The 109,505-nt window shown below is 62.5% G+C and carries 116 protein-coding genes and 3 pseudogenes (1 of these 119 running past the window's edge); 60 read left to right on the top strand and 59 right to left on the bottom strand.

Annotated features, from left to right (window positions below):
* The 3 genes from potE to FIV35_RS18535 all read right to left on the bottom strand — a co-directional run.
* Window positions 1-27, bottom strand: the start of a protein-coding gene (gene potE / locus FIV35_RS18545) for a putrescine-ornithine antiporter (protein ID WP_034138512.1). 1,299 nt of this gene lie to the left of the window's left edge; 27 of the gene's 1,326 nt are visible here — the first part of the coding sequence; the start codon lies at window positions 25-27; its stop codon lies off the left edge, out of view.
* A gap of 53 nt (window positions 28-80) precedes the next feature.
* Window positions 81-3,314, bottom strand: a complete 3,234-nt coding sequence (locus FIV35_RS18540; RefSeq protein ID WP_034138511.1) for an AAA domain-containing protein — start codon at window positions 3,312-3,314, stop codon at window positions 81-83.
* Window positions 3,315-3,376: 62 nt separating this feature from the next.
* Window positions 3,377-3,805 carry a hypothetical protein gene (locus FIV35_RS18535; RefSeq protein WP_034138510.1) on the bottom strand — a complete coding sequence of 143 codons (429 nt, stop codon included), beginning with the start codon at window positions 3,803-3,805 and terminating at the stop codon, window positions 3,377-3,379.
* 117 nt (window positions 3,806-3,922) lie between these two features.
* On the opposite strand from FIV35_RS18535, the gene FIV35_RS18530 reads away from it, so the two are divergent.
* Window positions 3,923-4,123 (top strand): hypothetical protein, encoded by a 201-nt coding sequence (locus tag FIV35_RS18530; RefSeq protein ID WP_146375040.1) that lies wholly within the window; start codon window positions 3,923-3,925, stop codon window positions 4,121-4,123.
* Window positions 4,124-4,131: 8 nt separating this feature from the next.
* On the opposite strand, the gene FIV35_RS18525 is transcribed toward FIV35_RS18530, so the two are convergent.
* The gene (locus FIV35_RS18525; protein ID WP_034138509.1) at window positions 4,132-4,920 is read right to left on the bottom strand and encodes an AraC family transcriptional regulator; all 789 of its coding nucleotides are present in this window, start codon (window positions 4,918-4,920) and stop codon (window positions 4,132-4,134) included.
* Window positions 4,921-5,005: 85 nt separating this feature from the next.
* Between FIV35_RS18525 and FIV35_RS18520 the strand changes: the two genes are divergently transcribed.
* Both FIV35_RS18520 and FIV35_RS18515 read left to right on the top strand, forming a co-directional pair.
* Entirely contained in the window at window positions 5,006-6,004 is a 999-nt protein-coding gene (locus tag FIV35_RS18520) for a bile acid:sodium symporter family protein (RefSeq protein ID WP_034098567.1), read from the top strand.
* Window positions 6,005-6,183: 179 nt separating this feature from the next.
* Window positions 6,184-7,371, top strand: coding sequence for a sugar transporter (locus tag FIV35_RS18515; RefSeq protein ID WP_034138508.1), 1,188 nt, complete (start codon window positions 6,184-6,186; stop codon window positions 7,369-7,371).
* A 27-nt stretch (window positions 7,372-7,398) separates the two neighbouring features.
* On the opposite strand, the gene FIV35_RS18510 is transcribed toward FIV35_RS18515, so the two are convergent.
* Together FIV35_RS18510 and FIV35_RS18505 are read right to left on the bottom strand one after the other, a co-directional pair.
* Window positions 7,399-8,013 (bottom strand): hypothetical protein, encoded by a 615-nt coding sequence (locus tag FIV35_RS18510; protein WP_146375038.1) that lies wholly within the window; start codon window positions 8,011-8,013, stop codon window positions 7,399-7,401.
* Between the two features lie 44 nt (window positions 8,014-8,057).
* Complete coding sequence (locus FIV35_RS18505; RefSeq protein ID WP_080761450.1) at window positions 8,058-8,468, bottom strand: hypothetical protein; 411 nt, start codon at window positions 8,466-8,468, stop codon at window positions 8,058-8,060.
* A gap of 229 nt (window positions 8,469-8,697) precedes the next feature.
* Between FIV35_RS18505 and FIV35_RS18500 the strand changes: the two genes are divergently transcribed.
* Both FIV35_RS18500 and glsB read left to right on the top strand, forming a co-directional pair.
* Entirely contained in the window at window positions 8,698-9,042 is a 345-nt protein-coding gene (locus tag FIV35_RS18500) for a hypothetical protein (protein ID WP_034098564.1), read from the top strand.
* A gap of 55 nt (window positions 9,043-9,097) precedes the next feature.
* Entirely contained in the window at window positions 9,098-10,006 is a 909-nt protein-coding gene (gene glsB / locus FIV35_RS18495) for a glutaminase B (protein ID WP_034098563.1), read from the top strand.
* Between the two features lies 1 nt (window position 10,007).
* On the opposite strand, the gene mddA is transcribed toward glsB, so the two are convergent.
* The 5 genes from mddA to FIV35_RS18470 form a co-directional block, all read right to left on the bottom strand.
* Window positions 10,008-10,775, bottom strand: coding sequence for a methanethiol S-methyltransferase (gene mddA / locus FIV35_RS18490; protein WP_052198971.1), 768 nt, complete (start codon window positions 10,773-10,775; stop codon window positions 10,008-10,010).
* Between the two features lie 133 nt (window positions 10,776-10,908).
* The gene (locus FIV35_RS18485; RefSeq protein WP_034138506.1) at window positions 10,909-12,177 is read right to left on the bottom strand and encodes an NAD(P)/FAD-dependent oxidoreductase; all 1,269 of its coding nucleotides are present in this window, start codon (window positions 12,175-12,177) and stop codon (window positions 10,909-10,911) included.
* Complete coding sequence (locus FIV35_RS18480) at window positions 12,174-12,926, bottom strand: amino acid ABC transporter ATP-binding protein (protein WP_034098558.1); 753 nt, start codon at window positions 12,924-12,926, stop codon at window positions 12,174-12,176. The genes FIV35_RS18485 and FIV35_RS18480 overlap by 4 nt, the downstream gene beginning before the upstream one ends.
* Complete coding sequence (locus FIV35_RS18475) at window positions 12,923-13,591, bottom strand: amino acid ABC transporter permease (RefSeq protein ID WP_034098556.1); 669 nt, start codon at window positions 13,589-13,591, stop codon at window positions 12,923-12,925. Before FIV35_RS18475 ends, FIV35_RS18480 begins: the two co-directional genes overlap by 4 nt.
* A complete protein-coding gene (locus tag FIV35_RS18470) occupies window positions 13,588-14,370 on the bottom strand; it encodes an ABC transporter substrate-binding protein (RefSeq protein ID WP_034138505.1) in 783 nt (260 codons plus the stop codon). The genes FIV35_RS18475 and FIV35_RS18470 overlap by 4 nt, the downstream gene beginning before the upstream one ends.
* A gap of 215 nt (window positions 14,371-14,585) precedes the next feature.
* Between FIV35_RS18470 and FIV35_RS18465 the strand changes: the two genes are divergently transcribed.
* Window positions 14,586-15,365, top strand: a complete 780-nt coding sequence (locus tag FIV35_RS18465) for an IclR family transcriptional regulator (protein WP_034098552.1) — start codon at window positions 14,586-14,588, stop codon at window positions 15,363-15,365.
* 231 nt (window positions 15,366-15,596) lie between these two features.
* On the opposite strand, the gene FIV35_RS18460 is transcribed toward FIV35_RS18465, so the two are convergent.
* The gene (locus tag FIV35_RS18460; protein WP_034098551.1) at window positions 15,597-16,841 is read right to left on the bottom strand and encodes a saccharopine dehydrogenase family protein; all 1,245 of its coding nucleotides are present in this window, start codon (window positions 16,839-16,841) and stop codon (window positions 15,597-15,599) included.
* Window positions 16,842-16,869: 28 nt separating this feature from the next.
* Window positions 16,870-17,967: a carboxynorspermidine decarboxylase gene (locus FIV35_RS18455; RefSeq protein WP_034138504.1), complete on the bottom strand. Its 1,098-nt coding sequence runs from the start codon at window positions 17,965-17,967 to the stop codon at window positions 16,870-16,872.
* Window positions 17,968-18,151: 184 nt separating this feature from the next.
* Between FIV35_RS18455 and FIV35_RS18450 the strand changes: the two genes are divergently transcribed.
* On the top strand, window positions 18,152-18,817 hold the full coding sequence (locus tag FIV35_RS18450; RefSeq protein ID WP_034138503.1) for a DUF2268 domain-containing putative Zn-dependent protease: 666 nt from the start codon (window positions 18,152-18,154) through the stop codon (window positions 18,815-18,817).
* A gap of 117 nt (window positions 18,818-18,934) precedes the next feature.
* Window positions 18,935-21,223: a 5-methyltetrahydropteroyltriglutamate--homocysteine S-methyltransferase gene (gene metE, locus FIV35_RS18445; protein ID WP_034138502.1), complete on the top strand. Its 2,289-nt coding sequence runs from the start codon at window positions 18,935-18,937 to the stop codon at window positions 21,221-21,223.
* Window positions 21,224-21,278: 55 nt separating this feature from the next.
* On the opposite strand, the gene FIV35_RS18440 is transcribed toward metE, so the two are convergent.
* Window positions 21,279-22,433, bottom strand: coding sequence for an acetyltransferase domain-containing protein (locus FIV35_RS18440; RefSeq protein ID WP_034138501.1), 1,155 nt, complete (start codon window positions 22,431-22,433; stop codon window positions 21,279-21,281).
* A 124-nt stretch (window positions 22,434-22,557) separates the two neighbouring features.
* On the opposite strand from FIV35_RS18440, the gene FIV35_RS18435 reads away from it, so the two are divergent.
* Together FIV35_RS18435 and yfcF are read left to right on the top strand one after the other, a co-directional pair.
* Window positions 22,558-23,112 carry a DUF924 family protein gene (locus tag FIV35_RS18435; RefSeq protein WP_034138548.1) on the top strand — a complete coding sequence of 185 codons (555 nt, stop codon included), beginning with the start codon at window positions 22,558-22,560 and terminating at the stop codon, window positions 23,110-23,112.
* A gap of 95 nt (window positions 23,113-23,207) precedes the next feature.
* On the top strand, window positions 23,208-23,840 hold the full coding sequence (gene yfcF, locus FIV35_RS18430; protein ID WP_034138500.1) for a glutathione transferase: 633 nt from the start codon (window positions 23,208-23,210) through the stop codon (window positions 23,838-23,840).
* Here yfcF and FIV35_RS18425 read toward each other — a convergent pair.
* Entirely contained in the window at window positions 23,815-24,087 is a 273-nt protein-coding gene (locus FIV35_RS18425; RefSeq protein WP_034098540.1) for a hypothetical protein, read from the bottom strand. The two genes, yfcF and FIV35_RS18425, sit on opposite strands and share 26 nt — an antisense overlap.
* 130 nt (window positions 24,088-24,217) lie before the next feature.
* On the opposite strand from FIV35_RS18425, the gene FIV35_RS18420 reads away from it, so the two are divergent.
* Both FIV35_RS18420 and FIV35_RS18415 read left to right on the top strand, forming a co-directional pair.
* Complete coding sequence (locus tag FIV35_RS18420) at window positions 24,218-24,862, top strand: hypothetical protein (protein ID WP_034138499.1); 645 nt, start codon at window positions 24,218-24,220, stop codon at window positions 24,860-24,862.
* A gap of 34 nt (window positions 24,863-24,896) precedes the next feature.
* A complete protein-coding gene (locus FIV35_RS18415) occupies window positions 24,897-25,238 on the top strand; it encodes a hypothetical protein (protein ID WP_034138498.1) in 342 nt (113 codons plus the stop codon).
* 48 nt (window positions 25,239-25,286) lie between these two features.
* Here FIV35_RS18415 and FIV35_RS18410 read toward each other — a convergent pair whose 3' ends face one another.
* Both FIV35_RS18410 and FIV35_RS18405 read right to left on the bottom strand, forming a co-directional pair.
* A complete protein-coding gene (locus FIV35_RS18410) occupies window positions 25,287-26,033 on the bottom strand; it encodes a creatininase family protein (RefSeq protein WP_034138497.1) in 747 nt (248 codons plus the stop codon).
* A 30-nt stretch (window positions 26,034-26,063) separates the two neighbouring features.
* Entirely contained in the window at window positions 26,064-26,777 is a 714-nt protein-coding gene (locus FIV35_RS18405) for a murein L,D-transpeptidase catalytic domain family protein (RefSeq protein WP_034098532.1), read from the bottom strand.
* A 38-nt stretch (window positions 26,778-26,815) separates the two neighbouring features.
* Between FIV35_RS18405 and FIV35_RS18400 the strand changes: the two genes are divergently transcribed.
* Window positions 26,816-28,417, top strand: coding sequence for a L,D-transpeptidase family protein (locus tag FIV35_RS18400; RefSeq protein ID WP_034138496.1), 1,602 nt, complete (start codon window positions 26,816-26,818; stop codon window positions 28,415-28,417).
* 166 nt (window positions 28,418-28,583) lie between these two features.
* Here FIV35_RS18400 and FIV35_RS18395 read toward each other — a convergent pair whose 3' ends face one another.
* The gene (locus FIV35_RS18395; RefSeq protein ID WP_034138495.1) at window positions 28,584-29,084 is read right to left on the bottom strand and encodes a P-loop nucleotide/nucleoside kinase family protein; all 501 of its coding nucleotides are present in this window, start codon (window positions 29,082-29,084) and stop codon (window positions 28,584-28,586) included.
* Window positions 29,085-29,163: 79 nt separating this feature from the next.
* Between FIV35_RS18395 and dapF the strand changes: the two genes are divergently transcribed.
* Window positions 29,164-29,967, top strand: a complete 804-nt coding sequence (dapF, locus tag FIV35_RS18390) for a diaminopimelate epimerase (RefSeq protein WP_083377859.1) — start codon at window positions 29,164-29,166, stop codon at window positions 29,965-29,967.
* Here the strand turns inward: dapF and FIV35_RS18385 are convergent.
* Both FIV35_RS18385 and FIV35_RS18380 read right to left on the bottom strand, forming a co-directional pair.
* Complete coding sequence (locus tag FIV35_RS18385; protein WP_034138493.1) at window positions 29,955-31,097, bottom strand: PAS domain-containing sensor histidine kinase; 1,143 nt, start codon at window positions 31,095-31,097, stop codon at window positions 29,955-29,957. The genes dapF and FIV35_RS18385 overlap by 13 nt on opposite strands.
* A complete protein-coding gene (locus tag FIV35_RS18380; RefSeq protein WP_034138492.1) occupies window positions 31,087-31,902 on the bottom strand; it encodes an alpha/beta fold hydrolase in 816 nt (271 codons plus the stop codon). Before FIV35_RS18380 ends, FIV35_RS18385 begins: the two co-directional genes overlap by 11 nt.
* Before the next feature lie 127 nt (window positions 31,903-32,029).
* On the opposite strand from FIV35_RS18380, the gene FIV35_RS18375 reads away from it, so the two are divergent.
* Complete coding sequence (locus tag FIV35_RS18375) at window positions 32,030-33,229, top strand: TPM domain-containing protein (RefSeq protein WP_034138491.1); 1,200 nt, start codon at window positions 32,030-32,032, stop codon at window positions 33,227-33,229.
* Between the two features lie 14 nt (window positions 33,230-33,243).
* On the opposite strand, the gene FIV35_RS18370 is transcribed toward FIV35_RS18375, so the two are convergent.
* Together FIV35_RS18370 and FIV35_RS18365 are read right to left on the bottom strand one after the other, a co-directional pair.
* On the bottom strand, window positions 33,244-33,669 hold the full coding sequence (locus FIV35_RS18370) for a GNAT family N-acetyltransferase (RefSeq protein WP_034138547.1): 426 nt from the start codon (window positions 33,667-33,669) through the stop codon (window positions 33,244-33,246).
* Window positions 33,670-33,686: 17 nt separating this feature from the next.
* Complete coding sequence (locus tag FIV35_RS18365; RefSeq protein WP_034138490.1) at window positions 33,687-34,178, bottom strand: GNAT family N-acetyltransferase; 492 nt, start codon at window positions 34,176-34,178, stop codon at window positions 33,687-33,689.
* 357 nt (window positions 34,179-34,535) lie between these two features.
* Between FIV35_RS18365 and FIV35_RS18360 the strand changes: the two genes are divergently transcribed.
* Together FIV35_RS18360 and FIV35_RS18355 are read left to right on the top strand one after the other, a co-directional pair.
* A complete protein-coding gene (locus FIV35_RS18360) occupies window positions 34,536-35,048 on the top strand; it encodes a GNAT family N-acetyltransferase (protein WP_034138489.1) in 513 nt (170 codons plus the stop codon).
* Window positions 35,049-35,153: 105 nt separating this feature from the next.
* Window positions 35,154-35,630, top strand: a complete 477-nt coding sequence (locus FIV35_RS18355) for a DUF488 domain-containing protein (RefSeq protein WP_034114080.1) — start codon at window positions 35,154-35,156, stop codon at window positions 35,628-35,630.
* Window positions 35,631-35,651: 21 nt separating this feature from the next.
* Here FIV35_RS18355 and FIV35_RS18350 read toward each other — a convergent pair whose 3' ends face one another.
* The gene (locus tag FIV35_RS18350) at window positions 35,652-35,921 is read right to left on the bottom strand and encodes a hypothetical protein (RefSeq protein ID WP_146375036.1); all 270 of its coding nucleotides are present in this window, start codon (window positions 35,919-35,921) and stop codon (window positions 35,652-35,654) included.
* A gap of 124 nt (window positions 35,922-36,045) precedes the next feature.
* A complete protein-coding gene (locus FIV35_RS18345) occupies window positions 36,046-36,531 on the bottom strand; it encodes an HIT family protein (protein WP_034138546.1) in 486 nt (161 codons plus the stop codon).
* A gap of 139 nt (window positions 36,532-36,670) precedes the next feature.
* On the opposite strand from FIV35_RS18345, the gene FIV35_RS18340 reads away from it, so the two are divergent.
* Window positions 36,671-37,000, top strand: a complete 330-nt coding sequence (locus tag FIV35_RS18340) for a DHCW motif cupin fold protein (protein ID WP_034138487.1) — start codon at window positions 36,671-36,673, stop codon at window positions 36,998-37,000.
* A 42-nt stretch (window positions 37,001-37,042) separates the two neighbouring features.
* Here FIV35_RS18340 and FIV35_RS18335 read toward each other — a convergent pair whose 3' ends face one another.
* Both FIV35_RS18335 and FIV35_RS18330 read right to left on the bottom strand, forming a co-directional pair.
* Window positions 37,043-37,510, bottom strand: a complete 468-nt coding sequence (locus tag FIV35_RS18335; RefSeq protein WP_034138486.1) for a copper chaperone PCu(A)C — start codon at window positions 37,508-37,510, stop codon at window positions 37,043-37,045.
* On the bottom strand, window positions 37,510-38,115 hold the full coding sequence (locus FIV35_RS18330; protein ID WP_034098508.1) for an SCO family protein: 606 nt from the start codon (window positions 38,113-38,115) through the stop codon (window positions 37,510-37,512). Before FIV35_RS18330 ends, FIV35_RS18335 begins: the two co-directional genes overlap by 1 nt.
* A 195-nt stretch (window positions 38,116-38,310) precedes the next feature.
* Here FIV35_RS18330 and FIV35_RS18325 point away from each other — a divergent pair, with 195 nt between their 5' ends.
* The 4 genes from FIV35_RS18325 to FIV35_RS18310 all read left to right on the top strand — a co-directional run bounded on the left by FIV35_RS18325 (window position 38,311) and on the right by FIV35_RS18310 (window position 41,123).
* Entirely contained in the window at window positions 38,311-38,694 is a 384-nt protein-coding gene (locus FIV35_RS18325; RefSeq protein ID WP_034138485.1) for a DUF2946 domain-containing protein, read from the top strand.
* Between the two features lie 62 nt (window positions 38,695-38,756).
* On the top strand, window positions 38,757-39,278 hold the full coding sequence (locus FIV35_RS18320; protein WP_034138484.1) for a putative natural product biosynthesis protein: 522 nt from the start codon (window positions 38,757-38,759) through the stop codon (window positions 39,276-39,278).
* Window positions 39,279-39,345: 67 nt separating this feature from the next.
* A complete protein-coding gene (locus FIV35_RS18315) occupies window positions 39,346-39,789 on the top strand; it encodes a membrane protein (protein ID WP_034138483.1) in 444 nt (147 codons plus the stop codon).
* Window positions 39,790-39,866: 77 nt separating this feature from the next.
* Window positions 39,867-41,123, top strand: a complete 1,257-nt coding sequence (locus FIV35_RS18310) for an oxygen-independent coproporphyrinogen III oxidase (protein WP_034138482.1) — start codon at window positions 39,867-39,869, stop codon at window positions 41,121-41,123.
* Here the strand turns inward: FIV35_RS18310 and FIV35_RS18305 are convergent.
* From FIV35_RS18305 to nirS, 11 genes are read right to left on the bottom strand one after another with little or no spacing between them, the layout of a single operon-like run.
* On the bottom strand, window positions 41,120-42,574 hold the full coding sequence (locus tag FIV35_RS18305) for a nitrite reductase (protein ID WP_034138481.1): 1,455 nt from the start codon (window positions 42,572-42,574) through the stop codon (window positions 41,120-41,122). The genes FIV35_RS18310 and FIV35_RS18305 overlap by 4 nt on opposite strands.
* Entirely contained in the window at window positions 42,571-43,392 is an 822-nt protein-coding gene (gene cobA / locus FIV35_RS18300) for a uroporphyrinogen-III C-methyltransferase (RefSeq protein ID WP_034138480.1), read from the bottom strand. The genes FIV35_RS18305 and cobA overlap by 4 nt, the downstream gene beginning before the upstream one ends.
* Before the next feature lie 43 nt (window positions 43,393-43,435).
* Window positions 43,436-44,614, bottom strand: coding sequence for a heme d1 biosynthesis radical SAM protein NirJ (gene nirJ / locus FIV35_RS18295; protein WP_034138479.1), 1,179 nt, complete (start codon window positions 44,612-44,614; stop codon window positions 43,436-43,438).
* 13 nt (window positions 44,615-44,627) lie between these two features.
* The gene (gene ahbB, locus FIV35_RS18290) at window positions 44,628-45,128 is read right to left on the bottom strand and encodes a siroheme decarboxylase subunit beta (protein WP_034138478.1); all 501 of its coding nucleotides are present in this window, start codon (window positions 45,126-45,128) and stop codon (window positions 44,628-44,630) included.
* Window positions 45,103-45,546 carry an Lrp/AsnC family transcriptional regulator gene (locus FIV35_RS18285; RefSeq protein ID WP_034138477.1) on the bottom strand — a complete coding sequence of 148 codons (444 nt, stop codon included), beginning with the start codon at window positions 45,544-45,546 and terminating at the stop codon, window positions 45,103-45,105. The genes ahbB (FIV35_RS18290) and FIV35_RS18285 overlap by 26 nt, the downstream gene beginning before the upstream one ends.
* Window positions 45,539-46,027: a siroheme decarboxylase subunit beta gene (ahbB, locus tag FIV35_RS18280; RefSeq protein ID WP_034099829.1), complete on the bottom strand. Its 489-nt coding sequence runs from the start codon at window positions 46,025-46,027 to the stop codon at window positions 45,539-45,541. Before ahbB (FIV35_RS18280) ends, FIV35_RS18285 begins: the two co-directional genes overlap by 8 nt.
* 23 nt (window positions 46,028-46,050) lie before the next feature.
* Window positions 46,051-46,509, bottom strand: a complete 459-nt coding sequence (locus FIV35_RS18275) for an Lrp/AsnC family transcriptional regulator (protein WP_034098492.1) — start codon at window positions 46,507-46,509, stop codon at window positions 46,051-46,053.
* Window position 46,510: 1 nt separating this feature from the next.
* On the bottom strand, window positions 46,511-47,680 hold the full coding sequence (locus FIV35_RS18270; protein WP_034138476.1) for a cytochrome D1 domain-containing protein: 1,170 nt from the start codon (window positions 47,678-47,680) through the stop codon (window positions 46,511-46,513).
* The gene (locus FIV35_RS18265; RefSeq protein WP_034098488.1) at window positions 47,677-47,994 is read right to left on the bottom strand and encodes a c-type cytochrome; all 318 of its coding nucleotides are present in this window, start codon (window positions 47,992-47,994) and stop codon (window positions 47,677-47,679) included. The genes FIV35_RS18270 and FIV35_RS18265 overlap by 4 nt, the downstream gene beginning before the upstream one ends.
* Before the next feature lie 16 nt (window positions 47,995-48,010).
* Window positions 48,011-48,325, bottom strand: a complete 315-nt coding sequence (locus FIV35_RS18260; protein WP_034138475.1) for a c-type cytochrome — start codon at window positions 48,323-48,325, stop codon at window positions 48,011-48,013.
* Window positions 48,326-48,349: 24 nt separating this feature from the next.
* Window positions 48,350-50,023: a nitrite reductase gene (nirS, locus tag FIV35_RS18255; RefSeq protein WP_034138474.1), complete on the bottom strand. Its 1,674-nt coding sequence runs from the start codon at window positions 50,021-50,023 to the stop codon at window positions 48,350-48,352.
* Between the two features lie 195 nt (window positions 50,024-50,218).
* On the opposite strand from nirS, the gene FIV35_RS18250 reads away from it, so the two are divergent.
* Genes FIV35_RS18250 through FIV35_RS18240 form a run of 3 tightly spaced genes read left to right on the top strand, consistent with a single transcriptional unit; the run spans window position 50,219 to window position 51,775 of the window.
* Window positions 50,219-50,995 (top strand): CbbQ/NirQ/NorQ/GpvN family protein, encoded by a 777-nt coding sequence (locus FIV35_RS18250; RefSeq protein ID WP_034098482.1) that lies wholly within the window; start codon window positions 50,219-50,221, stop codon window positions 50,993-50,995.
* Window positions 50,979-51,551 (top strand): cytochrome c oxidase subunit 3, encoded by a 573-nt coding sequence (locus tag FIV35_RS18245; protein WP_034098480.1) that lies wholly within the window; start codon window positions 50,979-50,981, stop codon window positions 51,549-51,551. The genes FIV35_RS18250 and FIV35_RS18245 overlap by 17 nt, the downstream gene beginning before the upstream one ends.
* Window positions 51,548-51,775, top strand: a complete 228-nt coding sequence (locus FIV35_RS18240) for a cytochrome C oxidase subunit IV family protein (protein ID WP_034098479.1) — start codon at window positions 51,548-51,550, stop codon at window positions 51,773-51,775. Before FIV35_RS18245 ends, FIV35_RS18240 begins: the two co-directional genes overlap by 4 nt.
* Here FIV35_RS18240 and FIV35_RS30335 read toward each other — a convergent pair.
* The 3 genes and pseudogenes from FIV35_RS30335 to FIV35_RS18230 all read right to left on the bottom strand — a co-directional run.
* Window positions 51,765-51,872: pseudogene (locus tag FIV35_RS30335) on the bottom strand (hypothetical protein); the annotation flags it as partial. The gene FIV35_RS18240 and the pseudogene FIV35_RS30335 sit on opposite strands and share 11 nt — an antisense overlap.
* Before the next feature lie 9 nt (window positions 51,873-51,881).
* Window positions 51,882-52,271, bottom strand: a complete 390-nt coding sequence (locus tag FIV35_RS18235; protein WP_034138473.1) for an addiction module antidote protein — start codon at window positions 52,269-52,271, stop codon at window positions 51,882-51,884.
* Window position 52,272: 1 nt separating this feature from the next.
* Complete coding sequence (locus FIV35_RS18230) at window positions 52,273-52,575, bottom strand: type II toxin-antitoxin system RelE/ParE family toxin (RefSeq protein WP_034138472.1); 303 nt, start codon at window positions 52,573-52,575, stop codon at window positions 52,273-52,275.
* 308 nt (window positions 52,576-52,883) lie between these two features.
* Between FIV35_RS18230 and FIV35_RS18225 the strand changes: the two genes are divergently transcribed.
* The 3 genes from FIV35_RS18225 to FIV35_RS18215 all read left to right on the top strand — a co-directional run bounded on the left by FIV35_RS18225 (window position 52,884) and on the right by FIV35_RS18215 (window position 56,873).
* Complete coding sequence (locus FIV35_RS18225; protein ID WP_034138471.1) at window positions 52,884-53,324, top strand: c-type cytochrome; 441 nt, start codon at window positions 52,884-52,886, stop codon at window positions 53,322-53,324.
* A gap of 3 nt (window positions 53,325-53,327) precedes the next feature.
* The gene (locus FIV35_RS18220; protein ID WP_034138470.1) at window positions 53,328-54,749 is read left to right on the top strand and encodes a cbb3-type cytochrome c oxidase subunit I; all 1,422 of its coding nucleotides are present in this window, start codon (window positions 53,328-53,330) and stop codon (window positions 54,747-54,749) included.
* Window positions 54,750-55,028: 279 nt separating this feature from the next.
* On the top strand, window positions 55,029-56,873 hold the full coding sequence (locus FIV35_RS18215) for a nitric oxide reductase activation protein NorD (RefSeq protein WP_034138469.1): 1,845 nt from the start codon (window positions 55,029-55,031) through the stop codon (window positions 56,871-56,873).
* Here the strand turns inward: FIV35_RS18215 and FIV35_RS18210 are convergent.
* Window positions 56,867-57,058 carry a hypothetical protein gene (locus tag FIV35_RS18210; protein ID WP_034138468.1) on the bottom strand — a complete coding sequence of 64 codons (192 nt, stop codon included), beginning with the start codon at window positions 57,056-57,058 and terminating at the stop codon, window positions 56,867-56,869. The genes FIV35_RS18215 and FIV35_RS18210 overlap by 7 nt on opposite strands.
* Window positions 57,055-57,771, bottom strand: a complete 717-nt coding sequence (locus tag FIV35_RS18205; protein WP_269458205.1) for a Crp/Fnr family transcriptional regulator — start codon at window positions 57,769-57,771, stop codon at window positions 57,055-57,057. The genes FIV35_RS18210 and FIV35_RS18205 overlap by 4 nt, the downstream gene beginning before the upstream one ends.
* Before the next feature lie 222 nt (window positions 57,772-57,993).
* Here FIV35_RS18205 and FIV35_RS18200 point away from each other — a divergent pair, with 222 nt between their 5' ends.
* Window positions 57,994-59,184, top strand: a complete 1,191-nt coding sequence (locus FIV35_RS18200) for an NnrS family protein (RefSeq protein ID WP_034138466.1) — start codon at window positions 57,994-57,996, stop codon at window positions 59,182-59,184.
* A 9-nt stretch (window positions 59,185-59,193) separates the two neighbouring features.
* Window positions 59,194-59,625, top strand: a complete 432-nt coding sequence (locus tag FIV35_RS18195; RefSeq protein WP_034138465.1) for a membrane protein — start codon at window positions 59,194-59,196, stop codon at window positions 59,623-59,625.
* Here the strand turns inward: FIV35_RS18195 and FIV35_RS18190 are convergent.
* A pseudogene (locus FIV35_RS18190) lies at window positions 59,626-60,096 on the bottom strand (hemerythrin domain-containing protein); the annotation flags it as partial.
* A gap of 177 nt (window positions 60,097-60,273) precedes the next feature.
* Between FIV35_RS18190 and norR the strand changes: the two are divergent.
* From norR to ubiT, 7 genes and pseudogenes are all read left to right on the top strand, one after another.
* Window positions 60,274-61,233: pseudogene (gene norR, locus FIV35_RS18185) on the top strand (nitric oxide reductase transcriptional regulator NorR); the annotation flags it as partial.
* A 99-nt stretch (window positions 61,234-61,332) separates the two neighbouring features.
* A complete protein-coding gene (gene pdxH / locus FIV35_RS18180) occupies window positions 61,333-61,980 on the top strand; it encodes a pyridoxamine 5'-phosphate oxidase (protein ID WP_034098465.1) in 648 nt (215 codons plus the stop codon).
* 84 nt (window positions 61,981-62,064) lie between these two features.
* Window positions 62,065-62,619 carry a molybdenum cofactor biosynthesis protein B gene (gene moaB / locus FIV35_RS18175; RefSeq protein WP_034098463.1) on the top strand — a complete coding sequence of 185 codons (555 nt, stop codon included), beginning with the start codon at window positions 62,065-62,067 and terminating at the stop codon, window positions 62,617-62,619.
* Entirely contained in the window at window positions 62,616-63,848 is a 1,233-nt protein-coding gene (locus FIV35_RS18170; protein WP_034098461.1) for a molybdopterin molybdotransferase MoeA, read from the top strand. Before moaB ends, FIV35_RS18170 begins: the two co-directional genes overlap by 4 nt.
* Window positions 63,849-63,857: 9 nt before the next feature.
* A complete protein-coding gene (gene ubiU / locus FIV35_RS18165) occupies window positions 63,858-64,853 on the top strand; it encodes a ubiquinone anaerobic biosynthesis protein UbiU (protein ID WP_034138464.1) in 996 nt (331 codons plus the stop codon).
* 10 nt (window positions 64,854-64,863) lie between these two features.
* Window positions 64,864-65,754, top strand: coding sequence for a U32 family peptidase (locus FIV35_RS18160; protein ID WP_034138463.1), 891 nt, complete (start codon window positions 64,864-64,866; stop codon window positions 65,752-65,754).
* Entirely contained in the window at window positions 65,748-66,227 is a 480-nt protein-coding gene (gene ubiT, locus FIV35_RS18155; protein WP_034138462.1) for a ubiquinone anaerobic biosynthesis accessory factor UbiT, read from the top strand. The genes FIV35_RS18160 and ubiT overlap by 7 nt, the downstream gene beginning before the upstream one ends.
* Here ubiT and FIV35_RS18150 read toward each other — a convergent pair.
* The 3 genes from FIV35_RS18150 to FIV35_RS18140 form a co-directional block, all read right to left on the bottom strand.
* Window positions 66,215-66,895, bottom strand: coding sequence for a Crp/Fnr family transcriptional regulator (locus FIV35_RS18150; protein WP_034138461.1), 681 nt, complete (start codon window positions 66,893-66,895; stop codon window positions 66,215-66,217). The two genes, ubiT and FIV35_RS18150, sit on opposite strands and share 13 nt — an antisense overlap.
* Window positions 66,896-67,082: 187 nt before the next feature.
* Window positions 67,083-67,730, bottom strand: a complete 648-nt coding sequence (gene narL / locus FIV35_RS18145; protein WP_034138460.1) for a two-component system response regulator NarL — start codon at window positions 67,728-67,730, stop codon at window positions 67,083-67,085.
* Complete coding sequence (locus FIV35_RS18140) at window positions 67,727-69,529, bottom strand: HAMP domain-containing protein (RefSeq protein ID WP_034138459.1); 1,803 nt, start codon at window positions 69,527-69,529, stop codon at window positions 67,727-67,729. The genes narL and FIV35_RS18140 overlap by 4 nt, the downstream gene beginning before the upstream one ends.
* A gap of 325 nt (window positions 69,530-69,854) precedes the next feature.
* On the opposite strand from FIV35_RS18140, the gene FIV35_RS18135 reads away from it, so the two are divergent.
* From FIV35_RS18135 to moaA, 8 genes are read left to right on the top strand one after another with little or no spacing between them, the layout of a single operon-like run.
* Entirely contained in the window at window positions 69,855-71,096 is a 1,242-nt protein-coding gene (locus FIV35_RS18135; RefSeq protein ID WP_034138458.1) for an MFS transporter, read from the top strand.
* A 2-nt stretch (window positions 71,097-71,098) separates the two neighbouring features.
* The gene (locus FIV35_RS18130) at window positions 71,099-72,496 is read left to right on the top strand and encodes a NarK family nitrate/nitrite MFS transporter (protein WP_034098445.1); all 1,398 of its coding nucleotides are present in this window, start codon (window positions 71,099-71,101) and stop codon (window positions 72,494-72,496) included.
* A gap of 57 nt (window positions 72,497-72,553) precedes the next feature.
* Window positions 72,554-76,327 carry a nitrate reductase subunit alpha gene (locus FIV35_RS18125; RefSeq protein WP_034138457.1) on the top strand — a complete coding sequence of 1,258 codons (3,774 nt, stop codon included), beginning with the start codon at window positions 72,554-72,556 and terminating at the stop codon, window positions 76,325-76,327.
* A 1-nt stretch (window position 76,328) separates the two neighbouring features.
* On the top strand, window positions 76,329-77,867 hold the full coding sequence (gene narH / locus FIV35_RS18120) for a nitrate reductase subunit beta (protein ID WP_034138456.1): 1,539 nt from the start codon (window positions 76,329-76,331) through the stop codon (window positions 77,865-77,867).
* Window positions 77,868-77,870: 3 nt separating this feature from the next.
* A complete protein-coding gene (narJ, locus tag FIV35_RS18115; protein ID WP_034098439.1) occupies window positions 77,871-78,626 on the top strand; it encodes a nitrate reductase molybdenum cofactor assembly chaperone in 756 nt (251 codons plus the stop codon).
* Window positions 78,619-79,296, top strand: coding sequence for a respiratory nitrate reductase subunit gamma (gene narI, locus FIV35_RS18110; RefSeq protein WP_034138455.1), 678 nt, complete (start codon window positions 78,619-78,621; stop codon window positions 79,294-79,296). The genes narJ and narI overlap by 8 nt, the downstream gene beginning before the upstream one ends.
* A 10-nt stretch (window positions 79,297-79,306) precedes the next feature.
* Window positions 79,307-80,212: a peptidylprolyl isomerase gene (locus FIV35_RS18105; protein ID WP_034138454.1), complete on the top strand. Its 906-nt coding sequence runs from the start codon at window positions 79,307-79,309 to the stop codon at window positions 80,210-80,212.
* Between the two features lies 1 nt (window position 80,213).
* Window positions 80,214-81,200 carry a GTP 3',8-cyclase MoaA gene (gene moaA / locus FIV35_RS18100; protein WP_083377860.1) on the top strand — a complete coding sequence of 329 codons (987 nt, stop codon included), beginning with the start codon at window positions 80,214-80,216 and terminating at the stop codon, window positions 81,198-81,200.
* An 83-nt stretch (window positions 81,201-81,283) separates the two neighbouring features.
* On the opposite strand, the gene FIV35_RS18095 is transcribed toward moaA, so the two are convergent.
* Complete coding sequence (locus FIV35_RS18095) at window positions 81,284-86,479, bottom strand: dermonecrotic toxin domain-containing protein (protein ID WP_052198968.1); 5,196 nt, start codon at window positions 86,477-86,479, stop codon at window positions 81,284-81,286.
* 227 nt (window positions 86,480-86,706) lie between these two features.
* On the opposite strand from FIV35_RS18095, the gene FIV35_RS18090 reads away from it, so the two are divergent.
* The 4 genes from FIV35_RS18090 to FIV35_RS18075 all read left to right on the top strand — a co-directional run bounded on the left by FIV35_RS18090 (window position 86,707) and on the right by FIV35_RS18075 (window position 91,252).
* Window positions 86,707-88,698 carry a ribonucleoside triphosphate reductase gene (locus FIV35_RS18090; RefSeq protein ID WP_034138452.1) on the top strand — a complete coding sequence of 664 codons (1,992 nt, stop codon included), beginning with the start codon at window positions 86,707-86,709 and terminating at the stop codon, window positions 88,696-88,698.
* Between the two features lie 19 nt (window positions 88,699-88,717).
* On the top strand, window positions 88,718-88,873 hold the full coding sequence (gene nrdD, locus FIV35_RS30115; RefSeq protein ID WP_034098430.1) for an anaerobic ribonucleoside-triphosphate reductase: 156 nt from the start codon (window positions 88,718-88,720) through the stop codon (window positions 88,871-88,873).
* On the top strand, window positions 88,870-89,565 hold the full coding sequence (locus FIV35_RS18080) for an anaerobic ribonucleoside-triphosphate reductase activating protein (protein WP_034138451.1): 696 nt from the start codon (window positions 88,870-88,872) through the stop codon (window positions 89,563-89,565). Before nrdD ends, FIV35_RS18080 begins: the two co-directional genes overlap by 4 nt.
* 67 nt (window positions 89,566-89,632) lie before the next feature.
* The gene (locus tag FIV35_RS18075; protein ID WP_034138450.1) at window positions 89,633-91,252 is read left to right on the top strand and encodes a methyl-accepting chemotaxis protein; all 1,620 of its coding nucleotides are present in this window, start codon (window positions 89,633-89,635) and stop codon (window positions 91,250-91,252) included.
* A 1,202-nt stretch (window positions 91,253-92,454) separates the two neighbouring features.
* Here FIV35_RS18075 and FIV35_RS18070 read toward each other — a convergent pair.
* From FIV35_RS18070 to FIV35_RS18055, 4 genes are read right to left on the bottom strand one after another with little or no spacing between them, the layout of a single operon-like run.
* Window positions 92,455-93,807, bottom strand: a complete 1,353-nt coding sequence (locus tag FIV35_RS18070) for a 4Fe-4S binding protein (RefSeq protein ID WP_034138448.1) — start codon at window positions 93,805-93,807, stop codon at window positions 92,455-92,457.
* Window positions 93,804-94,643 (bottom strand): FTR1 family iron permease, encoded by an 840-nt coding sequence (locus tag FIV35_RS18065; protein WP_034138447.1) that lies wholly within the window; start codon window positions 94,641-94,643, stop codon window positions 93,804-93,806. Before FIV35_RS18065 ends, FIV35_RS18070 begins: the two co-directional genes overlap by 4 nt.
* A 15-nt stretch (window positions 94,644-94,658) precedes the next feature.
* A complete protein-coding gene (locus FIV35_RS18060) occupies window positions 94,659-94,982 on the bottom strand; it encodes a cupredoxin domain-containing protein (RefSeq protein ID WP_034138446.1) in 324 nt (107 codons plus the stop codon).
* Entirely contained in the window at window positions 94,982-95,512 is a 531-nt protein-coding gene (locus tag FIV35_RS18055) for an iron transporter (protein WP_034138445.1), read from the bottom strand. Before FIV35_RS18055 ends, FIV35_RS18060 begins: the two co-directional genes overlap by 1 nt.
* A gap of 178 nt (window positions 95,513-95,690) precedes the next feature.
* On the opposite strand from FIV35_RS18055, the gene FIV35_RS18050 reads away from it, so the two are divergent.
* Entirely contained in the window at window positions 95,691-95,900 is a 210-nt protein-coding gene (locus FIV35_RS18050) for a DUF3079 domain-containing protein (RefSeq protein WP_034098416.1), read from the top strand.
* On the opposite strand, the gene FIV35_RS18045 is transcribed toward FIV35_RS18050, so the two are convergent.
* Together FIV35_RS18045 and FIV35_RS18040 are read right to left on the bottom strand one after the other, a co-directional pair.
* On the bottom strand, window positions 95,889-96,152 hold the full coding sequence (locus FIV35_RS18045; RefSeq protein WP_080761448.1) for a hypothetical protein: 264 nt from the start codon (window positions 96,150-96,152) through the stop codon (window positions 95,889-95,891). The two genes, FIV35_RS18050 and FIV35_RS18045, sit on opposite strands and share 12 nt — an antisense overlap.
* Window positions 96,153-96,221: 69 nt before the next feature.
* Window positions 96,222-96,695, bottom strand: a complete 474-nt coding sequence (locus FIV35_RS18040; protein WP_034138444.1) for a PA2171 family ribosome-binding persister protein — start codon at window positions 96,693-96,695, stop codon at window positions 96,222-96,224.
* Between the two features lie 280 nt (window positions 96,696-96,975).
* Here FIV35_RS18040 and FIV35_RS18035 point away from each other — a divergent pair, with 280 nt between their 5' ends.
* Window positions 96,976-97,182, top strand: coding sequence for a PLD nuclease N-terminal domain-containing protein (locus FIV35_RS18035; protein ID WP_034098413.1), 207 nt, complete (start codon window positions 96,976-96,978; stop codon window positions 97,180-97,182).
* 63 nt (window positions 97,183-97,245) lie between these two features.
* Here the strand turns inward: FIV35_RS18035 and FIV35_RS18030 are convergent, their stop codons facing one another.
* Both FIV35_RS18030 and FIV35_RS18025 read right to left on the bottom strand, forming a co-directional pair.
* On the bottom strand, window positions 97,246-97,806 hold the full coding sequence (locus FIV35_RS18030) for a type 1 glutamine amidotransferase domain-containing protein (RefSeq protein ID WP_034114026.1): 561 nt from the start codon (window positions 97,804-97,806) through the stop codon (window positions 97,246-97,248).
* 82 nt (window positions 97,807-97,888) lie between these two features.
* Window positions 97,889-98,392, bottom strand: a complete 504-nt coding sequence (locus tag FIV35_RS18025; protein ID WP_034098409.1) for a DUF4142 domain-containing protein — start codon at window positions 98,390-98,392, stop codon at window positions 97,889-97,891.
* Window positions 98,393-98,588: 196 nt separating this feature from the next.
* Between FIV35_RS18025 and FIV35_RS18020 the strand changes: the two genes are divergently transcribed.
* From FIV35_RS18020 to acpP, 4 genes are all read left to right on the top strand, one after another.
* A complete protein-coding gene (locus tag FIV35_RS18020) occupies window positions 98,589-98,813 on the top strand; it encodes a hypothetical protein (protein ID WP_034098408.1) in 225 nt (74 codons plus the stop codon).
* 16 nt (window positions 98,814-98,829) lie between these two features.
* Window positions 98,830-99,603: a DUF72 domain-containing protein gene (locus FIV35_RS18015; protein WP_052198967.1), complete on the top strand. Its 774-nt coding sequence runs from the start codon at window positions 98,830-98,832 to the stop codon at window positions 99,601-99,603.
* A gap of 120 nt (window positions 99,604-99,723) precedes the next feature.
* Window positions 99,724-99,975: a hypothetical protein gene (locus FIV35_RS18010; protein ID WP_034098407.1), complete on the top strand. Its 252-nt coding sequence runs from the start codon at window positions 99,724-99,726 to the stop codon at window positions 99,973-99,975.
* 10 nt (window positions 99,976-99,985) lie between these two features.
* Window positions 99,986-100,225 (top strand): acyl carrier protein, encoded by a 240-nt coding sequence (gene acpP / locus FIV35_RS18005; RefSeq protein WP_034138443.1) that lies wholly within the window; start codon window positions 99,986-99,988, stop codon window positions 100,223-100,225.
* Between the two features lie 21 nt (window positions 100,226-100,246).
* On the opposite strand, the gene FIV35_RS18000 is transcribed toward acpP, so the two are convergent.
* Together FIV35_RS18000 and FIV35_RS17995 are read right to left on the bottom strand one after the other, a co-directional pair.
* The gene (locus FIV35_RS18000) at window positions 100,247-101,029 is read right to left on the bottom strand and encodes a DeoR/GlpR family DNA-binding transcription regulator (protein ID WP_034098405.1); all 783 of its coding nucleotides are present in this window, start codon (window positions 101,027-101,029) and stop codon (window positions 100,247-100,249) included.
* 344 nt (window positions 101,030-101,373) lie between these two features.
* A complete protein-coding gene (locus FIV35_RS17995) occupies window positions 101,374-102,300 on the bottom strand; it encodes an alpha/beta hydrolase (RefSeq protein WP_034138442.1) in 927 nt (308 codons plus the stop codon).
* 141 nt (window positions 102,301-102,441) lie between these two features.
* Here FIV35_RS17995 and FIV35_RS17990 point away from each other — a divergent pair, with 141 nt between their 5' ends.
* The 5 genes from FIV35_RS17990 to FIV35_RS17970 all read left to right on the top strand — a co-directional run bounded on the left by FIV35_RS17990 (window position 102,442) and on the right by FIV35_RS17970 (window position 107,194).
* Complete coding sequence (locus tag FIV35_RS17990) at window positions 102,442-103,029, top strand: NUDIX domain-containing protein (protein WP_034098401.1); 588 nt, start codon at window positions 102,442-102,444, stop codon at window positions 103,027-103,029.
* Window positions 103,030-103,126: 97 nt separating this feature from the next.
* A complete protein-coding gene (locus FIV35_RS17985; RefSeq protein WP_034098399.1) occupies window positions 103,127-103,717 on the top strand; it encodes an antibiotic biosynthesis monooxygenase in 591 nt (196 codons plus the stop codon).
* Window positions 103,714-105,552: an amidohydrolase gene (locus tag FIV35_RS17980; protein WP_034138441.1), complete on the top strand. Its 1,839-nt coding sequence runs from the start codon at window positions 103,714-103,716 to the stop codon at window positions 105,550-105,552. Before FIV35_RS17985 ends, FIV35_RS17980 begins: the two co-directional genes overlap by 4 nt.
* 23 nt (window positions 105,553-105,575) lie before the next feature.
* Window positions 105,576-106,193 carry an isochorismate family cysteine hydrolase YcaC gene (ycaC, locus tag FIV35_RS17975; RefSeq protein ID WP_034098396.1) on the top strand — a complete coding sequence of 206 codons (618 nt, stop codon included), beginning with the start codon at window positions 105,576-105,578 and terminating at the stop codon, window positions 106,191-106,193.
* Between the two features lie 119 nt (window positions 106,194-106,312).
* Window positions 106,313-107,194 (top strand): LysR family transcriptional regulator, encoded by an 882-nt coding sequence (locus FIV35_RS17970; protein WP_034138440.1) that lies wholly within the window; start codon window positions 106,313-106,315, stop codon window positions 107,192-107,194.
* On the opposite strand, the gene FIV35_RS17965 is transcribed toward FIV35_RS17970, so the two are convergent.
* Both FIV35_RS17965 and FIV35_RS17960 read right to left on the bottom strand, forming a co-directional pair.
* Window positions 107,181-108,218, bottom strand: a complete 1,038-nt coding sequence (locus FIV35_RS17965; RefSeq protein WP_034138439.1) for an AraC family transcriptional regulator — start codon at window positions 108,216-108,218, stop codon at window positions 107,181-107,183. The genes FIV35_RS17970 and FIV35_RS17965 overlap by 14 nt on opposite strands.
* Before the next feature lies 1 nt (window position 108,219).
* On the bottom strand, window positions 108,220-109,134 hold the full coding sequence (locus FIV35_RS17960; RefSeq protein ID WP_034138438.1) for a GGDEF domain-containing protein: 915 nt from the start codon (window positions 109,132-109,134) through the stop codon (window positions 108,220-108,222).
* Window positions 109,135-109,505 lie beyond the last annotated feature (371 nt).

Raw genomic sequence — 109,505 nt, 5'->3', positions numbered from 1 at the left:
GCTCATCTTTTTGCTTGGCGTGGTCATCGAGTACTCCGTTGAGCCTGTGGGCCGGTATGACCGTCAGCAATAGCGCGGATTCAGGCGTTTGTCTCGCTCGGGCGACCAGGGGCCAGCGCCTGTTGCGGCAGCAACGTCATCACATCGCAGAACAATGCACGCTTTTGCCAGTCGTTGCAGTCACCGATCACGTACAAGCGGCGCTTGGCCCGGGTGGCGGCCACGTTCAGCAGGTTCGGCTCGCTGACCACCCAGTCCCGCGCACCGGCGTTTTCGCTGCTGCCGCCCAGCACCATGATCACCACGGGCGCCTCCTTGCCCTGCATGGTGTGAATGGTGCCGTAGAGCATTTTGCGCGGCAGCAGCTCTTTAAGGCGATCGCGCACCGCCTGGAAGGGTGTGACCACGGCAATATCGGCGATTTTCACACCATCCTGGCGCAGCATCGCCAGCAGGCGCATCAGGGCATCGCCTTCGGCCGCGACCCAGTTGCCGGACGAAGGGCCATGCGCTTCGACCCAGCCGGTGGCCAGGCTGGCCGGTGTTTCTTTGGCCGGGGAGGGCGGCACAGTGCCGAAGACCATGGCGCCGTCGTAGGCGATGCGGTTCGCCAGCGCATACATCGGACGGTCGCAGCGACGATGCACCACCAGCGGCAAGCCGACCCAGCGCTTGGCCTGCGGCGGGCCCATCATTCGGCCCCAGCGGGTGGCTTCGTCGGCCAGGGTTTGCGCGGACTGGCGCGTCGGCATCCAGTATTCGTCGACGCCGTAGCGGGTGCGCATATGTTCCAGCACCGCTTCCGACACGGTGACGATGGGCTTGAGTTGCAGCGGATCGCCCACCAGCACGGCACGGCGCGCGCGCCATAGGGCACCGACCGCCGCTTGCGGGGTGGCCTGGCCGGCTTCGTCCACCAGCAGCCAGCCGATTTCACCGACCCCCAGGGAGCCGAACGAGCGCGCGAACGAGGCAAAGGTGCTGCTCAACACCGGCACGAGCATAAATAACGACGCCCAGCTCGAACGGATCGCCGCGCGCGAGACGCCCTGGAAGCGCCCGCCCTGTAACACACGGTTGATGAAATACAGATTGGCGCGAACGCGCTTGGCTTCCAGCTCGAAGAAGCATTGGTGCAACTTCAGGGCCTGGATAAACACTCGGGCGCGGGCCTGGCGCCAGCCTTTGATCGACCACGGTTCAATCAGCTCAATGGCCTCGCCGCGTCCGATAATGCCGTGGCGCAGCCAGGCCAGCAGGTGCTCTGCCTTGCACGCCTTGGCCAGTGCGGTGATTTGCTCAATCTGCTGGCGCTGACGCTCGCGTAAACCGCCCAGAGCCTGCTGGTGTTCCGTGCTCAGGTGATTGAGCGCCTTGCTTTCGCCGGTCAGACGCGCGGCGCTGCGTTTGACTTGTTCGAAGCTTTCTTCGGCCAGGGCGTGCCGGCTGCGGATAACACCTTGTACTTCATTCCAACGCCGCTGCTCGCCCCATAGGCTCAGGAGGTTGGCAAAGAACCCAGGCTTGCCAGCCAGGTGCCGCTGCACCTCGTTCAGGCTGTGTTGCAGAGCGTCGTGGGCGGGCTTGAACTCGCGCTCGTCGAGTTGAGCGATGCGCGCATCGGTCTCTTTGATCGTGTGGGTCAAGCGCTTGAGTGCGTCCTCTTGCTCAGCGATTTGCGCGCGCAAAGCGCTGACAGCCTGCAAATGGTCGTTGATGCGCTGGGCGTCGGCGCTCAACTGTTCGGCGTGAGCCTTGGCCGCCTGATAATCCGCCACTGCCTGCTGCCAGGTGCTCAGGCGTTGCGCGGAGGTGCGGCTGATATCGGCCTGGGTTCCGAGCCAGCCGAGGACGCCACGGCGCGCCTGTTCTTGGCTGTCTTCGCCGGGCTCGTCTTCTTCTTCCTGGTCGTCGTCCAGCTCCTCGGCCTCCAAGGCCGACAGCCAGTCGTGCGCCTGTTCTTCGAGGTCGCTGGCCTTGGGTTTGCGGGGTGGCTGGCCGTAGAAGTAGCGGCTGATAAAGGTGCGGCGCCGCGCCTTGCTGCCCAGCGCGGCGGAGATCAGGCCCCAGGCGGGTTTGCCGCTGACCAGTTCACCCAGTTCGCCGAAATAGTCAGCGTCCGGCAGCCAACTGGCGTCGATCTTGTCGCGCTGCGGCAACTCCAAGGTGACGTTTTCGACGGCGCCGTTATTGGACGACGCGATCACCATCTCAAAGCCGAACAATACCGGGTTGAGCGCATGCACCGTTTGGAAGTCGGTGCCGTCGCTCACCCGTTCGGGCGTGCCGTCGACAAAAGCGGCAGACGCGCGGGGCAGGGCGGCCAGGGCATCGGCGCGCTGGGTGACCACGGCGGCCAGCAGATCACGCAACAGGGTGGTTTTGCCGGTGCCGGGCGGGCCGTTGATGCCCAGCACCCCTTCGCCATCGCTCAAGTTATGCAGCAGGGTATTCACCGCCAATTGCTGGGAATGCACCAGCCCCAGGTGATGCTCGGCCGGCCAGCAGCCCAACGGGTAGTGTTTGGGCGCCAGACGCTCGATTAACGCCAGGGAGGCATCGTCATCGTCGATGTGCAAGCGCTGTTGCGGGGCATGTCGCGCCAGGTACTGCGCCAGCGGTGCGCTGGTGATGCCATTGCGCAGGCTGTCCGCCACGTCGGCCAGGTCCGCGAGCAGAAAGCTGTTGAGCGGGTCGTCTTCCTGGGCGGGGTTCTTGACCTTGATGGGCGTGGAGCGCCAGCGGTGGGTGTAGCGCTCGGTGGCGCTGAAGAAGTCGTCCAGGCCGAGGAAGTTTCGAATCTTCTCCGTCAGCTCGACCAACATCGCTGCATCGACTGGGCCGCCCATCAGCGGCTTGATGTCCTCGCGCAGATAGTTTTGTTCCTCGTCGAAGCCGCGGGTCCAATCCCTGTTTGCCAGGGCGCGGCCGAGGAACCAGGCTTCGCTGGAGAGCACCAGGCTGTCTTGCACCATCAGCCCCTGCTCGGTGAACTTCAGCGCGAAAAGCGCGGACTCGCGGGTTTTCGGCGGCTCTTTGTAGCCTTGGTCGGCACCGTAGAGTTGCTTAAGGCTTTCGGCCACGCGACGGCTGTCGTACAGGTGGGCGAAGAGGGTGTGGCTCCAGACCCGGTCTTTAGGTTTTTGCTGGCCGTGCGCCGGGCTGCCGGCAGCCCATGGCATCACCGGCCGCGCCGCATTGCAGTCATGCAGGAACGACGCAAACAGACTGTCGCGCTTTTCGATTTTGGGGGCCGATTGCGGTTGCAGCAGCTCCACGGCGTGCCAGTAGCGGGTGATGCTTTCTCGGGTCATCAATCTCAATCCTTTGCGTAAAACGCCGGTTCATCCCGGTTCGGCGCGCATTGCGGGGGGCTTTAAGCCAGTTGGGGCAACAGGTTCAAGTGACCGTCGACCTCGTTGACCAGGCCGCTGGCCAAAAACAGTGGCACCAGGCGTTTGTGCAGTTGCGGCTCGACAAATTCCTTTACGGTATCCAGGGCCAGCACACCGGTAGTCGGCAGCTCTGCCTTGGTATACGACAACCAGGCCTTTTTCAACGCCTGCAACACATCGCTGCCTGCCGTGGATGCAAAGCGGCGATGGGTGGCTTTGCCGTCGAAGCTGAAGGTGTGCTGGAACGCGTAACCGCTTTCGTCGCCACCGCTGGCGGTGCAGCGGATGCAGGTGCAAGGGCCATCGCCGAACGCGCTGCGCAGGTAAGTGTTGAAGTCCACCACCGGTTTGAGTGACAGGCGCTTATCGACCTCGAACAGGTCCCCGGTCATTTTTTCGTCAGTGTTCAACGTCCGTTTCCTCGCAGTGGCATGGCAGCTTTTCAAAGCGCCGCACAATAACAGTCGAGGGCGGGTTTGGGCACTACTTGCGCTCGCGGGTGGATGAGTTGCGATAGAACGACAGAATTGCCAGCAACTGAACAACCGCTATCGCGGCCACCATCGCCCGGCCAACGTTGCTCGCACCTGGGCGGTGCGTTGGGCGCGCAGTTGCTGACGCATATGCTGCATGAGCGCTGGCTGATGCGCACGCTCGATACCCGCGCGTTAACGGTCACCCCGAAAGGCTGCAAGCGCCTGGCTGCTGTATTTGATATTTCATCCTGACGCGGGGCTCAGCGGAAAAACTCCCCCGGCGTGGCATCGAACTGCTGGCGAAACGCATTGATGAACGCCGACGTCGACTCATACCCGCTGGCCAGCGCCACGTCCGTGACCCGTTCGCCATGTTCCAGGGCGGGCAGGGCGCTGAGCAGGCGCAGGCGTTGGCGCCAGGCGCGGAAGGTCAGGCCCGTGTCGTGCAGGAACAGGCGGCTGAGGGTTTTTTCGCTGACCCCCAGTTTGTCGCTCCATTGCCCCAAGGTGGTTTGCTGCTCCGGGTGGAGGTTGAGGCTGCGGTAGATTTGGCGCAGGCGCGGGTCCACCGGTAGCGGCAGCATCAGGTCGACCTGCGGCGCGGCGGCGAGTTGGTCGAGGATCACCTGGGCCAGCCGCCCGTCGGGCCCGTCCTCGGCGTATTCCACCGGCAGTTCGCTGAAGCTGCGGATCAGCTCGCGCAGCAGGTTGCTCACCTCCAGTACGTGGCAGTGCGCGGCCGCCCATTGGGTGACGCTGCAATCGAGGTACAGGCTGCGCATCTCGGTGTGGGGCGTGCTGTACACCCGGTGCGGCATGCCCGCCGGAATCCACACGGCTCGTTGCGGCGGAGCGACAAAGCGGCCGGCGCTGGTCTGGATCTCCAACACCCCGGAAATCGCGTAGGACAATTGCACCCACGGGTGACTGTGGCGGCGGGTCAGTGCGCGATTGGGCAGCGATTCAGTGCGCCCGTATACCGGCCGTGGCAGGCTGGACAGCCCGGGAATGCTGCGGCGCACGGTGTTGGCATGTCCTTTAGGCGGCATTTACTGGCTCGTTGGCGTTAGTCGGTAACAAAGCGTTACGTTAGAGTCGCCATGACGCTCTTGGCAACCCCTGGATGACCTCACTATGACTCGGCCCCGCTTTCTGCCCGACAACTTCACCCTCACGTTGATCGCGACGGTGATTCTCGCTTCCTTGCTGCCCGCCAGCGGCCAGACCGCCGTGGCATTCGGCTGGGTCACCAACCTGGCTATCGCGCTGCTGTTTTTCCTGCACGGCGCCAAACTGTCGCGCCAGGCCATCGTGGCCGGTGCCGGCCACTGGCGTCTGCATCTGCTGGTGTTCAGTCTGACCTTTGTGCTGTTCCCATTGCTGGGCCTGGCACTTAAGCCGGTGCTGTCGCCGTTGATCGGCAAAGACCTGTACATGGGCATGCTCTACCTCTGCGCGTTGCCGGCCACGGTGCAGTCGGCGATTGCCTTCACCTCCCTGGCGCGCGGCAATATCCCGGCGGCGATCTGCAGCGCAGCGGCGTCGAGCCTGTTTGGGATCTTCCTCACACCGTTACTGGTGACCCTGTTACTCAATGTCCATGGCGACGGCGGCTCCACGGTCGATGCCATCGTGAAAATCAGCGTGCAGTTGCTGCTGCCGTTTATCGCCGGGCAGATCGCGCGGCGCTGGATCGGCGAGTGGGTAGGGCGCAACAAGGCGTGGCTGAAATTCGTCGACCAGGGCTCGATCCTGCTGGTGGTGTACGGCGCGTTCAGCGAGGCGGTCAACGAAGGCATTTGGCACCAGATCCCATTGTGGGAGCTGGGCGGGCTGGTGGTGGCCTGCTGCGTGCTGCTGGCGCTGGTGTTGGTGGCCTCAACCGTGCTGGGCAAGGCGTTTGGGTTCAATCAGGAGGATCGCATCACCATCCTGTTCTGCGGCTCGAAGAAAAGCCTGGCGACTGGCGTGCCGATGGCCCAGGTGCTGTTTGCCGGGGCGAGCATGGGCGTATTGATTCTGCCGCTGATGCTGTTTCACCAGATCCAACTGATGGTGTGTGCGGCGCTGGCACAGCGTTATGCCAAGCGTGCGGAAAGTATTCCGGAGTTGATGGCGCAGGTGGATCCTTGATGTTCTGCTGCGCTGGCTCGGCTCAGGTCAAATCGGGTGTTTATATGCTCGCTGTCACCACGTTCTGATGCTGCGCTGCTCAAGAGCATCAACACCCGACCGAGAAACCTATAGAATGCTCGGCGGCGGCGCTTGTCCTGGGTGGCCGCTCGATCACCGTCAGAGTACCGCGCCCGTCAATGAGCCTTTCAACCGCAACTCCCCAGCCCAACTGGCAACCGGTCATCGCCCTGGCGTTGGCCGCTTTTGTGTTCAACACCACCGAATTCGTCCCCGTCGGGCTGCTCAGTGCGATTGGCGCCAGCTTCGACATGCCCATCGCCAACGTTGGTCTGATGCTCACGATTTATGCGTGGATCGTCTCGCTGACCTCGCTGCCGGTGATGCTGCTGACCCGCAACATTGAGCGGCGCAAGTTGCTGATCGTGCTGTTTGGGTTGTTTATCGCCAGCCATATCCTGTCCAGTGTCGCCACCAGCTTCGGCCTATTGATGGTCAGTCGCATCGGCATCGCCTTGTCCCATGCGCTGTTCTGGTCGATCACCGCGTCCCTGGCCGTGCGCCTGGCGCCGCAGGGCAAGCAAGTGCAAGCCCTGGGCCTGTTGGCCACCGGCACATCCCTGGCGATGGTGCTGGGCATTCCCCTGGGGCGCCTGCTCGGCGAAGCCATGGGCTGGCGCACAACGTTCCTGGTGATCGCTGCCTTTGCGGCGGGCCTGGTGTTCTGGCTGGCGCGTACTTTGCCGCTGTTGCCGAGCCAGAACTCCGGCTCCCTGCGCAGCCTGCCACTGCTGTTCAAGCGCCCGGCGCTGGTGGCGTTGTACGTGCTTACGGCAATGACCGTGACCGCGCAATTCACTGCCTACAGCTACATCGAACCGTTCGTCGAAGGCGTGGCAGGCCTGGGCGGCGGCGCCGTGACCCTGATCCTGCTGGTGTTCGGCGGCGCCGGCATCATCGGCTCGCTGCTGTTCAGCCTGGTACATCGCTTCAACCCGCACCTGTTCGTGGTCGGGACGGTGTTCCTGCTGGCGGGTTGCCTGGCGCTGTTGCTGCCATTGAGTGGCGCCGAATCCTACCTGGTGGGCTTGAGCGTGTTCTGGGGCATGGCGATCATGGGCTTCGGCCTGGCCATGCAGTCCAAGGTGCTGGTGCTGGCACCCGACGCCACGGATGTGGCCATGGCGATGTTTTCCGGTATCTACAACATCGGCATCGGCGGCGGCGCCCTGATGGGCAGTTGGGTCGGCAGCCATTTCGGCTTCGCCTGGATCGGCGCGGCGGGCGGGTTGCTGGCGGCGCTGGCGTTGGTGGGGTATTGCCTGGCGATTCGGCGGTTTGGGACGGGGGTGGTGCCGCGGGAGTAGCCAACCAATTGGCTACTCCGGGTTTTGTCAGCGAGGGACGTGGTTGCGTCCATACATCATCAGGAATCGGTCCAGTTCAGAAAAGCTGCGCTGAGGCATGGCTACTAGGACCTGCGACATAAAGTCTTTGAGCACTTGAATGTCATTCCAGCTGGATGGCCGTTTCTTGCGTTTCTGGGACGGGCGCACTGTCTCGAACAGGGCGTTCATCGCGCGAAAGTTGTGCTGATCGATAATGGGCAGAGGCGCGCTGTGATGTACAAGGTGCGTGATGTAGGCAGACGTGATGTAGGTCGTTTGCCGTTTGAACTGCGCCTGCCACCATTGGAAGGTTTGGTCTGGCGCTTGAGCGCAACCGGAACCGATGAACCGTGGCCAGAGCGCCTCCACCTCTGCAATCAGGTTGCGATGGCGTTGTGGGTAGTTCGGTTTACCCCAATGGCCCCACTTCCACAGCAGCGAATCTGCAATCTGTGGGTTCTGGGCTGTTCGCGCTGAGTAAGAGGTCTTGAATGCTTGGTAATGGGCTGCCGGATACTTGAGGAAGTCGTACTCGTTCAGCACCGCGTCAAACACGGGAGCAATCCGAGCAGCGATCAGTGTGGCTTCTGAAGGTGTGGTTTTCGAAAACAATGGGGTCATGTCTTAAGTGCTTGCCTGGTCAATGATGTGTGCGGAATGTGCAATCAGCTGTGATTGCACGCCGGGTACCTTCCCCATGTGCATACATATTCCCAGAGCAGCTTGCGCTCCAAATGCTTGATGTAGGCGGTGGTGTAAGGCATGCCCATGCTCACCGGGCAAGTAGACACCCAGATATGTTCGGCGGGCGTTGTTTCAAGCAGCGTCAGCCTGAAGGTGTTCCCTCCCGAGTGTCCGGCCCGTTCGCTGAAAGCCGATACATTGAATTGACGCAGTCGATCAGCCAGGCTCTGACCGGTGGTCTCACCGATATAAATAGTCGCATCGCAATTTCGATGAGTATCTGGTTTGTGTTTGCTGCGCGCGATGAAATACACCCCGGGTAAGTGTTTATCGGGCAGTTCGCCACGGTCGGACCACGGGTGCCACTTTGAAAAACCTACTTCGCCTGACATATGTGTTCATCGTCCTTGTTGAGGTCAAGGGCGCTGATCCTATCTCAAAACATGGCTATGGGCCATCATTGTTGGCTGCGGTCGTTCTGCTGGCGATAGCCTTGGAACGCACCTATGTGGGAGGTTGCGCGAGGGTCAACCTGGCGCCTATCTAAGTTCATGGGACGGTGCAGCACCTGGGCATTTGAACTACTTTGATTGACGACCGATCCCTGCCCGGTGATGACTGATGCGTACGTTCTGGAAGCGATATGTGGCCCTGCTGGAAAACGACTTGAGTGCGCAGATTTTCGATAACGTGAAAAACCTGCTGGTGTGCGCGCTGCTGTTCGCCGCTGGCACCAATACGTTGCTCGGGCAGCAGCCGCTGTTTATCGGAGTGTTCGCCGCTAACGTAGCGGGGTGGGGGCTGATTGTGTTGTCGAGCATGCTGATGCTGTTGAACGTCAGCGATGGCATCCGCCGCCTCGCCAAGTTGCGCTATCACCTGGCGCTGCAAGTGCTGTTGATCCTGGTGTATCTGGTCGTGGCCGAGCGAGTGGTAGAGATTGTGTGGGGCTTTCGCGCCCACTGAAGTATCCTGCGCGCCCCGTTTACCACTGATTCAATCCACGATGACAGGACAAGACATGCAGGCGCTGCTGGAGTCGATTCTCGACGAAGTGCGCCCTTTGATCGGCCTCGGCAAAGTCGCCGACTATATCCCCGCGCTGGCCGATGTGCCGGCCGACCAACTCGGTATCGCGGTGTACGGCAACGACGGCTCGGCTTACTGCGCCGGCGACGCCGATACGCTGTTCTCGGTGCAGAGTATTTCCAAGGTGTTCAGCCTGGTGCAGGCCATCGAACACGGCGGCGAGAGCATCTGGGAACGCCTCGGTCACGAGCCGTCGGGGCAGCCGTTCAACTCCCTGGTGCAGCTGGAATTCGAACGCGGTCGCCCGCGCAACCCATTCATCAATGCCGGCGCGTTGGTGATCTGCGACATCAACCAATCGCGCTTCGCCGTGCCAATCCTATCGATGCGCGATTTCGTGCGGCGCCTGTCCGGCAACCCGCAGATCTTGGTCAATAGCGTGGTCGCCGATTCCGAAGCCCAGCATGGCGCGCGCAACGCAGCCATGGCGTATCTGATGAAATCCTTCGGCAACTTCCACAACGACGTGGACGCGGTGCTGCACAGCTATTTCAACTATTGCGCGCTGCAAATGAGCTGCCTGGACCTGGCCAAGGCGTTCAGCTTCCTGGCCAACGAAGGCGTCAGCGCCCACAGCGGCGAACAAGTCCTCAGCGCGCGCCAGACCAAGCAAGTCAACTCGATCATGGCCACCAGCGGGCTGTATGACGAAGCGGGCAACTTTGCCTATCGCGTGGGCTTGCCGGGCAAGAGCGGTGTGGGCGGCGGGATCGTCGCGGTGGTGCCGGGGCAATTCACGGTGTGCGTGTGGTCGCCGGAGTTGAACGCGGCGGGGAATTCGCTGGCGGGGATCAAGGCGTTGGAGTTGTTGAGTGAGCGGATTGGGTGGTCGGTGTTTTAAGTCATCCAGGGTCTTTTTTACGCGTCGCCGTCCACGGCAAAATCATGCCTACCTCCTTCTGGTAGCGGCGATAACGTTCACCGAACGTCGCCACCAGATCCCTCTCTTCAAAGCGGGCGCCAATGAAGAGATACACCGTCATCCCCAGCGCAAACAATAGATGCCCGGCGGTCATGTGTGGCGTCGCCCAGAAGGCGATCAGAAAGCCCAGGTACAAGGGATGACGTACCCGTTTGTAGAACAGCGGCGTGCTGAAGGTGGGCGTTTGTGGTGGGACGGCGCGCCAATGGTCGAGGGGCTGCTTGAGCCCGAATAGCTCGAAGTGATTGATCAGAAAAGTCGACACCAGCGCAATGCCCCAACCCAGCCAGAACAGGCCAACCAGCAGGGCCTGGGCCCATGGCGCTTCAACCTGCCATAGGTTGAACCTCATCGGTTGCCACAGCCAGAACACCATTGCGAGCATCAGGCTGCTGAGCAATACATAGGTCGAGCGTTCAATCGGCGCCGGGACGATTGCCGTCAGCCACCGCTTAAAGCGTTTGCGCGCCATGACCGAGTGCTGGATACCGAATAGCAGGATCAGCGCGCTATTGATCGACAGAGCGGCCGGCCACGCCATATACACGCCGTCGTTGATGTTCTTGGGCACGGCCAGGCTGCCAACGAAGCCGATCAGATACAAACAGGTGAACAGGAACACCCCGTAGCAGCACGCGCTGTACACCAGGCCGATGACCCCGGCGATGGGTTTGTTGTTGACGTTCATGAGCGTGTTTTTCCCACAGGATTGATGGACCGCAAAACCCGCCATTCAGCCAGTCCAGGCTTAAGCCTAGCGGGTTTTGCAGACCGAGCGACCTATGAGAAATGACCGTTCTCAATGCGTTTGGAAATCGGATTCAGCTGATATTGAGCCGATCCAGCAAGCTGTACCACGCCACCCCCGCACCGATGTAGAAGCGTTGCAGCCCATGCATCGGCAAGCGTTGCAGCGGCGTCACCGGGTAGGCGAACTGCGCCTGGCGGTCACACAATCGCCCGGCCAGTTGCTGGCCCAGGCTGGTACACAAGGCGATACCGCGTCCATTGCAACCCAGCGCCAAGGTCAGCCCGGGTGCCGGTTCATGTACGTGGGGCATAAAATCCCGCGTGATTGCGATCCGTCCAGCCCAGCGGTACTCGAACTCCAGCGGACCCAGTTGCGGAAACAGCAGCGCCAGGGAGCGTTCCAGGTGCGCGAAATCCGTGGGCGAGGTGGGGTCGTTGAACAGCCCGCGCCCGCCCATTAGCAAGCGCCCATGGCTGTCTTTGCGCCAATACAGCAGCAGGCGTTGCGCGGTGGAGACGGTTTCCTGCCCCGGCAAAATGGAATCGGCCGCGCGACCGCTGAGGGGCTTGGTGGCGACGATGAAGCTGTTCGCCGCAAGAATGCTCTGGGCCATGCCCGGCCACAGGTTGCCGCTATAGCCATTGGTCGCGAGTACCACTTGATCGGCGGTCACATGGGCACCGCCGGCGGTGTTTAGTAGCCAACCTGCGCCGCTGCGCTGTAACCCGGTCACCGCACTTTGGCCGTGAATCCGTGCGCCGGCCGCCAATGCCGCGCCCACCAAGCCACGGGCGTATGCCAACGGCTGAATCGCCCCGGCGCGGCCATCCAACCAGCCGCCGGCGAAGGCCTGACTGCCCATGCGCGCGGTCACCGCCGCGGCATCCAGCGGTTGCACCGGCACCCCCCGGCGGGCCCACTGATCTGCTCGCGCGTGCAGGCCGGCCACGCCTTTATCGGTGTACGACACTTGCATCCAGCCTTTACGCACCGGTGCGCAATCGATGCTATGGCGCTTGATCAAATTGAATACCAGGTCCGCCGAATTCGACACCGTCGAAATCAATGGCTCGGCCCGTTCCGGCCCGTACATCTGTACCAATTGCTCCGGGTCGTATTTGAGCGTCGGGTTGACCTGCCCACCATTGCGCCCCGAAGCGCCCCAGCCCGGCTCGTGAGCCTCCAGCACACACACGCTGACCCCGCGCTCGGCCAAATGCAGTGCAGTCGACAGGCCGGTGTAGCCGGCACCGACAATCGCCACATCCACCTTCACCGATTCGCTCAACGCAGGCGTCGGCACAACCGACGGCGCCGTCGCCGACCACAATGACTTCATGACAGGCTCCGCGTGTTACCGGTGGGGTGCAGCACGCGGCGTAGGAAGTCCTGGGTGCGTGCGTGTTGCGGATTGCCCAACACCTCTTCGGCCGGGCCGCTTTCAACGATGTAACCGCCATGCAGAAAGCACACGCGGTCGGCCACTTCGCGGGCAAAACCCATCTCGTGGGTGACCACGATCATGGTCATGCCTTCGTCGGCGAGGGTGCGCATTACCGCGAGCACGTCGCCGACCAGCTCCGGATCGAGGGCCGAGGTGGGTTCGTCGAACAGCATCGCGTCGGGTTTCATCGCCAGAGCGCGGGCGATGGCTACGCGTTGCTGCTGGCCGCCGGAAAGCTGTTCGGGGTAAGCGTCGGCCTTGGCGCTCAGGCCGACTTTTTCCAGTAATACCAGTGCTTCTTCGCGCACTTGCTGCGGCGGTTCGCCCTTTACATACAGCGGGCCTTCCATAACGTTTTCCAGCACTGTGCGGTGGGGGAACAGGTTGAAGCGCTGGAACACCATGCCCATGCGGCTACGCAAGGCGTGCACGGTTTTGCTGCCCCGTTGTACGGTTTCGCCGAATACCGTGATCACGCCGCCATCGTAGGCTTCCAGCGCGTTGATGCAGCGCAGCAGGGTGGATTTGCCCGAGCCCGATGGGCCGATCAAGCAGACCACTTCGCCCTTGGCCACATCCAGGTCGACGCCGTGCAACACGCGATGGCTGCCGTAATGTTTTTGCAGTTGGCGAATCTCGATCATGCTTTTTTCCTCCGGCTCAGGTGCTGTTCCATACGGCGCAGGCCGTACACCAGCGGCAGGCTCATCAGCAGGTAGAGCAGGGCGACCAGGGTGTAGACGGTCATGTTCTGGAACGTGGACGAGGCGATCAGCTGACCCTGGCGGGTCATTTCGGCCACGGTGATGGTGGACACCAGCGACGAGTCCTTGAGCATCATCACCAGGGTGTTGCCATAAGGCGGCAGTGCGATGCGAAACGCCTGGGGTAGGATCACCCGGCGCATCATCAGCGCTGAACGCATGCCCAGTGCTTCGGCGGCTTCACGCTGGCCCTGTTCGACGGCGATGATGCCGGTGCGGAAGTTCTCCGCTTGGTACGCCGAGTAGGCGATGCCCATGCCGATCACGCCGGCGTAGAACGCCGTCAGGTGCACGCCCATGTCCGGCAGCACGAAGTAGATGTAGAACAACTGCACGATGATCGGCAGGCCCCGGATCACGTTGATGATGGTGCTCGCCGTCCATGACAGCGCACGGATCGGCGACAGCTTGAGCAACGCCAGCACCAGGCCGATGGCACTGCTGAGCAGGAACGACAGCACGGTGATCTGGATCGTCACCCAGGCGCCTTGCAGCAAAATCGGCAAGAAGTCTTGGGCGTTTTGCAGGAATTCGGCCGGGCTCATGGGCGCACCTGGGTGTCGAGCCCCCACTTCTTGAGGATGCTGTCCAGGGTGCCGTCCGCCCGGATGCTGGCGATGGCGCTGTTCAAACGTTCAAGGGTCTGTGCATCGCCTTTGCGTACCACCAGGCACACTTCGCCGACGTTCGTAGGCTGATAGCCGGCGGCCAGTTTCACGCCTTTGAACAGCTTCTGACGGATCTGATAGGCCACCACCGGTTGATCGCCCACCGCAGCCTTGATGCGGCCGAGGGACAGGTCGCGGACCATCTCGCCAATAGAGTCGTAGGTGCGGATCTCCTTGAAGATCCCGAGCTTGTTCAATTGGTCATAGAACACCGTGCCGGCTTGCACGCCGACCACTTGGTCTTTCAACGGCTGCAGGTCCGGGTAGGCGGTGTTGTCGTCGGCGTTGACGATCAGGCCCTCACCGTAGGCGTACACCGGCGCGCTGAAATCCACCACCTTGCTGCGCTCTGCGGTCTTGAGCATGCCGGCGGAAATGAAGTCGAGCTTGCCAGCGGTGAGGGAGGGGATCAGCGCAGCGAAGTTGGTCTGCTCGATCTGGCTGGTAAAGCCGCCGGCCTTGCCGACAGCCTCGGCCACATCGACCATCACCCCCTGGATGCTGTTGCTCTTGATGTCGAGGAAGGTGAACGGCGAACCACTGGCGGTCGCACCGACTTTGTACGTGGTTGCACTTTCAGCGTGCGTCGTGGTGACGCACAGTGCGACGCAAAGACCAAACGCGAGACGGCGGAACAAGGGCGAAAGACTGTTCATCGGGTTACTCCAGGAGGAAAACGGAAAGTCAGTAGCGCAAGCGGCTGCCGATGAAACCGCAAGCTCTGTGCCATTTCGATACTAAAAAATCGCATAGCGCGGTATAAAATCGACAAAATGAACTATTCGTATCGATATGCGATACTTAATGGTCTGTTTTCGTGTTTTCAGGTACAAATAGTCCCACGCCTGATTGACCTGACCGTGAGTTCGCCATGTCCGAAGAACGCAACAGCTTGCACAACCAATCCCTGGAAAAAGGCCTGTCGGTGCTTAAGGCATTCAGCGCCCAGCGCCGCAGCATGAGCCTCGCAGAGGTGGCCGAGGCGGCCGGGATGACCAAAAGCTCGGCCCAACGCATGGTGTTTACCCTCGAAAGCTTGGGTTACCTTCGGAAACACTCCCGCACCCGGCATTACCAACTCACCCCACGGGTATTGGAACTGGGCTTCAGTTACCTGGATGCGCATTCATTGATTGAGGTGGCCAACCCGTTTCTCTCCGAGTTGACGCGGCTGACCGGCGAAACCTCGTGCTTGACCGAACCGGCAGGCTACGACATGACCTACATCGCACGCTTCGTCAGTTCAGGCTTTGTGCCGGTGCATATGCCGATCGGCTCGCGGGTGCCGATGTATTGCACGGCGTCGGGGAGGGCGTATTTGAGCGCGCTGCCGGCGCAGGAGGCGTTGGGCTTGATCGAGCATAGCCAGCGTATTGCACACACCAGCCATACGTTGACGGATGTGGCCGCGATCATGGCGTCGCTGGAACAGGTGAGGGAGCAGGGGTACGCGGTGAATACCCAGGAGTTGTTCCTCGGCGACATGACCATCGGCGCGCCCGTGTTGGGTGCCAATGGCCGCCCGGTAGCAGCGGTGCATGTGGTGGCGCCGACCAGTCGATGGAGCAGGGCGGACGCGGAGCGGCAGTTGGCGCCTGCGCTGTTGCAGTGTTCGCGGGCATTGAGTAATTCGGCGCGGAACCTGGAATAACCGGCAACGCAGATGCGGGAGAGGGCTTGCCCTAAAGCCTGTCAGTTAAGGACTCAGTGAGTGATTTTCTGCCCTGGCTGAGTACGCCGTATGATCCAGACCAGGCAATGATTATCAAAGGTGGGAGGGGGCTTGCCCCCGATGGCAGTGTGTCAGCCAACCTATCTTTGCTGATCCACCGCTATCGGGGGCAAGCCCCCTCCCACATTGCGTTCGGTCCGCTATCGCCTATCAGGCCATTGCATCCCAGGCCCGATCACCGTGCTCGTCTTTGATCCGAGTCGGTAAGCCCATCACATCCAGTGCTTTCAGGAACGGTTCGGCCGGCAGTTCCTCGACGTTGGCCATGCGTTGCACGTCCCATTCGCCACGGGCTACCAGCAGCGCGGCGGCTACCGGTGGTACCCCGGCCGTGTAGGAGATGCCCTGGCTGTCGGTTTCGGCGAAGGCTTCTTCGTGGTCGGCGACGTTGTAGATGAACACCTCACGCGGCTGGCCGTCCTTGGTGCCTTTGACCAGGTCGCCGATGCAGGTCTTGCCGGTGTAGCCAGGGGCGAGCGAAGACGGGTCGGGCAGCACGGCCTTGACCACCTTCAACGGCACCACTTCCAGGCCTTCGGCGGTGGTGACCGGTTTTTCGGAGAGCAGGCCGAGGTTGTTCAGCACGGTGAACACGTTGATGTAGTGCTCGCCGAAGCTCATCCAGAAACGCACGTTGGGCACGTCGAGGTTCTTCGACAGCGAGTGCACTTCATCGTGGCCGGTCAGGTACAGATTCTGCGAACCGACCACAGGCAGGTCGTCGGTGCGTTTGACTTCGAACATGGTGTTGCTGGTCCACTGGCTGTTCTGCCAGCTCCACACCTGTCCGGTGAATTCGCGGAAGTTGATTTCCGGGTCGAAATTGGTGGCGAAGTACTTGCCATGGGAGCCGGCATTGACGTCAAGGATGTCGATCGAATCAATGCGGTCGAAATGCTGTTGCTGCGCCAGCGCGGCATACGCGTTGACGACACCCGGGTCGAAGCCCACGCCGAGAATGGCGGTGATGTTCTTCTGTTGGCACTCTTGCAGGTGGTTCCATTCGTAGTTGCCGTACCACGGCGGGGTCTCGCAGACCTTGCCCGGCTCTTCGTGGATGGCGGTGTCGAGGTACGCTACGCCCGTGTCGATGCAGGCACGCAGGACCGACATGTTGAGGAACGCGGAACCGACGTTGATGACGATCTGCGATTCGGTCTCGCGGATCAGGGCCTTGGTCGCTTCCACGTCCAGGGCGTTCAGCGCGAAGGCTTGGATATCGGCGGGAACCTTGAGGCTACCCTTGGCCTTGACGCTGTCGATGATGGCCTGGCATTTGGAGATGTTGCGCGACGCGATAGCAATACGACCGAGTTCGTCGTTGTGCTGCGCGCACTTGTGGGCCACCACCTTGGCGACACCTCCTGCACCAATGATAAGAACGTTCTTTTTCAATTGCTTTATCTCTCCTTTATCCGCCAGCTTACGAAAGGCTGGACAGGTAGTCGTCGTAACCAAATTCACGAACCACCTCGACTGTACCGTCGAGTTGTTTCACTACGATGGACGGCATTTTCAGGCCGTTGAACCAGTTTTTCTTGACCATGGTGTAGCCCGCGGTGTCGATGAACGACAGCCGATCGCCGATGGCCAGCGGACGATCAAATTGATATTCGCCGAAGATATCCCCGGCCAGGCAGGATTTGCCGCACACCATGTAGGTGTGTTCGCCTTCGCTAGGCGCCAGCTTGGCGTTGAGGCGGTAGATCAGCAGGTCCAGCAGGTGGGCTTCGATGGAGCTGTCCACGACGGCGAGGTGTTTGCCGTTATAGAGGGTGTCGAGCACGGTGACTTCCAGGGAGGCACTGTTGGTGATCGCCGCTTCACCCGGTTCCAGGTAGACCTGCACGCCGTACTTCTCGGAGAACGCCTTCAAGCGTGCGCAGAATGCGTCCAGCGCATAGCCTTCGCCGGTGAAGTGGATGCCGCCGCCTAGGCTGACCCATTTGACCTTGTGCAGCAGCGCGCCGAAGCGTTCTTCGATGGTGCCGAGCATCTTGTCGAACAGGCTGAAATCGCCGTTCTCACAGTTGTTGTGGAACATGAAGCCGCTGATCTGCTCGATCACGCCTTCGATCTTCACCGGGTCCCATTCGCCCAGGCGGCTGAACGGACGCGCCGGGTCGGCCAGCAGGTAGTCGGAGCTGCTCACCTGCGGGTTGACTCGCAGGCCGCGGGTCTTGCCTTCGGAACGTTCGGCAAAACGCTGCAACTGGCTGATGGAGTTGAAGATGATCTTGTCGCAGTTCTCCAGCATCTCTTCGATTTCATCGTCGGCCCAGGCCACGCTGTAGGCGTGCGCCTCACCTTCGAACTTCTGGCGGCCGAGCTTCAACTCATACAGCGACGACGACGTGGTGCCATCCATGTATTGCTGCAGCAGGTCGAACACCGACCAGGTCGCAAAGCACTTGAGCGCCAACAGCGCCTTGGCGCCGGACTGCTCGCGCACGTAGGCGATCTTCTGCATGTTGACCAGAAGCTTCTGTTTATCGATGAGGTAGTACGGCGTTTTGATCATTTTTCAGAGCCTGCGGCGGTGCCTGCCAAAAAAGGACACGCATTGTGCCCGCACTTGGAACAGATCGAAAGGTTAGTGGGCGGATTTTGCCGCCCCCGTTTAATCTGGCCTGCCAATATGACAGGCCGTCAGTATGATGGCCCCCTTCGATGATGGAACCGATTCAGGACGACGAGAGGTGAGAATGGATGCATGGACACTGCACTGGCTGGAAGCCTCGGGCTCCTTGGCCGAGTGTCGCCGCGAGGTGAGCGCGACATTCGAAAGTGCTTACCGCGCGATTGCTGGCTGGATGCCGCCGCCGCGACTCGACGTACTGATCCAGCGTCTGCCCGGCGAAACCCTTGCCGAACTGGGTCTGGTCGGACGGGCCTACCGCAGCACGATGTTCTCCATGACCCTGGACCCCGACAACCCTCACTTTGCCCACAGCCTCCACAACGGCGCGCTGCAACGTCACATTGTGCACGAGGTGCATCACTGCCTGCGCATGGCCGGTCCCGGCTACGGCTGGACGTTGGGAGAAGCGCTGGTCAGCGAAGGGCTGGCGGGGCAGTTCGTGGCGCATCTGCTCGGCAGCGCAGCGGAACCCTGGGAGCGGGCGTTCAGCCTTGAAGCGCTGCAAACCGCGCCTGTGCCGATGGGTGAACTTGAGGCGCGGTATTACGACCATAGCGCCTGGTTTTTCGGCACTGGCGACAAGCCTCGGTGGTTGGGGTATGCGTTGGGGTATCAGATGGTCGGGCGTTGGCTGGCGTCGGTTGGCGAGCCAGGCGTGGAGGCGTGGCTCAATGTTTCGGCGCAAGAGGTGATGGCGGTAGGGCTCAAGGAGGGCTTGCTGAGTTGGTAATAGCCAGTATCTGATCATGAGCTATATTCGTGATCATCTAGAATAAAATGAGTTTGTTTCACGATCGGTGTCTGCCGACAATGCCTGCCATTACTTACGGCATTGGAGTTGCACGTCATGGCAGTCGCACATTCCCTCGGGTTTCCACGCATTGGACGCGATCGTGAATTGAAAAAAGCCCAGGAAGCATTCTGGAAGGGCGAACTCGACGAAGCCGGCCTGCTTGCCGTTGGCCGCGACCTGCGCAAGGCCCATTGGGATATGCAGAAACAGGCGGGCATCGAGCTGTTGCCGGCCGGCGATTTTGCCTGGTACGACCAGGTGCTGACCCACTCGCTGATGTTCGGCGTGATCCCCGAGCGCTTTCGTCCTGCCGATGGCCAGGCCACGCTGCATACCCTGTTCGCCATGGCCCGGGGTGTCAGCGACAGTTGCTGCGGCGGTGCCCACGCCCAGGAAATGACCAAGTGGTTCGACACCAACTACCACTACCTTGTGCCTGAGTTCAGCGCCGACCAGCACTTCCACCTTGGCTGGGATCAGTTGTTCGATGAGGTCAAGGAAGCCCGCGAGCTGGGCCACAGCGTCAAGCCAGTGATCATTGGTCCGCTGACTTACCTGTGGCTGGGCAAAGCCAAGGGCGGCGAATTCGACAAGCTCGATTTACTCGACCGCCTGTTGCCCCTGTACGGCCAGATCTTCCAGCGCCTGGCCGAGTTGGGTGTGGAATGGGTACAGATCGACGAGCCAATCCTGGTGCTCGATCTGCCGCAGGCGTGGAAAAACGCTTTCGAACGCGCTTACAACCAAATCCAGCGCGACCCACTGAAAAAACTGCTCGCCACCTACTTCGGTGGCCTGGAAGAAAACCTCGGCCTGGCCGCCAACCTGCCGGTGGACGGCCTGCACATCGACCTGGTACGTGCGCCGGAGCAATACCCGACCATCCTCGACCGTTTGCCGGCTTACAAAGTGTTGTCCCTGGGCGTGGTCAACGGCCGCAACGTCTGGCGCTGCGACTTGGAAAAAGCCCTGGCAACGTTGCAGCACGCCCACGAACGGCTTGGCGATCGGTTGTGGGTGGCGCCGTCGTGCTCGTTGCTGCACAGCCCGGTGGACCTTGGCCGTGAAGACCAACTTGATGCCGAGCTGAAAAGTTGGCTGGCATTTGCGGTACAGAAATGCGCCGAAGTGGCCGTGCTAGCCCAGGCAGTCGACCAACCCGACGCCGCCAACGTACGCGCCGCGCTCGCTGAAAGTCGCGCCGTGCAGGCCGCTCGCGCGGCGTCGCCACGTATCCATAAACCGGCGGTGCAGGCGCGCGTGGCGGCCATCACCGCCAGGGACAGCCAGCGCCAGTCGCCGTTTGCCCAGCGTATCGAGCAACAGCGCGCCGGCCTGAATCTACCGCTGCTTCCCACGACCACCATCGGTTCATTCCCGCAGACCGCGTCGATTCGCCTGGCGCGTCAGTCCTACAAGCAAGGCAAGTTGAGTGAAGCCGAATACGTCGAAGCCATGCACAGTGAGATTCGTCACGCCGTCGAGGTGCAGGAACACCTCGGGCTGGACGTGCTGGTACACGGCGAAGCCGAACGTAACGACATGGTTGAGTATTTTGCCGAGCAACTGGATGGCTATGCGTTCACCCGTTTTGGCTGGGTGCAGAGCTATGGTTCGCGTTGCGTGAAGCCGGCGGTGATTGTCGGCGATCTGAGCCGTCCGCACGCCATGACCGTCGAGTGGATCCGCTACGCTCAGGGCCTGACCCGCAAGGTAATGAAAGGCATGTTGACCGGCCCGGTGACCATGCTGATGTGGTCATTCCCGCGCGAAGACGTGAGCCGCGAAGCGCAGGCTCGGCAACTGGCCCTGGCGATTGGCGATGAAGTGCTGGACCTGGAAGCCGCGGGCATCCGCATCGTGCAGATTGACGAAGCGGCATTCCGTGAAGGCTTGCCGTTGCGTCAGGCGCAGTGGCAGTCCTACCTGGCTTGGGCCACCGAAGCGTTCCGCTTGTGTGCCGCTGGCGTGCGCGATGAAACCCAGATCCACACGCACATGTGCTACAGCGAGTTCAACGACGTGATCGAGTCCATCGCGGCCATGGATGCCGATGTGATTACCATCGAAACCTCACGTTCGGACATGGAACTGCTGGAGGCCTTCGAAGCCTTCGATTACCCCAACGAGATTGGCCCGGGCGTGTATGACATCCACTCGCCTCGCGTGCCGGATGCTTCGGAGATGGCCAACCTGCTGCGCAAGGCGGCTCGGCGCATCCCCGCCGAGCGGCTGTGGGTCAACCCCGATTGCGGCTTGAAAACGCGGGGTTGGGCGGAGACGGAGGCGGCGTTGATTCATATGGTCGCCGCCGCCCGCCAATTGCGTGCCGAGTTGGCTTGAATGGGGAGGGGGCTTGCCCCCGCCCAGATTTGTGTCGGATCAAAGGTACTTAAGCTCAAAGGTACTTAAGCCAGGCCAGGTCGCGGCGGCGATCCTTGAGCCTGGCGAACCAGCGCACGGGCGGGTAGAGCGCCAGGGGCAACATCAACGCCAGCAGCCACACTGCACCCACAGAGTCGAAGCCGAAGTAGTTGCCATGGTTGAGACCGAACAGCGCGACACAGGCGATATACAGCACCTTCAGCACATAAAGATGCAGCAGGTAAAAGAACATTGGCACCGAACCCATCACCGCCAACACCCCGATCCAGCGTCGATGCCCAGCGCGTTCAAACGCCAATAACAGCAGCAGGCCTATGCCCAGGGTCAACGCCAGAAACAACAGTGAAGGCGGGTACTTGGTCACATTGAAAAAACTCATCATTGTTTGCACGCCTGCGTCATACGCCTGCCACGGCTTTTCGCCGTAGCCGTTGATGGTGCGCAACACCACAAAACCCACCAGCGCGCTCACGCCCGCCAGTCGCAGATAACGCTGACGGGTGCCGGGCGGCGTGGCATTGGCAAACCACGGTCCCAGGCCGTAACCCAGGGCAATCACACCGATCCACGGCAACACCGGGTAGGTGACGCGCAGGCGCAGGTTGTCGCTGACATCGATCCAACTGCGCTCATGCAGCATCGACCATAGGGTTTGCAGCGCCGAGCCTGGCGCAAAGTGCACACCATCGAGCAGGTTGTGCCCGGCGATAAGCAGCAGCGCGAACACGATCAACAATGGGCGCGGCAACCACACCAGCGCGGCCAGGGCGAGCATGCTTACGCCGATGGCCCAGATCACCTGCAGGTAGATCACGCTGGGCGGCAGTTGGAAGGTCCAGGCGAAGTTGACCAAGGTGAATTCCAACACCACCAGAAACAGCCCGCGCTTGAACAGAAACGCGGACACGTCGCGCCGTCCCTGGTACTTCTGACCGTACAACCACGCCGACAGCCCGGTCAGCAACACAAACACCGGCGCGCACAGGTGGGCGAGGGTACGGCTGATAAACAGCGCCGGCTCAGTGCTGTCGATGTTCATGGGGTCGCCGACCTGGCGGTGCAGTAAGAAGGTCTCGCGTACATGGTCGAGCAACATAAACAGAATCACCAAGCCGCGCAGGGCGTCGATGGAGAGCAGGCGTTGGCGCAGGGGAGGGGCGTCGGTCATGGGCTAGAGTCGCAGGGTAGAGATAAGCGGAGTGTTATCCTATAACATTCAGGTGCGCAGCGTCCTGCTTCTGATACCTTCTGCGGTATTCGCTCAACCCTCACTGGAGGCCGCCACCGTGACCCTGCATGACGCAACAACCAGCCATACTCCCCACAGCGTTGTTGATTTTTGGAAAACCGCGGGCCCCAAACGCTGGTTCGCCAAGAACGACACCTTCGATGCCACATTCCGCGACAGGTTCTACGCGACCCATCTGCAAGCCGCTCGTCGCGAGCTAGAGGGCTGGCTCGATTCAGCGGAAGGTGCGCTGGCCTTGCTGATTCTGCTTGATCAATTCCCGCGCAATGCCTTTCGCGGCACGGCGCATATGTTCGCCACCGACCCGCTGGCACGGCTATATGCAGAGCGTCTGCTCGACGCCGGCCTGGATCAGCAGGTGGAGCCGGCCCTGCGGGCATTCTGCTACTTGCCGTTTGAACACTCCGAAGACCCTGCCGACCAGCAACGCTCCCTGGACCTCAACCAGCACCTGGACGCGAGCACCTATCACTGGGCCAAGGAACACGCGCGCATCATCGAGCGCTTTGGGCGTTTCCCCCATCGCAATGCCGTGTTGGCGCGGGTCACTACCGCAGAGGAACAGACGTTTCTGGACGCAGGAGGCTTTGCCGGCTAAGTGCTATTCCTGCCGGGAATGCCCCCATAAAAAGCCTGCATTGTCTTTATCGTCGCCGATCTCGTAGCGTAGGGCTTCATTTCAAGGAGATCGCCATGCACCACGAACCGCTGCGTCTTTATGTCGATTCGCTCTACACCAGTCCGTACGCCATGTCGGTCTTTGTCACCCTGCGGGAAAAAGGCCTGGCTTTCGACACCATTCCCGTGGACCTGGACGCTGCGCAGAACCAGGCAGCCGATTACACCCGGTTGTCGCTGACGCAACGGGTGCCGACCCTGGTTGAGGGGGACTTTGCATTATCGGAGTCTTCCGCGATCACGGAGTATCTGGATCAGGTCTACCCGCACACGCCGGTGTACCCGACCGACCCAAAGCAGCGGGCCAAGGCGCGCCAAGTGCAGGCATGGTTGCGCAGCGATTTACTGCCGATTCGCCAGGAGCGCTCGACGCTGGTGGTGTTTTGCGGGCAGAAGATGCCGCCGTTGTCGCCGGTGGCCGAAGCGGCCGCGGCCAAACTGATCGCGGCGGCCCAGGCGCTGCTGGCGGGTAATCCGGATTATCTATTCGGCCAGTGGTCGATCGCCGATGTAGACCTGGCGGTGATGCTCAACCGCTTGATCCTCAACGGTGACCCGATGCCTGCCGAGCTGGTGGCGTATGCGCAGCGCCAATGGCAACGCCCATCGGTACAGGCATGGGTCAATCAGCAACGTCCGGCGCTGTAGCCGGTTCGGTCAATTGCGCGGCACGCCGGTCGAGGTCTTCCCAATCGGCCATGCCCAGCACCCGCGTGGTGTTCAAACCGCGCAGGTAACCGCGCAGTTGGTGGGCGCTGGCCTGGAAACGGTCGGCGTCCACCGTCTTATCCTGCAGCACCTGCTCGTACTCGGCCAGGTAATCGGCGACCCGATCGCGAAACTCCGGCAGGACGGCTTCGCGGATGCGGTCGAAGGTTTTCTGGTGGGGCTTCATGGAATGGTCCTTATAATTTTATCGGTGCACTATCGGTTCAGATAATAGTCACCATCACGTAACGCAAGTTCTGTTTTTGCCGCATAAGCGCAAAATTGCCCCATCGACACGCCGTTCAGGGAAATGCGCGATGAGGACTTTAATTCAACTGTGTTCAATGTTGCTGATGCTCGGCGCTGCCTTGCTCACCAACCCCGCAATCGCCGGCGATCTGCGTACAGGCCATTTGCTACCGATCGTCGCTAGCGTAGACTCTCTGCAGCCTACGCAGTCGGTGGGTGTTTTGCTGAGCGACTACACCCGCGACAACCTCAGCTACCTTGAACGCTACCACGACATGGCCTTGAATGGCGCCAAGGATGCCCTCGACTCACGCATCCGTGCGGCGTTCGTTAACAGTTCCGACCCGGAGCTGGCCATGGACTGGTTGATGCATTCGCTACAGGGCAGTTTTGTCTCGGTCACCGTTTACGAAACTCTGGACGCCTTGCTACAAGCCCATCCCGATGTGGTGGTGATGCTCGACACCCATAATCAGTTGCTCACACCGCGCAATGACCAGGTCCAAGCGCGGTTTGTGGCGCGGTTCTATGACGCCAACCTGCAATACATCGCCAAAGCCGAAGGCTCGGTGCAGCGGCAAGTGCCGTCGGTGTGGGTGCGTGACAAGGCTGCACCGGAGATTGCCGCGCAGATCGAACAGCAGCGCGATGTGCAGCTCGATGCCCTCAAGCAGTTCGACGCGTCGCTCAAGGCCCTGATTCGTGCGGGTTGATATGAACTTTTATTGTTATCGTCAGGATTTTTTCATGCGCTCTTTTTTCGTACCGGCCACGGCCTTCGCTTTTGTGTTACTGGCCGGATGCGTTTCCGCACCCAACACCCCGAGCTTGACCTTGCAGACCACCAAGGCGCCTGAAAGCTATATGCAGTGCGTGCTGCCCAAGCTGGAAAAACACGGGATCTCTTCCACGGTCACGCAAAACTCCCGTCACGCCAAAGTGGTGTTGACCAGCAAGATTGCTGCCGACGATGTGCTGGAAGCTTATAAGGCCGGGGAGGGCGCCAAGGTGTTTTTGTATGAGCGCAAGCCGCTGGCATCGACCATTACCCCGTCGCGGCTGGAGATAGCGGCCAAGGAATGCCAATAACCCGATGACGGCGATGAGAGGGGCTTGGCCCCTATCACCAAGGGCGATTTACGGTTTGGCTTCGTCAGCGAAATGGCCCACCGTTTTGATCAGCCCCTGAGCAGCCAACGCCACCAACTCCCCACCTTTTTCCACCGTCGCCAGTGCCGGGTCCGAGCCCATGCGGCCATCGGGGAAGCGCGCGCGGAAGTCCAGGGCTTCGCGGATTGGCCCGGTGTTGGCAATTTGTGGCGAATACTCGGCCGTCTTGATTGCCTCCGGATAGGCCCATTGGGTCACCGCGATTTCCGAGGGTGTGGCGTGGCTGCCATGGCCGACCGGGAACTGACGCTGGGCCAGCTCATTGACGCCCTCCAGATCCCACCAGTTCACCAGTTTCAGCGCGAACCCGGCCGGGCGCCGCGCAAAGCTGGCTTCGGCGTACAACTCGGAAAAGGCTGCTTCGATGGTAGCGATATTGCCGCCATGGCCGTTCAAGAACAGGATCTTCTCGAAACCATGCCCGGCCAGCGAACGCACCCAGTCGCCAATCGCAGCGATAAAAGTGGAAGGGCGCAGCGAGATGGTGCCGGGAAACCCCAGGTGGTGCTGGGCCATACCGATATTGAACGTTGGGCCTATCAGCAGTTCGGCGTGCCGTTGCGCTTCATGGGCGATGATTTCCGGGCACATCCAGTCGGTGCCCAGCAGGCCGGTGGGGCCGTGTTGCTCGTTGGAACCGATGGGCACCACCACCGTGCGGCTGCGCTGTAGAAACTGCTCGATCTCGATCCAGGTGGACTTATGTAGAAGCATTGGGTGCTCTCTCTAATCGGTGGGGACAGGCTAACCGCCACGGATTGTACGACTACTGGCCACCTGCTGGGGTTTGCAATTGAGGTAGGTCGAGGACTTCAACCAGCGCTGGTCGGGATACCACGAAAACATGAACTGCCCGTCCTTGAGCTTGTCCACCACTTGACGCGCCACTTGCGGGCGGACGGCCGGGCAACCCTGGCTGCGACCGATACGGCCTTCGCGCTTGCTCCACAGCGGGCTGACGTAGTCGGCGGCATGAATCACAATGGCGCGGTCGCGGGCTGAGTCATTGAAGCCCGGCTCCAGGCCATCCATGCGCAGCGAATAGCCGTGGGTGCCCAGGTAACTCTCCTGGGTGCGGAACAGGCCCAGGCTGGATTGATGGCTGCCTTCAAGGTTGGAGAACTGCGTGGCGAAGTTTTCCCCGGACTTGGCGCCGTGGGCCACCAAGTCGCGCAGCAGCAGGGTTTTCTTGCGCAGGTCGAAGATCCACAGGCGACGGGCGGTCGAAGGTTGGGAATAATCGATCACGGCCAGGCGCTCGGAACGTTCTTCGCCATTATTGACCGCGCATTGCACGGCGTTCAGGGCGCTTTTGAGCACAGTAGGATTGAGTTCTGGAGCCGAGCGCGCCAGGCTGCTATACAAGGAAGGAACGTTGCCGTCGGCGGCGAGCACAGATGTACTCAACACAGCCAGGCTTGCGGTGATCAGGCCGAGGCGGCACATAAAAGTCAGCATCTACAGTACTTCCCCCACTGTGGATTGGAGCTAAGGCATTGTTCAAAAAACACGCATGTTACTTGAGCATTTGCTTGCTCGTTGCACCACTGGTCGCCACGGCCGAAGCGCTGCCCGTTGAACCCTTGCCGGTGACCACGCCGGCGCCGATCGACCTGGCCCCCGTGCAACAGGCGCTGGCGCAGTTGCCCAGTGTCTGCCCTGGCCTGGCGCCGCAGATCGACGCCGCCGCGCAACTGCGTCTGCAAGCCTTTTATCAGCAGCAGGGCGATGTCGCGTTGTGGTCCGATGAAACCCGTCGCCAAGCCTTGCATGCCCAACTGCAATTGCTCGCCGACGACGGCCTGGACCCTTCCCACTATAGCCTGCCAACCGTAGATGCCACGGCCAACGTGCTGTGCAGCGATATCGACAGCAGCCGCCACTATCTGCAAGCCCTGCAGGATTTGCACTACGGGCGCTTGCAGCAATCGCGCTTCGAGCCGCTGTGGCACGCGCAGCCGCCGAGCGGCGACCCGAATGCCGAGGTGTTGGCCTTCGCTGCATTGGGCCTGCACGACATGGCGCAAGCCTTCGACCAGGCGCGTCCCAGCGCCGACCTCTACCGCAGCCTGCGCAATGCCTACGCCAGCGTGCGTCAGCAACCCTTGCCCCATTGGGACCCGGTGGGCAGCGGCCCGTTGTTGCGCCCTGGCATGGAAGACGCGCGAGTACCGGAGCTGGCACGGCGTCTCTTTAGTGGCGGCTACCTGGCCGCTGAACCCAAGGGGGGCGGCAAGCAGTACCGCGCGGAACTGGTAGACGCGGTCAAAGCCTTTCAGCTCAGCCATTCATTGCAGGCCGATGGCGTGATCGGCGCCGGCACCGTGGCCGAACTCAATATCAGCCCGGCGGTACGGCGCGAGCAGTTGCGCATCAACCTCGAACGCTTCCGCTGGCTGGCCCAGGACCTGGAACCCGAAGGCGTGCTGGTCAACGTCGCCGCTGCGCAACTGAGCGTGTACCAGAGCGGCATTCCCGTGTGGCAAACCCGTCTGCAGGTGGGGCGCGCCGAGCGCCAGACACCGTTGCTCAAGTCGCGCATCACCCGCTTGACCCTCAACCCCACTTGGACCATCCCGCCCACTATCATGCGCGAGGACAAGCTCCCGGCCATTCGCCTCAACCCCGAATACCTGCGCCAGCAGAACCTGCAAGTGCTCGATGCCGAAGGCCACCCGCTGGCGCCGGAACAGATCGACTGGGCGCGCCCCGGCAATATCTTGCTGCGCCAGGAAGCCGGCCCGCGCAATCCGCTGGGCAAAATCGTGATGCGCTTTCCCAATCCCTACTCGGTGTACCTGCACGACACCCCCAGCCAGCCGCTGTTCACCAAGGGCCCGCGCGCGTTCAGCTCCGGCTGCGTGCGGGTTGAACAACCGTTGCTGCTGCGCGACCTGCTGGTCAGTCCTGCCGAGCGCACTCGCACCGACGAACTGCTGGCCACCGGCGTGACCCACGAATTCCGCCTGGCCACTCCCGTGCCGGTGCTGTTGAGTTACTGGACCGTGGAAGTGGATCGTCAAGGCGGGCTGGTGTACGCGCCGGATATCTACGGGCGCGACCCGGTGCTGATGAAGGCGATGGGCAGCGTGCTCTGATACAGGGCCGCTTCGCGCCCTCGCGCGGGCGGTGCGACGATTCCACAAGCCCGCTCGCCACCTAAAAGCTCACGGCAAAAGCGTGCTTAGGGTGGCTTTATGGGGTGAGCGGACTTGCCCCGCGCTGGGTGGCGCAGCAGCCCCAAAAACACCAGCGCGATTCCACTTATCGCCCCAGATGAGCTAGCAGCCTTTCAACCGCCTCGGCTGCCGATAGGTTCGCCGTGTCAACGCTCAATGGCGCCTGCGCCCAGGCTTCGTACTCATGGGCCATCACCGACCGCCAGGTGGGTGGCGTCAGGCCGGGGATATCCCCCGTACGGCATTCAACCCGGCGTTGATGTTCTTGTCGGTCAGAGCAAATCACCTCTACGTCCACTAACTCGACGCCCGCCGCCAGGGCTACCGTTTGCCAAGCGGCGCGGCTTTCCCGCACGGGGTTGACACCGTCCGCGATCACACAATGGCCCAAGCCCAGATTGCTCAACGCTACGGCATTGGCCACACCGTAACCGCTGCTGCCCACATCGCCCGCCAGCACCCCGGCATCGCGAATGGCCTGCTCGATCACATCGATCCGCAGGTAAACCGCGTTGAGCCGCCGCGCCAGTTCATAGGCCAGGGTGGTCTTGCCGGTGCCGGGCAATCCGCTGAAGACGATAAGCATGGTTCGGTCCTTCGATAGGTCAAGGCGGCGGCTTCAGGGTATCCTCAGGTTCCCTCTGCGGTCGACCTCAGGACAGCCCGTGACTCTACCTTTCGTGAAAATGCACGCCCTGGGTGATGACTTCATCATCATCGACCGCCGGGGTCTGGACGACCCCATTACCGCGCAGATCGCTCGGCGTTTGGGCAATCGTCATACTGGCATCGGCTTCAATCAACTGGCCGTGCTGCTGGACTGCGATGACGCCGCCGCACGCGTCAAATTCTGGAATGCCAATGGCACGGCCTTGCAAGCCTGCGGCAGTGCGACGCGAGGGGTGGCCGACCGTTTGATGCATGAAGCCGGCAGTGACTCGATTGTGCTGCGGACCGATCGCGGCTTGCTCACATGCACGCGCGAGGCAGGGCGGCGGGTGTCGGTAAGCATGGGGCCGCCGTCGCTGGAGTGGGCAGCGGTACCGTTGGCCGAAGCCCTGGACACCCTTGACTTACCGCTCGAAGGGCGCCCGGCGGCGTGCAGCATGGGCAACCCGCATTGCACGTTTTTCGTGGCGGATATCCTCGCCGTCGACCCGGCCGTTGCGGGCCCGGAGCTGGAGCAGCATCCATTATTCCCGGCGGGAACCAACGTACATTTCGTCCAGGTGCTCAACCGTGGCCACATCCGCCTGCGTATCTGGGAGCGCGGCGGCGGCGTGCCGTTGGGCTCGGGAACGTGTTGTTGTGCGGCAGTGGTCAATGGTATCCGCCGGGGTTTGCTGGACAGCAGAGTGCAGGTGCAATGCGATGGCGGCACTGTCAGGGTCGATTGGGACGGGCAAGGCGCAGTGGTGTTGACCGGCAGTGTCGAGCCGGTCATGCAGGGCAACGCCTACGTGTTCTGAAACGTCACCGTAAACGTAGTGCCGGCGGTCGCGCAGGAACTTACCGTCACATCGCCGCCATGCACCTTGGCCAATTCGCGCACGATGTACAAACCCAAGCCTACGCTGCGCACATCGCTGCCCTGGTCGGTGCCGCGGGTCATGGGTTCGAACAGCCCGGCCAGCAAGGCTTGAGGGATCGGCGCGCCGTGGTTATGTACTGATACCGCGCCTGCGCCATTGTCCAGGCGCGAGGTGATGGTGATGGGCTGCTGTAGATCGCCATAGGCCACGCTGTTGGCCACCAGGTTGCCGATGATCTGCTGCACGCGGTCGGCATCCAGGCACGTCTCGCCCGCGCCTTCGGTGCAATGCACCAGGGTGGCCTTGGGGAAGGCCACACGCAGTTCATCCACCGCGCGATGAATCACGTTGTGCAGGTCCAGTGGCGCGGCTTTGATCACGATGCCGTGGCCGACCCGCGCCTGGGTGAAATCCAGCAGGTCGGCGATCATGCGCTGGGCGCGTTCTGAGGATTGGCCGATATGCCCCAACAGCTGACGCTCCTTGACGGTGCGCTCGTTGCGGCTGAGAAAGTCCGAGGCCATGCGAATGGCGGTCAGCGGGTTTTTCAGGTCGTGGCTGACGATCGCCATCATTTGTTCGGCGAACACCGCACGTCGCTGGGAGAAAGCGTAGGCCTGCTTCAGCTCCGCCTGGGCATTCTGCAAAGCCAGTTCGGTGGAGGTTTTTTCCTGCAGCAACGCTTCGGCCAGGTTGCGGGCGTTCAGCAGTTCGCGTTCGTATTTGTCGCGGTCGGTGGTGCCGAACAGCGCCAGGTCGTAGACCATCTCATCGGCCTGCTGGCGTTTATTGCCGTTGAGCAGCACAGTCACCTTGTGGCCATCGCGGTGCAGGATGTCCAGTTTCACTTCGGTGACGCTGCCGTGCATGCGCAGCATAGGGGCCAGATGGGTCTGGTGGAAAATTCGCCCACCCATGGTCAGCAGGTCCTGGAACCTGCGCGTGCACAGCTCGGCAATACTGAACCCCAGCCAATCGCCGAATCGCGCATTGGCCTTGAGGATCGTGCCGTCTTCGCCGGTAACGGCCAGGGCACACGCGGCGCTGTCGAATAATTCAGCCGGCACGGGTGGCCGTCCACGGCGCCAGGAAACCCTGCATGGCCGCCGCGCAGGCTTGGGGGGCGCTCATATGCGGGCAGTGGCCGACGTTGTCCACCAGGCAGTACGTGCTGTTGGGCATCACGCTGTGCAGGTACTTGCCCACCGCCACCGGGGCGATCAGGTCGTCGCTCGATTGCAGGATCAACACCGGGGTGGCCAGGCCGATCACGTCCTGGCGGTTGTCCGAGGTGAACGTCACCCGTGCGAAGTGCTTGGCGATATCCGGCTCGGTGCGGCAAAAGCTGTCGGTCAGGGTGTCGCTGAGTGCCGGTTGCCCCGGCGCGCCCATGATCACCGGGGCCATGGCGCTGGACCAGCCCAGGTAGTTGCTGTCGAGGGTTTCGAGCAGCTCATCGATATCGCTGCGCTTGAAACCGCCCACGTAACCGTCCGTATCGATATAGCGCGGCGACGGGCCGATCATCACATGGGCCGCGATACGCCCTGGCGCCAGGCGGTCGGCGAGGGTGCCGATCATCGCACTGACCGAATGCCCGACCAGAATCACCGGGCCCTCGGCATAGGCGTCGATAATCTCGTTCAAGTCGCGGGCGTAGCCGTCCAGCGTGCCGTACTTGGTCTTGTCGAACGCGCTCAGGTCCGACAGGCCCGCGCCCACCAAGTCATAGAGCACTACGCGAAAGTGCTCTAGAAACGGTGGCGCCAAGTCGTTCCACATGGCCTGGTTGCAGCCGAAACCGTGGGAGAACACCAGGGTCGAGGTCCCGTTGCCCATGACGTTGACGTTGTTGCGGTGACGTAGATCCATGGGCATCTCAAGATTATGGCGTATCGCTATTGGCGGCCAGTTTAGATAGTCAAGCGCTTTGGGTCACGCGTTATAGCGCCGATGGGGTAAAGTCGGCGCCTTCAGGAAGAAACCTCAGGTAACAAATATGATGCGTCGGTTGCGGCAAACACTTTTGAGTCTGCTGGTGCTTGTGTGTGCCAGCCTGTTGCTGACCGTTCACGCCGAGACTTCTCCCATCGGCGTCGCCTTGGACCAGCGGGTGATCGACCTGACCGATACCTTGGACGCCACTACTACCGCCGGTCTCAAGCAACAATTGGCTGACTTGGAACAGCGCAAAGGCGCGCAAGTCGCCGTGCTGTTGGTGCCCACCCTAGGCGGCGCGGACCTTGAGGACTATACCAATCAACTGTTCCGCGCCTGGAAACTGGGGCGCAAGGACGTTAACGACGGCATCCTGTTGCTGGTGGCCAAGGACGACCGCAAGGTGCGCATCGAAGTGGGCTACGGCCTTGAAGGCACGGTCACCGACCTGCTGGCGCACCGCATCATCGCGGAACATATCACCCCGGCTTTTCGCCAGGGCGACTATGCAGGCGGGATACAACAAGCGGTCGATGACCTGACCACATTAGTGGATGGCGGCGATCTGCCGGCGGTCGCCGATACCGCCATTGCGCCCGGCGCTATCGCGGTGTTGCTGGCATTTATCCTCGGCGCCATCGGTGGTGTGCTGCTCGCGGCGCGCAAGCTGGGTTGGCGCGCTGCGCTGATCGCCACACTGGTGATTACTATCGGATTGGCGATCTTTGCCGGTGGCCGCGAATGGCCTATGTACCTGCTGGTGGTGCCGCTGACCCTGTTGATCGGCGGCGCGACGTTCGGTGCATTGTGGCTGGCGCGCGCAGCCTTCTACGCTGTGATAGGGCTGTTGACCTATATCCTCGGGGTGGTGATAGCGAACCGGTTTGTGGACCTCAGTTATGTCCATTGGCTGGCGTGGCCGCTGGGTGGCCTGGTGGTCCTGGGGTTGTACGTGCTGCTGTTTCTGCTGAGCAAGGCTTCCTGGAAGAACAGCCCGCGCGGGTTCCTGCTGCGATTGTTTGCGGTGGCGGCGATCTACGCAGCGGCGGGGCTGCTGCTGGGGCACGGCGCCCAGGGCTGGCTGATCGCGGTGCCGATCGCATCGTTTCTGGCGCTGTTTGTGTTTATCCAAGGCAGCGCGGGGACCGGGTCGGGTGGCGGGTCAAGCTCCAGCAGCTCTAATTCGAGTTCAAGTTCCAGCAGCAGTTCATCCGGAGGTGGTGGTTCCAGCGGCGGTGGCGGGGCGTCGGGGAGTTGGTGAAGTCACGCCAGCGTTCACAGGGTCTTGGACAAGAACACCCGGCTACTGCCGACGGGGTCACACGGGATCTCGCCAAACCGCACCCACCCGTGTTTTTCGTAGAACCCCGGCGCCTGGAAACTGAGGGTATACAGCACCGCCTGCCGGCAGCCTCGGCGCCGGGCTTCATCCTCGAAAGCCTGCAGCAACTGTCGGCCCAACCCGGCACCGCGCAGTGAGTCGGGCAAGTGAAACAGATCGAGGAACGCCATGCCGAGGGTGGTTTTACCGCTGATGCCGCCAAGGATTTGCTGGGTGTCCGGATCTTTGATCAACAGCGTGAGCGGCACGCGGTCGTTGTAACCGGTGATGGCCTCGTTGAACGCGGCCAGACCGCCACCCAGAATGCGCTCGGCTTCGGGGTTGGGTTGGTCGCTGATTTCAATGCGCGGTGCGGTCATCATCGATCCTCCCTGGATTACAGCGCCATCACCATCTCATGCCACGCCATCCCGCCGTGATCCGAAGGCGATGGCCGTACATAGGTGTAACCCATGCGCGTATACAGCGGCACGTGCTGCTCTTTGCACATCAGATGAATCGTCTGTTTGCCCATGACGCGCACGCGCTGCACGAACTCGGTCATCAGCACGTTGGAATAGCCGTGGCCCTGATGTGCCGGGTCGACCACCACCGACATGATCACCACATTCGGCGCCTCGGGCGCATGGCCCACCAATTCCTTGAACGCCTCGTCCGACATCACCACCTGATGGGCGCAGCCGCTGTTGATAAACCCCACCACCTCGCCATCCGCCTCCAGGATCAGAAAGCCCTGGGGGTACTGCGCAATGCGCGTGGCGATCTTTTCCAGCGTCGCGGCTTCGTCGCCTTCGTAGGCGGCGATTTCGATTGCATAGCAGCGAGCGGCATCAGCGGGGAGGGCGTTGCGCAGGGTTAGGGCAGGCATGGGTGTTTCCTGGGACATTGAGCGAAAGGCCACATCATAGCGGCCTCGCTGGGACTCTGCGCTGAACAGGGCTCAAAAAATGGGAAGGGGCTTGTTCGCGTCAAGCATGGTAACGGATACTTTTCCGACGATTTTGGCCATGGTCGTCGACGTCAAGCAGGCAGTGTGAAACCTGACGGTAACCGAGATACCAATGTGGGAGGGGGCTTGCCCCCGATGGCGGCGTGTCGGTCAGCGCATCTATCACTGAACCCGCGCCGCATACCATTGGCGAAACCAGGCTTACCAACTACGCACGGATAGCGACCGTTATTCATTCACCCGAGCGGGTATGAATACGTATGAAGGAAGGACCTCATGCTGGAAATAAAATGCGCCACCCTCAACGATGCCGATGCCGCGTTTGACATCCGCCGCGAAGCCATCCGCAGCCAATGCGTCGGCGCCTACACCGCTGAACAAATGGCACTCTGGACGCGTGGCAACGCTGAGGACGGCTACAGCGCACTGATGGACAAATCGTTTTATCTGGGCTGGTTCAACGACGAGCCTGTCGCCACCGGCATGCTTGACCTGGACAACAACGAAATCGGTGCGCTGTTCGTGTTGCCCGCTTTCACCGGGCGTGGCTATGGCAAGGCGATGCTGGATCACCTTGAAAGTCTCGCGCGGGAACTGGCGATTGAAGAGGTGGTGCTGGATGCGACGTTGAACGCCGCGAGTTTCTATCGAGCATGTGGTTATGTCGGGGATGAACAGGCCATTTACCACTCACCGTCGGGGTTGCAGTTGGCGTGTATCCCGATGAAGAAGCGGGTTGGCCGAACCGATGGCCTGATGAGCGAGGGCCATAGGTTTGTTACGCAATAATTGGCTCCGCTCGTCACTCGCCACGGCTCGTCAATTTCAGCCGATGTTATAGCCCCGGCGTTTTTTTACCATTTGATCGCGCCGGCAGGCCTTTGGAGAATCTGCATGAACCTCTACACCGCAGGCTACGAGGGACTGACCATCGACGCATTCATTGCACGACTCAAGCAGGCCGGGATCGACAGAGTGCTGGATGTGCGTGAATACCCGTTATCGCGGAAAAAAGGTTTTTCCAAAAATGCCTTTGCCCGGGATCTGGCCGCACAGGGGATCGCTTATGAGCATAATCGGTCGCTCGGCTGCCCAAAGCCCATACGCAAGCAGTACAAGGAAGACGGTGATTGGACAACCTATGCGCGCGAGTTCAGGGCTTATATCCGCACCCAAGGCACGGTGTTGAACGAGCTGGTTTGCAATGCAGCCCAGCAGCGGATTTGTATGGTCTGTTATGAGGCGGACGCCCGTTTTTGCCACCGCAGTTTGATCGCTGAAGCCGCGCTGGAATTGAAGCCCTCGCTCGACATTCAACACCTACCCTTCAAAACAACGCTATTTGATGATCGTCTTCTTTCTGTGGCTTAGGCGGATAAATCAGGCTCACGATCAACCACTGGTTGATTGCAGCTTGTCAATTTCCTCCGAAGTCCATGCTTGCGAGGCTGATTTCTGAATGCGAAGTGCGGTGATGCGTGCAGGTTTGATCAGGCCTAGCGTGACGTTATGCTCAGCCCTGGCTTTATCCAAGGCGTCAAAATTCTCATAAATTTTCAGCCTGTCCAGCAACACCCGCCGCTCGCACCAATCACCTGCGGGCAAAACTCTCCCCGCACAAATGCTGTCCACACCGATCAATATCCGAACTTTGCGTTTCATGCGGGCCATATCCAGACGTCTTATTTGAACTGTATCCAGAGACCGGAAAACTGCCAGATAGACGTGTAACCGCATATGCAGATCGCCTGCATCACCGCTATGTCAGTTCACGCAAAGGTCGGTATCAGTCGCGCATACAGGCGCGCAGGCGGTTGATGACCTGCGCGACGGACGGACCTTGAGTCGCCGGCGTCGTCGGACTCTCGCCGAACTCGCGCCATACAAATAGCGTCAACTCAGCCCCGTCGGTCACTAGTTGGGTCGGGTTATGCGAGCCAAAGCGTTGCAACTGCCGATAACGTTCATCCTGCCAGAACGCGTCTTCCACCCAGTCGTACACCGGGATCAAATGAAAATGCAACGGGAAGCCCGGCATATGCCCATAGCGGCTGATATAGAGCCACTTTGGCCGCAACTGCGTCTCCATAATCCGCTGGGCTCTCGCCAGCAATCCCCCCAGTTCGGCCAGTGCGGCGTCGGGCATGTCGGCAAGAGAATCTATCGGCGCCTTGGCGCCCAGCATCAAGTAACCCGGTAGCCTGGACGTCAGGTGATGATTGAGCTGCCAATGGTCGGTCTCAAACAAGACGTAAGCGGGGTCGATCAGCATCAGCATGTCTCCTCGGAGATGGGCGAGCAGAATAACAAGCACGCTTGCCTGTATGCCGCAAAACCACTCCATCTGTGTCTACCCGCCCCCCAATCAGCCAGTTAGCCTCAAGCCACCCTAACCCACGACCGAGTCCCCCATGGATCTTACCGCCGTCCCGTTTTGCACCACCGATTGGTCCACTGTTGAACCGGTCATCTACCCCGGTGTGACCGGTAGCGCTACCTGGCGCACCGGGTACTTTGGTACGACTCGCGTGCGTATGGTGGAGTACAGCGCCGGGTACCTGGCGGATCACTGGTGCACCCGTGGGCATGTGTTGCTGTGTCTGGAAGGCGAGTTGCACACCGAGCTGGCGGATGGGCGTCGGTTTACGTTGACGGCCGGGATGAGTTATCAGGTGGGCAATGAGATGGAAGCGCACCGTTCATCGACGCTGCACGGTGCGAAGCTGTTTATCGTGGATTGATGGGCGGGTTGAGGTGAGCCAACCCGAACCGAACGGGTGCAATCAATGCTTATGGCTAGGGGCCATGCCGTCCACGCCACGAGCGATGGCTTTGACTTCAACGGCTTGCTGTTCGCCCTTGGCGTTTTCCACGGTCAGGGTCAGCGGCACCGGGTCGCCTTCTTTGATCTGGCCGGTCAGGCCCATCAGCATCACATGGTAGCCATTGGGGTCGAGGGTGACGGCTTTGCCGGCAGGCAGGGCCACCGAGTCCACCGGGCCCATGCGCATCACGTCGTCTTGCATGTTCATTTCATGGATCTGCACGTCCGTGGCCACCGGCGAGGCCACGCGCAGCAGCTTGCTGTCGACGTCGGCGGTGACGGTCATGAATGCGCCGCTGGCGGGTTGGCCCGGGACGGTCGCGCGGACCCAGGCGTCGCTGACCTGCACCTGGGCGCTGGCGTGGGCGGCGAGGCCCAGCAGGGTCAGGCCGAGGGTGAGGCGCTTGAGGTGTTGAACGGCAGTCATTAGCAGACCTCCATGACGGTGAGCAGGTCTTCTGCGCACTCTTGAGCGGTAAGGGATGCCTGGAGCCCCAGGCGCAGGTTGCCACGGGTGTCGAAGACAAAACTGGTAGCGGTATGGGACAGGGTGTAGGTGTCGCCGGCCGGGATCTTTTCATAAAAGATGCCGAATTCCTTGGCGGCCACGGCGATTTCTTCCGGGGTGCCGTACAGCGCTTCGAAGCTGGGGTCGAAGGCCTTGACGTACTTGTCGAGAATCTCCGGCGTGTCGCGCTCTGGGTCCAGGGTGATAAAGATCACCTGCATGATCTCGCCGTCGCGGCCCATCAGCTTCTTGGCCTGGGCCGCGCGGGCGAGGGTGGTGGGGCACACCGCCGGGCATTGGGTAAAGCCGAAGAACACTACCGGCATCAGGCCGCGATAGGAACTGAGGGTGACCGTCTCGCCCTCGGTGTTCTTGAGCTTGAACGTGCGGCCCATGATCTTGTCGCTCAAGTCCTTGCCGTACTTGAAGTTCAGTTTGGGGCTGTTGTCACAACCGGCCAGCAGGCCCAGGCCCAACAAGCCCATACCGGTCAGGACCTTGCGGCGGGTGAATAACGTACTCATCAACTGTGCATCCTGTGAAACGCCTGCATTGCGCTGGATCTACCCATCAAGCCGTGAAAAAGCAGGCATTTGAAGTAAGAAACGAGGAGGGCGGCAAGTCTACCAACCCACGCCGGCCTGCGTAATCTGCGACGTTCTGCCACAGGGGCGCGTCGCGCTTCATCCGTTGGCGGCTGGGATGGTAGAGTCGCGGCCATGAAATTGAGCCTGCCCGACCGTTCGCTGATCGCCTGGATCCTGTACTGCTGCGTGCTGATGAACCTGTTCGTGTGCGGTTTGAGCCATGGTCAGATGCTCGGCCAGCAGCTCAATGGAATCGGCGGGGCGTTCTGTTCGGTGGACGGCAAACCGGCGCCACTTTCCGATAAAGGGTCGGGCGACGCGGCTTCCAGCAACATTTCGAACTACTTTGCCTGCCCGGTGTGCGCCGCCTTGACCGTCGCCCTGGTGTTCCTGATCGGCTTGGCCTGGCTGCTCGGCCTGGGTCAAACCCCGCGCGCAGCCCATGCCCAGCGCAACAAAGCGCCGCCGCGCTACGCCTGGCCCTCGGCCAACCCCCGCGCTTCTCCCGCCTGCTGACGTGTGCCTTGGGCCCCTTGTGACCAGGGGGCGTTCTATCGTCACGAGTGTGAGTGCGTTCCATGAATCATCCATCGCCAGCCGGCGCCCTGCGCCTGCGCGCAGCACCGGCGCCTGCGCAATACCCCAGTAATGCCCGCTGTTTCGTCCACCTGGACGCGCGTCTGTTGCCGTACTGGCACAGCCTGTTCGACATCTGCCCGGCGCTGCTCAAGCTCGACCCGCCCGAAGGCCTGAACCTGTTTCGCAGCTTTATGACCTGGGCCTACCGCAACCAGCCGGCCGCGGATTGGACCTACCACCTGAACGTGTGCCGTTGGTTGCTCGGCTCGGCCTACTGCACGCGCATCAATGAGGAACCCATCGAAGCGTTCATGGCCGCCGCTGCGGCGAGTTGGATCAATACCGACCACAGCCAGGCCGAGGGCATCGTGCTGGCATGGCGCGCGCTGCGGGTATTCGATTGGAAAGTCACGCCGCCCGCCGCCGTTGAGCAACCGCCATTGCCAGCGTCCGCCTGGGATTTCGCCTGGAGCCCGCTGAGCCAGCGCGGTGAGTGCTACGGCTGGCAGGTGCTGACTTGATCGGCATCAAGGTGGCCCGCCGCCGCGCGCGCCACACTGCAATCCCGGTGCGATCTGTGAGGCCATCATGCTCTATCTGCTGTTTCTGTTGGCCCACCTGTTCGCGGCGCTGATCTTTATCGGCACGGTGTTTTTCGAAGTGCTGATTTTGGCCAAGGTGCAGGCGCAATTGCCCGCCCGGGCGCGGGTGTTGGTGGAACAAGGCATCGGCCGCCGTGCCCGGGCGCTGATGCCGTGGGTGCTGTTGGTGCTGTTCGGTGCCGGTCTCGGGATGGTCTGGCTGCGATACCTGCCGGTGCTGGCCGCGCCTACGGCGTCGTCCTTTGGCATGTTGCTGTCGCTCAAACTGCTACTGGCCGCCAGTGTGCTGCTGCATTTTGTGACGACCTTACTGCTTATGCGCCGTGGCCGCGCCAGCGAGCGCTACCTGCGCGGGGTACACCTGAGCCTGTTTGGGCATATGGTCGCCATCGTGCTGTTGGCCAAGAGTATGTTCTACCTCAGCTGGTAGGGCCCTTGATGCACATCAAGGTGCGTCGAGGCCCGCCGCCGGACAATGGCTCACCGCCCCTTGATCCGGAGCCTGCCATGCACACTGTCATCCCCCTCGCTCGTCACGGTCCAGGCGTGCTGGACCTGAATGGCCAGGCCGATATCCGCCGTTTCCACCCCGGCATAGGCTCCCTGGATATGTTGCGCGCCCTGCGCACCAGCCGCCAACGGCAACGCCCGCTGGCCGTGACCCTGCATTGGCCGGCCAACCCACCGAGTGACGAGTACCCCCGCAGCCTGGCCCAAGAGATCCAGCTGGTCGGCTGCCACCTGGGCGCTCGCCAGCCGCTGGAGTACTTCCAGTGGCGCGGCGCGGCGAGCATCGGCGCGGTACAAACGCTGATGGCTGCCATGCGCGAGCGCTTTCATTTTCTCGCCCCTGGCCGTGGTGACTACGGCATCGACCTCGACCCGTACCACACCGATTGGGCCGGCATGGGTCTGCTGCGTGACCTGGGCTTCAACCACGTCTGTATCGGCGTGCCCGACGCGCGTGCCGAAGGGGTGCACGCCCTGGCCTGGTACCGCGACCCTGCGCCGATCCAGTCCTTGATCGATGCGGCGCGCACTTTCGATTTCCGTTCGGTCAGCGTCGATCTCGGCTACGGCAGCGCCTGGCAGACCCTCGCCAGCTTCGATACCAAACTCGCCAGCCTGATCGCCCTGGAGCCGGATCGCCTGCAGGTGTTTGACTACGCCCGGCCGCCCAGCCGTTATCTGGCCCAGCCTGCCCGGGCGCAATGCAGCGCGGCGGATAAAGCCCAGATGCGCCAGTTGTGCTTCGAGCGCCTCGGCGCGGCGGGTTACCACTACATCGGCCTGGGCCTGTTTGCCCGCGGCGACGACGACCTGATTCAGGCCCAGGAGCGCGGCCGCCTGAGCCGCACCAGCGAAGGCTTCACCCTGCACGGTTATTGCGACCATATCGGCCTGGGCCTGGGCGCCATCAGCCAGATCGACGGCTTGTGCGCGCAAAACAGCAGCACCGAACCGGCCTACGCCCAAGCCCTGCACAATGGCCAGCTCCCTACCTGCCAGGGCTGGCAACGCCAGGTCGGCGACGGGTTGCGCGAATACGTGGTGGAGCGCTTGGCCTGCGACCTGGAACTGGATATCCAGGCGATTGAGCGGCGTTACGGGTTGGTGTTTTCCCAGTATTTCGCCACGCTCTGGCCGCTATTGGAGCAATGGGCGCGGGACGGCCTGATCGAATTGTCGGCGCAGTTTCTGTGTGTGCTGCCGGACGGGCGCCGGCAGGTGGATGAGCTGTGTGGGTTGTTCGAACAGGCCTAGTGGGAGGTGCCCTCGGCGAATTCGATTTTATTGCCCACGTTGTATTTGCCCGACGGCTTGTTCATGGGCAGGCGCTTGACCTCCTTGAGGGTTTGGCTGTCGTAAACGATCAACGCGCCGTCCGTGGCCCAGATGCTCAGCAACACGTAGCGCCCGTCGCGGGTGAATTCCACATGGGCGGCGGTCTTGCCCGGCACCGGGCGCAAGGTGTGGGAGATTTCCAGGGTCTGTTTGTCGATCAGGTGGATGGCGTCGTTGTCCGGGCCGAAGAACACGTCGCTCCACACATAGCGTGAGTTCACATGGCTGCGCATAAAGAAGCCTGGCCCCAGGGTGGGAATCTGTTTGATCAGCGCCCAGGTGTTCAGGTCGATCACCGAGATTTGCCCTTTGCTGATATTCGGTGTGGCGAACACCCAGTGCCCATCGCGTCGCCAATAGGTGCCCGAGCCCAGGTGCGGCATGCCCGCCAGCGGGATATCGGTGACCACCGCGCCGCTGTCCAGGTCGATTACCTGGCCGCCCCCGGCCTTGCGCGAGGTGGCGACCAACTGTCGGTAATCGGGAGAAAACGAAAAATCATCGAGCACGTCCTGGGCCTGGATGCGCCGGGGCTCGAAGCGCGGTTGCGCGTCGGCATACGCCAGTTCCCACACCTCGTTCAGATCCTTGAGCGCGACGATAAAGCTGTCGCGCGGCGGTGCGGTGTACACGGCGCTGACCCGCGAACCGGTGTCCAGAATCTTGACCAGCGACAGATCACGCGCATCCAGCAGCACCAGATTGCCCGGCAGGTAGTTGCCCGCCAGCACCCAGCGCCCGTCTTTGCTCACCGCCAGGTTGCGAGTGTTGAGGCCGACACGGGTTTCGGCGATCAGCTTGAGGTTATGCAGGTCGTATTGGCTGATCCAGCCGTCCCGGGAGGCGAAGTACACAAAGCGCCCATCCGGGGGAAACTTCGGCCCGCCGTGTACCGCGAAGTGGGTGGGGAAGCGGTCCAGCACGTTGAAAGTGTCACCGTCGAGAATGTCCATGTGATGATCCCCCGATTCCACCACCACAAACAGGTTGAGCGGGTCGGCGTGGTGCTGCGGGGTGGTCGGCAGTTGGCTCAGGTCCGCCAGTACGGTGTGGCTGGCGCGGATCGCCTGGGCATCCCAGGTCGGTGGCGATGCCGGCGGCTGTTGCAGAAAATCCACCAGGCCGTCGATGCGCGCGCTGTCCAATTGCGCGGCGAATCCGGCCATTTGGCTGGCCGGTCGGCCGTCGCGTATCACCTGGCGCACCTCGTCGGGCTTGATCCGCCCCAGGCTTTCGGGCAACAACGCCGGGCCGGTGGCGCCGATGCGGTTGAGGCCGTGGCACTGCTCGCAGTACTGGCGGTAATCCTCGGCCGGCGTACCGTGGGCGACGTTGGCCCACAACAGCGGCACCAGCAGCAGGCGTTTCATACCGCCACCGCTGCGCGCGGCGCTGCCAGGCTGGCCGGGAAGTGCAGGGCGGCGCTGGCGAACAGGTCCACGACCTGGCCGATCACCGTCAGGGTTGGCACGCCGGGTTCGCAGTCGGCGGCCAGGGTCGGCAACTGGCGCAAGGTGCCACGGGCCACCTGTTGATCAGCGCGCGCACCGTTGCTGATCAGCGCCGCCGGGGTATCCGCCGACAAACCGGCAGCCATCAGGTGTTCGGCGATCAGCGCCAGGTTCGACAGGCCCATATAGAACACCAGGGTCTGGCTCGGCTCGGCAAGGCTGGCCCAGGGTAATTTCAGCGCACCGTCGCGCTGCAGGTGCCCGGTGACGAAACGGCACGAGTTGACCAGATCGCGATGGGTCAACGGGATTCCGGCGTAGGCGCTGCACCCGGACGCGGCGGTGATCCCTGGCACCACTTGGCACGGAATATCCCGCGCCAGCAGGTATTCGAGCTCCTCGGCGCCGCGCCCGAAAATAAACGGGTCGCCGCCCTTGAGGCGCACCACGCGCTGGCCTTCGCCGGCCAGTTCCGCCAGCAGTTCGTTGAGTTGATCCTGGGGCAGGCTGTGATGGCCGCTGGCCTTGCCCACGTAATGGCGGGCGCAGGTGAGCGGGATCAGCGTGAGCAGTTCGGCGCTGATCAGCCGGTCGAACACCACGGCATCGGCCTGCATCAGCAGGCTCCAGGCGCGCAAGGTAAGCAGGCGTGGGTCGCCGGGTCCGGCGCCCACCAGCGCGACTTCACCGGGGTGCAAAGGGCTGTGCAGGCTGGGGGGGAGGGCAGTGGTGTGCATGGGACATCCTTGGTCGATCATCAGGAGCGCTGCCCCGGTTGTGTCACCGGGTGGAGCACGGAATCAGGTTGGGCGAGCGCGTGGCAATTTCATCGTCGCTCAGGTAGCAACCCGGGTCCGGGCCCCACAGGTCGCCATCGGCCCAGGCGCGGGTACGGGTGTTGCCGTTGCAGATCGGCAGCCAGCGACACTCGGCGCAGCGCCCGCCGATGCGGCGCGGGTATTCGCGCAGGCGCTGCAGCAAGGGGTCGGGTTGGTCGAGCCAGAGCTGGCGGAATGTGGTGTTGCGCACATTGCCCACCGAGTGCTGCCACCAGTAGGTGTCCGGATGCACCTCGCCGGTGTTGTCGATATTGGCGATGCCGCTGCCCGACGCATTGCCGCCCCAACCGTGCAACAGGTGCTCCAGCTGCGGGTAATGCTCGGGCAGATGGCGATGTACCCATTGCAGCAATAACACCGCGTCGGCGTCGTTGTTGCCGCTGACAAAATCGCTGGCCACGCCGTTTTCGATGTCCTCCCAGGCTTGCTGGAAAATCAGCGCCATGGCGTCGCGGCTGATCTGCCGGTGCGCGTCCAGTTGGCGGCTGCGCTTGCCGCGCCCGCTGTAGTTGAGGTGCGACAGGTAGAACTTCTGCACGTCGTAAGCGCGCATCAGCGCGAGCAATTGCGGCAGCTGCGCGTGGTTGTCCTGGGTCAGGGTGGTCCGCAGGCCCACGCGGATGCCGGCTTCGCGGCACAGACGTATGCCATGCAACGAGCGCTGGAAGCTGCCGTGTGACTGGCGAAAGGCATCGTGGGTCGCCTCCAGGCCATCGATACTGATGCCCACGTAGTCGAAATGCGCGTCGGCAATCTGCTGGATATTGCGCTCATCAATCAGCGTGCCGTTGGTGGACAACGCCACGAAAAAGCCTTTGTCGCGGGCGTAGGCGCTCAGCTGGAATATATCTGCGCGCAGCAGCGGCTCGCCGCCGGAAAGGATCAGTACGCGCACGCCGGCTTCGTGCAAGTCATCGATCACCCGCAGCGCGGTGGCGGTGTCCAGCTCATCGCGGAACACACTGTCGGCGCTGGTGGCGTAGCAATGCTTGCAGGTCAGGTTGCACCGGCGCAGCAGGTTCCAGATCACCACTGGCGGCCGCTCGCTGCCGGGGGCCGAGACGCGCGGCGCCGGGCATTGGCCGGCCAAAGTGCGCAAGTACTGACTGATTCGCAGCATGGGCTATTCCTTTTCAGTGCGCCGGCGGCAAGCGCAGGCCGGTTTTTTTCAGGATGCGACTGCTCACCAGCATCTCGTCGGCGCGGCAGGCATCGGCAAGCAAAAAACGCAGGTGCTCGCGGTAGCTGTCGATTTCTTCACGGCTGCGCCCATGCACCATGGCGAACAGGTTGTAGGGCCAGCCCGCGCGCCGGGGGCGGCGGTAGCAGTGGCTCACGAACGGCTGCGCGCCTATCAGTTCGCCCAGGCGTGGCAGTTGCTCGTCGGCCACGTCCCACACAGTCATGCCGTTATGCCGATAGCCCAGGCGGTAATGGTTGGGCACCGCCGCGATACGCCGGATCACGCCCTCGGCTTGCAGGCGCTTGAGCAGATCGAGAGTCGACTCGACGCTGATTCCCAACTGCTCGGCCAGCCACGCCCACGGGTCTTCCAGCAGCGGCAGGCCGTCTTGGGTGAGGGCGATCAGGCGCAGGGCCAGGGGGCTGTCAGACCGGGAAATGCAGACCGACATGGTAGGTGTGCTCCTTGGGCAGGTTGAGCACCGTCAACCCGCTCAGGGTTTCGATGCGCGACAGGGTGGCGTCGAGTTCCTCAGGGCTGGCGCAGGCCAGCACGAACCACATGTTCCAGGCATGTTCGCGGCGGTAGTTGTGGGCCACCTGGGGCAGGGCGTTGAGCTGCTCGGCGACGGCATCGAAGCGCGCCTCGGGCACTGTTAGCGCGGCCAAGGTGAACGCCCCGCCGACGCGCTCGATATCAAACATCGGGCCGAACCGGGTGAGCACGCCGTCTTCAAGCAACGCGTGCAGGCGGTCGAGTACCTCACCGGGGGCGCAGCCCAGTTCCTGCGCCACTGACTGCCAGGGCTGACGCACCAGGGGCAGGCCGTGCTGCAGGCGATTGATCAATTGGCGATCCCGTTCATCCATGGGCCCACACCTGCGACGGTGGCGGCGCAAAACGTCCGCCGCATTGTTTGAACGCGTGGGTACTGAACAGCACCTGGTGGGGAAGGTCGTTGAGCAGGTGCTCGGCCAATAGCGTCTCGATGTGCGCCTCGACCACCGCCCGCTCGCGGCCGTGGACCATACAAAACAGGTTATAGCGCCACTGCGGCAGGCGGCGCGGACGCTGGTAACACAGGTTCACCCCCGGCGCGCGGCCCAGGCGCTGGCCGACGTTATCCACCAAGGCATCCGGCACATCCAGCACCAGCATGGCGTTGGCCACAAAACCCAGGGCGCGATGGTTAAGCACCAGCCCGACGCGCCGGAACAAGCCTTGTTCATGCCAGTGCTGCATTTGCTGCAACACCTGGTCGTGATGGGCACCGATCTGCTCCGCCAGCGCGTCGTAAGGCCGCGAGACCCGTGGCAAACCGCGCTCCAGGCACTGGCGCAGGTCGAGCATCTGCTCCTGGGTCAGCGGCGCGATCACGGATGCCCTCCCAGGGAGAACCCGAGGTCGATGCGGTAGGCGCTGAGCATCGGCAGATCCAGCGGTGTCAGGCCGGTGTCTTGTTCCAGCTCATCGAGGATCTGCTGTAGATGTTGACGGTGCGGGCCGGTCACCACGAACCACAGGTTGTAGTGATGCTCGCGGGCGTAGTTGTGATTGACTTCCGGGTATTGGCTGACCCGCGCCGCCACCTGTTCCAGGCGTTCGGCCGGGACTGCCAGGGCGGCCAGGGTGCTGGCACCGGCGCGGGTATGTTCGAACACCGGGCCGACGCGCGAGAGGGCGCCGGCCAGTTCCAGGCGTTGCAGGCAGGTCATCAGTTCGGCCTCGCTGCACTTCAAGACCTGGGCCATTTCCCGGTACGGTTCGGCGCACAGCGGCATGCCGTGCTGGTAGCGTTCGATCAAGTGCTGGCTGAGTCGATCAAGGTCCATCTCAATACCCCATTTTTTGTGCACGAGTGCTGAAGAAAATTCCGCTGGGGCTCAAGGCCGGCAAGGTCTTGAGCAAGGTCATTCGATACGGGTCCCAGACCTGCACCTGCTCGCCGTCGCGCACCGACAGCCACAGCTGTTCGCCGCGCCCGGTGAACTCCATGTGCAGCACGCCGGGGCCAGGGCGCAGGTCGGCGACCACTTGGTGGGTTTCGCTGTCGATCACCTGCACGCGGTCGTTGTCCGGGTAGGCGAAATTGACCCACAGCTGGCGCCCATCCGGCCGTGCAGTGACGAAGATCGGCTGGCCGGCCACGGCGATCGCGGCGCTCTGCTGCCAACTGCGCGCGTCCATCACCAACACCTGGTGTCGGCCCACGGCGGGCACGAACGCCTGGTTGTCGGCTACGGCCCAGCCTTCCAGGTGCGGCATTTTGTAAACCGGCAACTTGGCCTGCCCGCGTCCGTAGTCCTTGAGTACCCGTTGCACACCGCGCTCCGGGTGCCACAGGTCGAGCTGGGCCATGCCGTCCTCGCCGAACAGACCGGCCATGTAGTAGCGACCGTCGGCGGTGATCAGTGCGTCATAGGGCTGCTCGCCGATGTCGGTGAAACGGGTGAGGGTTGGGGTGTTGCCGTGGCTGAAGTCCGCGCTCCAGATCTCGCCGGTGTCGAACAGGCTGAACACGAAACGCTGCCCCGGCGCGTCCACCAGCCCCACCACCCGCGAGCGTTTGCCGTTGGCCAGGGGCGTGGCGGGAATGTCGGCGACCTGCTCCAAGGTGACGGCATCGAACACCTTGACCCCGCCCGGCTGGTAGTTGGACACGGCAATCAGGCGGCCATCCTGGCTGATCGCGCCGCCAATACTGTTGCCGCCCTGGATGATGCGTTTAGCGATGCGCTGGGTCAGCAAGTCGACCTTGGTCAAGCCGCCGTCGCGGGCGAACACATAGGCATAGCGTTGGTCGCGGGAAAACACCGCCGAGGCGTGGGACAGATCGCCCAGCCCTTCGATGCGCGCCAGCTCGGTCATGCCGCTGCTTTCAACGATCTGCACACTGCCGCTGGCACGTTCGATCACCAGGCCCAGATCACCGCTGCCGCGCAGCGTCGGTTGGGCACAGGCGCCGAGCAGCAGGCACAGGGAGAACACGGCGGGTCGCATCATGGGGTGGGGCGTCCTTGCAGCAGGCGGTCGGCCAGCCAGGCAATATCGCCGGCGCTGAGCAGTGGGCCCCAGCCGGGCATGGCGCGGGCTGGGCGACCGTAAGTGATGGTGGCGATCAGGCTGGCGCGAGGTTGGCCGGCCAGGGCCTGGGGCGTGAGGGGCGGGCCGAGGCCGCCGGTCAGGTGCAGGCCATGGCAGGCGCCGCAGTCCTGAGTCAGCAGGTGTTCGAGGCGGGCGGCGTCGGGTGTCGCCGTCGCCCACGCGGGAATCAGCATGAGCACCGCCATGGCCGAACCGAACATCGATGCTTTCATGGCGTGCTCCTTGTGGTTATTTCAAGCTCAGGACCCAATCGGCCAACACCTTGGCTTCTTCATCGGTGACCTGGTTCGGCGGCATCGGGATCGGCCCCCAGTTACCCTGGGTGCCGTTCTTGATATGACTGGCCAGGGTCGCGGCGGCGTCTTTCACGCCGGTGTTCTTGGCGGCGACTTCCTTCATGGCCGGGCCTACCAACTTGCTGTCCAGGGTGTGGCAGCCGACACAGGGTTTACTGTTGAACAGGGCTTGGCCGTCTTGAGCCAGGGCCGGGTGCAGGCTGAACGCAGCGCTGCAAGCCAGCAATGCGAGGAGCATATTTTTCATGGGCGGACCTCGTGTTGATGGGGCTCAATAAATGTCGTGTTGGGTGTTGTAAACGTTGAATTTGCCGGTTGGGGTGATCAGGCGTTTGTCCTTGATCACCTGCTTGAGCTTCAGAGTTTTGTCATCGATCACCACCAGCGCCGATTCTTCGGTCTGGCCGTTCCACACCGAGAACCACACCTCGTCGCCGGCCTTGTTGTATTCCGGTTGCACCACGCGCAGAGCGCCTTGCTTGATCCCCGAGTATTCGGCGATCGGCAGCACGGTGTAGCCCTTGTCGAGCTGGTTGATATCGAACACCGCCACCGACTGGCTGAGCTTGGCGTCGGGGTTGAGGGTGGTGTCCACGTACAGGTGATGGGAGTTGGGGTGGGTCTTGATAAACAGCGAACCGCCGCCCTGGCCCTTGAGGGTTTCCACCTGTTTCCAGGCGTATTGCGGGTGCTTGATCGGGTCGGTGCCGATCACCGAAATACCGCCGTCGCCCAAGTGGCTGGTGGCCCACACCGGCCCGTAGGTGGGGTGGATAAAGTTGGCGCCACGCCCGGGGTGCGGGGTCTTGCCCACGTCCACCAGCGCGGCGAGGGTGCGCGCCTTGGAGTCGATCACCGCCACCTTGTTCGAGTTGTTGGCCGCTGTGAGGAAGTAGCGGTGGGTGCTGTCCCAGCCGCCGTCGTGCAGGAACGGCGCGGCGTCGATGGTGGTGATGGTGAGGTTCTTGATGTCCTGGTAGTTGACCAGCATGACCTTGCCGGTTTCCTTGACGTTGACGATGAACTCCGGCCACTCATGGGACGCGATGATCGCCGCCACACGGGGTTCTGGGTGGTACTCCTGCTTGTCGACGGTCATGCCGCGGGTGGAGACGATCTGCTTGGGTTCCAGGGTCTCGCCGTCCATCAGGGTGAATTGCGGCGGCCAGTAGGACCCGGCAATCGTGTACTTGTCTTCGTAGCCCTTGAACTTCGAGGTCTCCACCGACCGCGCCTCGATGCCCACCTTGATTTCGGCGACTTTGGTGGGCTCGGCGGGCCATAGGTCGATCATGTCGATCTTGGCGTCACGGCCGATCACCAGCAGGTAGCGACCCGAGGCGGAGATCCGCGAAATATGCACGGCATAACCGGTGTCGATCAGCTTGACGATCTGCTTGGTGTCGCCGTCCACCAGGGCGATCTTGCCGTCGTCGCGCAAGGTCACCGAAAACAGGTTTTGCAGGTTGAGGTGATTGAGCTGTTTTTTCGGGCGGTCTTCGGGCTTGACCAGCACTTTCCAGGTCTTGAGCGTCTCGGCCATGCCCCATTCCGGCGGCGTCGGCGCGGTGTGCTGGATAAAGGTGGCCATGCTGCTGATCTGCGCTTTGGTCAGCGCATTGGAGGTGCCCCAGTTCGGCATGCCGGCGGGCGAGCCGTAGGTGATCAGCGCTTCCAGGTAGGCCTGGCCACGGGCCTGGGTGATGTCCGGCGTCAGGGGCTTGCCGGTGGCTCCCTTGCGCAGCACGCCGTGGCAGCCGGCGCAGCGTTCGAAATAGATCTGTTTGGACGCGTCGAAATCAGCCTGGCTCATGTCCGGCGCGCCGGCGGTCTTGACCACGGCGGGCTGGGCATTGCCGTGGGCGCTCAGGGGCAGGGTCAGGGCCAGTGCGCAGCCGAGGCTGGCGAGGCTTAAGGTGAAGGGGTTCGTGCGGCGAGTCAGCATTCCATTTACTCCTCAGGCGAGACCTTTGCGGTGCCTCGCAACACGGTGCGGGGCGCAGGTTCTTAGTGCCGGGCCAGACTATGGCGTGGCGTTGCAAAGCTCGCTTGACGGCGATCAAGTTTGCCTGGGTTAGCGCTTGCCAGGTTGTCGCAGGCGCCCTTAGCGTGGCCCTCGAACCCGCCTCGGATATACACGATGAACGCGCCTTTCTATCAGCCTCTCGACAACGAACAGCGTCTGTTCGAACACGCTTGGCAGCACCGCATGCCGGTGCTGATCAAGGGCCCCACCGGCTGCGGCAAGACCCGCTTCGTGCAGCACATGGCGCATCGCCTGAACCTGCCCCTGTACACCGTGGCCTGTCACGACGACCTGAGCGCCGCCGACCTGGTCGGTCGCCATCTGATCGGCAGCCAAGGCACCTGGTGGCAGGACGGCCCGCTGACCCGCGCTGTGCGCGAGGGCGGCATCTGTTACCTGGATGAAGTGGTCGAAGCGCGCCAGGACACCGCCGTGGTCCTGCACCCGGTGGCCGATGACCGTCGCGAGCTGTACCTGGAACGCACCGGCGAAGTGGTCAAGGCGCCGCCGTCATTCATGCTGGTGGTGTCGTATAACCCCGGTTACCAGAACCTGCTCAAGGGCATGAAACCCAGCACTCGCCAGCGCTTCGTGGCGCTGCGTTTCGACTACCCGGCGGCGGCGGACGAAGCGCGTATCGTCGCGCGCGAAGCGCAGGTGGATAACGCCCTGGCCAGCCAGGTGGTGCGCCTTGGCCAAGCCTTGCGGCGCCTCGATCAGCACGACCTGGAGGAAGTGGCCTCCACCCGCCTGCTGATTTTTACCGCGCGCCTGATCGCCGCCGGCATGCCGCCGCGCGAAGCGTGCATGGCCTGCCTGGCCCAGGCCCTGAGCGACGACCCGCAAACCATCGCGGCGCTGATGGACGTGGTGGATGTGCACTTTGCCTGAGCCCCGGCGCCTGCCGGGGGACGTGGCGATGTGGTTGTTCATCCTCGCTGAACTGACCGTGTTCGCGATATTGATCCTGGCGTTTGCCGTGACCCAGCGGCTTCAGCCCGAGGTGTTCGCCCTAGGGCGCGCGCAACTGGATACCTCGACCGGCCTGGCAATGACCTACAGCCTGTTGAGCGCGGGTGCGTTGGCCGCATTGGCCGTGCAGCAGGTGCGCCTGGGTCGCGCGCGGCGCGGTAGTGTCTTGCTGCTCGGCGCATGGCTGGTGGCGCTGGTGTATGTGTGGATCAAACTCACCGAATACCGCCATCTGATCGACGCAGGGCTGGGGCTTGAGCGCAGCACGTTCTTCACCTTGTACTGGATCGTCACCGGCTTTCACTTTTTGCATGTGCTGCTGGGCCTGGTGATTCTCGCTTGGCTCGGGTGGCGCTGCTGGCAACGGCAGTACCTGGCACCGCGTTTGAGTGGGCTGGAATCCGGCGTGTTGTATTGGCACATGGTCGACCTGGTGTGGGTGGTGTTGTTTGCCCTGGTGTATGTGATCCGATGAACAGCTCAGTGAGGTTGTGGCTGTGTTGGGCGGGCCTGATGGTACTGAGCCTCGGCACCGTGTGGAGTGGCGCGGCGGGGGTAGTGGTGTTGCTGGCGATGGTCAAGGGCTGGGTGATTGTGGATGGGTTTATGGAGTTGCGGCACGGGCCCTGGAAGTGGAGGGTGGCGATGCTGGGGTGGGGGCTGGTGGTGTTGGCGGGGATTGTAGGGTTGAGCGCTTGAGAATTCGATCACCCTCAAGGACCTGGCAGGACACCAATGCCTGAACCGCGCGCCTCATGGCCTGGGGCGCTGGGAGGCGAGCCTGCCACTGAGGACGGTCGTTCGCTCAGAGCTTACCGGGCGCCGACGGCTTGGTTCGTACAGTTCTCTTGAGCCTCGCTGCTGCAATCGGCTGTACAGTCAGTTCGACACCTAAGGCCAGCATCAGCTTCTGGACCGTTTCATAACGGGTTTTCGAGCCACCCTTGAGCGTTTTATACAGGCTCTCGCGATTAACCCCCGCAGCTTCCGCCACCTTGTTCACACCTTGGGCCTTGGCCACTTCGGCAAGCGCTTTCATCAGCAACTGCGGGTCGTGCGATTGCATGCTTTGCGCCAGATAAGCGCTGATGGTTTCCGGGCTGTCGAGGAAGCGCGAAGCCTCATAAACGCTTGTGCCGGAGGTATCAAGATCGAGGACCGGCATGTCCTCGGGTTTGAATTTCGATTCAGTCATTTCATCCACCTCTCAGGGCATCGAGAATCTCTTTTGCCCGTTTGATCGCTCTTTTCTGGTCGGTTTTATCGCTGCCCCAAAGCATCAAGTAAGCAGCGATACCCGTACGCACAAAATAAATTCTGTAGCCAGGCCCGACAAACACACGCATTTCACTCATGCCGTCGCCAACGGGTTCACAATCGCCGAAGTTGTTTTCCTCGGCTCGATCCAACCGCGTCAGTACAGCGGCTTTTCCATCGATATCTCTCATACCGTCGAGCCATGTATCGAACTCCGGCGTCCTGCCGATCAGATTGGTCATACAATTTAATGTAGCTTACTGGCTACGTCCTGTGATTGCTAGTGGATTTTTAGTTCCGTAAAGAACCGGAAGAAAAAAACCTAGTCCAGCGGTCGCACTTGCGGCCAGACGAGACTATTAGCGCGTGTTTCTCCTTCCGCCCTCATGCGCTGAAGCTCGTTTAGAGCACTCCCATTTGTGCCGAATGAAGTGGCAGGTGGGTCCGTTCCATACCCGACCAAAACCATCAACATTTCTTGATCGCCATCAAGCCGTTTTCGCCCGCCGCCTTCCTATCATGACCCCCGCCAAGCCATGAGGAAGCGACCATGTCAGATACCTTCACCAAGGGCATGGCCAGGAGTATCTACTTCGGAGGAAGCGTGTTCTTCTTCCTGATTTTCCTGGCCCTGACCTATCACACCGAACAAACCTTTCCCACCCGCAGCAACGTTGACCAGCTCACCGAATCGGTGGTGCGCGGCAAGGGTGTGTGGGAGCGCAACAATTGCATCGGCTGCCACACCCTGCTCGGCGAGGGCGCTTACTTTGCGCCGGAGCTGGGCAATGTGTTCAAGCGGCGCGGGGGTGAAGAGGGGTTTAAACCGTTCCTGCATGCCTGGATGAAAATGCAGCCCCTGGGTGTACAGGGGCGCCGGGCCATGCCGCAATTCAACCTCACTGACCAAGAGGTGGATGACATGGCCGAGTTCCTTAAATGGAGTTCGAAGATCGATACCAATAAATGGCCACCGAACAAGGAGGGCTGAGCCATGCGCAGCGCCAACCCCTATCTGAAATTCCAATCCCAGGCCGTGGCCAAACCCTACTTCGTGTTTGCGCTGATGCTGTTCGTCGGCCAGGTGCTGTTCGGGCTGATCATGGGCCTGCAATACGTAATCGGCGACTTTCTGTTCCCGCTGATTCCTTTCAACGTGGCGCGGATGGTTCACACCAATCTGCTGATCGTGTGGCTACTGTTCGGCTTTATGGGGGCCGCGTATTACTTGGTGCCCGAAGAGGCCGACCGCGAGCTGCACAGCCCCAAACTGGCGATTCTGCTGTTCTGGGTGTTCGCCGTGGCGGGGGTGCTGACCATTCTCGGCTACCTGCTGGTGCCGTATGCGGCGCTGGCCAAACTGACCCACAACGAATTGCTGCCGACTATGGGGCGTGAGTTTCTAGAGCAACCGACCATCACCAAAATGGGCATCGTGGTGGTGTGCCTGGGCTTTCTCTACAACATCGGCATGACCCTGCTCAAAGGCCGCAAAACCACGGTCAGCCTGGTGATGATGACCGGTCTGATCGGCCTCGCGGTGTTCTTCCTGTTCTCCTTCTACAACCCCGGCAACCTGGCGCGGGACAAGTTCTACTGGTGGTGGGTGGTGCATCTGTGGGTGGAAGGCGTGTGGGAATTGATCATGGGCTCGATGCTGGCGTTCGTGCTGATCAAGGTCACCGGGGTCGACCGCGAAGTAGTGGAAAAATGGTTGTACGTGATCATCGCCATGGCCTTGATCACCGGCATCATCGGCACCGGCCACCACTTTTTCTGGATCGGCGCACCGCAGGTGTGGCTGTGGGTCGGTTCGATCTTCTCGGCCCTGGAACCGCTGCCGTTCCTGGCGATGGTGATGTTCGCCTTCACCATGGTCAAACGCCGGCGGCGCCAGCACCCTAATCGCGCGGCGACGTTGTGGGCCAAGGGCACCACGGTCACGGCGTTTTTCGGCGCGGGTGTATGGGGGTTCCTGCATACCCTGGCACCGGTCAACTTCTACACCCACGGCACTCAGCTCACGGCGGCTCACGGCCACCTGGCGTTCTTCGGCGCCTACGCCATGATCGTGATGACCCTGATCAGCTACGCCATGCCGCGCTTGCGCGGAATCGGTGAAGCGCCGGATGCGCGCTCGCAGACCGTCGAAGTGTGGGGCTTCTGGATGATGGTGCTGTCGATGGTGATGATCACGCTGTTCCTCACCGCCGCCGGCGCCGTGCAAGTGTGGTTGCAGCGCTGGCCGGTGGATGGCGTGGCACTGCCGTTCATGGCTACGGTGGAGCATCTGCGCCTGCTGTTCTGGGCCCGATTGGTTTGCGGCCTGGTGTTCCTGCTTGGGCTGCTCTGCTACCTGTACAGCTTCCGGCAACGCGCCCGGATGGCTGGAGCAGCGGTGCCGATCGTCTACTGAAAGTAACGCGATCCAAATGTGGGAGCAGATTTGTGGTAGTGAGCAGGCTTGCCCTGCGCTGGGCTGCGAAGCAGCCCCATTCCAGACGATGCGTTTCATCTGGTATACCGAGGCGTCTGGCTGGGGGGGCGCTGCGCGGCCCAGCGCAGGGCAAGCCTGCTCACCACAGCGTCAGGTGTCAGTCTGTGGAATTTGTTTAGACACCTCTGCCCAGCTGCAGCCCCTCACACATTTGGATCCCGGCGTGCCCGTCAAATCCCCTAACTTGGAGCCCATCCCATGGCCTTTACCCTGGAGCTGGAAGAGTGGGTCGGCAGTGTCTGGCATCGCTTTATCACCCGCCGTGCCCGCGTGGATTTTCCCCACGCGCGGGTCGATCTGGCCGACCGCCAGCGCAGCCTGGCGCTATTGTTCCGTGCCCTGGGCGGTGCCAGTGGGATCGCCCTGGAAGCCGCCAGCGAGCGCGACCTGCTGCTGCGTCGCAACCTGCTGATGCGCATCGCCGGCACCTGCAAGCAGGCGCCACTGGCCTGCTGCGATGGCAACCGCCTGCGCCTGCCGTCGAGCCTGGCGGTGTTCCCGACCGTCGCGTTGAACCTGGAGTTGTACCGCTGGCTGGCGCTGCTGGCCGCCCACGCCGGCCCCATGACCCATTGGGCCCGGGACAACCAACGCTGGACCTGGCTGCTGCTGCAACGCTACCCGGCGCTGCTGCCCAGCTACCAGCGTTTGGTGGAAGCCCATATCGCGCTGCGCCCCGACCCGGCCAGCCTCAATCGCGCTGAAGCCACCCTGGAAAACGCCTTGCGCAAGGCCCTGCGCGAGCCGGGCAGTGTGCGCCAGCTGCCCCGTAGCGAACGTGCCGCCTGGCCGCTGCCCTTATGGCTCTATCCGCCGTTGCGCCTGGATTCGCCTCAAGCCCTGAACGGTGAAGATCACGACGGCGACGACTTCGCCACCCCGCCCGGCGAGCAGCAGGGCGCGCCCAAGCGTGCCAGCCGTGTGGACGATCACAGCCGCGACGGCGGCCTGCTGGTGGTGCGCCTGGAGAACCTGTTCAGTTGGAGCGAACACGTCGAGCTTGATCGCTGGTCCGATGACAGCCACGACCCCGACGCCGCCCGTGTCGCCGAAGACCTCGACCACTTGAGCCTGTCGCGCCAGCGGGTGCGCAAGAGCGGCGGCCTCAAGCTGCACCTGGACCTGCCGCCGGCGGATGTGGATGACCTTCCCTTGGGGGAGGGCATCAGACTGCCCGAATGGGACTACCGCCGCCAGTGCCTGCAAGACGGCTTCGTCAATCTGCAAACGATGCAACCGCGCGACGCCCAGCCACAACCCTTGCCGCCCCGTCTACACGCCGAGGCTCGGCGCCTGCGCCAGCAATTTATGCGCCTGCGCACCGACCGCCAGTGGCAGCGCCAGCAAGCCCAAGGCAGTGAATTGGACTTGCAGGCCTGGCTGGATTTTCACGTCGAGCGTCAGCACGGCGCCTGTGCCGAACGGGGGCTGTTCCTGGAGCAGCGTCACCACCATCGCGACCTCGCGTGCTTGCTGCTGGCGGACGTGTCGATGTCCACCGATGCGCACCTGAACGACGAGCAAACCGTGATCGACGTGATCCGCGACAGCCTGCTGCTGTTCGGCGAAAGCCTGGCGGGGGCGGGGGATCGTTTTGCGCTGTATGGGTTTTCATCCCTGCGTCGCCATCAGGTGCGTTTGCAACAGCTCAAAAGTTTTGCGCAACCCTACGACGACCACACCCGCGGCGCGATCCAAGCGCTCAAGCCCGGGTACTACACGCGCATGGGCGCGGCCATTCGCCAAGCCACCCAGTTGCTCGGGGCCTGCGCCCAACGGCGCAAATTGCTGTTGCTGTTGACCGACGGCAAGCCCAATGACCTGGACCTGTATGAAGGACGCTACGGCGTCGAAGACACCCGTCAGGCGGTGTTGGAGGCGCGGCGCCAGGGGTTGATCCCGTTCTGTATCACCATCGACAAACAGGCCGGCGACTACCTGCCGTACATGTTCGGTGCCCATGGCTTTACCCTGATCCGCCAACCCGGCCAGTTGCCCCAGCGCTTACCGCAGCTGTACCGGCAATTGACCGAACGTCAGTAGATGTCCCGTGGCAGCCAGAAGAACATGGCGACGCAAAACAGCGTGAGGCCCACGCAGAACCATTGGAAGCGGCTCAGTCGGCGGGCCATGCCGCTGGCCTCGGACGCCGGCAGCGGCATGCCGCAGCCTTCGCAGGTATCGCGTTCCAGCGCGTTGCGCCGTTGGCAATACAGGCAGGTTTTCACTCGAATTGCTCCAGGCGCGCACGGTCGAGAATGGTGATCTGGCGACCGTCCTGAGTGATGATGTGTTCGTCGATCAAGCGCCGGATAATTCGCGAAAACGTCTCCGGCTGGATCGACAGGTGCCCGGCGATCAACTGGTTGGCCATCGGCAGTTCAAAACGGCTGTCACCGCCGTGCAAGTGCATCAGTTGGGTCAGCAGATAGCGCACCACACGGTGCGTAGCGTTTTTCAGCGACAGGGTTTCGATCTCGTTGACCCGCTGGTGCAGGCGCACACACAGCTTGCCGAGCAGGGCAAAGGTCAGGCGGCTGTTGCTGTGCAACAGGCGCATATAGGTGGCGTTGGACAACCGGTACAACTGGGTCGGGCACACCGCTTCAGCGCAGGCCACATAGTTGGGAGTGTCCATCAGCATCATCGCCTCGGCGAAGGTCTGTCGCTCGCCGATCACCTCAAAGACCTTCTCCTGGCCATCCGGGGTCAGGCGGTAGATCTTCACCGCGCCGGCAATCACGAAATAAAACGCCTCGGCCGGCTCGCCCTGGCGGAACAACGGCTCGCCTTTGTCGACGCTGAGCAACTGGCTGCTGCTCATCAAGTCGTCCAGTTCCTCCTCGTTCAGCGGTTCGAACAGGTGGTGGCTGCGCAGGATCTGGTGATGCACGCGATGCAACACCCGGCCTGGCTCCTTGAAAATCAGCGGGGCGTTCACACCAACACCAGGGACACGCCGCTGGCCGCAGCGAGCATGGAGCCAAGGATCACAAACCAGGCGAGGGGGACGTAGGCGTTTTTCATCGTGGCTCCACGGTGATAGTCAATATTGGCGTAGCGCAAGCGTACGCGCGATGGCTGGGCCGCGACTTGATCTACGACAAGGGCAACGCACGGCCATCGGCGCAACATCGTCACAGTCCTGAAGGGAGACCCTGTTATGCAAGTGCTCGATCGGCGCAAGGCCTTGTCGATTACCCCGTTGTTTCGCCTGGCTTTCCGGCCATTTTTCCTCGGCGCCTGCCTGTTGGCCGCGTTGGTTATCCCGTTATGGCTGCTGGCCCTGGGCGGGCACACGGGGGCCTGGCAACCAGCCGGCGGTTGGCTGGCCTGGCATCGGCATGAACTGCTGTTCGGCTTTGGCCTGGCGATCATCGCCGGGTTCTTGCTCACGGCCGTGCAGACTTGGACCGGCCGCCCGGGGCTCAGCGGCGGCGCCTTGCAGGGGCTGGCGGCGTTGTGGCTGGCGGCGCGCATCGGTTGGCTGCTGGATTTGCCCTGGCCGGTGCTCACACTGCTGGAGCTGGCGTTCCCGCTGGCCGTCGCCGGCGTGATGGGCTGGACCCTTTGGCAAGTGCGGCAGTCGCGCAATTACCCGGTGGTGCTGGTGCTGGCGCTGTTGGCCGTGGCGGACGGGCTGTCGCTGTATGGGCTGTGGCGCCAGGACGAAGGCTGGCAGCGCCAGTCGGTGTTGACCGGCGTGTGGCTGGTGGCGGCGATGATGGGCTTGATCGGTGGGCGGGTGATTCCGTTCTTCACCCAGCGCGGTGTGGGCCGGGTCGAAGCGGTCAAGCCGTGGCCGTGGCTGGACCGTCTGTTGCTCGGCGGCTCGCTGCTGGTGGCGGTGTTGTATGCCGTAGGGTTGTCGCTGTCGGCCAGCCCCTGGACCGGCGTGCTGTTCGCCGCGCTGGCGGCGGGGCATGTGGTGCGTCTGTTGCGCTGGCATGACCGGGGTCTGTGGCGGGTGCCGCTGCTGTGGTCGCTGCACCTGGCGTATGCCTGGCTCGCGGTGGCGTGCCTGGGCATGGCGCTGTGGCATTTCGGCGCGCCGCTCAACCCCAGCCTGGCGGTGCACGCCTTGACGGTGGGCGCCATGGGCGGGTTGATTCTGGCGATGATCGCCCGCGTCAGCCTTGGTCACACCGGCCGGCCCTTGCAGCCGCCCAGCGGCATGACCCTGGCCTTTGTACTGCTGAACCTGGCCGCTGTCTGCCGCGTGCTGCTGGTATTGGTGTGGCCGCTCGCCGCACTGTGGCTGGCGGCGGTCTGCTGGACCGTCGGACTCGGCCTGTACCTGTGGCGCTACGGCCCGATGCTGTGCCGCCCACGTGTCGATGGCCATCCCGGTTAGGAGAACGCAATGCTCTACTCTGGCTTACTGATCGTGCATCTGCTGGCGGCCATCGCCTTTATCGGCACGCTGTTTTTTGAAGTGGTGATCTGGCACAGCGCGCGCCAAGAGCTGGCGTGGTCGGCGCAGTTCACCTCGGACCACGCCATCGCCCGGCGCACGCGGCGGGTGCTGCATGCCGTGGTGGTGGTGCTGTACGGCGCCGGTATCGGCTTGGCCTGGCATTACCGCGGGGTGTTCAGCGTGCCGTGGGGCAGCCATTTTGCCGCGTTGCTGAGCCTCAAGATCGTGCTGGCCCTGAGCATCATCGGCCACTACGTGTGGCTGGCCTATCTGCTCAGTCATCAGCGCTTGAGCCCCCGGCGTGCGACGTGGATCCGCCGCAGCATCCTGGGGCATATGGTGCTGATCGTAGTACTGGCCAAACTGATGGTGCGCTGATCAGGCCGCCGGGTTCAGCGCCCGGGCAAACAGCACCTGGTTTTCCAGGCGGATGTGCTCGCGCAGGTCGTCATGAAAAGTCGCCAAGTGGCTATACAAGCTGCGCCACGTGCCGCAAGCGCCTGCCGGCGGCGAGAGGCGATCGGTCAGGTTCAACAGTTGCTCCAGCGCCTCACCGTGCTGGTCATGCTCATGCCGCATGACCTGGATGGGCATGCTCGCCTGGGCGCCCATGCCCATCTGCAGCATCGGGAACAGTACCTGTTCCTCCTTGAGCATGTGGTTCTCCAGTTCCTGCTGGATGTCGCGCAGCAGGTCCGCAAGGCCGTTGGGGCATTGCAGATGATGACCGTGGACTTGCTCGACACGGCTGGCCAGGCCAATCAGCTCCGGCAGTTGCTCGCGATGCCGGGCGTGGTAGCGGGCCAGCAGGTGATCGATCAGTTGATCCTGGGGTTGGGTGTTCCAGTCGCTCAGGTTCATCGGGTGTCCTCATCGGGGCTAACGGTTGCACGGGCCGTTGCAGGCGCCATGCCAAACGGCAACGTATTGATAAGTAGAGCTTTATTTCAACGTGAGGTGATCATGACCACCCTATGCCAGGGTAGCGCCAACCCGATCAGGGTCGAGGCGACCCTACCGGCCGACGAGATCCTCGGCCACAGCCGGGTATTGCGCCAATTGCTCGACGAGCTGGCGGTGCTGGCGCAGACCGAGTTACCGGTGCTGTTGCTAGGCGAGACCGGCGTGGGCAAGGAACTGTTTGCCCGGCGCCTGCACCGTCAGTCGCGGCGCAGCCGGCGGCCGCTGGTGCAGGTCAACTGCGCGGCGCTGCCGGAAGCGCTGGCCGAGAGCGAGCTGTTCGGCCATGTCAAAGGTGCGTTCTCCGGCGCCAGCCACGACCGTGCCGGGCGTTTCGATGCGGCCAATGGCGGCACGCTGTTTCTTGACGAGGTGGGGGAACTGCCGCTGAGCGTTCAGGCCAAGTTGCTGCGCACCCTGCAAAACGGCGAGATCCAGCGTTTGGGCGCCGACCGCCCGTTGCACGTGGATGTGCGTATCGTCGCCGCCACCAATCGCGATCTGGCGGAGCGCGTGCGCGACGGCCTGTTTCGCGCCGACCTCTATCACCGCCTTTCGGTGTACCCGGTGGCGATCCCGGCCCTGCGCGAGCGCGGCGACGACGTGCTGGTGTTGGCCGAGCACTTTGTCGAACGCAGCCGCGCCGCCCTGGGCATGCGCGAGCTGTGCCTGTCGCCGACGGCCCGTCAGGCGCTGCAAAGTTATGCCTGGCCGGGCAATGTGCGCGAGCTGGAGCATGTAATCAGCCGCGCGGCGTTAAAACTGCTGTGTCGAGCCGGCCGCCGCGCGCCCACGAGCCTGGAGCCGCAGTGGCTGGGCCTGGGCGACAGCACGGCCACAACGCAACCGGCCCCGGTGCCGGGGGAGTCGTTTCAGCCATTGGCCGCCGCCGTGGATGACTGCCAGCGCGATAAGATCCGCCAAGCCCTTGCCCATTGCAGCGGTAACTGGGCCGGTGCCGCGCGGGTGCTGGGGCTTGATTCCAGCAACCTGCACAAGCTGGCGCGCAGATTGGGGCTCAAGTAGCCCCATGCGGCGTCATGCCACGGGCGAATGTTGATCGTGATCAAGGGATAAAGCCGCGGCAGTTCCCACACTGTGGCGAACTTTCCGGAGGACCGCGCCATGCCCCTGTCCCTTGCACAATTGCGCCGTAACTACACCCTGTATGGTCTGCGGGACGAAGCCGCGCAGGCCGATCCCATCGAGCTGTTCGGCCAATGGCTGAGCCAGGCGCGCAAGACCGAAGTGCCGCCCGCCGAGGCCAACAGCATGGCCCTGGCCACCGTTGACAGCCAAGGGCATGCCCACTGCCGCATCCTGCTGCTCAAGGGTTTTAGTGCCGATGGGTTTTTCTTTTTCTGCAATTACCAGAGTGCCAAGGGGCAGGAATTGGCGAGCAACCCCCATGCGGCCATGACGTTTTTCTGGCCGGGGCTGGAGCGTCAGGTACGCATAGAAGGGCCGGTGGTGCGCGCCGATACGCAATTGTCCGACGACTATTTCGACGCGCGTCCGGCCGCCAGCCAGTTGGGCGCCTGGGCCTCGCCCCAAAGCCAGCCTCTGGCCCATCGCAGCGAGCTGGAAGGCCGCCTGCGCGAAGTCACCGAGCGCTTCGCCGGGCGCCAACCGCCACGCCCCGAGCACTGGGGCGGCTACTGCCTGCAACCGCAACGCATCGAGTTCTGGCAAGGCCGCCCCGACCGCCTGCATGACCGCCTCGACTACCGCCTGCACGCGGGCACCTGGCAGCACACGCGCCTGGCCCCCTGACCGGCATACCTCCTTGGAGGAATAGGCCCTGCGCTCATTGCGGCGCAGGCTGACGCTCACTTTTCAATGCCTGGAGCCTGGATCATGGCCCATTTGACCCAACGGGATTTTGTCCCCCTGAACATCGCCGTGCTGACCATCAGCGACACGCGCACCCTCGCCACCGACACCTCCGGCCAGACCCTGGTGGACCGTCTGCAAGGCGCCGGTCATGTGCTGGTCGACCGTGGCCTGGTGATCGACGACATCTACCAGATCCGCGCGCAGGTATCGCTGTGGATCGCCGACCCTGACGTGCAGGTGGTGCTGATGACCGGCGGCACCGGTTTTACCGCCCGTGACAACACGCCCCAGGCGGTGGCGCCATTGCTCGATAAACAGGTCGACGGCTTCGGCGAGCTGTTCCGCCAGGTGTCCCTGGCCGAAATCGGCACCTCGACCCTGCAATCGCGCGCACTGGCCGGCCTCAGCAACGGCGTGCTGGTGTGCTGCATGCCGGGCTCGCCAGGCGCGTGCCGCACCGCCTGGGACCAGATCCTCGCGGGGCAGTTGGACAGCCGCACCGGCCCGTGCAATTTCGTGCCGCACCTCAAGGCCCAGGCCAACCAGAACGTGGCGGCCTGCGGGGCGCGCTTATGAGCGCCTCGGTGTGCGACGCCGGGCACCTGATGCCGGTGGACGACGCCATTGCCCAATTGCTGGCCCAGGCGCCGCCGCCACCGGCGACCCAGGTGATCGGTCTGTCTGAAGCCCTGGGCCGGGTGGTGGCCGAGGACGTGTTTTCGCCTCTGGATCTGCCGAGTTGGGACAACAGCGCCATGGACGGCTATGCCCTGCGCGCCGCAGATGTGCCGGCCGAAGGCGGCTATCTGCTGGTGGCCGGGCGCGTGGCTGCTGGGCAAAGTCGCCAGCAAAGCCTGGAGGCGGGGGAGGCGGTGCGCATCTTTACCGGCGCGCCGTTGCCGCCCGGGGCCGACAGCGTGGTGCCCCAGGAGCGCTGCCGGGTGTATGCGCAGCGCGTGTGGTGCCCGCCGGTGCGCCTGGGTGAGCATGTGCGCAAACAGGGCGAAGAACTACGCCGTGGCGCCACATTGATCAGTGCCGGGCAACGCCTGCGCGCCCAGGAAATCGGCTTGCTGGCCTCGGCCGGTATCCCACGGGTAAAAGTCTATCGGCCGTTGCGCGTATGCCTGCTCAGCAGCGGCAACGAATTGCGCGAACCCGGCGAGACCCTGGTCCCTGGGCAGATCTACAACAGCAACCGCCATTGCCTGGCGGCGCTGCTGCGCGGCTGGGGCGTGGACGTGCATGACTATGGCGTGATGGCCGACCAATTGGCGGCCAGCCGCGATGCCCTGGCGCTGGCCTCGTCGGAGTGCGACCTGCTGTTGACCTCGGCCGGGGTGTCGGTGGGCGAGGAGGATCACCTCAAGCAGGCCATCGAAGCCCTGGGCCAGGTGAATTTCTGGCGCCTGGCGATCCAGCCCGGCAAGCCGCTGGCTTTCGGCACCGTGGCGGGCAAGCCCTGGTTGGGGCTGCCGGGTAACCCGTCGGCGGCGCTGATCACCGCGCTGGTGGTGCTGCGCCCGTTTCTGCTACGGGCCCAGGGCATGACACAGGTACTGCCCACCCCGGTGCAAGTGCCGGCAGGGTTCGAATGGCCCCATCCCAACCAGCGTCGCCAGTACCTGCGCGCCCGCCTGGACAGCGATGCGCACGGGCAATTGCGCGTCACCGTGCATCCGCAGCAAAGCTCGGCGATGTTGTCGGCCGCGTGCTGGGCCGACGGCCTGGCCATTGTCGAACGCGAACAGCGGGTGGTCAGGGACGACCCGGTGGCCTTCTTGTCTTTCACTGAATTCCTGTGAGGAACCCCCATGCAACTGGTTTGCCCGGCAGGCAACTTGCCTGCGCTCAAAGCGGCGGTGCGCCAAGGCGCCGACGCGGTGTACGTTGGTTTTCGCGATGACACCAATGCCCGACATTTCGCCGGGCTGAACATGGACGATAAGCAGTTCGACGGCGCCGTCGCGTTTATCCGTCAGCACCAGCGCAAGCTCTATGTGGCGGTCAACACCTATCCGCAGCCGAAGATCTGGGCGCGCTGGCAACGCGCCGTGGATCGCGCCGCGGACCATGGTGTGGACGCGCTGATCGCCGCCGACCCAGGGGTGCTCGACTACGCCCACCGGCACCATCCGCAGATGGCGTTGCACCTGTCGGTACAAGGCTCGGCCACCCACGGCGCGGCGTTGAAGTTCTACGCCGAGCGCTATGACATCCGCCGCGCCGTGCTGCCCCGCGTGCTGTCCCTGGCCCAGGTCAAGCAGGTTGCCGCCAGCAGCCCGGTGCCCATCGAAGTATTCGGCTTCGGCAGCCTGTGCATCATGGCCGAGGGGCGCTGCCATTTGTCTTCCTACATCACCGGCGAGTCGCCCAACCTGTGCGGCGTGTGTTCGCCGGCCAAAGCGGTGCGCTGGAGCGAGGACGCCGATGGCCTCAGCGCGCGCCTGAGCGATGTGCTGATCGACCGCTACACCGCCGATGAACCGGCCGGTTACCCGACCCTGTGCAAGGGCCGCTTCCTGGTGGAGGGCAAGCGCTTCCATGCCCTGGAGGAACCCACCAGCCTGGACACCCTGGACCTGTTGCCCGAACTCAGTGCCATGGGGGTGGCGGCCATCAAGATCGAAGGCCGGCAACGCAGCCCGGCCTATGTGGAGCAAGTCACCCGAGTCTGGCGCGCCGCGCTGGACGCCCACCGCCTTGCGCCTGCCCGTTTTGCGGTGCAGGACCAGTGGCGCCAGGTGTTGGCCGGGTTATCCGAAGGCAGCCAGACCACCCTGGGCGCCTACCACCGTGCATGGCAATAAGGAGCGCCTGATGAAACTCAGCCTCGGACCGGTGCTGTTTTACTGGGACAAAGACCACTTGGGTCGTTTCTATTCGGACATGGCCGGCTTGCCCCTGGACGTGATCTACCTGGGGGAAACCGTGTGCGCCAAGCGCCGCGCCATGTCCTTCGACCATTGGCTGGGCCTGGGCCGCGAGTTGCAGGCCTGCACCTCGGCGCAGATCGTGTTGTCGAGCCTGACCCTGATCGAGGCCGCCTCCGAACTGTCGAGCCTGCGCCGCCTGTGCGACAACGGCGAGCTGCTGGTGGAAGCCAACGACATGGGCGCGGTGCAGATGCTGGTGGAACGCAAGTTGCCCTTTGTCGGCGGCCCGGCGCTCAACCTCTACAACGGCCACGCCCTGGTGCAACTGCTCGACGCCGGTATGCAGCGCTGGGTGCCGCCAGTGGAGTGTTCCCAGGACCTGATCGCCGATGTGCTGGAGCAGGTGCGCGAACTGGGGCGGCCATTGCCCGAAGTGGAAATCTTCGCCTACGGCCATCTGCCCCTGGCCTATTCGGCACGCTGCTTTACCGCCCGCGCGGAAAACCGACCCAAGGATGACTGCCGCTTCTGCTGCCTCAACTACCCCGACGGCATGCCCCTGACCAGCCAGGAAGGCCAGGCACTGTTTACCCTCAATGGCATTCAGACGATGTCGGCCGAGGTCACCAACCTGTTGGCCGACTACGCCGGGTTGGTGCAGTGCGGCGCCGATCTGCTGCGGTTGAGCCCACGGGCCGAGGGCATGGTGGGCATCGTCAAAGCCTTTGATCAGGTGCGCCACGGCGCCACGCCGCCGCTGTATGTGGATGGCTGCAACGGCTACTGGCATGGCCAAGCGGGCATGCTGCGCGTCGAGGAGGTGGGCCTGTGCTAAAGCGTAAAGCGTGGTTGCTCAAAGGCGCTGACCGTCTGTTGCCGTTGCTGCGGCATGTGCCGTTCACGGTGCAGCGCCACGCGCTGCAACAAACCCTCAACCGCTGCCTGGCCGAACCGCTGCGCGACGGCGGGTTCGACCTGCTGCGTGGGCGCTGGCTGTGCCTGCGCATTCCCGACCTGGGACTGTGCTGGTACCTGACCCTGGCGCGGGACGGCTTGCGCATCGCCGAAAAGGCCCAGGCCCAGGTGAGCATCAGCGGCAACTGGCGGGAGTTCTTGTTGCTGGCCAGCCGGCAGGAGGACCCGGATACGCTGTTCTTCCGGCGCCGGCTAGTGATCGAAGGCGATACCGAGTTGGGCTTGGGGGTCAAGAACCTGATCGACAGCCTGGACCCGGACGTCTTGCCGGTTTGGCTGTGGCGCAGCCTGGAGCGGATGGGGAGGGGGGTGGTTGAACGTCAGCCGGCCTGATACCCCATCAACTGTTCTTCGCTCAAGATGCGGATGGTGCGCCGTTGGACTTCGATCAACCCACCCTCCACCAGCCGGTGCAGAATCCTTGAAAACGTCTCCGGCTGGATCCCCAGCTTGGACGCCACCAGGCGCTTGGGGACCTGCAACACCACCTCGCCGCTGACTGCATTGCGCTCCTGGAACAGAAAATTGATCACCCGGCGGCTGGCGTTGGCCAGGGTCAAGGTGTCGATGTCCTTGAGGCGCTGATGCAGGTGGATGCTCATGCTGCCCAGAATCGCCAGGCAGATCTTCGGCTGATCTTCCAGCGCGCGCCGGTAGTGTTGGCCTTCGATGCTCACCAGCACGCTGTCCTTGAGCGCCGTGGCGCTTACCGGATACGCCTTGGCCGCGGTGAACAGCAGCGCCTCGGCGAACGTCTGACCGGGTTGGATCACCTCCACCAGATGTTCCTGGCCTTCACCGGTGACCCGATGCAGCTTGATCTGCCCGCTGACCAACAGGAAAAAACGCTCGGCCGCCTCGCCCTGATGCAGCAGCGGGGTGTGACCGGGCACGCGCTTGAGATTGGCCAGGGTGCAGACATCCTGGAAGGTTTTTTCCGGGAGCTGGCTGAATAGGTGGTGCCGACGCAGGGTCAGGACGATATGGGGATGAGTGAGCATGCTTGGGCCTCCGCAAAGGGCTAGCGTAGGGTGCTTGAGCCGGTGTGGATATGCCTCTGTCGGGGTACCTCTGTGGTCTGAACTGCTGCTATCGGGGGCAAGCCCCCTCCCACCTTTGATCAGCGATGCGGTCGGAATGTGGCAGGGGGGCTTGCCCCCGATAACGGAGTATCAGCCCCGAACAGTATCAACCCGCCTGCCGCAAATGCTCCATCGCCCATACCGCCGCTTCCACCCGCGAGCGCAAGCCCAATTTATGCAGCAGGTTCTTCACATGCACCTTCACCGTGCCCTCGGTGATGCCCAACTTATGCCCGATTACCTTGTTGCTGTAGCCACCGGCGATGGTCTTGAGCACTTGCCGCTCCCGTTCGGTCAACTCCACCGCCGCATGGGGCTGGGGTGAGCGCAACGCCTGGGCCAGCACCCGAGTCAGGCCGGGGCTGATCACCAGGGCGCCGTTCAACGCATCGCGGATGTATTCCACCACCAGTTCCGGCTCCATGTCCTTGAGCAGGTAGCCGTTGGCATCCAGGCGCAGCGCGTCGCGGATGTCGTCTTCGGCGTCGGACACGGTAAACAGCAGCACCTTGCCCGCATAGTCCATGGCGCGCAGGCGGCGCAGGGTTTCCAGGCCGTTCATGTGCGGCATGTTGTTGTCCAGCAGTACCAGGTCCGGTCGCAGGCTGTCGATAAGGTCGAGGGCTTCCTGGCCATTGCCGGCTTCGCCGACCACCCGCAGGTCGTCTTCCAGCTCAAGCATTTGGCGCATGCCGTGGCGCATCATCGGATGGTCGTCCACCAGCAAGAGGGTATGGCGTGGGAGGCTGTTCATGAGGCAGTGCTCGCTAAAGAGTGGCCGAGGAATTCCGGCCGGAAACCCAGGTGCACCCGGGTGCCCTGGGGCTCGCGCGGGCTGATATCGAGTTGGCCATGCAGGCTGCGGGCGCGCTCGTCCATGATGGTCAGGCCGTGGTGTTCGCGCCGATCAACCTCGCCGCTGAAGCCGCGACCGTCGTCTTCGATGCTCAAACTGACGGTCTCACCGACCTGGCGCAGTTGCAGCCAGGCGTTTTGCGCATGGGCGTGACGCAAGCAGTTGGATAGCGCCTCGCGGGTGATCTGCAACACATGGATCTGCTCGCTGGCCGACAGTTGGAAGGCCAGGGCATCCACATGCAGATGCACCTGGAATTCACCGCGCCGCGAGAACTCTTCGGCGGTCTCCGACAGCTCCTGTACCAGCCCGGCATCGTGAATCTGCAGGCGGAACGTGGTGAGCAGTTCGCGCAGTTGGCGGTAGGCGTTGTTCAGCCCCTCGCGCAATTCGGCGGTGACGGTGGCCAGGGTTTCCACTGGTTCGCCACGGCGGATCAGCGTCTGCATACGGCTGACTTGCAGCTTCATGTACGACAGCGCCTGGGCCAGGGAATCGTGCAGTTCACGGGCAATGATGGTGCGCTCGTCCAACAGCAGCAGGCGGTGGTCCTGCTCGCGCTGGCGTTTGAGGGACAGCGAGGTGCCGATCAAGTTGGCCAGGGCCTGGATCAGTTGTTTTTCCCAGTCCTGGGGCGCGTGGCCGTCGAGGAAATGCGCCTTGAGTTCGCCCAGTTCCGTGCCCTGGTTGCTGATGCTGAAAATCTGCGGCGGCGCTACTTTGTGTTTCTGGCAGCTGGCGCAATCGCCGATGGCGCACACATTACGGCTGTCGCCACCGTGCAGGGCCAGTATCTGCTGGGCCGGCGCGAGAAAGTGGCCTTGCAGGCACAACGATAGACGCAGCCCCGGCAGGCGTTGCTGGAAGCGCCGGATCAATTCGTCCAGCCCTTCGGCGTTGGCCAGGCGCGTGGCCAGGCTACGGCTGCTCTGGTACAGCAGCTCCAACGCGGCATTGGCCTGTTGCAGGTTGAGGGTCTTGAGCTGCACCTGGGTTTCGAGGGTGCGATGGGAGGCTTCGATGGTCTCGGCCATGGCGTTGAAGCTCAGGGCCAGTTGCCCCAATTCGTCTTCGGAGCGGTGGTTGACGCGGGTTTTAAAATCGCCGTCGCGAAAGCGTCGGGTGGCGTGCACCAGTTCTTCCAATGGGTTGACCACGCCGTATTGCAGTTCATACAGGCCGACCAGCAGGATGATCAAGGTGCTGAAAAGCGCCAGGCCCTGAATGCCTTGCTGCCAGCCTTGCTTCTGTTCGCTTTGTTGCTGCAACAGGCTGACGAAGTGGTTCAGTTGCTCGACGAACGCCGGGGCGTTGAGCTGGAAAAACGCCGCGTCGCCGCGTATCACCGCCGGGCGCAGCGCGTCGTGCCAGCGCTGCTGGATCTGCTGGTAACTCTGCAACAGCGCGCTGCGTGGGCCGTCTTCCAGCACGGCTTTGAGGGATTGGCTGTCGAGACGGCTTTGCAGGCTGCGCGCGATCGCGTCAACCTCGTCGGCCGGCGCGGCGGCGGCGAGTTTCCAGCTCAGGTGGTAGGTCTCCATGCGTACTGAGCCGGCGGTATTGATCGCGGCCGCGTCGCCCTGGCTGAACCAGGCGATCAGCCCGGCACTCAGGGAGCTGGACAGGGCCAGGATGGCGATCAGGATAACGGCCAGGCCGGCGCGGGCGGGCAGGGAGCTGCGCAGCCAGTCAAGCATGGCGGCGTAATCGAAACAGGCGAAGGGGCAGCATAGTCGCACCAGGCATGGAAAAAAGGACTGAACACAGCCTTCCCTGGCGGACTACCTCTAAAGAATTGCCGGCGAACCCTCCCACGGATAAAAGCCGGCACAAGAGACCAATCCATTGATAAATAAAGGCTTTCTCTTGTTGTTAGGTCTACCTCCTTGGAGGTAGGCGCTGCCAGCATAGCCCTATACCCCCCAGGCGGACGTTGACCTGAGTCAAGTTCCACGGGGGTGTCGCCCCTAATCTGCGCCCATGGAATCACTTTCTGGAGCGCATACCGTGACTCAATCCCGTATGAGACAGGGCCTGGTGCTGGGCATGAGCACCTTGGCCTTCACCGTCTGCTTTATGGTGTGGATGATGTTCGCCGTGCTCGGCGTGCCCATCAAAGAACTGCTGCAACTCAACGAAACCCAATTCGGCCTGCTGGCGGCGACCCCGGTGTTGACCGGTTCGCTGGTGCGCCTGCCCCTGGGCTTGCTCACTGACCGTTTCGGCGGGCGCATCGTGTTTTTCCTGCTGATGCTGACCTGCGTGTTGCCGCTGTACCTGATCACGTACGCCAGCGCTTATTGGCAGTTCCTGGTGCTGGGCCTGTTTGTCGGCCTGGCCGGCGGTTCGTTTTCGGTGGGCATCGCCTACGTCGCCAAGTGGTTCGACAAAGACAACCAGGGCTTTGCCATGGGCGTGTTTGGCGCCGGCAATGCCGGGGCGGCGGTCACAAAGTTTCTCGCCCCCGCGCTGATCGCCCTGGGCACCTGGCACCTGGTGCCCAAAGTGTTCAGCGCCATCCTGTTTATCACCGCGCTGCTGTTCTGGTTTCTCACCAGCGAGAACAAGAGCCACCGCAGCGTCGGCGGCGCCACCCTGCGCCAGCAGTTGCAGTGCCTGAAAGACCCAGCCGTGTGGCGCTACTGCCAGTACTACTCGATTGTGTTCGGCGGCTACGTGGCACTGGCCCTGTGGGTGACCAAGTACTACGTGCAGGAATACGGCTTCAGCCTGCAAAGCGCGGCACTGCTGGCCGCCTGTTTCTCGCTGCCTGGCGGCGTACTGCGCGCGGTGGGCGGTTGGATGTCCGACCGTTGGGGCGCTCAGAGCGTGACTTGGTGGGTGCTGTGGGTGAGCTGGATCTGCCTGTTCCTGCTCAGCTACCCGCAGACCCAACTGCAGGTGATGACCGTCAACGGCCCGCTGGATTTCCACATCGGCCTGAGCCCGACCCTGTTCACCGTACTGCTGTTTGTCATGGGCATCGCCTTCGCCTTCGGCAAAGCCTCGGTGTTCAAGTACATCGCCAATGACTACCCGCAGAACATGGGCGCGGTGTCCGGCATCGTCGGCCTGGCCGGTGGCCTGGGCGGCTTTGTGCTGCCGATTCTGTTCGGCGCCCTGGTGGACCTCACCGGCGTGCGCTCGTCCTGCTTCATGTTGATGTACGGCGTGGTCTGGGTGTCCCTGACCTGGATGTACCTCAGCGAAATTCGCAAGCAACCGCTTTTGGGCAACACCGCCCAACGTCTCCAAGGAGAATGAACATGTCCATCGCGCAAAAGCCCGAGTCGGGCCCGGTGATCCATGACTGGCGCCCCGAAGACCCCGCCTTCTGGGGCGCCAGCGGCAAGAAGACCGCCACTCGCAACCTGTGGATCTCGATCCCCGCGCTGTTGCTGGCCTTCGCCGTGTGGATGGTGTGGAGCACGGTGATCGTGCGCCTCAATGCCATCGGCTTCAGTTTCAGCACCGATCAACTGTTCTGGCTGGCGGCCTTGCCGGGGCTGTCCGGCGCCACCTTGCGGGTGTTCTATTCGTTTATGGTGCCGATCTTCGGTGGCCGCCGCTGGACCGCCCTGAGCACCGCGTCGCTGCTGCTGCCGTCGCTGTGGATGGGCTTTGCGGTGCAAGACCCCAGCACCCCCTACAGCGTCTTTGTGCTGATCGCGCTGCTGTGCGGCTTCGGCGGCGGCAACTTTGCCTCCAGCATGTCCAACATCAGTTTCTTCTACCCCAAGGCCCAGCAGGGCACCGCGCTGGGCCTGAATGCCGGCCTGGGTAACCTGGGGGTGTCGGTGATGCAGTTCTGCGTGCCGCTGGTGATCACCTTTGGCGTGTTCGGCCTGATCGGCGGCCAACCCCAGACCCTGCCGGACGGCAGCCAATTGTGGCTGCAAAACGCAGGCTTCATCTGGGTGCCGTTTATCCTCACCGTCACTGTGGCGGCGTGGTTTGGCATGAATGACTTGTCCAGCGCACGCGCCTCGTTCGCCGACCAGGCGGTGATTTTCAAGCGCAAGCACAACTGGCTGATGTGCTGGTTGTACCTGGCGACCTTCGGTTCATTCATTGGTTTTTCGGCGGCGTTTCCGCTGCTGATCAAAACCTCGTTCCCCGACGTGGTGGCGCTGAAATTTGCCTTCCTCGGCCCGCTGGTCGGCGCCCTGGTGCGCCCACTCGGCGGCTGGCTGGCGGACAAACTCGGCGGCGCGCGAGTGACCCTGTGGAACTTCGTGCTGATGATCGCGATGGTGTTCGGCGTGCTGCACTTTCTGCCGCAGAACGGCGAGGGCGGCAACTTCTACGGCTTCCTCGGCATGTTCATGTTGCTGTTCATCACCACTGGCGTGGGCAACGGCTCCACCTTCCGCATGATCCCGGTGATCTTCCGCACCCAGCATGAAAAAGCCAGCGCCGGTAAATCCGCCGCCGAGCGCGAGCAGGCCCTGAAGGACGCCGGTAAGGAATCCGCCGCCGTGCTGGGTTTCAGCTCGGCCATGGGCGCGTTCGGCGCGTTTTTCATTCCCAAATCCTTCGGCACGTCCATGGCCGCCACCGGCAGCCCGGCGATGGCCTTCTACATGTTTGTCGGTTTCTACCTGAGCTGCATTGTCGTGACCTGGTGGTGGTACGCCCGCAAAGGCTGCGCCACACCCTGCTGATCGACCACGAATTCGCGGGGCAACGCACCCCACGGCACGCCTGATGAGGAAAGCACCATGAGTCACTTACTGGATCAATTGCGGTTCTTCAACCGCAAGCAAAACGAATTCTCCGAGGGCCACGGCGAGACCCGCAAGGAGTCCCGCGACTGGGAAAACGTCTACCGCTCGCGCTGGCAGTACGACAAGATCGTGCGCTCCACCCATGGCGTGAACTGCACCGGTTCGTGCTCGTGGAAGATCTATGTGAAGAACGGCCTGATCACTTGGGAAACCCAGCAGACCGACTACCCGCGCACCCGTAACGACCTGCCCAACCACGAGCCCCGCGGCTGCCCGCGCGGCGCCAGCTACAGCTGGTACATCTACAGCGCCAACCGCCTCAAGTACCCGAAGATCCGCAAGCCGCTGCTCAAGTTGTGGCGTGAAGCGCGCCTGACCCTGCCACCGGTCGAGGCGTGGGCGAGCATCGTCGAGGACAAGGCCAAGGCCGACTCGTACAAAAGCAAGCGCGGCATGGGCGGTTTCATCCGCTCGAACTGGGAGGAGGTCAACGAGATCATCGCCGCCTCCAACGTCTACACCATCAAGCAATACGGCCCGGACCGCATCGTCGGCTTCTCGCCGATCCCGGCCATGTCCATGGTCAGCTATGCCGCCGGTTCGCGTTACCTGTCGCTGCTGGGCGGGGTGTGCCTGAGCTTCTACGACTGGTACTGCGACCTGCCTCCGGCCTCGCCGATGGTGTGGGGCGAGCAGACCGACGTGCCGGAATCGGCCGACTGGTACAACTCCAACTACATCATCGCCTGGGGTTCCAACGTCCCGCAGACCCGCACCCCCGACGCGCACTTTTTCACCGAGGTGCGCTACAAGGGCACCAAGACCGTGGCTATCACCCCGGACTATTCGGAGGTGGCCAAGCTCACCGACCTGTGGCTCAACCCCAAACAGGGCACCGACGCCGCCCTGGCCCAGGCGTTCAACCATGTGATCTTCAAAGAATTTCACCTGGACAAGCCGAGCGCCTACTTCACCGACTACGCCAAGCGTTACACCGACCTGCCGGTGCTGGTGATGCTCAAGCCCATGAGCGGCTTCGCGCCGGGCGCGGGCTTCCAGCCGGATCGTTTCCTGCGCGCCTCGGACCTCACCGGCAACCTCGGCCAGGACAACAACCCGGAATGGAAAACCATCGCCCTCGACGTGAGCGGCGAGCTGGTCTCGCCACAAGGCGCCATCGGCTACCGCTGGGGCGAGAAGGGCAAGTGGAACATCCTCGCCAAAGAGGGCGGTGAAGGGCGCGCCATCGACCTCAAGCTCAGCCTGATCGGTGACGACGTGGCCGAAGTCGCGTTCCCGTACTTTGCCGGCGAAGCCCACGAGCATTTCCAGCATGTGGCCGGCGACGCCGTGCAGTTCCGTCGCGTACCGGTACACAGCGTGACCCTGGCCGACGGCAGCGTGGCCAAGGTCGCCACCGTGTTCGACCTGTCGGCGGCCAACCTGGCCATCGACCGTGGCCTGGGCGGCAGCAATGTGGCCAAGGACTACAACGACGCCAGCGTACCGGGCACCCCGGCGTGGCAGGAAGCGATCACCGGGGTCAGCCGCGAGAAAGCCATCCAGATTGCCCGCGAGTTCGCCGACAACGCCGACAAAACCCGGGGGCGTTCGATGATCATCGTCGGCGCAGCGATGAACCACTGGTACCACATGGACATGAACTACCGCGGGCTGATCAATATGCTCATGCTCTGCGGTTGCGTCGGCCAGACCGGCGGCGGCTGGGCCCACTACGTCGGCCAGGAAAAACTGCGCCCGCAATGCGGCTGGCTGCCCCTGGCCTTCGGCCTGGACTGGAGCCGCCCGCCACGCCAGATGAACGGCACCAGCTTCTTCTACGGCCACAGCTCCCAGTGGCGCCACGAGAAGATGAACATGCACGACGTGCTCTCGCCCCTGGCCGACAAAGCACAGTTCCCCACCCATGCCTTGGACTACAACATCCGCGCCGAACGCGCCGGCTGGTTGCCCAGTGCGCCGCAGCTCAACGCCAACCCGCTGCACATTTGCCGTGACGCCGCCGCCGCCGGCATGGACCCCAAAGACTATGTGGTCAAGTCCTGGCAGGACGGCAGCCTGCGCTTTGCCTGCGAGCAGCCGGACAGCCCGGTGAACTTCCCGCGCAACATGTTTATCTGGCGCTCCAACCTGCTCGGGTCCTCAGGCAAGGGCCACGAGTACATGCTCAAGTACCTGCTGGGCACCAAGAACGGCGTGATGAACGAAGACATCGGGTTTGGCGGCGAAAGCAAGCCCACCGAAGCCGAGTGGGTCGACGACGGCGCCATCGGCAAGCTGGATCTGGTGACCACTTTGGATTTCCGCATGTCGTCCACCTGCGTGTATTCCGACATCGTCCTGCCGACCGCCACCTGGTACGAAAAAGACGACATGAACACCTCGGACATGCACCCGTTTATCCACCCCTTGTCGGCAGCCATCGACCCGGCGTGGGAGTCGCGTTCGGACTGGGAAATCTACAAAGGCATCGCCAAGGCATTCTCGGCCATGGCCGTCGGGCACCTGGGTGTCGAGCAAGACCTGGTGACCATACCGCTGATGCACGACAGCGTCGGCGAGCTGGCCCAGCCGTTTGGCGGCACCGACTGGAAAAGCGCCGGGGTGGCACCGGTGCCGGGCAAGAACGCGCCGAACATGGCGGTGGTGGAGCGCGACTACCCGAATATCTATAAGAAATTCACGTCCCTGGGCCCGATGCTGGAAAAACTCGGCAACGGCGGCAAGGGCATCAATTGGAACACCGACGATGAAGTGGCGTTCCTGGGCGAACTGAACCACCACGAAGGCGACGCCGGCGTCAGTCAAGGCCGGCCGAAGATCGACACGGCTATCGACGCGGCCGAGGTGATTCTGTCATTGGCCCCGGAAACCAACGGCCATGTGGCAGTCAAGGCCTGGGCGGCGCTGTCGGAATTCACCGGTATCGACCACAGCCACCTGGCCTTGCCCAAGGCCCACGAAGCGATCCGCTTCCGCGATATCCAGGCGCAGCCGCGCAAGATCATCTCCAGCCCCACCTGGTCGGGCCTGGAAGACGAGCATGTGAGCTACAACGCCGGCTACACCAACGTGCATGAAAACATCCCATGGCGCACCATCACCGGCCGCCAGCAGTTCTACCAGGATCACCCGTGGATGCAGGCCTTCGGCGAGCAGCTGATGAGCTACCGGCCACCGGTCAACACCCGCACCATCGCCGGCGTGAAAGGCAAGCGCAGCAATGGCGAAACCGAGATCGTGCTGAACTGGATCACCCCGCACCAGAAGTGGGGCATCCACAGCACCTACAGCGACAACCTGCTGATGCTCACCCTGAGCCGTGGCGGCCCGATTGTGTGGCTCTCGGAAGTCGACGCCCAGCGCGCCGGCATCGAGGACAACGACTGGATCGAATGCTTCAACGTCAACGGTGCCTTGACCGCCCGTGCGGTGGTCAGCCAGCGCGTCAAGGAAGGCATGGTGATGATGTACCACGCCCAGGAACGCATCGTGAACGTGCCGGGTTCGGAAACCACCAAGACCCGTGGCGGCCACCACAACTCGGTGACCCGCGTGGTGCTCAAGCCGACCCACATGATCGGCGGCTACGCCCAGCAAGCCTACGGTTTCAACTATTACGGCACGGTCGGTTGTAACCGCGACGAATTCGTCGTGGTGCGCAAGATGGCCAAGGTCGACTGGCTCGATGGCTCCAGCGGCGATGACCTGCCGCGCCCATTGCCGACCGATATCGAGGAGAACTGAGATGAAGATTCGCTCACAGATCGGCATGGTGCTGAACCTGGACAAATGCATCGGCTGCCACACCTGCTCGATCACCTGCAAAAACGTGTGGACCAGCCGCGAAGGCATGGAGTACGCCTGGTTCAACAACGTCGAATCCAAGCCCGGCATCGGCTACCCCAAAGAGTGGGAAAACCAGGACAAATGGAAAGGCGGCTGGGTGCGCAATGCCAACGGCTCGATCAACCCGCGCATCGGCGGTAAGTTCCGGGTGCTGGCGAACATCTTCGCCAACCCCGACCTGCCGAGCCTGGACGACTACTACGAACCGTTCGACTTCGATTACCAGCACCTGCACACCGCACCGTTGGGTGAGCACCAGCCCACCGCGCGGCCGCGCTCGGTGGTGTCGGGCAAGCGCATGGAAAAGATCGAGTGGGGCCCCAACTGGGAGGAAATCCTTGGCACCGAGTTCGCCAAGCGCCGCAAGGACAAGAACTTCGATCAGATCCAGGCCGATATTTATGGCGAGTACGAAAACACCTTCATGATGTACCTGCCGCGCCTGTGCGAGCACTGCCTCAACCCGGCGTGCGCGGCGTCGTGCCCCAGCGGCGCGATCTACAAGCGCGAAGAAGACGGCATCGTGCTGATCGACCAGGAAAAATGCCGGGGCTGGCGCATGTGCATCAGCGGCTGCCCGTACAAGAAAATCTACTTCAACTGGAAAAGCGGCAAGTCCGAGAAGTGCATCTTCTGCTACCCGCGTATCGAAGCCGGCATGCCCACCGTGTGCGCCGAAACCTGCGTGGGGCGCATCCGCTACCTCGGGGTGCTGCTGTACGACGCCGACCGCATCAGCGAAGTGGCCAGCACTGCCAACGAGCAAGACCTGTACGAAAAACAGCTGGAAATCTTCCTCGACCCGAACGACCCGGCAGTGATCCGCCAGGCCCTGGCCGATGGCGTGCCGCAGTCGGTGATCGACTCGGCCCAGCGTTCGCCGGTGTACAAAATGGCGGTGGACTGGAAACTCGCGCTGCCGCTGCACCCGGAATACCGCACCTTGCCGATGGTTTGGTACGTGCCGCCGCTGTCGCCGATCCAGAACGCTGCGGCCGCTGGCACCGTGGGCATGAACGGGGTGATTCCGGATGTGGACAGCCTGCGTATTCCGCTGCGCTACCTGGCCAATATGCTCACCGCCGGCGACGAAAAACCGGTCAAGCGCGCACTCAAGCGCCTGTTGGCGATGCGCGCCTACAAGCGCTCCCAGCAGGTAGAGGGCGTGCAGGACTTGCAAGTGCTGCGCGACGTCGACTTGAGCGTGGAGCAGGTGGAAGAGATGTACCGCTACCTGGCCATCGCCAACTACGAAGACCGTTTCGTGGTGCCCAGCGCCCACCGTGAAGACGCCATGAGCGACGCGTTCGCCGAGCGCTCCGGCTGTGGTTTCAGCTTTGGCAGCGGCTGCAGCGGCAGTTCCGACACCAATATGTTCGGCGCCAAAAAGGCCAACCGCCGCGACGTGCTGAAAACCGTCCAGATCTGGGAGGACTGAGCCATGCGCATTCTTAAAGTGATTTCGCTGCTGCTGGACTACCCCACCGAGACCTTGGTGAACGGCCGCGACGAACTGGAACAAGCGATTCTCGAAGCACGGGAAATCAGCCCCAAGCAACGCGGCGCGCTGTTCGAATTGCTGGAGCTGATCTGCGGCAATGACCTGATGGATGGCCAGGAACACTACGGCGCGTTGTTTGGCCGTGGTCGCTCGCTGTCGCTGCTGTTGTTCGAGCATGTACACGGCGAGTCCCGGGACCGGGGCCAGGCCATGGTCGACATGATGGCCCAGTACGAAGCCGCCGGGTTCGCCATCGGCGTCAAGGAGCTGCCGGACTATATCCCGCTGTACCTGGAGTTCCTGTCCACCCGCGAAGACATCGAGGCCCGTGAGGGCCTGGCGGATGTGGCGCACCTGCTGGCCTTGCTGGCTGCGCGGCTGGAGGAACGTGAGAGCGGCTATGCCAGTTGCTTGCGCGCGCTGTTGCAGATAGCCGGCGCGGAGCCGCACCAGGCCGTGGCCGAACTGCGCGCCCAGGTGGCCGCCGAGCCGCGCGATGACTCCCTCGAAGCCCTGGACAAGGTCTGGGAAGAAGAGGCCGTGGACTTTATGCAGGCCGAGCAACAGGACCGTTGCAGTGCGATGCCGAGCGCGCCGGGCAAAGCCCGTGAAGAAAGCGCGGTGCCGTTGCATTGGGTGGATTTTCAGCAAGAAGGCCGGGCCGCAGTGCCCGCCGGGGAGGTGGGTAATGTCTAAGTGGAATTTGCTGGTATTCGGGATCTACCCCTACGTGGCCCTGGCGATCTGCCTGTTGGGCAGTTGGGCGCGGTTTGACTTGTCGCAGTACACCTGGAAGGCCGGCTCCAGCCAGATGCTCAATAACCGGGGCATGCGCGTGGCGAGCAACTTCTTCCATATCGGCGTGCTGTTCGTGCTGGCCGGGCACTTTGTCGGCCTGCTGACGCCAGCGTCGGTCTATCACCATGTGATCAGCACCGAGCACAAGCAACTGTTGGCGATGGTCTCGGGCGGCTTCTTCGGCCTGCTGTGCCTGGTGGGCCTGCTGATGTTGGTCAAGCGCCGCCTGGGCGATTCGCGGGTGCGCGCCACATCAAGCCCCTCCGACATCCTGATCCTGCTGGTGTTGCTGGCGCAGTTGCTGCTGGGGCTGCTGACCATCGTGGCCTCCACTGGGCATATGGACGGCTCGGTGATGGTGATGCTCGCCGACTGGGCCCAGAACGTGGTGCTGCTGCGTCCGATTGAAGCGGCGGAATCGATCGCGCCGGTGTCGCTGATCTACAAGGCGCACGTGGCGCTGGGCTTGAGCCTGTTTGTGCTATTCCCGTTTACCCGTCTGGTGCATATGGTCAGCGCACCGATCTGGTACCTGGGGCGTCGTTATCAAATCGTGCGGCAGAAGTGAGGAGCACACCATGACTAGCGGATGCGGATGTGGCGGCGGCAACGGTGGCAGCGGCGGTTGCGGTTCGGCGACCCAGGAGCCGGTGGTTGAAGCCCCGGTAGCGTTGGAGCCTGAATTGATCGCCAGCAGTGAACAGCAATGGCCGATCATCAGCGTCAACGGCGTGGCGATCACGCCGGAGGCGATGGCCCTGGAGGTGCAGTATCACCCGGCGCAAAGCCGCGAAGAGGCGGTGTACCTGGCCGCCCGCGCCCTGGTGATCCGCGAGCTGTTGCAGCAGCGCATCGCCGCTCTGGGGTTGGCAGTGGACATCGGCGCCGGCGAGAACCCAGAAGAAGCGGCCACGCGCCTGCTGCTGGAGCGGGAAGTGAAGGTGCCCGAGTGCGACGAGGCCACCTGCGTGCGCTTCTTCGAGAACAATCGCGGGCGCTTCCACAGCGCGCCGTTGCTGGCGGTGCGGCACATCCTGCTCGAATGCGCGCCGGACGATGCCGAAGCCCGCCACCTGGCCCATGTGCAGGCCGAAGTCCTGCTGCTGAGCCTGACCCAGAACCCCGGTAGTTTCGCCGAGCTGGCGCTCAAGTACTCCGCGTGTCCGTCCAAGGCACAGGGCGGCTCCCTGGGCCAGGTCAGCAAAGGCCAGACCGTGCCCGAACTGGAGCGCCAACTGTTCACCCTGGCACCGGGCCTGGCGGATAAACCGTTGGAAAGCCGCTACGGCTGGCACGTGATCAGCGTTGATCAGCGCATCGAAGGCCAGGCGCTGCCGTACGAAGCGGTGGCCACGGCGATTCGCACCCAACTGCAACAGGGCGTATGGCAGAAGGCGCTGGTGCAGTACCTGCAAACCCTGATCGGCGCGGCGGACATTCGCGGCATCGCGCTGCAGGGCGCCGACTCGCCACTGGTGCAGTGACATGAGCCTGGTGGATGGGGTAGGCCGCTCGATTGACTACCTGCGGTTGTCGGTGACCGACCGTTGTGATTTTCGCTGTGTGTACTGCATGGCGAAAAACATGACGTTCCTGCCGCGCCAGCAGGTGCTGACCCTCGAAGAGCTGGAGCGCCTGGCCGCGTTGTTTGTCGGCCAGGGCGTGCGCAAGATTCGCCTGACCGGCGGTGAGCCGTTGATTCGCCCGGGCATTGTCGGCCTGTGCCGCAACATTGCCGCGTTGCCGGGCCTGCGCGAACTGGTGATGACCAGCAACGGTTCACAACTGGCGAGGCTGGCCCGGCCCTTGGTGGAGGCGGGCGTCAAGCGCATGAATATCAGCCTCGACAGCCTCGACCCCCAACGCTTTCGCGCAATCACCCGCAACGGTGATCTGCGCCAGGTGCTGGACGGTATCGAAGCCGCGCGCAACGCCGGCTTCGAACGGGTCAAGCTCAACTGCGTGGTGATGAAAGGGCGCAACTTCGATGAAGTGCCGGCCTTGGTGCGCTACGCCATCGAGCAGGGCATCGACATCAGTTTTATCGAGGAAATGCCCCTGGGCGATGTGGGGCGCTCACGCGGCGAGAGCTTCTGTGCCAGCGACGACGTACGTGCGCTGATCGCTCGTGAACATGGGCTGCTCGACAGCACGGAAAACAGCGGCGGCCCGGCGCGCTACGTGCGCTTGGTGCAACATCCGCAGACGCGGATCGGCTTTATCTCGCCCAATTCCCATAACTTTTGCGGCAGCTGCAATCGGGTCAGGATGACCGTCGAAGGGCAGTTGTTGCTGTGCCTGGGGCAGGACAAGGCCGTGGATTTTCGTAGCTTGCTGCGGCGCTATCCATTAGAGGATGGGCCGTTGATCGCAGCCTTGCATCAAGGGTTGAAGGGCAAGCCGTTGCGGCATGATTTCAGCGGGGACGGCGAGGTGCAGGTGGTGCGTTTTATGAATATGAGTGGAGGGTAGAAGCCGCCCATGGGCGCATGCCCGGCCCCAGGCACTGCAAGGCAGCGCCTGGGGCTCGCGGTCAGTGTGGCGAACTCGATGGCCTAGGCCGCCGCCTCCGGTGCTTCATAGGCATGCTCGTAAGCCTGTTTGGGTTGGTTGATCAATTGATCCAGCCAGTCTGGATCGGTGGGGTCCATACGGCCTTTGGGCCCATCCAGTATTTTCAGCCCACTGGCTTGCCATTCGGTCATTACCGCTTTGAGTCGGCCCGTGTACTCACTGGCCGGGCAGGCGATGTCGGTCCAGGGATCGACAATCCAGGCATCGCGCCAGATGGCCTCGGAAAAATCACGGGTCGCCGGCGGTCGTTCCAAAGGGCCGCCAATTACGGTGAACGCATGGGCATCCCCCGCCGACCATTCATAAGCGCGCCCCCCGCTTTTGGTGACAATGTCCTTTGACAGCAGGCTCATTTCCCCGCAGTTACCGGCGCCGGCCTTGAGGATCATGTCACCACGATTGGCCGCACGGGGGGTGTTGAGACGGCGCATCCATCCCAAGGTGTGGGAGGCCGCTTCGGCGCGCGCAATATCGCTGGCGGACCGCAGCTGATTACCGGGGCCCAGGCCCGTGGCCTTGAGCGCGCGGTTGACCGACGCGTTGGTGCTTTTTGCGTAGAACGCGTTTTTTTGCTCGGCCGTTAACGTGCTGAATGCGGCAGGCTTGTTCAGAGGCAGGACCCTTGCGGGCTTGAGGGCGATATCGGGCTTTTCGATGGCGTGGCGACTTTGCAATTGATAGACCACCTCGCGTTTCTGTTCGGCGGTCATGCCTGAAACGCTGGATTTGAGCTCCTGGATCTGGGCATCGGTGTAGCCGTTTTTCTTCAACAGTTTCAACGCCTTGTCCAGGGGTGGCAGGGCGACCAGGTCGGCGTCGAACGGCACCGCGTTGGCGCCTTGACGCTGGGTCAGTTCACTGCGGTATTGCTTGACCAGGTCCAGGTCCGACGGGGTGGCTTCGCAGCGGATGAAATTGACTTTGCCGGTCTGGCCGTCCGTGATCAGCGCTTTATAGAACTCTGCGGTGTCCGCTTCGACGATCAGGTATCGGCGCGTGTCGGCGGGGTTGGAACTGGCAACGACGATGCCCCGGACTTCCCGCGAATCGTTACAAGCGTCGCTGATACTGCCCAGCTTGACGACATAAGTGCGATCGCGCAGAAACTCACTTTCGCTGTTGCCATAGAGACCGAACCGCGCGTTCTTACTGATATCGCCCTTGACCACGGTTTTGTATTTGATGTGGGTTTTGCCTGGCAGTGGCACCAGTTTGTTGCCCAGTTCGGTATCCATCACGCGATTGAGGCGCTTCTCGAAAATGACTTCCCGATCCGCATTGAACAAGGACTTGCGTGGAGCAGGGAACAGCCGAACGTGCTCCAGCGATTGCAGCTCTTTGCCCGCCGTGTCATTGACCGGCTCCAGCGCTTTGACGAAGCACAGATCATTGGCGCCGCGTTTGGCTCTGCCGGACAGGGAGGTAGGCGCCGGGCAACTATTCTCAAATGCGTCGAGGCGGTCCGCACGTTCGGTGGACTGCAAATCGCTCAACAGCCCAGGCTGGTCGGTGTCGTAGCGATAGACCTTCTCGCCGTCCACCAGATCGAAGCCGTTGGTGCGAGCGATGGTGTAGGCGTCGGACGACACGGACGGGTCGATGACCAGAGCGGCCGACCCATCGGCAAAACGTTCCTCGCCAATCGGCAGCGGCGTGTCGTTCACGGTGGTGCCTGGGGCCGCGTTGCGACCCAGCGCAACCGTGTCTCCGATCGCCGTGCCTTCGCTGGAAACTGCGAAGGGGTCCTCGGGACGCTCGGCGGCGCCGACGGCGAACAGGGTGTTGAGTACGCCATCGAGGGCTTTAGCGGCGCCTTCGCGCCGTTCGGACTCGGTGTCCCCCGAGATGGATTTTTCCACCCCTAGGACGCCCTCGGCGATGCCGGTCAGGAACGCCAGAGCCGCCACCGGTTCGGCAATGGGGGCTAGCTTCCCCAGCAGGCCGGCGGCCACGGAAAGGTCGTTCAGCCAGGTATCGCGTGTGACTTCGTCATTGGATTTGATGGTGACATCCGCGTCACGGCTCATGCGTTGACAGGTTTGCCGCATCACACTGTCGAAAACATCGCCTGGGATCCGGAAGTTGCCTTTGTCGATCACCGTGCCCTCCAGGTTGTCCCAGTAGCCCGTGCTCAAGTTACGCAAGGCAGTATCGACGCCTTCCTCCGGGCGCTCCCCGATCAACTGGTCCCCCAGCGGAATGATCGCCTTGAAGAGGCTCACGACGGTGCTGCTGGATTTATCCTGGCGGTCCGACAGGCTGAAGTGCGACGCCAACGCATTGCGTTTGTCCGGGTCTTTGCATTCATCGGCGATCCATTTGTCCATGCTGCCGAGGGATGAGAACCTCAGGAATTCTGGGGAGTGACCTGGAATGTACAGAATCTGCCGCCCATCCCGCCGGTCTTTGAGGTAGCGGTATTGGCCGTCGTCCAACTCGGTGAAGCGCAAGATATCGGTGGACTTGAAACCATTGATATCCAGCGCATGCACACGGACCTTGTCCTTGACCGGGGCACGCGCCTGCAGCGCCTCCACGGGCACCGGTTGCTTGGGGTCTACCGGGACGTTGGAGGCGGCTTTCATGACCAGCTCATAGTCGCTGCGGGTCAAGCGCGCCTCGGCCGGCAAGCGCTCGCGGTCTTCGGGGCTGGCTTTTTCGTACGTTTCCAGTTGGCTGCGGGCGCTGTAAATAAACTGGCCTTTGAGGGTGTCACGGTATTTATCGGCGTTGTCCGCCCAGAAACTGTCCAGTTTGTCGGTCATGTGTTTCTGGAAGTCAGTTGACCAGGCTTCATGCATGATCTGCGAGGGCGCCAGGGGAAACTCGTTGTGCTTGCCATAGCCTCCCGAGTGGCTTTTGCCGGGGCCGTCCGTGTACAAACCCGCTTCGGAGTCGAGGTTGTTAGGCACTCCATCGTTTTCCGAAAAGTTGTTGAGCAACGCGTCGGGCAAACGCAGTGATGACTTCGGTTCCTCGCCCATGTGCTCCCATCCGGTCTGGGTGTCTGCACTTTGCGAGCCATTGAATCGATTCAAATAAAGGGTATCGGCATCGACGACCTTGCCGGTCAATTTCAGGATGATTGCTTCGGCCCACTTTTTCGCTTCCTGGCGCACATCCGGCAAATCCCGATTGACGTTGAACATAAGCGTGGCGAAATCACGCTTGTCGGCCTTCGACTTGGCCACTGCCGCGAACTGCGCCTGAGCCTGGCGATTGAGGTTGGCAAGGGCTGCGGCAGATCGGCCGGCGGCAGGCCGCAGCGGGTCGTCTGCTGCAATCGGATCAAAGGCCTGCTGTGTATTCAAGTGTGTGATGCGGGCCCGTTGGGAGGTGCTGTCAGCCTGGAGCGATTCGCCCTGGAAGTCGGCCACCACGCCCACCGGGGTGGCAATGAAAGCGTTGCCGGGTGCGATCTGCAGCGATTGATCGGGGGAAGGGGCGATGACTTGAGCCACCTTAATGATCGGCCCGGCAATATCGCCCCAGCCGGATGTGTCTGTCGGTGAGAGCACGGTGACGTCGTCGGCTTTTTTGACCAGCAACGTGCCCGTGGAGGGGATCAGCTCCAGCTGGGCCAGATCGAAGCCCTTGACCTTCATCCATTCTTGCACCGCCGGATGATCGAACAGGCTGCGATACAGCTCCAGCCACTGACCTAACGCCGTTTGAGTGGGCACGCGCACCCATGCAGGCGCCTCACCCCGGTTCGCTTTGCTTAATTCATCGGTGAAAGCGTTGAGCAACCGTTGCTCGTGGACATCGTTAGGGGACGATTGGCGAGGGGCAGGGGTGATGGCCTGGATCGCGGCGGTTCTTTTAGCCTGGACCGTACGTGAACGCTCGTCGCTCGGCTGCGCGTGCTCGCGCAACGCTTCGAAACCTGAGCGGTGGAGGGCGGCGCAATGCTTGAGCATCTCTACCTGGGTGGCTTGAGCGACGGGCTCACCATAGAAGTTGAGGACGGTCCTTGGATCGACTTCGGCCCCGGGGTAGCTGAGTTCGGCCGCCGAGCCCGCCGCGATAGACCTGGCTTTCTCCAGGATGGGCGCGGCAACGGCGGCCCATGCGGAATCGTCTTCAAGCGTAAAACGGCGACGCTGACCGTTGGCGACGGCGCTCAAGGTGCCCGACCGGGCCTCAATGCGCAGGCTACCGATGTCGATCCCTTTGTCTCTGGCAAAGCTTTTGAACGCCTCACTGGACAGCGATTGGCGGTAAGCCTCCCACGCCACGCCGAACGTAGATGCGGGTGCGGCGCCGAGCGCATCGGTCGTGTCGCTCCAGACCGCCGATGTGCTGTGCTGGTTGTACAGGTAGATAGCGCAGGCGTGCGCCAGAGCCCTGTCCCATTGCTCGACGGTTTGCGCTGGGGAAAGGTTACGTCTGGACGGCGGCAGCGTCTCTGGCTCATGGCTGAGGTGGGTGGCTAAGGCGTCGATGGCGTCTCTCTGTTTTTGCCTGACGCGTTGGTAGTCCGATGCGCCGTCGTTGGCGCCCGGCTCTCGATGTAAGCGCAGTGAAGGAAAGTCCCGGGTTTGCTTCAATCGGGTAATGGCGCGCAGGGTGCTGGGCAGGTCGGTCGCCCGTGCAGTTGCGTAAAAGTCGCCGATGACGTCCACAGGCGCGCGGTGTGCCCCCGTGAATTCGAAGGCGCCTGACAACGTTGGCATCAACTCCCGCGCGGCGGCAAGCAGGTCCGCAGAGACCTTGTTCCATGCCGGATTGTTTCGGGTCAGCTTCATCGGCACGCCATGGCTGACCCATTCCAGTCGACCCTCTGAGGGGAACACTTTGAAGTGCGCCAAGTTGATGTTTTTGTTGCGCGCGAACGAAGCGAAGGGTTCTTGCTTGAGCGTGGCGGTAAAACGCGCCAGCGCTTGGCCGAACGTCGAGTTGGCCGGGATGTCGTCGACGGTGGCCGCGGGTGGAGGGGCTGTCGGGTTGGCAAGCAATGCTATCGCTCTGTCCATCAGCGCGGCGGAAAACGAACAGCTCAATAAATAATCTTCGTCCTTCACCAGAAAATCCGCGTTCTTCTTTGCGGCGGCGGTGACCGCGTCGTCCGGCGCTGCGCGCTTCGATCGGCCACTGTTGAGCGTTTCGCCGGGGCGCGACGTGTTCACAGACAGTGTGTTTTCCAGCGCCGGGGCGACGGTTGCAAAGCGCTGCATTGGGGATTGAGCTGTTCGCATAGAACTTCTTCGCTGTGAGTGGAGATCCCTTCTGTGTGGAGAGCACCTGGCGAAGGTTCCAGTGATGCCTCTCGGTGGGTGCTTACCCGAATGCGTTTGCCAACCTTGATCCCGGTCAATTTCGATTGGCGTGGTTCGCCGTAAAGTCACTGCATATTGTGTTTGCGTATAAAAAACCACCTATATGTAGTGTCCGGAGATCACTTATGCAAAGTGTGTCGAGCCCGCTGGTCAGCACCCTGTTACACAAACGCGACGGCACACGGGTCGCCTTCGACGCCGAAAAAATCCGCCAGGCATTGATCGCCGCCGGCACGGCCACTGGCGAATATCAGCCCGCCGATGTGGACCTGCTATTGGGCGCCGTGCTCGCGCGTTTGCGCGGTATCGAACGGCTCGACGTCGAGCAGATCCAGGACAGTGTCGAACGGGTGCTGATGGATGCCGGCTTCTTTCTGTCGATGCGCGCCTATATCGTCTATCGCGAGCAACACGGGCGTCTGCGCCGCGACCGCAAGACCCTGGTGGAAGTCGCCACCTCCATGAACGAATACCTCGACCGCGAAGACTGGCGCGTGCAGGCCAATGCCAACCAGGGTTATTCCCTGGGCGGGCTGGTGTTGAACGTGGCGGGCAAGGTCACGGCCAATTACTGGTTGGATGAGGTCTACAGCCAGCAGATCGGCCAGGCACACCGCGAGGCGGATCTGCATATTCATGATCTGGACATGCTTGCCGGTTACTGCGCCGGCTGGTCGCTGCGCTCGTTGCTGCACGAAGGCCTCAACGGCGTACCGGGCCGGGTGGAGGCGGGGCCGCCCAAGCACCTGAGCAGCGCCTTGGGGCAGATGGTCAACTTCCTCGGCACCCTGCAGAACGAATGGGCCGGCGCCCAAGCGTTCAGCTCGTTCGACACCTACCTGGCGCCCTATGTGCGCAAGGATCAGTTGAGTTACCCCGAGGTGCGCCAGGCGCTGCAGGAGTTTATCTATAACCTCAATGTACCGTCGCGCTGGGGCACCCAAACGCCGTTTACCAACCTGACTTTCGACTGGGTGTGCCCACAGGATCTGCGCGAGCAGATCCCGGTGATCGGTGGCGAAGAAATGCCGTTTGCCTACGGCGATCTGCAAGCGGAAATGGAGCTGATCAACCGCGCCTATATCGAGGTGATGCAGGCCGGGGATGCCAAGGGGCGCGTGTTCACGTTTCCGATTCCCACCTACAACATCACCCATGATTTCCCGTGGGACAGCCCCAACGCCGACCGCCTGTTCGAGATGACCGCACGCTACGGACTGCCGTATTTCCAGAACTTCCTCAACTCCGATATGCAGCCCAATCAGGTGCGTTCGATGTGCTGCCGCCTGCAACTGGACGTGCGTGAATTGCTCAAACGCGGTGGCGGTTTGTTCGGTTCGGCGGAGCAAACCGGCAGCCTCGGGGTGGTGACGATCAACTGCGCGCGCCTGGGCTACCTGTTCAAGGGCGACACCTCGGGCTTGCTGCAACGCCTGGATCATCTGATGCAGCTGGCCATGGAAAGCCTTGAGGTCAAGCGCAAGGTCATCCAGCGCCACATGGACGCCGGCCTGTACCCCTACACCAAGCGTTACCTGGGGACCTTGCGCAATCACTTCTCCACCATCGGCCTCAATGGCATGCACGAGATGCTGCGCAACTTCAGCGGTGACGAGCAGGGCATGCACACCGAACAGGGGCGCGCCTTTGCCCTCAAGCTGCTCGACCATGTACGCGCCACATTGCTGCGCTTCCAGGAAGAAACCGGCCATCTCTACAACCTCGAAGCGACGCCGGCCGAAGGCACCACCTACCGCTTCGCCAAGGAAGACCGCAAACGCTTCCCGGACATTCTGCAAGCCGGCAGCGACGTCGCGCCGTATTACACCAACTCCTCGCAATTGCCCGTGGGCTTTACCCAAGACCCGTTCGAAGCCTTGGAACTGCAAGACGAACTGCAATGCAAATACACCGGCGGCACGGTGCTGCACCTGTACATGGCCGAGCAGATCTCTTCGACCCAGGCTTGCAAGCAATTGGTGCGTAAAGCCCTGGGACGCTTCCATCTGCCGTACCTGACGATTACCCCGACGTTTTCCATCTGCCCAGTGCACGGCTACCTGGCGGGGGAACACGAGTTCTGCCCCAAATGCGATGAAACCCTCGGCTACGTTTGATCCCCCAAGGAGACTCACCATGCAAACTGCGCAACCCCAACGTCAACGCTGTGAAGTCTGGACCCGCGTCATGGGCTATCACCGGCCCGTGTCGGCGTTCAACCCCGGCAAGCAATCCGAGCATAAGGAGCGCGTGCACTTCACCGAAACGGCTGCCGCGGCTGGGCGCCAATGACGCGAGCACTAAGGGTCGGGGGCCTGGTGCCCCTGACCACCCTCGACTACCCCGGCATGCTCGCCTGCGTGCTGTTCTGCCAAGGCTGCGCCTGGCGCTGCCGTTATTGCCATAACCCGGACTTGATCCCACCGCGCGGTAGCGCAGAGGTGGATTGGCGCCGGGTTTTGCTGTTTTTGCAGCGGCGTCAGGATCTGCTCGACGCGGTGGTGTTCAGCGGCGGCGAACCGACGCTGCAGGAAGGCCTGCCGGCGGCCATGGACGAAGTGCGCGAGATGGGTTTTCGCATCGGTCTGCACAGCGCCGGCATCAAACCCGCCAGCTTTGCCAATGCGCTGGCCCATGCCGATTGGGTCGGGTTCGATGTCAAGGCATTGGCCGAAGACTGCCAATCCATCACCCAGGTCAAAGGTAGCGGCGCCGCCAACTGGCACAGCCTCGACGCCTTGCTGGCCAGCGGCGTCGACTACGAATGCCGCACCACGGTGCACTGGCACCTGATCGACCCGCCACGCCTGTTGCGCCTGGCCCAGCGTTTGCAAGCCAGTGGCGTGAAGCGCTTCGCCGTGCAGATAGTCCGTACCGCCACCATGCTCGATACACAGTTGGCGTGCGCGCCGATACAAACGGCGCTGCCGGAGTTGTGGGCGCGGATGCGCGAGTTGTTTCCGGCGTTTGTGTTGCGAGGATGAGCCCTCCACAGGATTTTTTATCGATGCTGCCCCCCCCGTGGGCAGGCCTTCATCAAGGAATGTTCAGATGATCCACTTAACCACCGCACGCCGTATTGTCATTGGCTTTGCGATTGCGCCTCTGGCGCTGATCGGCCTGGTGTTCTACGCCTTGCACGACCTGTCCACGCTCAAGCAACAGGCCGACCAGATCGTGCAGCAGGACTGGCCGAAGATCGCGCCGATCATGGTGATCGCCACCGGCGTGCGGGACAACGGGCGCAACACCCGCGACCTGTTGATCGACCAAGATAACCAACAGGCCCAGGCGGCCATCGGCACCACGCGCCAACGCATCACCGAGGCGTTCGCCACCCTCGAACCGCTGCTCGATACCGCCGAAGGCAAGGCCGCCTACGCCCGTTTGAAAACCCATCGCGAAGCCTACGTGGCGGCGTTCACCCAAGTGCAGGCGCTGATCAAGCAGGGTGCCCGTGACCAGGGCCTGGCGCAGCTCAAGCAGCAGGTGATGCCGGCGGAGCTGGAGGTGTTCAAAAGCCTGGACGCCTTGATGGCGTTACAGGGGCGCGTGTTTGCCGAGCGCCAGCAGGTGGCGCAGGCTCTCTACGACGATGCCCGACGCACCATGATCGGCCTCTTTGTGCTGTGCCTGGCGCTGGTAGTGGCGGCGGCGGTGCTGGTCACCCGCAGTGTGCTGCGGCCCCTGGGCGGCGAGCCGGATGAAGCGGCACGGGTTTTGAGTCATATCGCCGGCGGTGACCTGACTATCGTGGTGCCGGTGGGTGACAGCGCGGAGGGCAGCGTGATGCGCAATCTGCATCACATGCAGCAGAACCTCCAGCAGATGGTGCGGCATATCGCAACGTCGGTGGACGGCGTGGCCAGTTCCTCGGAGCAACTCAGTGCGGTCAGCACCCAGACCAGCGGCAGCTTGCAGTTGCAGGGCCAGGAGATTGAGCAGGCCGCTACCGCCGTGAACGAGATGACCGCCGCTGTGGACGAGGTGGCGCGTAACGCGGTGAGCACCAGCGAAGCCTCGCGCCTGTCGGAACAGACCGCCCAGCGCGGCCAGGCCCAGGTCCAGGAAACCGTGGCCTCGATCAACACCCTGGCCAACGGCGTGGTGGAAACCTCCGAGCGCATCCAACAACTGGCTGGGCGCGTGCAAGACATCAGCAGCGTGCTCGATGTGATCCGCAGCATCGCCGATCAGACCAACCTGCTGGCCTTGAATGCCGCCATCGAAGCCGCCCGCGCGGGCGATGCCGGGCGTGGTTTTGCGGTGGTGGCCGATGAAGTGCGCGCGCTGGCCCATCGCACCCAGGTGTCGACCCAGGAAATCGAACAGATGATCGGCGCCATCCGCCAGGACAGCGAACACGCCGTGGCGGCCATGCACGACAGCAGCGAACGGGTGCAGGCAACTTTGGGCGTGGCCCAGCGCTCGGGGCAGGCGCTGGAAGAAATCACCCGGTCTATTTCCCAGATCAACGAGCGCAATATGCTGATTGCCAGCGCCACCGAAGAACAGGCGCTGGTGGCGCGGGAAGTGGATCGCAACCTGGTGGGCATTCGAACCCTGTCGCAGCAGGTGTTGCAGGGGGCTATTCATACACAGACGGCAGGGCAGGAACTGGCAGGCATGGCCGGGGATTTGCACCAGATGGTGGGGCGGTTCAAGGTCTAGGCCGCTACCAGAATCCCACCTTTGGAGCGGGTTCTTTCAGTTAATGCTGGGCAAGCCGTTTGGATTGGCCTGTCGCGAACTGCGCGGCAGTGCGCCGTATGATCCAGCCCAGGCAATGCAATCAAAGGTGGGAGGGGGCTTGCCCCCGATGTGGGCGTGTCAGTTGACACATGTGTTGCTGACCGGCCGCCATCGGGGGCAAGCCGCCTCCCACAGTTTGAGCGAGTTTTTTCAGTTAATACTGGGGAAGCCGTTTGGATCGGGCTGTCGCGAACTGTGCGGCAGTGCGCCGTATGATCCAGCCCAGGCAATGCAATCAAAGGTGGGAGGGGGCTTGCCCCCGATGTGGGAGTATCAGTTGACACATGTGTTGCTGACCGGCCGCAATCGGGGGCAAGCCCCCTCCCACAGTTTGAGCGAGTTTTTTCAGTTAATACTGGGGAAGCCGTTTGGACCGGCATGTCGCGAACTGTGCGGCAGTGCGCCGTATGATCCAGCCCAGGCAATGCAATCAAAGGGGGCTTGCCCCCGATGTGGGAGTGTCAGTTGATGCATGTGTTGCTGACCCGCCGCCATCGGGGGCAAGCCCCCTCCCACAGTTTGAGCGAGTTTTTGCAGTTAATGCTTGGGAAGCCGTTTGGACTGGCCTGTCGCGAACGGCACGGCAGTGCGGCGTATGACCTGGCCCAGGCAATGCAATCAAAGGTGGGAGGGGGCTTGCCCCCGATGTGGGCGTGTCAGTTGACACATGTGTTGCTGTTCCGCCGCCATCGGGGGCAAGCCCCCTCCCACAGTTTGAGCGAGTTTTTGCAGTTAATACTGGGGAAGCCGTTTGGATCGGGCCTGTCGCGAACTGCGCGGCAGTGCGCCGTATGATCCAGCCCAGGCAATGCAATCAAAGGTGGGAGGGGGCTTGCCCCCGATGTGGGCGTGTCAGTTGATGCATGTGTTGCTGACCGGTCGCCATCGGGGGCAAGCCCCCTCCCACAGTTTGAGCCGGTTTTTTCAGTTAATACTTGGGAAGCTGTTTGGACCGGCATGCCGTGAACTGTGCGGCAGTGCGCCGTATGACCTGGCCCAGGCAATGACTATCAAAGGTGGGAGGGGGCTTGCCCCCGATGTGGGAGTGTCAGTCGACGCATCTGTTGCTGACCCGCCGTCATTTTCCCACAATGGACCGCCGTGCATCAGGCAAGTCGCGGTCAAGCCCAGCCCCAGAACTGTAACCACCATGCGCCTGCGACCAAGCCGGCTGCCATCAAGACACCCATCCATGCCGCCATCCGTGCCTTGCGCGGTAGGCCGCTCAGTTGCCGCCATCCCAACCAGATACACCATCCAACAGCCGCCACCAACAGGGCCCCGCGTGCCGTTTGCACCCAGGCCAATACCAACCCTTCGTAGCGCAATAACTTCACCGTGGTCGCCGATAAGCCGAGGAACAACCCCGCACCACCGAGTGGCGTCAGCGTCAGGGCAAGTGGCCGAAACAGTGCGCGGTCGCCCGCCACACGTGCGCTGAACTTCATCAGCACCCAGCATGCGCCGCCCAGCAGCAGTGAGCTGGCGCCCAGGTACAGCACGATGCACATCCCATCCAGCCAACTGAAACTGTCGTTGAGCTGCGGGTAGTGGGTCAGCAGCCACCATGGCGCGGTGTCTTGCAGTGGCCATAGCCAATCGTGTACCACCAGCCATTCGGCCAGGTGTTGTTTGAGGGCGATAAACCACGGGCTGACGGTCCATTGAAACGCGCCCATGGCCAGGCCGATCACGCCGAACAGCAGCAGGCGCGCGTCCCATACCGAGGCAGTTTGATGACGGGCCTTGAGGATTTCCTCGTTGCACGAGCGGGCGATCAGTTGCACGGCGCCGCGTTGCCCACTGCAACGCCCGCACGCGTGGCACTCGCTGGCGCCTTGCAGGCGGCGAATGTCCAGCAGCGGCGCGCAGTTGGGCAGGGGCAGGCGCGGCGCGGTGTTGGCCTTCCAGCGTTGCTCGTCCACCGCAAAGCGCACCGGCGCCAAGCGCGCCAGCAGGGCGAAGACGCCGCTGACCGGGCACAGGTAGCGACACCACACACGTTTGCCGCGCACGAACAAAAGGCCCACCACGACGGCCGCTACGGTGGAGCCGCCAAGAATCAGCAATGCTGCCTGGGCGTAGTCGTATACGCTGATCAATTGACCGTACAGGGTGGTCAGGCAAAAGCCCACGGTGGGCCAGCCGCCCCAGCGCAGCCAGCGCGGAATGCCCAGGCCGCGTCCGTGCTGGCTGGCCCATTCGCTTAGAGCGCCTTCCGGGCACAGCACGCCGCACCACAGGCGCCCGAACAGCACCATCGACAGCAACACGAACGGCCACCACACACCCCAGAACATAAATTGCGCCAGCAGCGTCAGGTTATTCACCAGGTGCGCCTGAGTGTCGGGCAGCGGCAGCAGCGCCGGCACCACCAGCAGCAGCGCGTAGACCACGACCACCGCCCATTGCAGCGCACGGATCAGCCGCGCATGGCGGCGCATGCTATCGCCCAGGCGGGCCAGCCAGCTCATACCGTGTGCCGCGACCGGCGCAGGCCGTGGCTCACCCACAGCCAGTAGCCGAGCAGCGCCACCAGGGTGATCAGGCTGGGCGCGGCGCGGTAGCCGGCGAAATCGGCGAGCAGGGCGCCCACGCCATGGCTGTCGCTGAGCAGTGCGCTGCTGTCCCAGCGGCTCTCACCGAAGGCCGTGTAGACCCAGTCCGGCAGGTCCATTGCCAGCAGCTGCCCGCTGATACGGTCCACGGCGGCCACCAGCAACGCGCCGCCCAGCAGCAACAGCAAGGCTTCGCTGAGGGCGAAAAAGTGCGCCCACGACAGTACGCGGCGGCTGCTGCGCAACAGCAGCACCGTGAGACCGGCCAGCACCAGGCCGAGCACGCCGCCAATGGCGAACAGGCTCAGGGCCGTGTCGTGCAAACGCGCGCCGGCGCCATACAGGAACACTACGGTTTCGCTGCCCTCGCGGCTCACCGCCAGCAACGCCAGCAGCAACAAGCCCCAGCCGCCCTGGCGTGCCAGGCGCTGGTCGGCGTCGCGTACCAGGCTGTGGCGAAGGGTGGGGCCGTGGCGATGCATCCAGAACACCATCTGCACCATCAGAGCGCTGGCGACCAAGGTCAGCAGCGCTTGCAGCCATCCGCCTTCGGCGCCGGTCATGGTTTCTGCGGCCCACAGCATCAACCCGGCCAGGCCCGTCGAGCACAACAGACCGAGCAGCACCCCGGCCCACAGAAAGCGTGCCAGGCCCGAGCGGCCGGCCTGCTGGCTAATCCAGGCTTGCAGGATGCCGATCACCAGCAGCGCTTCGACGCTTTCGCGCCACACAATGAACATCGCTTGATTCATCAACGGCTCCTGCGGTTATTGAGCGAGGAGGCTGCCTTCGGGCAGCTGTGGGTTGAACTCGTCGAAGAACGGGTATTCGCCGGGTTTGAGCGGGTGGATCACCACAAAGGTGGTGACGCCGGGCGATAACACCTTCTCCACGCGCAACGGCGTGCTTTCGAATTCGGCCGGGCCCTGGCCGGCATTGGTGAGCACGATCTTGAAGCGTTCACCGGCCTTGACCACCAGTTGCGGCGGCGTGAAGTGCCCATCGCGCAAGCTCAACTCATAGGTGGGCAACGGCGCCGCGGCGGCCGCGCCGCCGAGCAGCAGGCCACCCAGCAGCAAGGCGCGGCGCATCAATAACCGCCTTTCTTGCCGATGCCGGCGTAGACGAATTCGTAGTGCACTTCGCAACGCTCGAACCACGGCGCAACCCCGGTTTCCTTGTCGGTGTGGCGGCCCAACGAATGAGGGCCGGTGGGCGGCAGCACGCTGAAGGTGAGGGTGTATTTGCCGGGGCCTTGTAGCTTGACGTTATCGCCGTAGTGCGGGCCGTCATTGGCAACCATGGCGTGAAAGTCGCCGCTGATCGGCGTGTCGCTGCCTTGTTTTTTCAAGGTGAAAGATAGGTTCAGGTATGGCACGAAACTGCCTTCCTGAAAGCCTTGGGCGTTGTCCGCCGTGGCGCGCACATCGGCCTCCAGGTGCACGTCGGAGTCGGCGGTGGCGCGCATCATGCCGGTAGGCGCCATTTCGATCGGTTGCAGGTACACGGCGCCGATTTCCAACCCTGGGCACTGTTGCGATTCGCCAATCGGGTATTCCTTGGCCAGTGCGGCAGAGGTGGACAGCAGCAGGGCCAGCGGCAGCAGAGAGAGGGTTCGCATGAAAACTTCCTGACGGGTGAGGGGAGAGGGCCCGAGTCTAGGAAGGTGCGGCGCAGATAATAATGATTCTTGTCAAGTTTCGAGGATATTTCATCTTGGCCATGCTTGATGCCGGTCAAGGTTAGCCGCCACCTCACACGTTACGGTGAGGCTACCGCGCGTTGATAAGGAACTCGTCATGGCCAAGCCGTTTCCGTTGCACCCTAAGCACCCTGAGCGAATCTGCTGGGGCTGCGACCGTTACTGCGCCGCCACTGATTTGGCCTGTGGCAACGGTGCCGATCGCACCATGCACCCCGCCGAGATGCTCGGCGACGACTGGTACGAGCATGGCGATTGGGGCGTGACCACGCAGCCACCCCCCGTGGACGAACCATCAGCTGCCTGAGCGAGGTGTGTCTTTGCGCTCTTTGGAGGGTTTAGCGGGTTTGGGTTTGGGGGCTCGTTTCGCCGGCGGTTGTTTCTGCGTGCTGTTGTCGGTTTTCTGGCTGCTGTCTGAAGGGCTGCTGGGGTAAGTACCCGGCGGCAGTGCCGAACCTGCGGCACCGCTGTTGTCGCCGAATGCCGCAAAGACAGGCCCGGCGAGCAGCGCTGTCAGGCAAGCGGTAAGTACGATCCTTCGGGACGTGGTGGTCTTCATGACGCAATCCCCTTATGTCATTGCACAAACCCCGGGCCGCTGGAGCGTGGCCCGTGGTCCGGCCAGCCGTTAAGCCGCCATCGGCTTGGCCATGGTTTTTTTATACGCGGCCTTCATGGCCTCCATTTCGGCACCGAGTTCTTCCAGTTGTGCCTTGCCCAGCAGCTTGCGGGCTTGGGGGAACATTTCGGTTTCCTCTTCTTCGATGTGGTGCTCCAGCAGTTCCTTGACCACTTTGACGCGGCCGGAAAACTCAGTGCTGGACGGCTGGGTCTTCTTCAGGTCGGGCAGAACCAGGCTGTCGACGGTGCGGTGCTCTTCCTTGGCTTCGTGGTACATGATGTCCTGCTCTTTGCCGCCGGCTTTGCGGAAGGCCGGGTAGAGAATCTCTTCTTCAAGCTTGGTGTGCAGGGTGATTTCCATTTCGAGCTTGGCCAGCAGCTCAGTGCGCTTTTTAACGCCGCGCTCGGTGGATTCGCTCAGTTGGGTCAGCAGTGTCTTGACGCGTTCATGGTCGGCTTTGAGCAGGTCGATGGCATTCATGGTGAAACCTCACGGATAGGGTTCGGGCACGTCGAAATGCGCGCCTCGTCCGATGGGGTGTTGCATCCGCCGTACCAACTCTTGGTTATAAATAAATAATTTAAATATCAATAACTTATTGGTTTTATGCGAATGCTGCTGTCGTGCAGCTTGCATGGTTGCCCAGGCACTACGTTGCATTACGCCGGCCTGATGCGCGCTGTTTGCGACACTTGCGCAAATCCGATGGAACCCTGAGCGCAATGGGTTGACCTAAGCCTTAGACCTCAGGAGGTGAAACATGCAATTAGAATATGTCTGGATCGGGTTGGCGGTGGTTGTACTGCTGTTGGAACTGTGGGCGATCAACGCCGTATTGCGCAGCACCAGTGGCTGGGAGACCAAGGGGTTGTGGCTGATCATCCTGATCTTTGTGCCGCTGCTGGGGCTGATTGCCTGGGCGATGTTCGGGCCCAAGCGTGAGATGCCGGAGCAAGGTAAACACTGAGGTATGGCTCAGACAGCAAACAGGCGCCCCTCGGGGCGCCTGTTTTGTTTACGGGTTCGCCGATCAGCCGGCGAGTGCCTTGGCAATCGCGTCATTGAACGCCGGCAGATCGTCCGGCGTGCGCGAGGTGATCAAGGTCCAGCCATTGGCCTGGCATTGCTTGACCGGCTCATCCACCCAGCCGGCGGCACCGGCGTTTTCCAGGTCGATGCGTACGCTCTTGTAGGAGGTGAGGGTCTTGCCTTTGATCACGCCTGCGTCGATCAAGGCCCATGGGCCGTGGCAGATCGCGGCGATAGTTTTGCCGGCATCGGCGAATTCTTTGATCAGGCGCAGCGCGGCCGCGTCCTGGCGTAGGGTGTCGGCGTTGACGGTGCCACCGGGAATCACCAGGGCATCGAAGTCGCTGCCGACCACGTCCGACAGTTGCACATCGGATTCCACGGTCTTGTCCTTTTCGGTGTCGCCCACGAACGTCTGGGTGGTGCCGCCCTTGCTGGACGCATGGGTCACATTGGCGCCGAAACCGCGCAACGCTTCCAGCGGCTTGACCAGTTCGTCGCGTTCGATACCGGTATTGGAGGTGATGATCAGGATGTGTTTACCGTTGAGGTGGGTGCTCATGATCGAGTGTCTCCTGTGCGAAGGGGGGATTGGCGTCACGAATGCCCCCGCGTCGTCTGACGCAGGGGCGTGATCGGGCGAATTACTTGGCGTACTTGCTTTGCAGCTCTTTGGCCATTTGCAGGTGTTTTTCCAAGGTCGGCAGCTTCTCGGTGGCGAAAGCTTTCAGCTCGGCGTTGTCCGAAGAGGTCGACTCTTTCTTGAACAGTTCCACGGCTTCTTCGTGGGCGTTGACCTGGTTGTTGGCATAGGCCTTGTCGAAGGACTCATCGCGCATTTCCAGGATGGCTTTCTTGGCCTTGTCCATCAGTGCGGCGTCGTCCGGCACTTCCAGATCATGCTTCTTGGCCAGGGCCATCAGTTCCTGGTTGGCTTTGGTGTGGTCATCGACCATGTGCTGGGCGAAGGTTTTCACGTCGGCCGAGCTGCTTTTTTGCAGGGCCAGTTTGCCGGCCTCGACTTCAGTGATGCCGCTCTGTGCGGCCTTGTCTACGAAGTCGTTGGAGGTGGCCGCGAAGGCTGCGGACATCGAACCGGCAACCAGTGCGAAAGTCAGGCCCATTTGTTTCATCAGCTTGGTAGTCATGGTGTCTCTCCTTGTGAATGACGTGATGTCGCTACCTGGGTGTTGAGCCGGCACTGGGGCAAAAGGTTTAAATTTTTTTGTGCTTTTTTCGCCAGCGGTGGCCGCGGCAAATTCCTTGAACTATCGAAAAGCCCAGGGCTCAGCTGAATGAGCCCGCCGTGTGATGGCGGCGCGTCAATTACTAGGAGAATGCCCCGTGACCGAGCACAAGAGCGCCGATAAAACCCCCACCCCCGTCAGCTCCGAAGAGGCGCAAAAAGGCACCGACAATCCTGTCAAAGGCCAGACCCTGGAGCGCCCGAACCCCAACACCGAAACCGTTGACAAGGTGCTCACCCCCACCTCGATCAAAGACACCGAGCGCCAGACCGATGCGATTAACGAACAAGCCGCCAAGGCCGAGCGCAAATTGAGCCACTGAGCGGAGCATTCAAGCCATGGCTGACGACGCCGGCCGCGCGGCTGCTGTTTGGGCGGCCCCCTTGTACATCGGCTGCGCAGGCTGGAGCCTGCCGCGCGAACACTGGCCGGCATTCGTCACAGAGGGCACGCATTTGCAGCGCTATGCCTCGCGCTTCAATGCGGTGGAAATCAACAGTTCGTTTTATCGCGCTCACTTGCCCGCGACCTACGCGCGCTGGGCACAGTCGGTACCGTCGACTTTTCGGTTCTCGGTGAAAGTGCCCAAACTCATCACCCATGAGCTGCGACTGGCGCATTGCGAAACCGCGCTGGAGGAGTTTCTCGCGCAGTGTCAGCGATTGGGCGACTCCCTAGGCTGCCTGCTGGTGCAATTGCCGCCTTCATTGGCGTACGAGCCCGTGACCGCTGCGGTGTTTTTCCGCGCCTTGCGCCAACGCTATCTGGGCGCCGTGGTGCTGGAACCGCGGCATGCCAGTTGGCTTGAGGCTGAAGGGTTGTTGCAGGATTTGCATATCGGCCGGGTCGCCGCCGACCCTGCGGCAATTGAGGGCGGCCATCTGCCCGCCGGCTGGCAAGGCGTGCGCTATTGGCGCCTGCACGGTTCCCCGCGCATTTACCACAGCGCCTATGGCCCCGAACGGGTGCAGGCGTATGCCCGGCAGTTGGTGCAGTCCTTCGAGCAAGGCATCCCTACCTGGTGCATCTTCGATAACACCGCCAGCGGCCGGGCGCTGGACGACGCGCTGTACCTTCTGGAGCAGCAGCTGGCGGGGTTTAGCACGCTCTAACGGGTGAATGGCTTGGGTTCATTGCCAATCGATCTATACACCTGTCAGATCTGACAGTAGCCGCTTTGTATCCGATGGATATAGTCAAAGGCGTACACATGCCCAGCCGGGAGAGCGGCCATGACTAAATCCGAATTGAAGAAGTTCCTCCAAATCAAGATCGACCAAAAAGCCAACATCATCCTCAACGAGCGGGTGCGCTATGACGACGCGGCCTTCGGCGAGCTGAAAATCTATGCCTGTCTGCGGCGTATCCTGAACAAAACTGCGACCCTTGAAGACCTCGGTGTGCTGCATGCCGTGAACAACTTGCTGCATGCCACCGGTGTGCTGGCGCCCAATGAAACGCTCGGCTCCAAGGTCACCAAGTGAGGATATTCAAATGAGTGACATCGAACAGCGAGTGAAGAAAATCGTCGCCGAACAGCTAGGCGTTGCTGAAGCCGACATCAAGAACGAGAGTTCTTTCGTGGACGATTTGGGCGCCGATTCCTTGGACACGGTGGAACTGGTGATGGCCCTGGAAGACGAGTTCGAAATTGAAATTCCGGACGAGGAGGCCGAGAAAATCACCCAGGTCCAATTGGCCATTGATTACGCGAGGGCGCACGCAAAGTCATAGCGCAAACACACGCTGCGGTGGCTAGACATCCACCCGCAGCACTTCCAGCCCCAACTGTTCATACGCCGCGATATCCGGCGCATGCCACTCGGTGATCAGGCTGTGGATTCGGCTGCACGGCGCCACCACGAAGGGCTCCACAGCGCCGAGTTTGTCGGCCATGGTCACCGCCACCACCTGGGAGGCGCTGTCGAGCAAGGCTTGCTTGACCGCCACTTCGTCGAAATGCAGCGACGTCATGCCCACCTGTGGGTGCAGCGCGCAGACCCCGGTAAACAGCAGATCGGCCTTGATGCTTTGGATCAAGCGCACGGTGTCGTGGCCGTGGGTGGAGAGGGTGGCCGGGTTGAGTTGGCCCCCGGCGAGGATCACCTTGACGTCAGGGTGGTCCGCCAGGGCGATGGCAATCATCGGCGATGCCGTCACCACCGTAAGGCGGAGCGACAGCGGCAGTGAGCGGGCGATCTGCAGCGTGGTGGAGCCGGAATCGAACATCACGATCTGCCCGTCCTCGACGCGTTCGGCGGCCAGTTGGGCCAGGTGCCGCTTAACCGCATCGGTCTCACCGACCCGGGTAAAAAAATCCTTACCGGTGTCTTTAGGCCGGGGCAGGGCGCCACCGTGCACACGCTGCAACAGGCCGGCTGCGGCCAGTTCGCCGAGGTCGCGGCGGATGGTGTCCGGGGACACCGCAAAGTGTTCGACCAGTTCGGCTGCGGTGACTTTGCCGTCGCGCTCCAGCAGCAACAGGATCTTTTGTTTGCGTAACGAGGGGAGGTCGATGGCGGCGTGGGTGTTTTGCATGTTTGTGCGCTTTTTTGCGGGTTTGTGCGAGATTAATCGCCGACCCTGTTGAACGCAATGCTTGACTTTCACCCTCTCGTTTAACCGCCCCAAGCCGTCGATTGGAATCGGGGCGGTTTAGCGGCCGCGCCCATTTAAGGCGCGACCCGCCGCACAAAAAAATCGTAAAAAAATAAAAAGAGTTGTCCACGAAAACCGTGGGTATCTCTGTGGATAACTTTGCCGGGCCCCGGCGGGGTTGGTGATTTCGCCCAAGATCAATATTTGATCAACTTAAGGTTTGGCCCAGCATGGCCAGGGTTTGCGCTTGACAGGCCCGCTCGAAACCAGTGCCGAAAAGCGTTTTACGAGTCGCCGTCGCGGCTTGTGGAGTGTGTGATGGCTTGCGTCTGAACCTTCGATTGCATCAGTTGATCGAGCGCCTGGCGATACATGCGACCGGCCAGGCTCATGCTGTTGTTGTGGCTGGCACCGGGCACCAGCAACAAGCGTTTGGGCTCTTGGGCAGCGGCAAACAATTGCTGGCTGAAACGCGGCGGAACGTAGCGGTCGTCCAGGCCATGCACCACCAACAACGGCATGCGGATATCGGCGATCTTGTCGATGGAATCGAATTTCTGCGACAGTAGCCAGCGCACCGGCAACGAGGTGTTAGCCACCGCTGTGGCCACATCGGCAAGGGAAGTAAAGGTGGATTCGATCACCAGGCCACGCACCGGCACCGGCGATTGCTGACCCAGTTCCGCCGCCAGGTCGATGGCCACCGCGCCGCCGAGGGAATGCCCGTAGATCAGGCGTTTTTGTGGGTCGGGTTGCAGCACCTGAAAGCGCTCCCAGGCGATGCGCGCGTCTTCGTATACCGTGGTTTCCGACGGCAAGTCGCCATGACTTTTGCCGAAGCCCCGGTAGTCGATGGCCAGCACCGAAAAGCCCAGGGCATGCAATTGCTCGATGCGAAACAGTTGCCCGGTCAGGTTCCAGCGCACGCCATGCAGGTAGAGGATCGCCGGCGCATTCTTGCTGGCCGCCGGGTACCACCAGGCATGGATGTTCTGCCCGGCTTTGAAGCTGGCCGGCTTGAGTTCGAATTCCTGCACCGCCTTGGGCAGGCCGCTGTACCAACTGGCGGTACCCGGCTCGATGCGAAATACCAGCTCGCGCTCTTTGTGCTGCAAGATGCTGCACCCCACCGGCAGACCCACGATCAACAACGCCATGCACAGCAGGGGAAACCAGCGCAGGCCCAGGCGAGACAGCAAACGAGACGACATGAACGTTCCAGGTCAAAAGGTGAAGCAGGGTTTTTACCAGAAGCCCCGTGCCGGCAGGAATTATTTCGACCACCGTTGTGCGGCTTGACGCTGCCGCTCTCTGCGCGACATGCTCCTGCTCCTTTGAGCAAAGGCCCGACCATGGACAGCAGCCCCGTACGCATCACCGCCGAAGAGACCCTTTCGGACAACTGGTACAACCTCAAGAAATACAGCTTCGATCTGCGCCGCCGCGACGGTAGCTGGCAGGCCCAGACCCGTGAGGTGTACGACCGTGGCAATGGCGCCACTATCCTGTTGTACAACCGCGCGCAACGCACGGTGTTGCTGATTCGCCAGTTCCGCATGCCCACGTTCGTCAACGACTACCACGGTTACCTGATCGAAGCGGCGGCCGGCCTGCTCGACAACGCCAGCCCCGAAGAACGCATTCGCCTGGAAGCCGAAGAAGAGACCGGTTATCGCGTCGGGCACGTCGAGAAAATCTACGCGGCATTCATGAGCCCAGGCTCGGTGACCGAGCGGATTCACTTCTTTATCGGCCAATACCAGCCGGCCGATCAGGTTGGCAGCGGCGGTGGCCTTGAAGAAGAGGGCGAAGACATCGAAGTGCTGGAGCTGGGTTTCGAACAAGCCTTGGCGATGGTGCAAAGTGGCGAGATCGTGGATGGCAAGACCATCATGCTGTTGCAGCATCTGGAACTGCGGATGTTGAAAGAAGGCTGGTAAGCCCGTCCCATCCACACAGCACGTACATGCAATTTTCCTTGGCGGGTCCACGGCACACTTCCCTCATCGCTGATAGTGGGAAGCAGAGGGGCACGCCATGGATCCAGCCGCCAAGACAGGGGCCGACGAAGTCGTCACCCTGGTGGTCAAACACCGCATCAAATCCGGCCTTGAGGCCGACTACGAAGCCTGGCTACGGCGCATCGTGCGCATTGCCGGCGAACGGCCCGGGCACCTGGGCGTCGACGTGGTGCGCGGCAAGCAGGACGGCCTGGCGCTGTTTACCTGCGTGCTGCGCTACCGCTCCACCGACGACCTGCAACACTGGCTCGAATCGCCCCAACGCAAGGCCCTGATCGACGAAGCCGCGCCGATGCTCGCCGATGGCGACCAGACCGAAATCGGCGCCGTCAACGAATTCTGGTTCACCCCCCTGGCCGACGGCAGCGCGCCGCCGCCGCGCTGGAAACAGGCGGTGGTGTCGCTGTGCGTGATCCTGCCGCTGACCCTACTGGTGCCGATTATCTGGGGCCCGCTGCTGCGCCTGCATCCCTTGCTCTCTAACTACGTGGTGTCCACGTTCCTGGTCACCGTGACCATTGTGGTGCTGGTGGTCTACGTGATGATGCCGGCCGCCACGCGCCTGTTCGCTCCCTGGCTTGAAGCCTCTGTAAAGGAAACCCTATGAACGCCGATCTGATCCTGTTCAATGGCCAGTTCCACACCGTGGACCGTGAAAACCCGCGTGCGACCGCCGTCGCCATCCACCAGGGCCGCTTCGTTGCGGTCGGCACCGACGCTGAAGCGATGGCCCTGCGTGGCAGCGCGACCCAGGTCATCGACCTCAAGGGCCGCACGGTTATCCCGGGTCTCAACGACTCGCACCTGCACCTGATTCGTGGCGGCCTGAACTACAACCTCGAACTGCGCTGGGAAGGCGTGCCGTCCCTGGCCGATGCCTTGCGCATGCTCAAGGATCAGGCCGACCGTACGCCGACACCGCAGTGGGTGCGTGTGGTCGGTGGCTGGAACGAATTCCAGTTCGCCGAAAAGCGCATGCCGACCCTGGAGGAACTCAACCAGGCCGCGCCGGATACCCCGGTGTTCGTGCTGCACCTGTACGACCGCGCCTTGCTTAACCGCGCGGCTCTGCGCGTGGCCGGCTACACCAAGGACACGCCGAACCCGCCGGGTGGCGAGATCGTGCGCGACAGCAATGGTAACCCCACCGGCATGCTGGTGGCGCGGCCCAATGCGATGATCCTGTATTCGACCCTGGCCAAAGGCCCGAAACTGCCGTTGGAATACCAGGTCAATTCGACTCGCCAGTTCATGCGCGAACTCAATCGCCTGGGTCTGACCAGCGCCATCGATGCCGGCGGCGGTTTCCAGAACTATCCCGATGACTACGCAGTGATCGAGCAACTGGCCAAGGACCAACAGTTGACGGTGCGCATCGCCTACAACCTGTTCACCCAAAAGCCCAAGGAAGAACTCAGCGACTTCAAGAACTGGACCGGCAGCGTCACCCTGCACCAGGGCGACGACTACCTGCGCCACAACGGCGCCGGTGAAATGCTGGTGTTCTCCGCCGCCGACTTCGAAGACTTCCTCGAACCGCGCCCCGACCTGCCGCTGACCATGGAGCAGGAACTGGAACCGGTGGTGCGTCACCTGGTGGAGCAGCGCTGGCCGTTCCGCTTGCATGCCACCTACGACGAATCGATCTCGCGCATGCTCGACGTGTTCGAGAAGGTCAATCGGGATATTCCCTTCAACGGCCTGCCGTGGTTCTTCGACCACGCCGAAACTATCACCCCGAAAAACATCGAGCGCGTACGCGCCCTGGGCGGTGGTATTGCGATCCAGGACCGCATGGCGTTCCAAGGCGAATATTTCGTCGAGCGCTACGGTGCCAAAGCCGCCGAAGCCACGCCGCCGATCAAACGCATGCTGGCCGAAGGCGTGCCGGTCGGCGCCGGCACCGACGCCACCCGCGTATCGAGCTACAACCCCTGGACCTCGTTGTACTGGATGGTCAGCGGCCGCACTGTCGGTGGTCTGGAACTGCATGCCGAGGGCCTGCCGCGCCTTACCGCGCTGGAATTGTTCACCCATGGCAGCGCCTGGTTTTCTTCGGAGCAGGGCAAGAAGGGCCAGATCAAAGTCGGCCAATTGGCGGACGTCGCCGCGCTGTCGGCGGATTTTTTCAGCGTCGATGAAGAGGCCATCAAATGGATCGAATCGGTGCTGACCGTGGTCGGCGGCAAAGTGGTGTACGGCGCCGGCGACTTCGAAGACTACGCACCGCCGCGCGTGCCGGTGCTGCCGGACTGGTCGCCGGTGGTCAAGGTGCCAGGGCACTGGCGCCCCAGCTCGCCATTGCAGGCCCAGGTTCACCAGTGCAGCGGCCCCTGCGGCGTGCATGCCCACAGCCATGAAAAAGCGCGCCTTTCCAGCGTGCCGGTCAGCGACTTCCAGGGTTTCTGGGGCGCGTTCGGCTGCTCGTGCTTTGCCTTTTAATCCCAACCCAAGGAGTTAACCCCATGACGTACAAGCGCTTGAACAAAGATGACGCAGTGGTGCTGTTGGTGGATCACCAGACCGGCCTGATTTCCCTGGTACAGGATTTCTCCCCCAACGAGTTCAAGAACAACGTGCTGGCCTTGGCCGATGTCGCCAAATTCTTCAACTTGCCGACCATCCTCACCACCAGCTTCGAAAGCGGCCCTAACGGCCCGTTGGTGCCGGAACTCAAGGCCATGTTCCCGGACGCGCCATACATCGCTCGACCTGGCCAGATCAACGCCTGGGATAACGAAGACTTCGTCAAAGCGGTCAAGGCCACCGGCCGCAAGCAGATCATTATTGCCGGTGTGGTGACGGACGTGTGCGTAGCGTTCCCGACCCTGTGCGCTCTGGCCGAAGGCTTTGAGGTGTTCGTGGTCACCGACGCGTCCGGCACCTTCAACGAAACCGTGCAACAAGCCGCCTGGGCACGCATGACCGCCGCCGGCGCGCAACTGGTCAACTGGTTCGCCGTGGCCTGCGAGCTGCAAGTGGACTGGCGCAACGACATGGAAGGCCTGGCCAACCTGCTGTCGCCGCGTATCCCCAACTACCGCAACCTGATGAACAGCTATTCGGCGTTCACCGCCAAGTAACCGGTTCTCACGCCTGTAGGTCATCGATGTGAGAGGGGGCTTGCCCCCTCCCACATTTGATTTGTGGTGTTGCGATCATCCGGTTATAAAGCCCTGCAAATGTCCACCGAGAAGCGACAATGAACCCCTTCGAAGACATGCGCCTGTTCTGCCAGGTCATGGAGTCCGGCAGTTTCACCGCTGCCGCTGAACAGCTGGGCCTGTCCAAGCAGTTCGTCAGCCGCCGCTTGATCCAACTGGAAGACCGCCTGGGCGTGCGCTTGCTCAATCGCTCCACGCGTCGGTTGGATGTCACGCCCCTGGGGCAGAGTTATTACGAATCCGCGTTGCGTCTGCTCGGTGAAGTCGAGCAGGTGGAGCAGGGCATTGCCGGGCAGAACAGCGAGCCGCGCGGCACCATCCGCCTCAGTGCGCCGCTGTCGTTTGCCATCGCCCACCTGGGCTGTCTGCTGCCGTTATTTCTGCAACGCTATCCGCAGGTGACGGTGGAGGTCGACCTCAGCGACCGCCCCGTGGACCTGATCGGCGAGGGCTACGACCTGGTGCTGCGTATCGGCACCCTGGAAGATTCCACGTTGATCGCGCGCCGCATCGCCAGCATCGCGCGGGTCTACTGCGCCAGCCCCGACTACTTGGCGTTGCGCGGCACGCCGCAGAAACCCGAGGACCTGACCGACCACGACTGCCTGCCGTACGGCCACGGCCGCCAGGTGCAATGGCGCTTCAAGGGCAAGGTGCAGGCGCTGAACGTCAGCGGGCGCATGCGCGTGAACAACGGCGACTTGCTGCGCGACACCGCGATTGCCGGGCTGGGCGTTACCTACCTGCCCACCTTTATCGTCGGCGATGCCTTGCAGGACGGGCGCCTGGTCACGGTGCTTAATGAGTTCGCCCCCGAGGCGCTGACCTTGTCGGCGGTGTATCCCCAGCACCGCCAAAGCTCACGGCCAGTGCAGGCGCTGGTGGAGTTTTTGCGCGAGCGCCTGGCTAGCGGCTGTTGAACAACTGACGGATCAGGTTCGGTGTGCTGCCGGTCCAGCGTTTGAAGGCGCGGCGAAAGTTGGCCGCGTCGTTGAAGTTCAGGTAGGCCGCCACCTCATCGTTGCTATAACCCTTGACCTGATACAGGTGCAACGCCACCTGCTTGCGCACGCGGTCGACCTGTTCCTGGAAACCGGTGTCGTGTTTGTGCAGTTTGCGCTTGAGGGTCGCCGGGCTCATGGCGAACGCCTGCGCCGCCTGTTCCAGGTTGGGTGGCTGGCGCACCTGATCGCGCAGGTAATCGTAGAGGCAGTCGAGAAAACTGTCGGCAAAGCCGAGCTGGTCGATCTGTGCATGGGCCTGTTGACGCGCGACTTGAGCGGCAGTGGCCGAGGCGCCGGGCCAGGCATGTGTCAGGTATTGGCGGGGGATGCACAGCATGTCCAGGGGGCGTGAAAAGCGCGTGTTTTCACCCAGGTTTACCCAGTACTGCTCGACATAACGCGGCTCGGCATGGCTGAAGCTGCACGCCCAGGGCAGGCGCTCGCCGCTGAGCCATTGGCTCATGGCAACCAGCGAAGTCATGCTGGCTTCGAGCAGGAAGCGCCAGTGCTCGCCGGCCCCGCAACTGTCCTGCCAATACAGGTAGGCGTGGTGCTCGTCCAACTCCAGATGCAGCGCCACCAGCGGGCTGAGCAACACCTGCAACTGGATCAGCACCTCCAGCGCCTGGTGCAGGTTTTGCGCATGGCCCAGGGCGTGGCTGGCGGCGCCGTAGTAGCCGGGCAATAGGCGTTGGCCGAACAGAAAGCTGCTGTCGTCGGCGTCGAGCAACTTGCGGCTGTTACCGATCAAACCCAGAAACTGCTGCGGGCTCAGGCGCGCGTTGCCGGCCAGGATGTCCTCGTGGAAAAGCCCGGTGCCGCGCAGCAAGCGATGGCTGTCGATGCCCCGCGACAGTGCCAGGTCGATCAGCGTGGCGGGTTGATAGTGCCCAGGGATAAAGCGGCAGTCGCTTTCATACCAGCGGGTGTTGATGGCCATGTCAGGCACTTTTCGCCAGGGGCTGCTTGGCCTTGGCCAACGCCAGGTTGAGGCGTTTGAGCAGGTCGTGGGGCGGTTCGTCCAGGGCCATTACCACCGCTGTGGAGGCCGCCAATTGCAGGCGCTCGCCTTGTTGCCGGGTCTTGTGGGCCAGGCCACGCACCGCTTGCTGCAATTCCAGAGCGATGTCTTTGGCCTGACGCTCGCCGGTATTGGGCAGCAGCACCACAAAGCGGTCGCCGGCCAGGCGGCACAACAAGTCCTGGCGGCGCAGGTTGAGCAACAGCAACTGGCTGAGGGCTTGCAGCACCGCATCGCCTTCGGCATGCCCATAGGCCTGGTTGATGGCGGCGAAATTGTCCAGATCCAGGGCCAGCAGCGACAGCGGTTGGGCCTGCTCACGGCTGTCCTGCAGGCTCTCGGCCAATTGCCGCTTGAGGTAGTCGGCACCGCCCAGGGGCGTGAGCTTGTCGAACAAGCGATGTTCGCGGAACACCCGCTCGCGTTTCTCCATCTGCGCGCTGATCGCCAGTTGCTCGCGGTGCCAGTGGTAGATGCCGAGAGTCAGCAGGATCATGCCCACCGGCATCGGGCCGGACTCCAGCCAGTGGTCCCAGGTGATGCTGTCGGGCAAGCGGATAAATTCGTCGAGGCTGTCGATCCACCAGGAAAAAAAGATGCACACCAGGCCCAGCACCAGATAGTTGCTTACGCGCCCGGCGGGGCGGCTCTTGAGCACCAGCCCCAGCCACACCAGCGCCAGTAACGCCGAACCGCCTTCGCCGACGATATCCAGCCACTCCCATTCGCTGACGCTTTTGAGCTCGCCACAAGCCAGGTGCAGGATCAGCCCCAGGTTGGCGGCAATCAGCAGCAGGGCGAGTTTCCAACGGTGGGGTTTGAGCACGGAGAACATAGCCGCGAGTCCTTGGGCAAAGAAGCGAAGGGCGCCAGCACAGCAGATGGATGTGACGGTTGGATGACAACGGGGAAAGGTCGAATCAGCTCACCTCAAACACGCCGCGCCACAAAAAGCGGGCTTGTTGTGGTGAGCGGGCTTGCCCTGCGTTGGGCTGCGAAGCGGCCCCAAACCCAGGCGCCTCGGTGTATCAGCTAAAACCACATCGCGTGGAATGGGGGCCGCTTCGCAGCCCAGCGCGGGGCAAGCCTGCTCATACATGGACGCCCCCAGTATGCCAAGCACTCAATTCGTGAAAACACAGACGGGATAAGGTTGCAGCCATACATCCGGACTTTAAGTGAGGCGGTGCCTCTGTCCCTGATGGA

Source organism: Pseudomonas rhodesiae (assembly GCF_007858255.1).
Classification (GTDB): domain Bacteria; phylum Pseudomonadota; class Gammaproteobacteria; order Pseudomonadales; family Pseudomonadaceae; genus Aquipseudomonas; species Aquipseudomonas rhodesiae.
This window is presented reverse-complemented; position numbering and strand designations above follow the sequence as displayed.

Bases quoted from the DNA above. Each gene is read 5' to 3' on its own strand.
- FIV35_RS18540 (WP_034138511.1), bottom strand. From the start codon at position 3,314: ATGACCCGAGAAAGCATCACCCGCTACTGGCACGCCGTGGAGCTGCTG.
- FIV35_RS18525 (WP_034138509.1), bottom strand. From the start codon at position 4,920: ATGCCGCCTAAAGGACATGCCAACACCGTGCGCCGCAGCATTCCCGGG.
- FIV35_RS18520 (WP_034098567.1), top strand. From the start codon at position 5,006: ATGACTCGGCCCCGCTTTCTGCCCGACAACTTCACCCTCACGTTGATC.
- FIV35_RS18515 (WP_034138508.1), top strand. From the start codon at position 6,184: ATGAGCCTTTCAACCGCAACTCCCCAGCCCAACTGGCAACCGGTCATC.
- FIV35_RS18510 (WP_146375038.1), bottom strand. From the start codon at position 8,013: ATGACCCCATTGTTTTCGAAAACCACACCTTCAGAAGCCACACTGATC.
- FIV35_RS18505 (WP_080761450.1), bottom strand. From the start codon at position 8,468: ATGTCAGGCGAAGTAGGTTTTTCAAAGTGGCACCCGTGGTCCGACCGT.
- FIV35_RS18500 (WP_034098564.1), top strand. From the start codon at position 8,698: ATGCGTACGTTCTGGAAGCGATATGTGGCCCTGCTGGAAAACGACTTG.
- glsB (WP_034098563.1), top strand. From the start codon at position 9,098: ATGCAGGCGCTGCTGGAGTCGATTCTCGACGAAGTGCGCCCTTTGATC.
- mddA (WP_052198971.1), bottom strand. From the start codon at position 10,775: ATGAACGTCAACAACAAACCCATCGCCGGGGTCATCGGCCTGGTGTAC.
- FIV35_RS18485 (WP_034138506.1), bottom strand. From the start codon at position 12,177: ATGAAGTCATTGTGGTCGGCGACGGCGCCGTCGGTTGTGCCGACGCCT.
- FIV35_RS18480 (WP_034098558.1), bottom strand. From the start codon at position 12,926: ATGATCGAGATTCGCCAACTGCAAAAACATTACGGCAGCCATCGCGTG.
- FIV35_RS18475 (WP_034098556.1), bottom strand. From the start codon at position 13,591: ATGAGCCCGGCCGAATTCCTGCAAAACGCCCAAGACTTCTTGCCGATT.
- FIV35_RS18470 (WP_034138505.1), bottom strand. From the start codon at position 14,370: ATGAACAGTCTTTCGCCCTTGTTCCGCCGTCTCGCGTTTGGTCTTTGC.
- FIV35_RS18465 (WP_034098552.1), top strand. From the start codon at position 14,586: ATGTCCGAAGAACGCAACAGCTTGCACAACCAATCCCTGGAAAAAGGC.
- FIV35_RS18455 (WP_034138504.1), bottom strand. From the start codon at position 17,967: ATGATCAAAACGCCGTACTACCTCATCGATAAACAGAAGCTTCTGGTC.
- FIV35_RS18450 (WP_034138503.1), top strand. From the start codon at position 18,152: ATGGATGCATGGACACTGCACTGGCTGGAAGCCTCGGGCTCCTTGGCC.
- metE (WP_034138502.1), top strand. From the start codon at position 18,935: ATGGCAGTCGCACATTCCCTCGGGTTTCCACGCATTGGACGCGATCGT.
- FIV35_RS18440 (WP_034138501.1), bottom strand. From the start codon at position 22,433: ATGACCGACGCCCCTCCCCTGCGCCAACGCCTGCTCTCCATCGACGCC.
- yfcF (WP_034138500.1), top strand. From the start codon at position 23,208: ATGCACCACGAACCGCTGCGTCTTTATGTCGATTCGCTCTACACCAGT.
- FIV35_RS18425 (WP_034098540.1), bottom strand. From the start codon at position 24,087: ATGAAGCCCCACCAGAAAACCTTCGACCGCATCCGCGAAGCCGTCCTG.
- FIV35_RS18420 (WP_034138499.1), top strand. From the start codon at position 24,218: ATGAGGACTTTAATTCAACTGTGTTCAATGTTGCTGATGCTCGGCGCT.
- FIV35_RS18415 (WP_034138498.1), top strand. From the start codon at position 24,897: ATGCGCTCTTTTTTCGTACCGGCCACGGCCTTCGCTTTTGTGTTACTG.
- FIV35_RS18410 (WP_034138497.1), bottom strand. From the start codon at position 26,033: ATGCTTCTACATAAGTCCACCTGGATCGAGATCGAGCAGTTTCTACAG.
- FIV35_RS18405 (WP_034098532.1), bottom strand. From the start codon at position 26,777: ATGCTGACTTTTATGTGCCGCCTCGGCCTGATCACCGCAAGCCTGGCT.
- FIV35_RS18395 (WP_034138495.1), bottom strand. From the start codon at position 29,084: ATGCTTATCGTCTTCAGCGGATTGCCCGGCACCGGCAAGACCACCCTG.
- FIV35_RS18380 (WP_034138492.1), bottom strand. From the start codon at position 31,902: ATGGATCTACGTCACCGCAACAACGTCAACGTCATGGGCAACGGGACC.
- FIV35_RS18375 (WP_034138491.1), top strand. From the start codon at position 32,030: ATGATGCGTCGGTTGCGGCAAACACTTTTGAGTCTGCTGGTGCTTGTG.
- FIV35_RS18370 (WP_034138547.1), bottom strand. From the start codon at position 33,669: ATGACCGCACCGCGCATTGAAATCAGCGACCAACCCAACCCCGAAGCC.
- FIV35_RS18365 (WP_034138490.1), bottom strand. From the start codon at position 34,178: ATGCCTGCCCTAACCCTGCGCAACGCCCTCCCCGCTGATGCCGCTCGC.
- FIV35_RS18360 (WP_034138489.1), top strand. From the start codon at position 34,536: ATGCTGGAAATAAAATGCGCCACCCTCAACGATGCCGATGCCGCGTTT.
- FIV35_RS18355 (WP_034114080.1), top strand. From the start codon at position 35,154: ATGAACCTCTACACCGCAGGCTACGAGGGACTGACCATCGACGCATTC.
- FIV35_RS18350 (WP_146375036.1), bottom strand. From the start codon at position 35,921: ATGAAACGCAAAGTTCGGATATTGATCGGTGTGGACAGCATTTGTGCG.
- FIV35_RS18345 (WP_034138546.1), bottom strand. From the start codon at position 36,531: ATGCTGATCGACCCCGCTTACGTCTTGTTTGAGACCGACCATTGGCAG.
- FIV35_RS18340 (WP_034138487.1), top strand. From the start codon at position 36,671: ATGGATCTTACCGCCGTCCCGTTTTGCACCACCGATTGGTCCACTGTT.
- FIV35_RS18335 (WP_034138486.1), bottom strand. From the start codon at position 37,510: ATGACTGCCGTTCAACACCTCAAGCGCCTCACCCTCGGCCTGACCCTG.
- FIV35_RS18330 (WP_034098508.1), bottom strand. From the start codon at position 38,115: ATGAGTACGTTATTCACCCGCCGCAAGGTCCTGACCGGTATGGGCTTG.
- FIV35_RS18325 (WP_034138485.1), top strand. From the start codon at position 38,311: ATGAAATTGAGCCTGCCCGACCGTTCGCTGATCGCCTGGATCCTGTAC.
- FIV35_RS18320 (WP_034138484.1), top strand. From the start codon at position 38,757: ATGAATCATCCATCGCCAGCCGGCGCCCTGCGCCTGCGCGCAGCACCG.
- FIV35_RS18315 (WP_034138483.1), top strand. From the start codon at position 39,346: ATGCTCTATCTGCTGTTTCTGTTGGCCCACCTGTTCGCGGCGCTGATC.
- FIV35_RS18310 (WP_034138482.1), top strand. From the start codon at position 39,867: ATGCACACTGTCATCCCCCTCGCTCGTCACGGTCCAGGCGTGCTGGAC.
- FIV35_RS18305 (WP_034138481.1), bottom strand. From the start codon at position 42,574: ATGAAACGCCTGCTGCTGGTGCCGCTGTTGTGGGCCAACGTCGCCCAC.
- cobA (WP_034138480.1), bottom strand. From the start codon at position 43,392: ATGCACACCACTGCCCTCCCCCCCAGCCTGCACAGCCCTTTGCACCCC.
- nirJ (WP_034138479.1), bottom strand. From the start codon at position 44,614: ATGCTGCGAATCAGTCAGTACTTGCGCACTTTGGCCGGCCAATGCCCG.
- ahbB (WP_034138478.1), bottom strand. From the start codon at position 45,128: ATGTCGGTCTGCATTTCCCGGTCTGACAGCCCCCTGGCCCTGCGCCTG.
- FIV35_RS18285 (WP_034138477.1), bottom strand. From the start codon at position 45,546: ATGGATGAACGGGATCGCCAATTGATCAATCGCCTGCAGCACGGCCTG.
- ahbB (WP_034099829.1), bottom strand. From the start codon at position 46,027: ATGCTCGACCTGCGCCAGTGCCTGGAGCGCGGTTTGCCACGGGTCTCG.
- FIV35_RS18275 (WP_034098492.1), bottom strand. From the start codon at position 46,509: ATGGACCTTGATCGACTCAGCCAGCACTTGATCGAACGCTACCAGCAC.
- FIV35_RS18270 (WP_034138476.1), bottom strand. From the start codon at position 47,680: ATGATGCGACCCGCCGTGTTCTCCCTGTGCCTGCTGCTCGGCGCCTGT.
- FIV35_RS18265 (WP_034098488.1), bottom strand. From the start codon at position 47,994: ATGAAAGCATCGATGTTCGGTTCGGCCATGGCGGTGCTCATGCTGATT.
- FIV35_RS18260 (WP_034138475.1), bottom strand. From the start codon at position 48,325: ATGAAAAATATGCTCCTCGCATTGCTGGCTTGCAGCGCTGCGTTCAGC.
- nirS (WP_034138474.1), bottom strand. From the start codon at position 50,023: ATGCTGACTCGCCGCACGAACCCCTTCACCTTAAGCCTCGCCAGCCTC.
- FIV35_RS18250 (WP_034098482.1), top strand. From the start codon at position 50,219: ATGAACGCGCCTTTCTATCAGCCTCTCGACAACGAACAGCGTCTGTTC.
- FIV35_RS18245 (WP_034098480.1), top strand. From the start codon at position 50,979: ATGTGCACTTTGCCTGAGCCCCGGCGCCTGCCGGGGGACGTGGCGATG.
- FIV35_RS18240 (WP_034098479.1), top strand. From the start codon at position 51,548: ATGAACAGCTCAGTGAGGTTGTGGCTGTGTTGGGCGGGCCTGATGGTA.
- FIV35_RS18235 (WP_034138473.1), bottom strand. From the start codon at position 52,271: ATGACTGAATCGAAATTCAAACCCGAGGACATGCCGGTCCTCGATCTT.
- FIV35_RS18230 (WP_034138472.1), bottom strand. From the start codon at position 52,575: ATGACCAATCTGATCGGCAGGACGCCGGAGTTCGATACATGGCTCGAC.
- FIV35_RS18225 (WP_034138471.1), top strand. From the start codon at position 52,884: ATGTCAGATACCTTCACCAAGGGCATGGCCAGGAGTATCTACTTCGGA.
- FIV35_RS18220 (WP_034138470.1), top strand. From the start codon at position 53,328: ATGCGCAGCGCCAACCCCTATCTGAAATTCCAATCCCAGGCCGTGGCC.
- FIV35_RS18215 (WP_034138469.1), top strand. From the start codon at position 55,029: ATGGCCTTTACCCTGGAGCTGGAAGAGTGGGTCGGCAGTGTCTGGCAT.
- FIV35_RS18200 (WP_034138466.1), top strand. From the start codon at position 57,994: ATGCAAGTGCTCGATCGGCGCAAGGCCTTGTCGATTACCCCGTTGTTT.
- FIV35_RS18195 (WP_034138465.1), top strand. From the start codon at position 59,194: ATGCTCTACTCTGGCTTACTGATCGTGCATCTGCTGGCGGCCATCGCC.
- pdxH (WP_034098465.1), top strand. From the start codon at position 61,333: ATGCCCCTGTCCCTTGCACAATTGCGCCGTAACTACACCCTGTATGGT.
- moaB (WP_034098463.1), top strand. From the start codon at position 62,065: ATGGCCCATTTGACCCAACGGGATTTTGTCCCCCTGAACATCGCCGTG.
- FIV35_RS18170 (WP_034098461.1), top strand. From the start codon at position 62,616: ATGAGCGCCTCGGTGTGCGACGCCGGGCACCTGATGCCGGTGGACGAC.
- ubiU (WP_034138464.1), top strand. From the start codon at position 63,858: ATGCAACTGGTTTGCCCGGCAGGCAACTTGCCTGCGCTCAAAGCGGCG.
- FIV35_RS18160 (WP_034138463.1), top strand. From the start codon at position 64,864: ATGAAACTCAGCCTCGGACCGGTGCTGTTTTACTGGGACAAAGACCAC.
- FIV35_RS18150 (WP_034138461.1), bottom strand. From the start codon at position 66,895: ATGCTCACTCATCCCCATATCGTCCTGACCCTGCGTCGGCACCACCTA.
- narL (WP_034138460.1), bottom strand. From the start codon at position 67,730: ATGAACAGCCTCCCACGCCATACCCTCTTGCTGGTGGACGACCATCCG.
- FIV35_RS18140 (WP_034138459.1), bottom strand. From the start codon at position 69,529: ATGCTTGACTGGCTGCGCAGCTCCCTGCCCGCCCGCGCCGGCCTGGCC.
- FIV35_RS18135 (WP_034138458.1), top strand. From the start codon at position 69,855: ATGAGACAGGGCCTGGTGCTGGGCATGAGCACCTTGGCCTTCACCGTC.
- FIV35_RS18130 (WP_034098445.1), top strand. From the start codon at position 71,099: ATGTCCATCGCGCAAAAGCCCGAGTCGGGCCCGGTGATCCATGACTGG.
- FIV35_RS18125 (WP_034138457.1), top strand. From the start codon at position 72,554: ATGAGTCACTTACTGGATCAATTGCGGTTCTTCAACCGCAAGCAAAAC.
- narH (WP_034138456.1), top strand. From the start codon at position 76,329: ATGAAGATTCGCTCACAGATCGGCATGGTGCTGAACCTGGACAAATGC.
- narJ (WP_034098439.1), top strand. From the start codon at position 77,871: ATGCGCATTCTTAAAGTGATTTCGCTGCTGCTGGACTACCCCACCGAG.
- narI (WP_034138455.1), top strand. From the start codon at position 78,619: ATGTCTAAGTGGAATTTGCTGGTATTCGGGATCTACCCCTACGTGGCC.
- FIV35_RS18105 (WP_034138454.1), top strand. From the start codon at position 79,307: ATGACTAGCGGATGCGGATGTGGCGGCGGCAACGGTGGCAGCGGCGGT.
- moaA (WP_083377860.1), top strand. From the start codon at position 80,214: ATGAGCCTGGTGGATGGGGTAGGCCGCTCGATTGACTACCTGCGGTTG.
- FIV35_RS18095 (WP_052198968.1), bottom strand. From the start codon at position 86,479: ATGCAGCGCTTTGCAACCGTCGCCCCGGCGCTGGAAAACACACTGTCT.
- FIV35_RS18090 (WP_034138452.1), top strand. From the start codon at position 86,707: ATGCAAAGTGTGTCGAGCCCGCTGGTCAGCACCCTGTTACACAAACGC.
- nrdD (WP_034098430.1), top strand. From the start codon at position 88,718: ATGCAAACTGCGCAACCCCAACGTCAACGCTGTGAAGTCTGGACCCGC.
- FIV35_RS18080 (WP_034138451.1), top strand. From the start codon at position 88,870: ATGACGCGAGCACTAAGGGTCGGGGGCCTGGTGCCCCTGACCACCCTC.
- FIV35_RS18075 (WP_034138450.1), top strand. From the start codon at position 89,633: ATGATCCACTTAACCACCGCACGCCGTATTGTCATTGGCTTTGCGATT.
- FIV35_RS18070 (WP_034138448.1), bottom strand. From the start codon at position 93,807: ATGAGCTGGCTGGCCCGCCTGGGCGATAGCATGCGCCGCCATGCGCGG.
- FIV35_RS18065 (WP_034138447.1), bottom strand. From the start codon at position 94,643: ATGAATCAAGCGATGTTCATTGTGTGGCGCGAAAGCGTCGAAGCGCTG.
- FIV35_RS18060 (WP_034138446.1), bottom strand. From the start codon at position 94,982: ATGCGCCGCGCCTTGCTGCTGGGTGGCCTGCTGCTCGGCGGCGCGGCC.
- FIV35_RS18055 (WP_034138445.1), bottom strand. From the start codon at position 95,512: ATGCGAACCCTCTCTCTGCTGCCGCTGGCCCTGCTGCTGTCCACCTCT.
- FIV35_RS18050 (WP_034098416.1), top strand. From the start codon at position 95,691: ATGGCCAAGCCGTTTCCGTTGCACCCTAAGCACCCTGAGCGAATCTGC.
- FIV35_RS18045 (WP_080761448.1), bottom strand. From the start codon at position 96,152: ATGAAGACCACCACGTCCCGAAGGATCGTACTTACCGCTTGCCTGACA.
- FIV35_RS18040 (WP_034138444.1), bottom strand. From the start codon at position 96,695: ATGAATGCCATCGACCTGCTCAAAGCCGACCATGAACGCGTCAAGACA.
- FIV35_RS18035 (WP_034098413.1), top strand. From the start codon at position 96,976: ATGCAATTAGAATATGTCTGGATCGGGTTGGCGGTGGTTGTACTGCTG.
- FIV35_RS18030 (WP_034114026.1), bottom strand. From the start codon at position 97,806: ATGAGCACCCACCTCAACGGTAAACACATCCTGATCATCACCTCCAAT.
- FIV35_RS18025 (WP_034098409.1), bottom strand. From the start codon at position 98,392: ATGACTACCAAGCTGATGAAACAAATGGGCCTGACTTTCGCACTGGTT.
- FIV35_RS18015 (WP_052198967.1), top strand. From the start codon at position 98,830: ATGGCTGACGACGCCGGCCGCGCGGCTGCTGTTTGGGCGGCCCCCTTG.
- FIV35_RS18010 (WP_034098407.1), top strand. From the start codon at position 99,724: ATGACTAAATCCGAATTGAAGAAGTTCCTCCAAATCAAGATCGACCAA.
- acpP (WP_034138443.1), top strand. From the start codon at position 99,986: ATGAGTGACATCGAACAGCGAGTGAAGAAAATCGTCGCCGAACAGCTA.
- FIV35_RS18000 (WP_034098405.1), bottom strand. From the start codon at position 101,029: ATGCAAAACACCCACGCCGCCATCGACCTCCCCTCGTTACGCAAACAA.
- FIV35_RS17995 (WP_034138442.1), bottom strand. From the start codon at position 102,300: ATGTCGTCTCGTTTGCTGTCTCGCCTGGGCCTGCGCTGGTTTCCCCTG.
- FIV35_RS17990 (WP_034098401.1), top strand. From the start codon at position 102,442: ATGGACAGCAGCCCCGTACGCATCACCGCCGAAGAGACCCTTTCGGAC.
- FIV35_RS17985 (WP_034098399.1), top strand. From the start codon at position 103,127: ATGGATCCAGCCGCCAAGACAGGGGCCGACGAAGTCGTCACCCTGGTG.
- FIV35_RS17980 (WP_034138441.1), top strand. From the start codon at position 103,714: ATGAACGCCGATCTGATCCTGTTCAATGGCCAGTTCCACACCGTGGAC.
- ycaC (WP_034098396.1), top strand. From the start codon at position 105,576: ATGACGTACAAGCGCTTGAACAAAGATGACGCAGTGGTGCTGTTGGTG.
- FIV35_RS17970 (WP_034138440.1), top strand. From the start codon at position 106,313: ATGAACCCCTTCGAAGACATGCGCCTGTTCTGCCAGGTCATGGAGTCC.
- FIV35_RS17965 (WP_034138439.1), bottom strand. From the start codon at position 108,218: ATGGCCATCAACACCCGCTGGTATGAAAGCGACTGCCGCTTTATCCCT.
- FIV35_RS17960 (WP_034138438.1), bottom strand. From the start codon at position 109,134: ATGTTCTCCGTGCTCAAACCCCACCGTTGGAAACTCGCCCTGCTGCTG.